The 80984-nt window shown below is 35.5% G+C and carries 74 protein-coding genes, 6 pseudogenes, 1 riboswitch and 3 other annotated features; of the genes and pseudogenes, 57 read left to right on the top strand and 23 right to left on the bottom strand.

What is annotated here, in order from left to right; all coding sequences use genetic code 11:
• Positions 1-147: 147 nt before the first annotated feature.
• The 5 genes from HRG09_RS17860 (at position 148) to HRG09_RS17840 (ending at position 3275) form a co-directional block, all read left to right on the top strand.
• Positions 148-351, top strand: coding sequence for a hemolysin XhlA family protein (locus HRG09_RS17860; RefSeq protein ID WP_098165964.1), 204 nt, complete (start codon positions 148-150; stop codon positions 349-351).
• Entirely contained in the window at positions 351-590 is a 240-nt protein-coding gene (locus tag HRG09_RS17855) for a holin (protein WP_174102232.1), read from the top strand. The genes HRG09_RS17860 and HRG09_RS17855 overlap by 1 nt, the downstream gene beginning before the upstream one ends.
• Positions 587-1633: an N-acetylmuramoyl-L-alanine amidase gene (locus tag HRG09_RS17850; protein ID WP_174102231.1), complete on the top strand. Its 1047-nt coding sequence runs from the start codon at positions 587-589 to the stop codon at positions 1631-1633. The genes HRG09_RS17855 and HRG09_RS17850 overlap by 4 nt, the downstream gene beginning before the upstream one ends.
• Before the next feature lie 293 nt (positions 1634-1926).
• The gene (locus tag HRG09_RS17845) at positions 1927-3015 is read left to right on the top strand and encodes a RapH N-terminal domain-containing protein (RefSeq protein ID WP_174102230.1); all 1089 of its coding nucleotides are present in this window, start codon (positions 1927-1929) and stop codon (positions 3013-3015) included.
• A complete protein-coding gene (locus tag HRG09_RS17840; RefSeq protein ID WP_174102236.1) occupies positions 3015-3275 on the top strand; it encodes a hypothetical protein in 261 nt (86 codons plus the stop codon). Before HRG09_RS17845 ends, HRG09_RS17840 begins: the two co-directional genes overlap by 1 nt.
• Before the next feature lie 165 nt (positions 3276-3440).
• Here HRG09_RS17840 and HRG09_RS17835 read toward each other — a convergent pair whose 3' ends face one another.
• The 6 genes from HRG09_RS17835 to HRG09_RS17810 form a co-directional block, all read right to left on the bottom strand.
• On the bottom strand, positions 3441-3839 hold the full coding sequence (locus HRG09_RS17835) for an SMI1/KNR4 family protein (protein ID WP_375335767.1): 399 nt from the start codon (positions 3837-3839) through the stop codon (positions 3441-3443).
• 348 nt (positions 3840-4187) lie between these two features.
• Positions 4188-4745: an RNA 2'-phosphotransferase gene (locus HRG09_RS17830; protein ID WP_174102229.1), complete on the bottom strand. Its 558-nt coding sequence runs from the start codon at positions 4743-4745 to the stop codon at positions 4188-4190.
• Complete coding sequence (locus HRG09_RS17825) at positions 4738-5097, bottom strand: hypothetical protein (protein ID WP_174102228.1); 360 nt, start codon at positions 5095-5097, stop codon at positions 4738-4740. The genes HRG09_RS17830 and HRG09_RS17825 overlap by 8 nt, the downstream gene beginning before the upstream one ends.
• Before the next feature lie 18 nt (positions 5098-5115).
• A complete protein-coding gene (locus HRG09_RS17820; RefSeq protein WP_174102227.1) occupies positions 5116-6846 on the bottom strand; it encodes a T7SS effector LXG polymorphic toxin in 1731 nt (576 codons plus the stop codon).
• Positions 6843-7205, bottom strand: a complete 363-nt coding sequence (locus HRG09_RS17815; protein WP_174102226.1) for a DUF3958 family protein — start codon at positions 7203-7205, stop codon at positions 6843-6845. The genes HRG09_RS17820 and HRG09_RS17815 overlap by 4 nt, the downstream gene beginning before the upstream one ends.
• A 41-nt stretch (positions 7206-7246) precedes the next feature.
• Complete coding sequence (locus HRG09_RS17810; protein WP_174102234.1) at positions 7247-7522, bottom strand: TIGR04197 family type VII secretion effector; 276 nt, start codon at positions 7520-7522, stop codon at positions 7247-7249.
• A 287-nt stretch (positions 7523-7809) separates the two neighbouring features.
• On the opposite strand from HRG09_RS17810, the pseudogene HRG09_RS17805 reads away from it, so the two are divergent.
• Positions 7810-7923, top strand: a pseudogene (locus HRG09_RS17805) (N-acetylmuramoyl-L-alanine amidase); the annotation flags it as partial.
• 45 nt (positions 7924-7968) lie between these two features.
• On the opposite strand, the gene HRG09_RS17800 reads toward HRG09_RS17805, so the two are convergent.
• The 5 genes from HRG09_RS17800 to HRG09_RS17775 form a co-directional block, all read right to left on the bottom strand.
• The gene (locus tag HRG09_RS17800; protein ID WP_174102225.1) at positions 7969-8271 is read right to left on the bottom strand and encodes a hypothetical protein; all 303 of its coding nucleotides are present in this window, start codon (positions 8269-8271) and stop codon (positions 7969-7971) included.
• A 259-nt stretch (positions 8272-8530) separates the two neighbouring features.
• Entirely contained in the window at positions 8531-8893 is a 363-nt protein-coding gene (locus tag HRG09_RS17795) for a hypothetical protein (RefSeq protein ID WP_174102224.1), read from the bottom strand.
• 31 nt (positions 8894-8924) lie between these two features.
• Positions 8925-10595, bottom strand: coding sequence for a T7SS effector LXG polymorphic toxin (locus HRG09_RS29395; protein WP_262386352.1), 1671 nt, complete (start codon positions 10593-10595; stop codon positions 8925-8927).
• Entirely contained in the window at positions 10592-10954 is a 363-nt protein-coding gene (locus HRG09_RS17780) for a DUF3958 family protein (RefSeq protein WP_174102223.1), read from the bottom strand. The genes HRG09_RS29395 and HRG09_RS17780 overlap by 4 nt, the downstream gene beginning before the upstream one ends.
• A 40-nt stretch (positions 10955-10994) precedes the next feature.
• On the bottom strand, positions 10995-11270 hold the full coding sequence (locus tag HRG09_RS17775; protein WP_174102222.1) for a TIGR04197 family type VII secretion effector: 276 nt from the start codon (positions 11268-11270) through the stop codon (positions 10995-10997).
• Between the two features lie 284 nt (positions 11271-11554).
• Here HRG09_RS17775 and HRG09_RS29025 point away from each other — a divergent pair.
• Positions 11555-11671, top strand: a pseudogene (locus HRG09_RS29025) (N-acetylmuramoyl-L-alanine amidase); the annotation flags it as partial.
• 53 nt (positions 11672-11724) lie between these two features.
• Here HRG09_RS29025 and HRG09_RS17770 read toward each other — a convergent pair.
• Complete coding sequence (locus HRG09_RS17770) at positions 11725-11901, bottom strand: hypothetical protein (RefSeq protein ID WP_174102221.1); 177 nt, start codon at positions 11899-11901, stop codon at positions 11725-11727.
• The gene (locus HRG09_RS17765) at positions 11891-12124 is read right to left on the bottom strand and encodes a LexA family protein (protein ID WP_174102220.1); all 234 of its coding nucleotides are present in this window, start codon (positions 12122-12124) and stop codon (positions 11891-11893) included. The genes HRG09_RS17770 and HRG09_RS17765 overlap by 11 nt, the downstream gene beginning before the upstream one ends.
• Positions 12125-12319: 195 nt before the next feature.
• Here HRG09_RS17765 and spoVFB point away from each other — a divergent pair.
• From spoVFB to HRG09_RS17590, 35 genes and pseudogenes are all read left to right on the top strand, one after another.
• Positions 12320-12508 (top strand): annotated as a pseudogene (gene spoVFB / locus HRG09_RS17760) (dipicolinate synthase subunit B); the annotation flags it as partial.
• Between the two features lie 149 nt (positions 12509-12657).
• Positions 12658-13704, top strand: coding sequence for an aspartate-semialdehyde dehydrogenase (locus HRG09_RS17755; RefSeq protein ID WP_174102218.1), 1047 nt, complete (start codon positions 12658-12660; stop codon positions 13702-13704).
• A 24-nt stretch (positions 13705-13728) separates the two neighbouring features.
• Positions 13729-14961, top strand: coding sequence for an aspartate kinase (gene dapG / locus HRG09_RS17750; protein ID WP_174102217.1), 1233 nt, complete (start codon positions 13729-13731; stop codon positions 14959-14961).
• Positions 14962-14972: 11 nt separating this feature from the next.
• Positions 14973-15851, top strand: a complete 879-nt coding sequence (gene dapA / locus HRG09_RS17745) for a 4-hydroxy-tetrahydrodipicolinate synthase (protein WP_174102216.1) — start codon at positions 14973-14975, stop codon at positions 15849-15851.
• Between the two features lie 410 nt (positions 15852-16261).
• Positions 16262-17932: a ribonuclease J gene (locus HRG09_RS17740; RefSeq protein ID WP_174102215.1), complete on the top strand. Its 1671-nt coding sequence runs from the start codon at positions 16262-16264 to the stop codon at positions 17930-17932.
• A 100-nt stretch (positions 17933-18032) separates the two neighbouring features.
• Entirely contained in the window at positions 18033-18782 is a 750-nt protein-coding gene (locus HRG09_RS17735; protein ID WP_174102214.1) for a ClpP family protease, read from the top strand.
• Positions 18779-18982, top strand: coding sequence for a YlzJ-like family protein (locus tag HRG09_RS17730; protein ID WP_174102213.1), 204 nt, complete (start codon positions 18779-18781; stop codon positions 18980-18982). The genes HRG09_RS17735 and HRG09_RS17730 overlap by 4 nt, the downstream gene beginning before the upstream one ends.
• 212 nt (positions 18983-19194) lie before the next feature.
• Entirely contained in the window at positions 19195-21588 is a 2394-nt protein-coding gene (locus tag HRG09_RS17725) for a DNA translocase FtsK (RefSeq protein ID WP_174102212.1), read from the top strand.
• 204 nt (positions 21589-21792) lie between these two features.
• A riboswitch (purine riboswitch) is annotated at positions 21793-21894 on the top strand.
• 222 nt (positions 21895-22116) lie between these two features.
• On the top strand, positions 22117-22842 hold the full coding sequence (locus HRG09_RS17720; RefSeq protein WP_000114183.1) for a GntR family transcriptional regulator: 726 nt from the start codon (positions 22117-22119) through the stop codon (positions 22840-22842).
• An 89-nt stretch (positions 22843-22931) separates the two neighbouring features.
• Positions 22932-24008, top strand: a complete 1077-nt coding sequence (locus HRG09_RS17715; protein WP_174102211.1) for a BMP family lipoprotein — start codon at positions 22932-22934, stop codon at positions 24006-24008.
• Between the two features lie 301 nt (positions 24009-24309).
• Positions 24310-25842 (top strand): ABC transporter ATP-binding protein, encoded by a 1533-nt coding sequence (locus tag HRG09_RS17710; protein WP_174102210.1) that lies wholly within the window; start codon positions 24310-24312, stop codon positions 25840-25842.
• The gene (locus HRG09_RS17705) at positions 25835-26893 is read left to right on the top strand and encodes an ABC transporter permease (RefSeq protein WP_174102209.1); all 1059 of its coding nucleotides are present in this window, start codon (positions 25835-25837) and stop codon (positions 26891-26893) included. The genes HRG09_RS17710 and HRG09_RS17705 overlap by 8 nt, the downstream gene beginning before the upstream one ends.
• The gene (locus tag HRG09_RS17700; protein WP_174102208.1) at positions 26894-27853 is read left to right on the top strand and encodes an ABC transporter permease; all 960 of its coding nucleotides are present in this window, start codon (positions 26894-26896) and stop codon (positions 27851-27853) included.
• Between the two features lie 201 nt (positions 27854-28054).
• Positions 28055-29329, top strand: a complete 1275-nt coding sequence (gene yfmF, locus HRG09_RS17695) for an EF-P 5-aminopentanol modification-associated protein YfmF (RefSeq protein WP_174102207.1) — start codon at positions 28055-28057, stop codon at positions 29327-29329.
• Entirely contained in the window at positions 29330-30616 is a 1287-nt protein-coding gene (gene yfmH, locus HRG09_RS17690; protein ID WP_174102206.1) for an EF-P 5-aminopentanol modification-associated protein YfmH, read from the top strand.
• Positions 30617-30805: 189 nt separating this feature from the next.
• Entirely contained in the window at positions 30806-31519 is a 714-nt protein-coding gene (gene ymfI / locus HRG09_RS17685; RefSeq protein ID WP_174102205.1) for an elongation factor P 5-aminopentanone reductase, read from the top strand.
• A gap of 79 nt (positions 31520-31598) precedes the next feature.
• Entirely contained in the window at positions 31599-31847 is a 249-nt protein-coding gene (locus HRG09_RS17680) for a DUF3243 domain-containing protein (protein WP_000114454.1), read from the top strand.
• Between the two features lie 136 nt (positions 31848-31983).
• Positions 31984-32769, top strand: a complete 786-nt coding sequence (locus HRG09_RS17675; protein WP_174102204.1) for a DUF3388 domain-containing protein — start codon at positions 31984-31986, stop codon at positions 32767-32769.
• 12 nt (positions 32770-32781) lie between these two features.
• Complete coding sequence (locus tag HRG09_RS17670) at positions 32782-33708, top strand: helix-turn-helix domain-containing protein (protein WP_174102203.1); 927 nt, start codon at positions 32782-32784, stop codon at positions 33706-33708.
• A gap of 64 nt (positions 33709-33772) precedes the next feature.
• Positions 33773-34351, top strand: coding sequence for a CDP-diacylglycerol--glycerol-3-phosphate 3-phosphatidyltransferase (pgsA, locus tag HRG09_RS17665; protein ID WP_001052962.1), 579 nt, complete (start codon positions 33773-33775; stop codon positions 34349-34351).
• A gap of 20 nt (positions 34352-34371) precedes the next feature.
• The gene (locus HRG09_RS17660) at positions 34372-35610 is read left to right on the top strand and encodes a competence/damage-inducible protein A (RefSeq protein ID WP_174102202.1); all 1239 of its coding nucleotides are present in this window, start codon (positions 34372-34374) and stop codon (positions 35608-35610) included.
• Positions 35611-35754: 144 nt separating this feature from the next.
• Positions 35755-36786 (top strand): recombinase RecA, encoded by a 1032-nt coding sequence (gene recA, locus HRG09_RS17655; protein WP_174102201.1) that lies wholly within the window; start codon positions 35755-35757, stop codon positions 36784-36786.
• Positions 36787-37218: 432 nt separating this feature from the next.
• The gene (rny, locus tag HRG09_RS17650; protein ID WP_000099780.1) at positions 37219-38781 is read left to right on the top strand and encodes a ribonuclease Y; all 1563 of its coding nucleotides are present in this window, start codon (positions 37219-37221) and stop codon (positions 38779-38781) included.
• A 393-nt stretch (positions 38782-39174) separates the two neighbouring features.
• Positions 39175-39969, top strand: coding sequence for a TIGR00282 family metallophosphoesterase (locus HRG09_RS17645; protein ID WP_003199419.1), 795 nt, complete (start codon positions 39175-39177; stop codon positions 39967-39969).
• Between the two features lie 148 nt (positions 39970-40117).
• Positions 40118-40378, top strand: a complete 261-nt coding sequence (spoVS, locus tag HRG09_RS17640; protein ID WP_000404341.1) for a stage V sporulation protein SpoVS — start codon at positions 40118-40120, stop codon at positions 40376-40378.
• Between the two features lie 23 nt (positions 40379-40401).
• Entirely contained in the window at positions 40402-41364 is a 963-nt protein-coding gene (locus HRG09_RS17635; protein ID WP_174102233.1) for a dipeptidase, read from the top strand.
• Between the two features lie 259 nt (positions 41365-41623).
• Positions 41624-43381, top strand: a complete 1758-nt coding sequence (locus HRG09_RS17630) for a 2-oxoacid:acceptor oxidoreductase subunit alpha (RefSeq protein WP_174102200.1) — start codon at positions 41624-41626, stop codon at positions 43379-43381.
• Positions 43368-44234, top strand: coding sequence for a 2-oxoacid:ferredoxin oxidoreductase subunit beta (locus HRG09_RS17625; RefSeq protein WP_174102199.1), 867 nt, complete (start codon positions 43368-43370; stop codon positions 44232-44234). Before HRG09_RS17630 ends, HRG09_RS17625 begins: the two co-directional genes overlap by 14 nt.
• Before the next feature lie 602 nt (positions 44235-44836).
• Positions 44837-46366, top strand: coding sequence for a tRNA (N6-isopentenyl adenosine(37)-C2)-methylthiotransferase MiaB (gene miaB, locus HRG09_RS17620; RefSeq protein ID WP_174102198.1), 1530 nt, complete (start codon positions 44837-44839; stop codon positions 46364-46366).
• A 3-nt stretch (positions 46367-46369) separates the two neighbouring features.
• Positions 46370-46801 carry a YlbF/YmcA family competence regulator gene (locus HRG09_RS17615; protein WP_174102197.1) on the top strand — a complete coding sequence of 144 codons (432 nt, stop codon included), beginning with the start codon at positions 46370-46372 and terminating at the stop codon, positions 46799-46801.
• Positions 46802-46930: 129 nt separating this feature from the next.
• Complete coding sequence (gene cotE / locus HRG09_RS17610) at positions 46931-47473, top strand: outer spore coat protein CotE (protein ID WP_174102196.1); 543 nt, start codon at positions 46931-46933, stop codon at positions 47471-47473.
• A gap of 172 nt (positions 47474-47645) precedes the next feature.
• Complete coding sequence (gene mutS, locus HRG09_RS17605) at positions 47646-50318, top strand: DNA mismatch repair protein MutS (RefSeq protein WP_174102195.1); 2673 nt, start codon at positions 47646-47648, stop codon at positions 50316-50318.
• 8 nt (positions 50319-50326) lie between these two features.
• A complete protein-coding gene (mutL, locus tag HRG09_RS17600) occupies positions 50327-52261 on the top strand; it encodes a DNA mismatch repair endonuclease MutL (protein WP_174102194.1) in 1935 nt (644 codons plus the stop codon).
• A 346-nt stretch (positions 52262-52607) separates the two neighbouring features.
• A pseudogene (locus HRG09_RS17595) lies at positions 52608-52939 on the top strand (branched-chain amino acid transporter permease).
• Between the two features lie 249 nt (positions 52940-53188).
• A complete protein-coding gene (locus HRG09_RS17590) occupies positions 53189-54961 on the top strand; it encodes an adenine deaminase C-terminal domain-containing protein (RefSeq protein WP_174102193.1) in 1773 nt (590 codons plus the stop codon).
• 295 nt (positions 54962-55256) lie between these two features.
• Here the strand turns inward: HRG09_RS17590 and HRG09_RS17585 are convergent, their stop codons facing one another.
• Positions 55257-56603, bottom strand: coding sequence for an NAD(FAD)-utilizing dehydrogenase (locus tag HRG09_RS17585; protein WP_174102192.1), 1347 nt, complete (start codon positions 56601-56603; stop codon positions 55257-55259).
• A gap of 418 nt (positions 56604-57021) precedes the next feature.
• The gene (brnQ, locus tag HRG09_RS17580; RefSeq protein ID WP_174102191.1) at positions 57022-58386 is read right to left on the bottom strand and encodes a branched-chain amino acid transport system II carrier protein; all 1365 of its coding nucleotides are present in this window, start codon (positions 58384-58386) and stop codon (positions 57022-57024) included.
• Positions 58387-58509: 123 nt separating this feature from the next.
• Positions 58510-58763: a binding site (T-box leader), on the bottom strand.
• Between the two features lie 58 nt (positions 58764-58821).
• Positions 58822-59075: a binding site (T-box leader), on the bottom strand.
• Positions 59076-59123: 48 nt separating this feature from the next.
• Positions 59124-59385, bottom strand: a binding site (T-box leader).
• A gap of 623 nt (positions 59386-60008) precedes the next feature.
• Between brnQ and HRG09_RS17575 the strand changes: the two genes are divergently transcribed.
• The 4 genes and pseudogenes from HRG09_RS17575 (at position 60009) to HRG09_RS17560 (ending at position 64352) form a co-directional block, all read left to right on the top strand.
• A complete protein-coding gene (locus HRG09_RS17575; RefSeq protein ID WP_174102190.1) occupies positions 60009-61400 on the top strand; it encodes an amino acid permease in 1392 nt (463 codons plus the stop codon).
• A gap of 364 nt (positions 61401-61764) precedes the next feature.
• Positions 61765-61954 (top strand): annotated as a pseudogene (locus HRG09_RS17570) (hypothetical protein).
• 488 nt (positions 61955-62442) lie between these two features.
• Positions 62443-63879: a MocR-like pyridoxine biosynthesis transcription factor PdxR gene (gene pdxR / locus HRG09_RS17565; protein ID WP_174102189.1), complete on the top strand. Its 1437-nt coding sequence runs from the start codon at positions 62443-62445 to the stop codon at positions 63877-63879.
• A 50-nt stretch (positions 63880-63929) separates the two neighbouring features.
• Positions 63930-64352 carry a YfmQ family protein gene (locus tag HRG09_RS17560; RefSeq protein WP_174102188.1) on the top strand — a complete coding sequence of 141 codons (423 nt, stop codon included), beginning with the start codon at positions 63930-63932 and terminating at the stop codon, positions 64350-64352.
• 102 nt (positions 64353-64454) lie between these two features.
• Here HRG09_RS17560 and HRG09_RS17555 read toward each other — a convergent pair whose 3' ends face one another.
• Complete coding sequence (locus tag HRG09_RS17555; RefSeq protein WP_174102187.1) at positions 64455-65144, bottom strand: Crp/Fnr family transcriptional regulator; 690 nt, start codon at positions 65142-65144, stop codon at positions 64455-64457.
• Positions 65145-65217: 73 nt separating this feature from the next.
• On the opposite strand from HRG09_RS17555, the gene HRG09_RS17550 reads away from it, so the two are divergent.
• Positions 65218-66006, top strand: a complete 789-nt coding sequence (locus HRG09_RS17550) for an HAD-IIB family hydrolase (RefSeq protein ID WP_174102186.1) — start codon at positions 65218-65220, stop codon at positions 66004-66006.
• A gap of 76 nt (positions 66007-66082) precedes the next feature.
• Here HRG09_RS17550 and HRG09_RS29020 read toward each other — a convergent pair whose 3' ends face one another.
• Positions 66083-66523: a CBO0543 family protein gene (locus tag HRG09_RS29020; protein WP_254610117.1), complete on the bottom strand. Its 441-nt coding sequence runs from the start codon at positions 66521-66523 to the stop codon at positions 66083-66085.
• The gene (locus HRG09_RS17545; protein WP_174102185.1) at positions 66471-67652 is read right to left on the bottom strand and encodes a DUF2515 domain-containing protein; all 1182 of its coding nucleotides are present in this window, start codon (positions 67650-67652) and stop codon (positions 66471-66473) included. The genes HRG09_RS29020 and HRG09_RS17545 overlap by 53 nt, the downstream gene beginning before the upstream one ends.
• 244 nt (positions 67653-67896) lie before the next feature.
• Here HRG09_RS17545 and HRG09_RS17540 point away from each other — a divergent pair, with 244 nt between their 5' ends.
• The 3 genes from HRG09_RS17540 to pepT all read left to right on the top strand — a co-directional run bounded on the left by HRG09_RS17540 (position 67897) and on the right by pepT (position 70769).
• Entirely contained in the window at positions 67897-68286 is a 390-nt protein-coding gene (locus HRG09_RS17540) for a VOC family protein (protein WP_174102184.1), read from the top strand.
• A gap of 333 nt (positions 68287-68619) precedes the next feature.
• Positions 68620-69261: a 2OG-Fe(II) oxygenase gene (locus tag HRG09_RS17535; protein WP_174102183.1), complete on the top strand. Its 642-nt coding sequence runs from the start codon at positions 68620-68622 to the stop codon at positions 69259-69261.
• A 275-nt stretch (positions 69262-69536) separates the two neighbouring features.
• Positions 69537-70769, top strand: coding sequence for a peptidase T (pepT, locus tag HRG09_RS17530; protein WP_174102182.1), 1233 nt, complete (start codon positions 69537-69539; stop codon positions 70767-70769).
• Between the two features lie 38 nt (positions 70770-70807).
• Here the strand turns inward: pepT and HRG09_RS17525 are convergent, their stop codons facing one another.
• The 3 genes from HRG09_RS17525 to HRG09_RS17515 are packed head-to-tail and all read right to left on the bottom strand — an operon-like array spanning position 70808 to position 73041.
• On the bottom strand, positions 70808-71911 hold the full coding sequence (locus tag HRG09_RS17525; protein WP_174102181.1) for a DNA-3-methyladenine glycosylase 2: 1104 nt from the start codon (positions 71909-71911) through the stop codon (positions 70808-70810).
• Between the two features lie 10 nt (positions 71912-71921).
• On the bottom strand, positions 71922-72443 hold the full coding sequence (locus HRG09_RS17520) for a methylated-DNA--[protein]-cysteine S-methyltransferase (protein ID WP_174102180.1): 522 nt from the start codon (positions 72441-72443) through the stop codon (positions 71922-71924).
• A complete protein-coding gene (locus HRG09_RS17515) occupies positions 72433-73041 on the bottom strand; it encodes a bifunctional transcriptional activator/DNA repair enzyme AdaA (protein ID WP_174102179.1) in 609 nt (202 codons plus the stop codon). The genes HRG09_RS17520 and HRG09_RS17515 overlap by 11 nt, the downstream gene beginning before the upstream one ends.
• A gap of 182 nt (positions 73042-73223) precedes the next feature.
• On the opposite strand from HRG09_RS17515, the gene HRG09_RS17510 reads away from it, so the two are divergent.
• From HRG09_RS17510 to HRG09_RS17480, 7 genes are all read left to right on the top strand, one after another.
• Positions 73224-73982 carry an exodeoxyribonuclease III gene (locus tag HRG09_RS17510; RefSeq protein WP_174102178.1) on the top strand — a complete coding sequence of 253 codons (759 nt, stop codon included), beginning with the start codon at positions 73224-73226 and terminating at the stop codon, positions 73980-73982.
• 296 nt (positions 73983-74278) lie between these two features.
• Positions 74279-75247, top strand: a complete 969-nt coding sequence (locus HRG09_RS17505; protein WP_174102177.1) for an iron-hydroxamate ABC transporter substrate-binding protein — start codon at positions 74279-74281, stop codon at positions 75245-75247.
• A gap of 19 nt (positions 75248-75266) precedes the next feature.
• Positions 75267-76274, top strand: a complete 1008-nt coding sequence (locus tag HRG09_RS17500) for a FecCD family ABC transporter permease (RefSeq protein ID WP_174102176.1) — start codon at positions 75267-75269, stop codon at positions 76272-76274.
• Positions 76275-76296: 22 nt separating this feature from the next.
• Positions 76297-77289: a FecCD family ABC transporter permease gene (locus tag HRG09_RS17495; protein WP_375335766.1), complete on the top strand. Its 993-nt coding sequence runs from the start codon at positions 76297-76299 to the stop codon at positions 77287-77289.
• Positions 77290-77304: 15 nt separating this feature from the next.
• On the top strand, positions 77305-78123 hold the full coding sequence (locus tag HRG09_RS17490; protein WP_174102174.1) for an ABC transporter ATP-binding protein: 819 nt from the start codon (positions 77305-77307) through the stop codon (positions 78121-78123).
• A 25-nt stretch (positions 78124-78148) separates the two neighbouring features.
• Entirely contained in the window at positions 78149-78970 is an 822-nt protein-coding gene (locus HRG09_RS17485; protein ID WP_174102173.1) for an alpha/beta hydrolase, read from the top strand.
• Between the two features lie 211 nt (positions 78971-79181).
• A complete protein-coding gene (locus tag HRG09_RS17480) occupies positions 79182-79487 on the top strand; it encodes a metal-sensing transcriptional repressor (protein WP_174102172.1) in 306 nt (101 codons plus the stop codon).
• Between the two features lie 325 nt (positions 79488-79812).
• Here HRG09_RS17480 and HRG09_RS17475 read toward each other — a convergent pair whose 3' ends face one another.
• Both HRG09_RS17475 and HRG09_RS17470 read right to left on the bottom strand, forming a co-directional pair.
• Positions 79813-80085, bottom strand: coding sequence for an HU family DNA-binding protein (locus tag HRG09_RS17475; RefSeq protein ID WP_003199316.1), 273 nt, complete (start codon positions 80083-80085; stop codon positions 79813-79815).
• 101 nt (positions 80086-80186) lie between these two features.
• Positions 80187-80897, bottom strand: a pseudogene (locus tag HRG09_RS17470) (formate/nitrite transporter family protein); the annotation flags it as partial.
• Positions 80898-80984: the final 87 nt, after the last annotated feature.

Raw genomic sequence — 80984 nt, 5'->3', positions numbered from 1 at the left:
GTTCAAAATTATGTACCAAAATACAGACCCGACACCATCGGAACATTACGAGACTAGAGTGACAATTTCTAAAGTGTAAAAATAACCAAGTGAATTCAAGCGTGCAATAGCAGGCTTTTTTATTTTGTCTAAAAAGGGGTGGGTAAAGTGGATAAATGTAAAGAGTGTGAAGAGAACAAATCCAAGATGCAAAACGTAGAGATACGTCTTGCTGTAGTAGAAAGTAAAGTAGCAAAAATCGAAGAAAACATTGAAAAAATCCTCAACAATACAAATTGGCTTGTAAAAAGTATTGTTGGTGGGATTATTGCAGCTATTCTTGCTTTTCTATTGAAAGGAGGTGGTATGTAATGGTTAATTTAGCTGTCATGATCGGAATTGTTGTTGGTCTTTCACAGATTGCAAAAACAATTGGATTACAAACAAAATACATTCCGTTAGTGGATTTAACGCTTGGCATTGTGCTAGGCGTTTTATTTTTGCCGCAAGACTTAAAAATGAATGTATTTCAAGGAATCATCATTGGACTGTCAGCAAGTGGATTATTTGACCACACAAAAATTTTAAAAAAGGATGCTGATGTGAAATGAAACAAACGTTAAAAGGTTTTTCTTCGGTTTTATTGGCAATTGTATTAGTATTATCGATTGCAACAAGCGTATTTGCTGACAGAGTTTTAATTATTCCGGATTTACCAAAACAACCATATCGTTGTGGCGTTGGTGCTCACAGTACAGCAACTCCAGAAGCTCCGGCTATTAATATTCAAAAATACGAAACTCGTACATGGAGAAATGCTTTTGTTCATTATGCAGTTGATTGGAATGAAACAATCCAAATTGCTGATACAAAATACATTACTTATGGTGCGGGACCAAGTGCAAATAAACGATTTGTACATGTAGAGCTTTGCGAAACACGTGATTATAAGAAATTTAAACGTAGCTATGATAAATATGTGAAGTTACTTGCTAAAATCCTACGTGATCGTGGTATCAGCGTAGAAAAAGGATTGTGGACACATAGTGATGTAACGCATCATCTTGGCGGTACAGACCATGAAGATCCACTTGATTATTTACGCAGTCACGGTGTATCAGAAGCACAATTCCGGGCAGATGTGAAGCGTGCATATAGTAATTCTAATGTTGATGTTTCTGTTCCAGATCAACCATCTAAACCAGAAGAAATACCCACAGCAGTAACGGATGGAGTGGCATATATTAATGGTTACAACGTTAACTTACGTAAAGGACCAGATACAAGCTATACTGTAATTCGTCAACTTAACAAACCAGAATCATATGTTGTGTGGGCTGAAAAAGATGGATGGTTAAATCTTGGAGGGAATCAATGGATTAAATACAATCCTTCTTATGTGAAATTCGATAAGAAGAGCACAGTGGATGCATCTATTGTAGGAAACCGTGCTGTTTCTAAAGTGGACAACCTACGTTTCTATGATTCTCCATCTTGGCAAGATAAAAACGTTGCTGGTACTTTAGATACAGGATTAGGATTTGCAATTGATGAAAAAGTAAATGTAAATGGTTCTCCGCAGTACAAGGTACACAACAGCAAAGGTAAAACATACTATGTTACTGCAAATAAAGCCTATGTATATGTGAAGTAGGAAATGAAAAAAGAGCATTCTGAATTGGGAGGAATGCCCTTTTTCTTGTATGTTTACCTATCGTACAAGGTTATCCTTCTTTATTTATAAGAGAGTTTGTCCTAATCATACATGATTAATTTGTTTTAAAAAGCAATAAAAAGAAACCGGCTCTTAATTGAGTCGGTTTTTTTAAGCTTTATCTCCCTAGGAAAATATTTTCTGATAATTATTTTTCAATTAATTTAAACAGGGAGTTTATATACAATATATAGAATTATGCTAGTATTCAGGAAAATGAGGGGGGACTTGTTATGAGTGCACATATAGTAACTAAAGAGCAAATCAAGTACTTATTAGATACTTGGTATCAATCAATGTTGAAACAACAAGTGGAGAAAGCAAGGCAACTAAAAGAAGAAATTGACAATAATATTAATCATGTAGAATTGGATGAAGATGTATTACTGTATTTTGCCTTATTAAATTTCAGATATAATGTGCTGACTAACTGGATTTCGATTAAAGAAGATAGCTTTAATAATGTTGAATCTTTTGAAATTCCTAACAAAGGATACTTGGCATATTATTATCACTTTTTCAAAGCCATTTATCTTATGTTTGTTACAAAATATAAAGAAGCAAAAGAACAATTTGAGACAGCTGAAAATCTTTTGAAATATGTTCCAAATAAGTTGGAACAGGCGGAATTTTATTATCGATTAGGCTATTTTTATAATCAGTCTTATCAACATATGTCAGCGATTGATTGCATAAAAAAAGCAAAAGAAGAATTCATAAAGCAACCAGATTGCGAGATTAATGTTGCTTTATGTGAAAATATGTTTGGATTATGTTGTATCGATTTAAGACAATTTGAATTAGCTGAAGAAACATTTAATGCTGCACTAGATGTATTTCAAAAAGCTAATCATAAAAAATATGTGTTGATGGTTCGAAATAACCTAGGATTACTGTATGCAAATCAAAATTTATCAGAATTAGCAATTCGTCATTTATCAGAAGTTACAAATCACTCTCAAAATCATTTTCGTGCAATTTATTTGGAATCGGATGAAAATTTGAAAATAGGTGAATATGAAAAAGCTAAAGGATTAATAGAAAAAGGATTGTACATCTGTGATCAACTGGAAAATCAGGAGTATCAACATCGTTTCATGATTTTAAAAGCAATGAATACAAATACAGCTGCAATGGAAAAGGCTGTTTTGGCAGGAATTTCGTATTTCGAAAAAGAAGAATTATTTGATTGCATTGAAGAATATGCAGATCGTTTAGCTGATAAATTTTATAATGACAACAACTATGAAAAAGCAGTCGAGTATTATCGCATGGGTAAAGAAGCCCGAAAAAAACAAATGGAAAAAGGAGCATTAAGATGATAAAAAAAATCCTCTTAACAACAATAGGTTGTGCATTTGCGGTATCTATAACAACTGGATTTTCGACATTAAACAAAGGAGATGACGGAGCACCTGTAAGGCCAGATTTAGCGTTAAATAAAGTTGATACGATATCTGATAATAAGGGAGATGGTGGCGGAGCTCCTGCAAGACCTGACTATGTTAATATTGGTGACGGTGGTGGTTCTCCTTCTAATGCGGATGGAAACGGTGGAGGAATTGTAGCAAAAGAAATTTAAATACATTTACAGTAAAAGAAGAACGTTTACCCTCACTACAAGGCGTTCTTCTTTTTTCACTTCAAATCAGATATCTTTCTAACTTCTTTTTCTTTCGCTTTAAATGCTTTTTATACTGCTTGTTTCATATATTTTTGTGTTTTTATTTTTAGCATCACGTTTTTGTTACTCTTGATCATCATAAGCATCTCCAAGTGATTCAAAATCACTCTTCAGCCAATACCAATATTGTCCTTTATTCTTAATAAGTTTTTCAAGTAGATCAGTGAACGAAGTTGCGATAATTTGCGACTCTCCAACAAGTCCATGTCGATCAAAGAAACTATCATAACATCTCCCTAGTCTTTCTTCATTAAGGTCTATTGTTAAATAATCATTCTTACCATCATTGCATATGATATACCAATTTGATGAAATATCTTCTTCACATAACTCTCCTACAATTACGGGATTAGCTAAAACAAATTCTTCTGGGGTAACAATATGAATAGGATATTCCTCATTTTCAAATAAAGTAAGACCGCCACAGATACTATAAAACTCCTTTAAATCATCTGGTAGTATATGCTTATTCTCATCAATTATTGGTAATTCTGTAGGCTCATGAACTCGACAATTAGGTAATGATTTTATTTTTTTATCAATTGATTTATATTTTCCATCTCAATTACTCCCTAAAATTATATTGATTAAAAGCTCTATAATACTCCACTTAAATAATAATTTTTAATTTAAATCAATAAAAGAGACCTCAAATGTGAGGTCTCTTTTATTGATTATTCTCCATTTGTAACTTTCTCTTCACTTACTCCAAGCCAGGTAACATGGTTCATTGAAATATACAATCCTAATGAAGACTTGTTCTTCAAAAATTTCTTTTCTTGCTCTCACAATCTAGCAAAATAGACTAAATCAATTCTTATAAATTGTGATAAATTCACTAGGAATCTCATCTGCTAACCAAACTTTTTCATTTCCTAAATAAAATTTAATGCCTTCTTCTCTAGCTTTTTCAGTATTAACTTCTAAAATAACAGGATGCTTATCTTTTCTTTTTCCCACTAATGCAGCAGTTGCAATATCTTCAGAAAGATGGACATATTGTCTAGACATAGGTGACAGCCCATTTGATTCAATAGAATTTAAAAAGCGAGGAGATGTACCATGATAAAGGAATTTAGGTGGAACGCCTTCTTCCTTTACTATTTTCATGGGAATAGAATGTCCATACAACGCACGAATTTTATTCTCTTTTAGCTCATGTCTTTTTTTCTCTGATTTCTCAATCATTATTTTTAAATCCTCTATCTTCACATCTCTCCATTCAATTGATTGATGAAGTGCGTGTAAAAGTTGGTCAACAGACACCCAACCATTTTCATCTAATTCCAATTCGTATTCCCAAGGAGCATGACGTAAAGCATAAGATACTTCTTTACTGAAATTTGTATAGAATTTTTGTTTATTCAATTTCTTCACTCCGATTGTAATCAATCATTTCTTTCATAGCACATTCAACCCACTCCCAAAAGTCATCAAATTCTTTTCTTTGTTCAAAACCTTCAGAAGCAAAATCATGAATAAGTTGAACTTTATTTCCTTTGCCAATTTCAAAACATGCAGTATCATCATTATCAACTCTTTTAGCGAAAGGAATCAACTTACGATTAGGGTATCTTTTCTTCATACCATGGTATATGTTAGTAGCCTGTTCTGATTCCATTAAAAACCATATATCAAAATTAACTAAATCTAATTCAACTAATCTTTCATAAGATTCAGGGTATTTATAAATAGATTCATCCATATAAAAATTTTTCATAGTTACCACCATTTCTTTCTACTTCATTTTTTCTAGGTCATACGATCCCATTGGATTATTATTTCTAAAACTTGCTTTTTGTTTTCGTATTCTTAAATCTAAAGCTTCCCCCCATGTCTTAGGCACACCTTTAGGGGTTGTAAATCTAGCAACCATATCTGCTGGAAGAGGGTCGCTATAATTTCTAATAGTTGCTTGAACTTCTATTCCAACTTCTCTAGCTGCAGCAACCCTTGTATTATCAATAGTCGTAAGATTGCCATCTGGCATTTTAACAACATCAATTGGATCACCTTTCCAGCCATTAGATTTCATACTAGCAATAAATTCTTCTGAACCATTTACAGAAGTTTGACTGAATCTAATTTCTGAAGGATTAACATTCTTAACAATACCATTAAGTCCGCTGGCTTTCTCACTAGTATTATCCATCCCTTTAGTAGCATTTCCCTCTTTATCAAGTTTACCATTCTCTTTAACTTTATTAACATGCCCACCAGAAGACGAAGAAGACTGGATTTTTTGAAGAGTATCCTGAGCAATATCAAGTCCAGATCGTATACCATTTCCACCAGAGAAAGCATAAGAAACATCTTTCTTAAAAGATTGTAAAATTTCCGATGCTTGCTTCAATTCTTTTACTAGCGTTACGCCTTTAGCTAATGTACTTGCTCCACCTGCTCCTTTTATTCCTTTTGTGACCAGGCTTGCTTTACCTAGTCCTTTATCAGCAATTAGACCGATAGCTATTTGTGTTAATCCATAAGTAGTCCATTGTGTACGGCTCTCTGCATCGCCATCTATTATATCTCGTTTCATAGTACTTGAAAATGCATGCCACATATTTTTTGCCGTTTCATCCAAATGTAAAATCGCATATGTAACATTAATAAAAGTTCCTATATCCATATTCCTTATATCCATGTTACTTAAAGTTTCCATGGACTTGATTCCATCTTCAACAGCTTTCCCTGTTCCGATTAAAGTACCATTCCACATCTTTTTTACTGTTTCGAACATTTTAACTGCATCGTCTACCGTATCGTCCCAAGCCTTTCTAATCGGAGATTTTTCTTCTAGCTTACCGCACATTTCCCCATCTTTAATTGAATGGTCAGCTTTTCGGGATTTTTCTTCTGTAATCGCTTGAATAGAAGTCGTCCACTCCATATTCAATCCTTGCGTACTAAATGTGCCACTTGCAAGACTAAACCCTTTTCCGCTTTGGACTTCGGCAAGTCCTGTCGCAATGCTAGCGGCTAATTGAATTGCTGTACTATAGTTATTGCTAGAGGTCTGATTGAATTGATACAGATGATCTAACTTTTCTTGCAGTTTTTGCCTCATGACAGTAAAAAGATTCGCCATAGCGTCCAGACCAGGGATTGGCATAGCTTGACTGACAGCTTCCATACTGGTTTTCATTCGGTCAATTTCTCGAATTTGTTCTAATATTTCTTGTTCAATGACATCAGTTGAAGCTACCTGGGATTGAAATTGACTTGGAAAGGCATCATTCTGACGAATTAATTCTTCACATAAGTAAATGATTCCTTGCGCTAAAGGACGAAAGGTTTGTGCAAAAAATGCTTTTGCACTGCTATATGTTTGGCCTTGTAGAACAGTATCAATTGCAAAAGCGTCAATCGACTGAATAGCTTGTTCCATACCTTGAATGGTAGCGGTACATACAGCGTTCATGCTTTGAGTTTGGCTTTGTACTTCTCCCAAATACATATTTAAACTCATGCATTGACCTCCCTTACTAATTGTTGTTGCTGATAGGAAAGGTCGTTTTCTAAATCACTAAGGTCTCGTCTTTCTTTAAGCAACGTTTCTTTTTGGCTTTCCAATTCGAATGTAAGTTTTCGTTCAATGTGTTGTGCCTCTTGACGCATATTCATAAAAAAGTGAGATAATTCTCTATCGCCGTGCCAAGTTTCTAAAATACGGTTAAATAAACGATTGCTTTGACTTTTCCATTCGTGAAAATCTGTTTCCGCTTGTTCCTGAGTTTGAATCACGGATTGATTTCGGTCTTGTTCTTCAAATACACTTCGTAACTTTTGATTTAATTGATTGATTTGTTTTTCAATATCTTGACTCATTGTATTCCTCCTACCATTTTACCTTTACGTAGGTTGTTACATTAGCGAAAAGTGTTGTGAAGTTCGTTATCCATTCTCTCAAACTCTTTGGCTACTGAATGAATGTTATCCACTGCTTGTTGAAAAGCGGCACAAAATTGTTTCGTTAAATCTAAAGCTTGTTGGTTTGCTTCTTGTGCTTTGGAATTAACAGATAGCGTAGTACGCGTCGCCTTTTTTATAGAACGATTTGTTGCACTTTGGATTGTATCCGAAGCTGCTCTCATTTGAGTAGCGATTTGTTGTGCCGCTTGAAAATTACTTTGAAATTGTCCTATCGCTCAAATCCTTTCTATATTTCTATGAACGTATTAAAGAAGGGGAGTGCCTAGGTATATATGTCCATTATTCTACTGTTCTTCATAGGAACACCCCTGGAAAAATATTGCGAATCTAATTAAATAATTGGCTATGTTTTCCTTGAAAAATTCCTTTTTATAACATGTGTGTGTTACAGTCGTCAGTCGATGGGGGAGAGTTCATAATGAGAGAAAGGGCTTTGCCAGGAATGAAATGATAGATAAAGAGATTAGATATGGCTTGAATAGTAGAGATGAGTATAATATTTACAATCGATGCAAAAGTAACTGTAAATGGATCATCACAATACAAAGTACACAATCCGAAAGGGAATACGTACTATATTACGGCTAGTGATGCGTATGTGAATGTTCGTTAATTTAACGAAAAAAGACCGCCTTTTACGGGCGGTCGATTTTTCTTATTAAGTGTTTTTTAATGCTTGTTTTAGTGTTTTAACTGTTTGTTCAAGCCATTCTAATGGTGTTATTTCTAATCCTTCAAAATATATTCCATCTGCAGAAAACTGTATGTACTCATTTTTTTCTTTATCACTATAATCACTTTGAATAAACCCAGTTAGAAAAATAATAGCGTCTTGTAAATATTTTTTGGATGCCTCTTCTAGTAATTCTTGGAGTGCTTCTTCATAGAAAGTATCTTGATGAAAATTACTCGCAAGAAATTGAAATACTTCATCATCCTCGAAATTGTTTTTTAATAACATAATCTTCCTCCTATAATCATTGTGGATATCCGGTTAAAATAAAACTCCCATTGCCGTCTTTTCTGCAAAGGAAGAGTTGCAAAAGAGCATCCACTTAAAGGATGCTCTTTTGTATAATATATTCTTTACAGTTTCCTCATTGATTCTATTTAAGTTACTATACTCATTTATCCAGAAAGTTTGAAAGACATTTATCCAATCAAGGTTATTTAAGAATTATTTATTTTCTTATCTTATCTAGTTTCAACTAATAATAATTTTATTTCCACAATGTAGAGGTAATTTGTTTTAAATGAAATTCAATATATTCAATAACTTCTTTATAATTATCAGATGTAAATTCGTGAATTGGGTTTTCCCAATCCATGTTTTTCATAATTAAAACTAGGTAATTACCATCGGGGGAAATATCAGGGTTCCAACCGAGATCCAATGTAATCGATGATTTCTCATGATAAAGCTGCAACAAACTTTCAGTAAACATAAACCAGCAATCGTCATCGGGTTCCAAATTTCGCGGATCTATTTCAACAAAATTGTTATAGTTCACTTTCCATCCTTCTGTTATCCTCAAGGGATGAATATTTACTTTAGGAACATCTAACTTAACAGATTTTCTCATGATCATAACCTCTTTCACAATTTCTAGTCACTTAATCTAATTTTCTTAAATATTTATTTAACCTTTCTCCAGCGATTGGATGTCCATGATACACATTTCCACTTGTAAGTTCTGCTCTAATCCAACTAGTTGGTTTACCATTATCATAACCGATAACTTTTCCCGTATCATAAATGAAATAGTAATTATTATTACCATTATCAATTATATGCCCTTTTATCAGTGCTTCTTTTTCTATTACCTTATTATTTGCACTCGGTATATATTGAGCATGCCTTTTACCTGTTTCACTAAATTTTTTTGCTTCTTCAGAAGTTCTAGCCTTTAGATGTTTATTATCATGAGGAGAGTAATTTGCATTATTTATCTTGGTTCTAAAATCTTTTCTACCATAGTAACTATCATGAGCTATTTCATCATGCTTTTTTGAGATATTAGGTTTAGTAGTACCGGTAGTATTAGTAGCATTATTAGTCTTTGCAAAATTATAATAGGCTTGATTTAGTTCGCTTTGAGGTATCTTGGTTAGGATATTTCCACCAGCAAAAGCATATGAAACATCTTTCTTAAAAGATTGTAAAATATCAGATGCTTGCTTCAATTCTTTTACTAGCGTTACGCCTTTAGCGAATGTACTTGTTCCACCTGCTCCTTTTATTCCTTTTGTGACCAGGCCTGCTTTACCCAGTCCCTTATCGAGAATAACACCAATCCCTATTTGTGTTAATCCATAAGTAGTCCATTGTGTACGGCTCTCTGCATCCCCATCTATAATATCTCGTTTCACAGAATTTGAAAATGTATGCCACATATTTTGTGTCGTTTCATCCAAATGTAAAATCGCATATGTAACATTAATAAAAGTTCCTATATCCATATTATTTAAAGTTTCCATGGACTTGATTTCATCTTCAACAGCTTTCCCTGATCCGATTACAGTACCATTCCACATCTTTTTTACTGTTTCGAACACCTTAACTACATCGTCTACCTTTTCGTCCCAAGCCTTTCTAATCGGAGATTTCTCTTCTAGCCTACCGCACATTTCTCCATCTTTAATCGAATGGTCAGCTTTTCGGGCTTTCTCTTCTGTAATCGCTTGAATAGAAGTCGTCCACTCCATATTCAACCCTTGCGTACTAAACGTGCCACTTGCAAGACTAAATCCTTTTCCGCTTTGGACTTCGGCAAGGCCTGTCGCAATGTTAGCAGCTAATTGAATTGCTGTACTATAGTTATTACTAGATGTTTGATTAAACTCATACAGGTGATCTAATTTTTCTTGCAGTTTTTTCCTCATAGCAGTGAAAAGATTCGCCATAGCGTCCATACCTGGAATTGGTATAGCTTGACTGATGGCTTCCATACTTGTTTTCATTCGGTCAATTTCTCGAATTTGTTCTAATAACTCTTGTTCAATAACATCTGTTGAAGCTACCTGTGATTGAAATTGACTTGGAAAGGCATCATTTTGACGGATTAATTCTTCACATAAGTAAATGATTCCTTGTGCTAAAGGACGAAAAGTTTGTACAAAAAATGCTTTTGCACTGCTATAAGTTTGTCCTTGTAGAACAGTATCAATTGCAAAAGCGTCAATCGCCTGAATAGCTTGTTCCATACCTTGAATGGTAGCGGTACATACAGCGTTCATGCTTTGAGTTTGGCTTTGTACTTCGCCTAAATACATATTTAAACTCATGCATTGACCTCCCTTGCTAGTTGTTGTTGCTGATAGGAAAGGTCATTTTCTAAATCACTAAGGTCTCGTCTTTCTTTTAGCAACGTTTCTTTTTGGTTTTCCAATTCGAATGTAAGTTTTCGCTCAATGTGCCCTGCTTCTTGACGCATATTCATAAAAAAATGAGATAACTCTTTATCCCCATGCCAAGTTTCTAGAATTCGATTAAATAAACGATTACTTCGACTTTTCCATTCGTGAAAATCTGCTTCCGCTTGTTCCTGTGTTTGAATCGCGGATTGATTTCGGTCTTGTTCTTCAAATACACTTCGTAACTTTTGATTTAATTGATTGATTTGTTTTTCAATATCTTGACTCATCGTATTCCTCCTACCATTTTACCTTTACGTAGGTGTTACATTAGCGAAAAGTGTTGTGAAGTTCATTATCCATTCTCTCGAACTCTTTGGCTACTGAATGAATATTATCGACCGCTTGTTGAAAGGCGGTGGAAAATTGTTTCGTTAAATCTAAAGCTTGTTGGTTCGCTTCTTGTGCTTTGGAGTTAACAGATAGCGTAGTACGCGTCGCCTTTTTTATAGAACGATTTGTCGCACTTTGGATTATATCCGAAGCTGCTCTCATCTGCGTAGCGATTTGTTGTGCCGCTTGAAAATTACTTTGAAATTGTCCCATCGCATAAACCCTTTCTATATTTCTATGAACGTATTAAGGAGGGGGAGTGCCTAGTATGTACATTATCCTATTGTTCTTCATAGGAACACTCCTGGAAAAATATTGCGGATTTAATTATAACAATAATTGGCTATGTTTTCCTTAAAAAATTCCTTTTTATAACATGTGTGTGTTTACAATCTTCAGTTGGGAGCGGAGAGTTCATAATGAGAGAAAGGGCTTTGTCAGGAATGAAATGATAGATAAAGAGATTAGATATGGCTTGAATAGTAGAGATGAGTATAGTATTTACAATCGATGCAAAAGTAACTGTAAATGGCTCATCACAATACAAAGTACACAACATTAAGGGCAAAACATACTATGTTACTGCAAGTCCAACTTACGTAAACGTACGCTAACTTAACAAAAAGAAACCGGCTCTATAATCGGAGTCGGTTTTATATATGCTGTGTTAAATAGGATTAGGCGGAAGGATAGGACCAACAGGTAGAATAGGATCAGCAGGCAATAGCATATCAGTAAACACACGATTTCTAACTTGAGCTCTTGTTACATGAAAATAATCGCCTACATTTGCCACAATTCGATAACGTACTGGGTCTACTGGTGCTATTGGATCAGTTATCACATTCAATTCCTCCTATTAAAATTTTAATTGCTCTTTTTTTCGATGGATTACGATAGATATACCCCTTTTTCTCTAAAGCTTTTAAATGAAAATGTACAGAAGCTGTGGATGACATATCCATGGCTTCTCCAATTTCACGTACAGTTGGAGGATACCCGTTTTCTAAGATTTTTTGCTGCATGAAAGTTAGAATTTGAGCTTGTCTAGGAGTTAATGGTTTCATTGTGTAATACCCTCTCTTTGTATAGGAAATAATTAACTATATAATACTAAATAAATAGAATAAAATCAAACATACGTTCTGTTACAAGCGACAAAAAATGTGTACATAATGGATGGTTAAACCAGTTTAATTTCTCATCATGTTTATATATAATAGAAGAAATTAAAAAATAAATACCTTTGTCGCCATCATGTTGGTGTCAACCTTATGCGTTTAATGGCGACCAAACACATTTATTTTGTGCCATTTGGGCAAGATGCACCGGAGAAAAAACCAAATTCAATGGTAGCTCGTATGGAGTTGCTTGAAGATACGATAATAGAGGCATTAGAAGGAAAACAATTGCAACCGGTTGTTGTAGAAAAATTCAGATATATGAATTAAAAAACGAAAAAAAACAGACAATTTTTTATGAAACCATCATTCTTATCGCAGAATATGATAAAATTAACGTTATTAAGATTAGAAGGGGTATTTTATACTCCTTCTCATTCTAAGTATAGAAGGATTGGTATCTAGAAAGGGGCATAGTGATGGAAAAGCAAAAAACTTTTCATGTCGCTGTAGTTGGAGCAACCGGCGCAGTTGGTGAACAAATGTTAAATACTTTAGAGAAACGAGAATTTCCAATTGGGAAGTTAACGTTACTTTCATCTAAACGTTCTGCAGGTAAAAAGCTTGTATTTAAAGGAGAAGAATTTACAGTTCAAGAAGCAACTCCTGAAAGTTTTGAAGGAGTTGATATTGCTCTGTTTAGTGCAGGTGGGTCTGTATCGAAACAATTAGCGCCAGAAGCAGCAAAACGCGGTGCAATTGTTGTTGATAATACAAGTGCATTCCGTATGACAGAAAATGTGCCACTTGTTGTACCTGAAGTAAATGAAAATGATTTAAAAGAACATAACGGTATTATTGCAAATCCGAACTGTTCTACAATTCAAATGGTAGTTGCTCTTGAACCGATTCGTCAGCAGTATGGTTTAAAACGAGTAATCGTTTCCACATATCAAGCTGTGTCAGGTGCAGGTGCTGCTGCAATCGAAGAACTTCATGAACAATCACAGGCGATCTTAAATGGTGAAGACGTAAAAGCGAACGTTTTACCTGTATCAGGTGATAAAAAACATTTCCAAATTGCTTTTAATGCAATCCCGCAAATTGATAAGTTTCAAGATAATGGATTTACATTTGAAGAAATGAAAATGATTAATGAAACGAAAAAAATTATGCATATGCCTGAGTTAGAAGTAGCAGCAACATGTGTACGCCTGCCAGTTGTATCAGGGCATTCTGAGTCAGTTTACATTGAATTGGAAAAAGAAGGTGTAACTGTAGCAGAACTGAAAAACTTGCTTGCGGATGCGGAAGGAATTGTACTGCAAGATGATCCAGCAGAACAATTATATCCAATGCCATCTACTGCAGTAGGCAAAAACGAAGTGTTCGTTGGACGTATTCGTAAAGATTTAAATAATGAAAAAGGATTCCATCTTTGGGTCGTATCTGATAACTTATTAAAAGGTGCTGCATGGAACTCTGTTCAAATTGCAGAACGATTAGTAAAATTACAATTAGTGTAAACGGCTAAGAGAAGGTGCAAAAAAATGAAAATTATTGTTCAAAAATTTGGTGGTACATCTGTACGTGATGAAAATGGGCGTAAGCATGCACTTCACCATATTAAAAAATCATTGGATGCTGGTTATAAAGTAGTTACAGTTGTATCTGCTATGGGGCGTAAAGGTGAACCATATGCAACGGATACATTATTAAGTCTTGTAAATCAAAAGGAATCTAGTATTTCAAAACGTGAGCAAGATTTATTATTATCATGTGGTGAGTTAATCTCAGCAATCGTCTTCTCAAATATGTTAAATGAAAATGGAGTAAAAGCAGCAGCGTTAAACGGTGCACAAGCTGGTTTTGTAACAAATAATGATTTTACGAACGCAAAGATTGTTGAAATGAATTGCGATCGTATACATGAAGAGTTGCAAAATGTAGATGTTGTTGTTGTTACTGGATTCCAAGGTCAAACGAAAGAAGGCGATACAACAACACTTGGGCGCGGAGGTAGTGATACTTCAGCTTCAGCACTAGGCGTTGCGCTTCATGCTGAATATATCGATATATTTACCGATGTAGAAGGTGTGATGACTGCTGATCCACGTATCGTAAAGGATGCGCGTCACCTTCAAAATGTAACATATAATGAGATCTGTAACATGGCTTATCAAGGTGCGAAGGTTGTCCATCCGCGTGCAGTTGAAATTGCAATGCATGCAAAAGTACCCCTTCGTGTACGTTCTACGTATTCTGATAGCGAAGGTACGCTTATTGCGGCATATGATGGTGCGACAAAAGGCCGTGATGTAGAGGAACGTCCAGTTACAGGTATCGCTCATGTATCGAACGTGACGCAAATTAAAGTGCTTGCGAAAGACGGATCGTACGATTTACAACAATATGTTTTTAAGGAAATGGCAAATGAAGGAATCAGTGTTGACTTAATTAACATTTCGCCTACGGGTGTGGCTTATACAGTAAGCGATAATGTATCGGGTCGTGCTGTTGAAATACTTCATAAGCTTGGATATAATCCAATTGTGACGGAACATTGCGCGAAAGTATCTATCGTTGGAGCTGGAATGGCAGGTATTCCAGGAGTTACTGCGAAAATTGTCACAGCTTTAGCAGAAAAAGGTGTTCAAATTTTACAATCCGCTGATAGCCATACGACAATTTGGGTACTTGTAAAAGAAGTAGATTTAGTGGAAGCTGTTAATGCATTGCATAGTGCATTTGAACTTTCAAAAGAAAAGCAACTGGAACAATAAGGAGTGAGACCATGGTAGATTTTGGGACAATTGCAACAGCGATGGTAACACCGTTTGATAAAAATGGAAACATCGATTTTGCAAAGACAACTAAGTTGGTAAATTATTTAATTGATAACGGTACAACAGCAATTGTGGTAGGAGGAACAACTGGAGAGTCTCCTACATTGTCATCTGAAGAAAAAGTAGCGTTATATCGCCATGTCGTATCTGTTGTCGATAAAAGGGTGCCCGTAATCGCTGGAACAGGTAGCAATAATACACATGCTTCTATCGAGTTAACGAAAAAAGCAACAGAAGTTGGTGTCGATGCAATTATGTTAGTGGCACCGTATTATAATAAACCAAGTCAAGAAGGAATGTATCAGCATTTTAAAACAATTGCTGAAAGTACAGAACTTCCGGTTATGCTATACAATGTTCCAGGGCGATCTATTGTTCAAATCTCCGTTGATACGGTTGTTCGTTTATCAGAAATACCAAACATTGTTGCAATTAAAGATGCTGGCGGCGATGTATTAACAATGACAGAAATTATTGAAAAAACAGCGGACGACTTTGCTGTATACAGCGGTGATGATGGTTTAACGTTACCAGCTATGGCAGTTGGAGCTAAAGGTATCATTTCTGTTGCCTCTCATGTAATTGGAAATGAAATGCAAGAAATGATTGCGGCATTCCAAGCAGGAGATTTCAAAAAAGCACAGAAATTACATCAATTACTTGTTAAAGTAACGAATGCGTTATTTATGGCACCGAGCCCAACACCAGTGAAAACAGCGTTACAAATGGTTGGATTAGACGTAGGATCTGTGCGTTTACCACTTCTTCCGTTAACAGAAGAAGAGAGATTAACATTGCAGGGTGTAATGCAATCAATCCCTCGTTAATAAAAATGACCTAGTGTAAAAACTAGGTCATTTTTATTTTGAAAGAAACCTTTTTACAGGTAATTCCCCTTGAAATTTATATACTTCGCCCTTCTTTCTAACAAATTAACTTGTGTTCTATTTCTTGTATCAGTTATAATATGGCTAAGTAGCTTAGTACGGGTATGCTTAGCAAAATTGGAAAAAATTATGGTTTAACGGAATTATCATATCATATCGCATAAGATATTTGATTTATATAATGAAAGAGAGGTGAAACCTGGTTTAAAAAACGAACGAGAACATGATATCGCATAACGGTAAGGACATTCGTCTTGGACGGTGAATATATGGTGGTTGTAGAGTTTCCCTGGTGTCTCTACGATTTTAGTGAAATCAGTGTTTGTAAGATTTTTAAACCAGGCAACAACATGAAGAGAAAAGAGATTGATTCAGTAAAAGTATTTGCTCTTGGTGGAGTAGGTGAAATCGGGAAAAACATGTATTGTGTGGAAATTGATTCTGAGATTTTTATTGTGGATGCAGGATTGATGTTCCCAGGAGACGAAATGTTTGGGATTGATATCGTTATCCCTGACATTACATATTTAGTAGAAAATCAAGAACGAGTAAAAGGTTTATTTATTACACATGGTCATGAAGATCACATTGGGGGAATTGTTTATGTGCTGCGTAAACTTTCAATCCCAGTATATGCAACAAAGTTAACAGTAGGTTTAATACAAGAAAAACTTGGTGAAGCAGGAATGCTTGGTCGTGTAGATTTAAAAACAATTGATTCTAATTCAGAAGTGGAATTTAATACGACAACGGTTTCATTCTTTGGCACAACACATAGTATCCCGGATTCTGTTGGTGTATGTTTCCATACATCAAAAGGTGCTATCGTATATACAGGAGATTTTAAATTCGACCAAACACCAATTGGCAACAGCGGAGCAGATCTTGGGAAGATGGCGCAAATTGGAAATGAAGGCGTGCTTTGTTTGTTATCAGATAGTACAAATGCTGAACGTCCTGGTTACACAGGTTCTGAAAAAGAAGTTGGGATAGAAATTTCAAAAGTATTTTATGGTGCAGAAGGACGTATCATTGTTGCTTCTTTCGCATCTAATGTACATCGTATTCAACAAGTATTTGATGCAGCTGCTGAAACAGGACGCAAAGTGGCTGTTGTAGGTCGTAGTATGGTGAAAGTAGTGGATATCGCAAGACGTCTTGGCTATTTAGACGTTCCAGATGGTATGGTTATTTCATTGCAAGAAGTGGATAACTTCCCAGAGAAGAAGGTAGCGATTCTAACAACTGGCAGCCAAGGGGAACCAATGGCAGCTCTTTCAAGAATGGCGAAGCAAGCGCATAAACAAATCTCGATTCGTAAAGGAGATACAGTCATTATTGCAGCATCTCCAATTCCTGGTAATGAAATATCGGTATCGAAAATCATTGATTTGCTATTTAGAGCTGGTGCAGAAGTTGTTTATTATGGAGAAAGAAAAGTTCACGTTTCTGGTCATGGTAGCCAAGAAGAATTGAAATTGATGCTGAACTTAATGAAACCGAAGTATTTTATACCCGTACATGGTGAATTTCGTATGCAAAAGGCACATGCCTATTTGGCGGAAGATGTTGGTGTCTTGAAAGACAATATTTTTATTGTGGAAAAGGGCGATGTAATTGCTTTCGAAGGTGAAGAGGCAAAACCGGCTGGTAAAGTACAAGCTGGAAATGTTCTTATTGATGGATTAGGTGTAGGTGATGTCGGAAATATTGTCTTGCGTGATCGTAAGATGTTATCGCAAGACGGAATTTTAGTCGTTGTCGTAACACTTGGGAAAGATGAGAAGAAAATAATTTCTGGGCCAGAAATTATTTCACGTGGTTTTGTGTACGTTCGTGAATCTGAAGCATTAATTGAAAGATCTACAGAGATTGTCCGTACAATTGTAGAACAATCTATTAAAGAATATTCTATTGAATGGTCTATGTTAAAACAAAATATTCGTGAATTGTTAGGGCAGTTCCTGTATGAGGAAACGAAGAGAAAACCAATGATTTTACCAATTATCATGGAAGTATAAGAAAACCACCTTTACGGTGGTTTTTTTCTTTTTCATCCCTATCGCATGAAATTTACAACTTAAGAAATAATAGTTGTATAAGAGTGAAAGGGGATGCGACATGACAGAACGTGATGGTTTAACAAATGAGGAAAAAGAAGTCGAACCGAAAGAGGATGTAAAAGAGGCATCAGTAATAGAGAAAATTCAGCAACTTGGTCAAACGAACGTTCCGCAAATGAATGAATCGCGTATTCATTGTTTAACAATTGTTGGACAAGTAGAAGGGCATATGCAACTTCCACCACAAAATAAAACGACGAAATACGAGCATGTGATCCCGCAAATTGTGGCAATTGAACAGAATCCGAAAATTGAGGGATTGCTTTTATTGCTAAATACTGTGGGTGGTGATGTTGAGGCTGGATTGGCAATCTCCGAAATGGTAGCTTCATTATCGAAACCAACTGTATCTTTGGTTTTAGGTGGAGGGCATTCAATCGGTGTGCCGATTGCTGTATCAACAGATTATTCATTTATTGCTGAAACGGCAACGATGACGATTCATCCAGTTCGTCTGACTGGTCTTGTTATTGGTGTACCGCAAACATTTGAGTATTTGGATAAAATGCAAGAACGTGTGATTCGATTTGTAACAAAACACTCAAAAGTGACAGAAGATCGCTTTAAAGAGCTTATGTTTGCTAAGGGGAATTTAACGCGAGATATTGGAACAAATGTAATCGGAATAGATGCAGTTAAATATGGGCTTATCGATGATGTTGGTGGTATTGGGGATGCAATTCGAAAGTTAAATGAATTAATAGATATGAAAGTAGATGGGGATCAAGACGGGAAGTTGCTGCAATGATTTTATATACGATTATGCCAGAGCAACTTGTTTATCAGACCGACTATTCCCAGTACGAACAACAAAAAATAGTGAATGTAAATGGAGTAGAGATGGTAGTATCTGAAGAGAATAGTCAATATTATTCTATTGTGCGTGTGCTAAGTACGAATCCATCCCACTATTTACAGTATGAGCCAGGACAGAAAATAACCTTTTAGCAAAAAGCAGGATTTTGTTTAGAAGCTATGGTATAATATAAAAAACAAGACGGTTGAGCAGCCATGATTAGGCTGCTTTCTTCTGTTTACGTGACATTTTACACATCTTGTAAAATGTCACGTAAACAGATCTAAAAATATGACGAATGGTATGCAAAAAATGCTTTCGATAAATGAAAGTTTCACTTAATTTTTGGACTTGGGGTGAAGAAATGGTAAAACAAAAGCAAAGAGGGATGAAATCAAAAGCAAGACGTACGATAAAGCCAACTTTGTATTACGAAATCGTCGGGTTGACTCTTTTTGCACTTTCAATCATTACAATCTTACAGCTAGGTATTGTAGGAAAAGCGTTTGTGTTATTTTTTCGCTTTTTCTTTGGCGAATGGTACATAATTGGTGTATTAGGTGTAATAGCTTTATCTATTGCGTTTGTTGTAAGACGAGGTTGGCCAAACCTTTTAAATAAACGATTAATTGGTGTCTATTTAATTGTGTTAGCAATATTGATGTTTAGTCATATTACATTATTTAACCTTTTTACAAAGGACGGGGCGGTAGAAAATACATCTGTAATTGTAAGTACAAAAGATATGTTCTTTCTTGAGATGAAGAAAGGTGCAGAGACGGTTCATTTAGGTGGAGGTATGTTTGGAGCACTTATGTTTGCAACATTTTACTTTTTGTTCGATGAAGTAGGTGCTTATATTATTGGGATTATTCTAGTTATTCTTGGCATACTTTGCATTACAAACAAACATATTGGGGAAGTACTAGCCCCAGTTGGACGAATACTTAGAAGTCAATTTCAAGTGATGCAAGGGGATTATAAGGACTGGAGAGCAAAACGAACTGCTGAACAAACAGAAAAGAAAAAAACGACAAGACGCACGCGTAGTGAACGTCATAATGAACAAGAAGAGAGTGTGGAACCAGTAGAAGAAATAGAAATTGGACCACCAATTATTTCAAATTTCACAGAGAATTACCCAGTAAGTGAAGAAAGAGATAAAAATCGTGAAGATGAAGTTAGTGATGATCTGATTGCATCGCCTGTAATGGAAGATGAGCTGCCATCTGCATCGAAAGAGCAGCCACAAAAGAAACGGGGAGAAAAGATAGTTGAATCTTTAGAAGGAGAAATAAAAGCTCCTCCAATGCAATTTTCAAATGTGGAAAATAAAGATTATAAGCTTCCTGCTATCGATATATTGAAGTTCCCAAAAAATAAACAGGTGACAAACGAAAACGAGAAAATTTATGAAAATGCTCGTAAATTGGAGCGGACGTTCCAAAGTTTTGGTGTGAAAGCAAAAGTAACGAAAGTACATAAGGGGCCTGCGGTTACGAAATATGAAGTGTATCCTGATATGGGAGTGAAAGTAAGTAAAATTGTGAGTTTAAGTGATGATTTAGCACTCGCATTAGCTGCGAAAGATATTCGTATTGAAGCCCCTATTCCCGGGAAATCAGCAGTAGGAATTGAAGTTCCAAATTCAGAGGTTTCGATGGTAACGCTTAGAGAAGTACTTGACTCGAAAGCGAACAATCATCCGGAAGAAAAATTATTGATAGGTCTTGGGCGTGATATTACTGGTGAAGCAGTATTAGCACGTTTAAATAAGATGCCCCATCTATTAGTAGCTGGAGCAACTGGTAGCGGGAAAAGTGTATGTATTAACGGTATTATTGTAAGTATTTTAATGCGTGCTAAACCGCATGAAGTAAAATTAATGATGATTGATCCGAAAATGGTAGAGTTGAATGTATACAACGGTGTTCCGCACTTATTAACACCTGTTGTAACAGATCCGAAAAAAGCATCGCAAGCTTTGAAAAAAGTTGTGAGTGAGATGGAGCGACGTTATGAATTGTTTGCTCATAGTGGAACGCGTAATATTGAAGGGTATAATGAATACATTAGACATCATAATGATCAATCAGAAGCAAAACAGCCTGAGCTTCCATATATTGTTGTAATTGTGGACGAGTTGGCTGATTTAATGATGGTTGCCTCTTCAGATGTAGAAGATGCAATTATGCGTTTAGCGCAGATGGCACGTGCTGCTGGTATTCATTTAATTATTGCGACGCAACGTCCATCTGTTGATGTTATTACAGGTGTTATTAAAGCAAATATTCCATCTCGTATTGCCTTTGCAGTGTCTTCACAAACTGATTCACGGACAATTCTTGATAGCGGAGGCGCGGAGAAATTATTAGGACGAGGAGATATGCTATTTATACCAATTGGTGCATCAAAACCAGTTCGTGTACAAGGAGCATTTCTATCAGATGATGAAGTGGAAAGAGTTGTAGAATATGTTATTGGACAACAAAAAGCGCAATATCAAGAAGATATGATACCGCAAGATGTACCGGAAACAAAGCAAGAAGTAGAAGATGAATTATATGATGAAGCGGTTCAGCTCGTTGTAGAAATGAAAACAGCTTCGGTTTCTATGTTGCAACGTAGATTCCGAGTAGGATATACACGTGCAGCGCGTCTTATTGATGCCATGGAAATGAATGGTGTGGTTGGACCTTATGAAGGTAGTAAGCCAAGAGAAGTGTTAATTGAAGATATACAAGAAAAAAGTTCTTAATAAAAAAGCCTAATTGTTCACAATTAGGCTTTTTTATATGAGAAATTTGTTATATACTATAGTCAGCAAAAAAGAAAGGGCTTTCATTTCTGCTGATTCTTTAGAATACGAATGCTTTTAATGTTATTTTTGAAAAATGTTCGATATTACCTGTAAAAAAGTGTTGAATTATGTTGACACGTATGGGAGCAAGTGTTACGATTACTTCGAAAAGAATCACTGCCTCATATAATCTTGGAGATAAGGTCCATAAGTTTCTACCTGGCAACCATAAATTGCTAGACTATGAGGGGAAAAGTGTGTAACAAAGGATGTAAGGAATCTTTGTATCTAACTTTTTCTCTATACGAGGAATGTTGTGGTGCAAAGTTTTTTTTATGGAATAAAGATAGAAAATTTCATTTTGAAAAATTATTAACATTTATTCGACAAATCTTATTTTATTGTAGCGTTACTATGTTATTGGTTGAAAAAAGAGAACAGAAGTCTTACATCAGAGGTCGAATAATTGGAATGCGGGGGAGTCTTATGTCAGTTAAATCCGATAGTCGACACTTATATTTACGAGTGATCGATCACATTAAAGAAAAAATTAAAAGCGGGGCATATAAAGAAAAACAAAAGTTGCCTTCAGAGTTTGATTTAGCGAAAGAGCTTGGCGTAAGTAGAGCGACTTTACGGGAAGCATTGCGTATTTTAGAAGAGGAAAATGTCGTGATTCGCAGACATGGCGTTGGTACTTTTGTGAATGCAAAACCGCTGTTTTCTTCTGGAATTGAACAGCTTTCTAGTATTACAGATATGATTTCTAGTGTGGGGAAAACACCAGGAACAATCTTTTTATCATCATCTACTACAAGTCTAACAGAAGAAGAAAAAGAAAAGTTTAATAGTGATGAAGGCTTTGAGGCCGTAATGATTGAGCGTGTTCGTACAGCAGACGGGGAACCTGTTGTCTATTGCATTGACAAGTTAGCGAAAGAAGTATTGCCAGATTTGTCTGATTATAATGAGGAATCATTGCTTACTGTTATTCATAATAACACGCATAAACGTATTACATATGCGGTTGCTCATATTGAACCAATTGGTTATCATCCGAAAATATCACCAATCCTGCAATGCGAGCCAGAGACGGCGTTACTAATTTTAAAGCAAATGCATTATGATCAAAATGATGAGCCAATTTTATATTCTATTAATTATTTTCGAGCAGACAAATTTAGCTTCCATGTATTACGAAAACGCATGTAATTCGTTCCCTTTTTAGGGAGGTGACAGCAAGAAGAAGGGGACACTAGCATATTAATAGATACATATATCATTTAGGAGGGGTTTCTAGTATGAAGAAAAAAGCAGGTATTTTATTATCATTAACATTAGCAGCGAGTACAGTTTTAGGTGCATGTGGTAATTCGGACAAGGCAAGTAGTGACAAAAAAGGTGATAAAGACTTCAAGGTTGGTATGGTTACAGACGTTGGGGGCGTTGACGATAAATCATTTAACCAATCTGCTTGGGAAGGTTTAACGAAATTCGGTAAAGATAACAACTTGAAAAAAAATGAAGGATACCGCTATATTCAATCAAGTAAGGATGCGGATTACATTCCAAACTTAACAAAATTCGCTAAAAGTAATTATGATGTAGCGTTTGGTATTGGATTCTTAATGCAAGATTCAATTGAAAAGGTAGCGGATCAATATCCAAAACAACAATTTGCAATTGTAGATACTGTTGTGAAAAAGCCAAACGTAACAAGCATTACATTTAAAGATCATGAAGGATCTTTCCTTGTTGGAGCTGTTGCGGCGATGACAACGAAATCAAATAAAGTTGGTTTTATTGGTGGAGTGAAAAGCCCATTAATTGAGAAATTTGAATCAGGATTTAAAGCTGGAGCAAAAGCTGTGAATCCAAATATTGAAATTGTAGCACAATATGCGGATGCGTTTGATAAACCGGAAAAAGGATCTGTATTAGCATCAGCAATGTATGGTCAAGGTATTGATGTAATTTATCACGCTTCAGGTGCAACTGGTAACGGTGTATTTACAGAAGCGAAAAACCGCAAGAAAAAAGGTGAAAATGTTTGGGTAATCGGTGTTGACCGTGATCAAAATCAAGAAGGTATGCCTGAAAATGTAACCTTAACTTCTATGGTAAAACGTGTTGATGTTGCAGTTGCAAAAGTAGCACAAGAAGCAAAAGATGGTAAGTTAAAAGGTGGAAAAATAGAAGAGTTTGGTTTAAAAGATGATGGTGTTGGTATTGCAAAAACAACTGATAACGTAAAGAAAGTAAACCCAGAAATTTTAACAAAAGTAGAAGAGTTTGAAAAGAAAATTACTGATGGTGAAATTAAAGTACCAGCTACTCCAGATGAGTACAAAGCATATGAAGCTTCTCTAAAGAAATAATGATAGAGGAATAGCAAAGGTTAGTTCTTAGAACTAACCTTTGTATATATAAATACTGCTTGAAAGATCGACATAAAACCATTCCTTTTAGGTGGTAGAGAGGATCCGCCGGTGGATAGAAGCGGTCAGTTCCTTTTTTCGCCCCGTGCCATGTGAAAACAGAAAGAGAAAATGAGTGGAAGTCTCTTTTTGTTTTTTATAGCCGCAATTTATATGTTGGAAAATCGAATCAGATTTATATATAAAGCCGTTTTTAATAGAGTGTAATAGGGGAATGTTCCCAGTTAAAAGGAGGAACAATATGGAATATGTAATTGAGATGAATAATATTACAAAGGTATTCCCAGGCATTGTAGCAAATGATGATATTACGCTACAAGTAAAACAGGGAGAAATACATGCTTTACTGGGAGAAAATGGTGCAGGAAAATCGACGTTAATGAACGTGTTATTCGGTTTGTATCAGCCAGAGCAGGGAGAAATTAGAATTAAAGGAAATCCTGTGAAAATTACAAATCCGAACATTGCAAATGACTATGGAATTGGTATGGTTCATCAACATTTTATGCTCGTTCATAATTTTACAGTTACAGAGAATATCATTCTTGGAAATGAACCGAAGAAAAAAGGGAAGATTGCTATTGATGACGCTGCAAAAGAGATTAAACAGTTATCTGAACAATACGGTTTAGCAGTAGATCCATATGCGAAGATTGAGGATATTTCGGTCGGTATGCAGCAGCGTGTTGAGATTTTAAAAACGCTCTATCGAGGGGCGGAAATTTTAATATTTGATGAACCGACGGCAGTGTTAACTCCTCAAGAAATTCATGAGCTTATTCAAATTATGAAAAAGCTTGTAAAAGAAGGTAAATCTATTATTCTTATTACACATAAGTTAAAAGAAATTATGGAAGTTTGTGATCGTTGTACAATCATTCGAAAAGGAAAAGGGATTGGAACTGTTGACGTTGCAAATACAAATGAACATAAACTTGCAGAATTAATGGTCGGACGTCAAGTGAATTTTAAAACAGAGAAATTGGACGCAAAACCTAAGGAAGATGTACTTTCCATTGCAAACCTTGTGGTTAATGATGCACGCCAATTGCCTGCTGTAAAAGGCCTTGACTTAACTGTTCGTGCAGGAGAAATTGTCGGTATTGCAGGGATTGATGGGAATGGACAAAGTGAACTTATAGAAGCGATTACTGGTTTACGAAAAGTTGAGTCAGGTTCTATTGCAATTAAAGGGAAAGAAATAACAAATTGGCCAGTTAGACGCGTTACAGAAGAGGGGATTGGTCACATTCCAGAAGACCGTCATAAGCATGGGCTTGTTCTTGATTTTTCTGTTAGAGATAATATGGTATTGCAAACGTATTATAAAAATCAATTTTCGAAAAAAGGGATTTTGAATTTTACTAAAATTACGGAGAAAGCCAAAGCTTTAATCGAACAGTTTGATGTGCGCACACCTAGTGAACAAACGTTAGCACGTGCTCTATCTGGTGGGAATCAACAAAAGGCAATTATCGCACGGGAAGTAGATCGTGACCCGGATTTATTAATTGCAGCGCAGCCGACCCGTGGTTTAGATGTAGGGGCAATTGAATTTATTCATAAAAAATTAATCGAACAGAGAGATAAAGGAAAAGCAGTGCTCCTTCTATCCTTAGAACTCGATGAGATTTTAAATGTGAGTGACCGTGTTGCGGTTATTTATGAAGGGAAAATTGTTGCAATTGTGAATGCAAAAGAAACGAATGAACAGCAACTAGGTCTGTTAATGGCTGGTGGAACAGGGGAAGAGAAGGTGAATACAAATGGCTAAAAAGTTTTTAACGGAGCGAACAATTAATATTTTGGTACCTGTGTTGTCCGTTATTTTTGGTTTGATTGTTGGAGCCATTGTAATGGTAGCTAGTGGATATGATCCAATTGTTGGCTATGTAGCGTTATGGGAAGGGATGGTTGGAAATCCGCAAGCTATAGGTGAAACGCTTCGGACAATGATTCCACTTGTTTTAGCTGGTTTGTCTGTTGCATTCGCATTCCGTACAGGACTATTTAATATCGGAGTGGAAGGGCAACTATTAGTTGGCTGGCTTGCGGCTGTTTGGTTTGGGTATGCGGTGTCTTTACCAGCGTTTTTACATATCCCATTATCTATATTAGTTGCAGCTGTAGTTGGTGGATTATGGGGATTTATTCCAGGGTACTTAAAGGGTAAATTTAAAGTAAATGAAGTTATCGTTACAATTATGATGAACTATATCGCTCTTTATGTTACATATGACTTGATTAAGCGATTTTTACATGAAGCGAATGAGAAATCATATGATATTCAGGCTAGTGCCTCATTATCATCAGAATGGTTATCTTCTATTACAGATGGATCCCGTCTTCATTGGGGGATTATCGTTGCGATTGTGGTTGCTATTTTGATGTGGTTCTTATTAGACCGAACAACTTTAGGATATGAATTGAAATCAGTTGGATTTAACCAACATGCTTCTCAGTATGCGGGTATGAAAGTGTCTCGAAATGTTGTCTTATCCATGACAATTGCAGGTGCATTTGCTGGGATTGGTGGTGCAATGGAAGGGCTTGGGACATTTCAAAATATGACGGCGATGTCTTCGTTTACTGGAATTGGATTTGATGGAATTGCAGTAGCACTTCTGGGTGGAAATAATCCATTTGGTATTTTACTTGCAGCTTTATTATTTGGTGGTTTAAAAAGTGCAGCGCCGCAAATGAACTTTGAAGCTGATGTTCCATCAGAGCTAATTAACGTAATTATTGCATGTATTATCTTCTTTGTTGCATGTAGTTATGTTTTAAGATGGGCACTTACTCGCATGAGCAAGGAGGGGAAATAAATGAGCTTCCTAGATATTTTAGCCATTCTTGTGACAGGTACATTATATACGGCAGCACCTCTTATTTTTACAGCACTAGGTGGAGTGTTTAGTGAACGTTCTGGTGTTGTAAATATTGCATTAGAAGGATTAATGTTATTTGGTGCGTTTATTGGTATAGTAACAACGTTGTTAATGGGAGATACATGGGGAACGATGACTCCATGGATTGCGCTTATTTTTGCAGCGATTGGTGGCGGATTATTTGCACTTCTTCATGCAGTTGCATCGATTACGTTCCGTGCGGATCAAGTTGTTAGTGGTGTTGCCATCAACTTTTTGGCCCTTGGTTTAACAGTGTTTGCGATTAAGAAGATATTTGGCAAAGGGCAAACTGATTTTATTCAATATCGTATTGAAAAAATTGATGTTCCAGGTCTTTCGGATATTCCGGTTATCGGAAAAATCCTTTTCTCAAATGTACCGTTAACATCGTATATCGCCATTATTTTAGCATTTGTCGTTTGGTATATTATTTATAAAACGCCGTTTGGTCTTCGCCTTCGTGCGGTTGGTGAGCATCCGATGGCAGCAGATACAATGGGGATTAATGTATATAAAATGCGTTATCTTGCTGTTTGTATTTCAGGAATGTTCGCGGGAGTTGGTGGGGCAGTTTTTGCAATGTCAATCTCGAATAACTTCTCAGGAGCAACAATTACAGGACAAGGTTTCTTGGCATTAGCAGCTATGATCTTTGGTAAATGGAATCCACTCGGAGCGCTTGGAGCAGCTTTATTCTTTGGATTTGCTCAATCTCTTGGAGTAACTGGTGGGACAATTCCTGTATTAAAAGAAATTCCAAGTGTTTTCTTAACAATATTACCATATGTGTTCACGATTCTAGCGCTTGTTGGTTTTGTTGGACGTTCAGAAGCTCCAAAGGCACTTGGGACACCGTATGAAAAAGGGAAAAGATAAGCGTTTTAAAAGTATGGAAAAAGCTCGCACATTAGTGCGGGCTTTTTTACATAGAATATGCTTAATACAGAAATTTTCTTTCTCTCTTTAATTGGTAAACTGTTTGATGAAAAAGTAGATAGGGGAGAAAATTTGATTTTTTGTTTCTAAAAACTGTATATTGAAGAGGAATATTCCTATATACGTAAAGGAGGGCTATTAATGAAACTGATGGAACAGCAAATGCATGAATTAGGTGGTTTACGTGTACATATCATTCCGACAGATAAATATAAAACAAATACATTTGTATTTCGCTTTAAAGCGCCATTGAATGAAGAAACGGTGACAGAGCGTGCTTTATTACCATATGTATTACAAAGTGCAACAGAAAAATTACCATCCGTAATTCGTCTTCGTCAATATTTAGAGGAATTGTACGGTTCTTCCCTAGCGGTAGATGTAAGTAAAAAAGGGGAAGATCATATCGTCTCTATTTATGTGGATATTGCCAATGAAACATATTTACAGGATGCACCGCCACTCTTTGAAAAGGCACTGTCTATGCTGTCTGATATTGTATTACATCCAGCAACCGAAGGAAGCGGCTTTTTACAATCAATTGTAGAAAGTGAAAAAAGAGCGCTCGTACAAAGAATTGAGGCTACATATGATGATAAAATGCGCTACGCAAATGAACGATTAATTGAAGAAATGTGTAAAGTAGAAGCATATCGTTTAAGTGCAAATGGTCAAAAAGAGCGTGTTGCCTCCATTACGAATGAAACTTTATATCGCTATTATCAGAAGGTGTTGGCGGAAGATGAAATGGATCTATATATCATAGGTGACATAGCTGAGGATGCGATTGACCTAGTAGGTAAATACTTTGCAATTGCACCTCGTGCAGCAACAGAGAAAAATGTCATCCTTCATAAGCGCAATAATGTGGAACAAGAAATTGTCGAAAAACAAGAGTTAAAGCAAAGTAAATTAAATATTGGATATCGTACATTTATTACGTATCGTGATGAAGATTATTTTGCATTGCAGCTGTTTAACGGGTTATTTGGCGGATTTTCCCACTCGAAATTATTTGTGAATGTGCGCGAAAAAAATAGTTTAGCGTATTATGCAGCATCGCGTTTCGAAAGCCATAAAGGTCTTCTTTTTGTTATGTCAGGAATTGAGGCGAAAAATTATGAAAAAGCAGTCGAGATTATTAAAGAGCAAATGAAAGCGATGCAAAGCGGTGATTTTTCAGAAGAAGAGATTCACCAAACGAAAAGCGTTATTCAAAACCAAATTTTAGAGGCAATTGATACACCGCGTGGTTTCGTAGAAATGCTTTATCATGGCGTCATTGCAGGGCACACGCGTTCGGTAGAAGAATGGTTAAGTGGGATTGAACGTGTTACGAAAGAGGAGATTGTAAAGGTTTCTAATAACATTGAGTTAGATACGATTTACTTTTTACACGGAACGGAGGGAGAATAGGTGGAGAAAATTTCTTATGAACAATTAAAAGAAACGCTGTATTATGAAAAGCTTCCAAATGGATTAGATGTATATATATTGCCAAAGCAAGGATTTAACAAAACTTTTGCGACATTTACAACAAAATATGGCTCCGTTGATAATACGTTTGTTCCACTTGGAAAAGAGGAAATGGTTCGGGTGCCAGATGGAATTGCTCACTTCCTTGAGCATAAATTGTTTGAAAAGGAAGACCATGATGCATTTCAGTTGTTTAGTAAGCAAGGGGCTTCTGCGAATGCTTTTACGTCATTTACGAGAACAGCGTACTTGTTTTCTTGTACATCAAATGTAGAACAAAATTTAAATACATTATTAAATTTCGTTCAAGAGCCGTATTTTTCTGAAAAAACAGTTGAAAAAGAAAAAGGTATTATCGGCCAAGAAATTCAAATGTATCAAGATAACCCAGATTGGCGTTTGTATTTTGGTTTAATCGATAGTTTATTTGTTAAACATCCAATTAAAATTGATATTGCAGGAACGATTGAATCCATTAGTAAAATTACAAAAGACTTATTGTATGAATGTTATGAAACATTCTATCATCCGAGTAACATGTTGTTATTTGTTGTAGGTGCAATTGATCCAGAAAAAACAATGAATTTGGTACGTGAAAACCAGGCGAAAAAAGATTATAAAAATCAACCAGAAATCGTACGTTCATTTGAAGACGAACCAGAAGCAGTAAATGAAAAGAAAAAAATTATTTCTATGCCTGTTCAGACACCGAAATGTTTAGTCGGTATTAAAGCGACTGAGCTTAAAGAAAAAGGGCAAGAACTTTTAAAACAAGAGATTGCGCTTACATTACTTTTGGATTATTTATTTGGGAAGGGATCAGCGCATTATGAGTCATTATATAATGAAGGGCTCATTGATGATTCATTCTCTTATGATTATACAGAAGAAAGTAACTTTGGTTTTGCGATGGTTGGTGGCGACACGAAACAGCCGGATGAGCTAGCCGATCGCTTGAAAGGTATTTTATTGCAGACTGATTATAATGAGTTAGATGAGAAGACGCTAGAGCGTGTAAAGAAAAAGAAAATTGGTGGCTTCTTACGCTCTCTTAACTCACCTGAATACATTGCAAATCAATTCACAAGGTATGCGTTTAATGAATCTAGTTTGTTTGATGCTCTTTCCGTTTTAGAGGGCTTAACTGTTCAAGATTTACAAGAAGCAGCAAAAGTATTTTTATCTGAAGAAAGAATGAGTATTTGTCAAGTTTTGCCGAAGAAATAAAATGAAACATGAATAAGTGAGGCTTTTCAGCCTTACGATTTAAAACTTTATGGACAGTGTATCCCCCTCATCTAACCTTTTGGCTATTGCTGAATTGTAAGGTGAGGGGTATTATTTGTTTGTGAATACATGACAAGATTAGTGATTTGAAAGAGTTTTTCTGTAGAGGAAAGATAAGAGAGGGTATATATGAAAAAGTTTGCATTAGTGACTGGAGGAAGCGGAGGAATCGGCTCTGCAATTTCAAAACAATTAGTTGAAGATGGTTATACGGTGTATGTTCATTACAACAAGAGTGTAGAAAAAATAAATGGATTAAAGCGTGAGCTAGGTGCCATTATTCCAGTTCGAGCAAATTTAGCTACGCCAGATGGTGTGCAAAAGCTCTGGGCACAAATCCATCATCCTCTTGATGTTATTGTGTATGCAGCTGGAAAAAGTATATTTGGTTTAGTGACAGATGTGACGAATGAGCAATTGAATGAGATGATGGAATTGCAAGTGAAGAGCGTCTATAATCTTTTTTCACTTGCGCTTCCATCGATGATTCGCCTACGAAGAGGAAATATCGTTGTTATTTCCTCTATATGGGGACAAGTAGGAGCTTCTTGTGAGGTGTTATATTCTATGGTAAAAGGTGCACAAAATTCATATGTAAAAGCACTTGCAAAAGAGGTTGCGCTAAGTGGTATACGTGTAAATGCAGTGGCACCAGGAGCAATAGAGACGGAAATGTTAAGTGTGTTTTCAGAAGAGGAAAAGAAAGGAATTGCAGAAGAGATTCCAATTGGAAGGGTTGGATTTCCAGAAGAAGTGGCAAAAACTGTTTCCTTCCTTGTATCACCAGGGTCTTCGTATATAACAGGACAAATTATTGGAGTGAATGGCGGCTGGCATTGTTAAAGTAAAAAATTGTACATAAAAAATGAGGAATTGCACAAATTAAACATGATTCGATTACTTAATAGTGAGGTGCTTAATCATGTCAGTACTAGATAATTTTGACCAGTGGAAAAGCTTTTTAGGAGAGCGTTTAGAACAGGCACAAGGAAAAGGACTTGATGGTGGTGCGGTTTCAGATATGGCCTTCCGTGTAGGCGATTATTTGGCAAATGAAGTAGAGGCACGAAATGATCAAGAAAAATTATTGGCGGAGCTTTGGAAAGTCGCTGATGAACAAGAACAACATACAATTGCTAATTTAATGGTTAAGTTTGTACAGCATAAGTAAAAAAAGAGAGGAGAAAATCCTCTCTTTTTTTTAGGTATTGAAAATACCATGCTTCAATTGTACATTTATCTTCCCTATTAACGTAAAATCATATAATATAGTACGTAGGTAAAGTAAGCAAGGGGAGTGACGTCTGATGATTGAATGGTATTTTGAGTATGAAATACATAAAAACCGACCTGGCTTGCTTGGTGACGTTTCTTCGTTAATCGGTATGCTTGGCATTAATATTGTCACAATTAATGGTGTAGATAATGCTCGGCGTGGATTATTGCTTATGTGTGATAATCAAGAGCAAATCTCTAGACTTGAATCAATTTTGAATACGATGGATAATATAACGGTAACGAAATATCGTCCGCCAAAGCTCAGAGATAGGTTGGCAGTTAGGCACGGTAGGTACATACAGCGAGATGCAGATGATAAGAAAACATTTCGTTTTGTACGTGATGAACTCGGGTTGCTCGTTGATTTTATGGCAGAAATCATGAAAAAAGAAGGACATAAACTTATCGGGATAAGAGGAATGCCTCGTGTTGGAAAAACAGAATCTATCGTTGCTGCAAGCGTTTGTGCAAATAAGCGTTGGCTTTTTGTTTCGTCTACTCTTATTAAACAAACTGTACGTAGTCAATTGATTGAAGATGAGTATAGTGACGATAATATTTTTATATTAGACGGCATTGTTTCAACAAAGCGTGCGAATGAAAGGCATTGGCAGCTCGTTCGTGAAATTATGAGATTACCCGCAACTAAAGTTGTCGAACATCCAGATATATTTGTGAGTCAATCAGAATATACACTTGATGATTTTGATTATATTATTGAATTGCGTAACGATTATGATGAAGAAATTCAATATAATTTAGTAGATGAAATTGAGCAAGGAGCGCAAAATAATTTCTCTATGTTTGACTTTTAAAGAAATATTGAGGTGTTAGTAGTGACGGAATTAGGACAAAAGCTGAAGGAAGCAAGAGAAGCGAAAGGCTTGTCTATTGATCAGCTACATGAGGTTACGAAAATTCAAAAACGTTATTTAATAACAATTGAAGAGGGCGATTATAGTATATTGCCTGGTGCATTTTATGCACGTGCATTTATTAAACAATATGCGGACGCGGTTGGTCTAAACGGAGAAGAGTTACTTGTAGAGTATCAAAGTGTAATACCACAATCCGAATCTCATGATGTACCGCAAGTATCAAAGAGTCAAAAGACGCAAGAAACGATGCAAAAAGCAGCATCGCTTCCAATAGCAGATCATATGCCTAAAATATTAATTGCATTATTGGTAATTGCAGTAGGAGTAGTAGTGTGGTTTGTTTTCCAATGGTTAGCGGGAAAAGATGAAGGACAAGTAAAACAAAGTAAAAGCGAACAAATAGAAGTACAGAAGGCGAAAAATTCTCCGCTTGATGAAAAGAAAGAAGAAGTAAAAGCAGAAGAGCCTAAAAAAGAAGAAACTAAAAAAGAAGAGCCAAAGAAAGAAGAACCACCAGCACAACAACCGTCTGCTGGACAAGAAGAAGTGAAGGTTGTTGGAACAAGTGGAAAGGTATCTACTTTGGAAATTCATAATAATAAAGCACTGGAGTTAGAAATTACAGCGAAGGGTGCAAGTTATGTAGACATTAAAAATGAAGGTGGAAATGTCGTTTTTAATGGTACACTTCAAGAAGGTCAAACAGAAAAACATGATTTAACAACAGCAAAAGAAGTACTTCTCAACATTGGAAGTGCACCGAATGTTGAAATTAAACTGAATGGCCAAGTTGTTGCTTTCCCATTAGATCCAGAAAAGGAATATCACCAAAGATTAGTGATTAAAAATCTAGGGATAGGGCAACCTGCACAATAACAGTCATCGCTTCGATGACTTTTTTCCAATGAACAAATGTTTTTGACATGATGGAGGAATAGCTGTGAATTTACCAAATAAAATTACAATATCTCGAATCTGCTTAATTCCAATTTTTTTAGTAATTATGTTAGCTCCTTTTAACTGGGGAACATATACAGTTGGAAATGTAGATTTACCAATTCAACATTTAGTAGGGGCAATCATTTTTATTGTTGCTTCAGCTACAGATTGGATTGATGGACATTATGCAAGAAAGTATAATCTCGTAACGAATCTAGGTAAGTTTCTTGATCCTTTAGCTGATAAGTTACTTGTTTCAGCAGCGCTTATTACATTAGTAGAAATGCAATATGTTCCATCTTGGATTGTTATTGTAATCATTAGCCGTGAGTTTGCTGTAACAGGATTACGTCTTATATTGGCTGGAACTGGTGAGGTTGTTGCAGCCAATATGCTAGGGAAAATTAAAACATGGACACAAATTATTGCGATCTCAGCATATTTATTGCATGATGTACCGTTAAATTTAATCCATATTCCGGTTGCGGATATTTTCATATGGATTGCACTTATCTTTACAGTTATTTCTGGCTGGGATTATTTCTGGAAAAATAGAGCTGCTTTTGTAAATTCAAAATAACAGCTTACGGGGGAATCGGAATGAATGCCGAAATTATTGCGGTTGGAACAGAATTGTTACTCGGACAAATTACAAATACAAATGCGAAGTTTTTATCTGAAAAGTTAGCTTCCATCGGAATGAATGTGTATTATCATACTGTTGTGGGTGATAATAATCACCGTTTACAAGAAGCGATTCAAATTGCTGAGAAGCGTGCAGATATTCTCATTTTTACTGGTGGATTAGGACCGACAAAAGATGATTTAACGAAAGAAACCATTGCTTCAACCTTACAAGAAGAACTTGTTTATGATGAAGTGGCATTAACGTCAATTGGCGAGTATTTTAAACGCACAGGACGTGAATTCACAGAAAATAATAAGAAACAAGCACTTGTTTTAAAAGGCTCGACTGTCTTTGCAAATGACCATGGTATGGCACCAGGTATGGGCTTAGCTAAGAACGAGAAAGTGTATGTTTTGTTACCTGGTCCACCAAAAGAAATGCAACCGATGTATACGAGCTATGTAGAGCCGTTTTTACGTACGTTTACAACTGAAGAGCAAATACATTCTCGTGTTCTGCGCTTTTTCGGCATTGGAGAATCCCAACTTGAGGTGAAAGTTCAAGATTTAATAGATAATCAAACAAACCCGACGATTGCACCACTTGCTTCGGATGGAGAAGTAACGCTTCGTTTAACTGCTAAACATCAAGATGTAAAGAAAGCAAAAGCGCTTATACAGCAGACGGAGGATTTGATTTTAGAAAGAGTAGGAGAATTTTTCTACGGATATAATCAAGATTTTCTTCATAATAAAGCGATTGATTTATTAAAGAAAAAAGGTTTGACTTTAGCTTGTGCAGAAAGTTTAACAGGCGGGCTATTCGGTAATCAAGTAACAGAAAATGCGGGTGTTTCCTCTGTATTTAAAGGTGGAGTCATCTGCTATCATAATGATGTGAAGCAACATATGTTGCAAGTGCCTGTAGAAGTACTGCAAACAGTAGGTGCTGTAAGTGAACAATGTGCTCGTTATCTTGCTGAAAATGTAAAGGCACAATTGAAGGCGGATATTGGAATTAGCTTTACTGGAGTGGCGGGACCAGATGCTTCAGAAAATAAAGAACCGGGGACTGTTTTTGTAGGTCTATCAATCAAGGATGAACCTACGCTTGTATATCCTCTCATATTAAGTGGAAGTCGTCAGCAAATCCGAGAACGCTCTGTAAAATATGGATTTTATCATTTGTATAAAAAGCTAGAAGAGCTTTAACTCTCTTCTAGCTTTTTTGTACTGAAAAATCATACATTCTTCTATAGAAAATAAAAAAATCGAATAAATGTTCGATTTTTGTTGGCAAATTGATATGAAAATAGGTATAATAAGATTAGCAATTCAGCTAAGGAGGAATTTTGAATGAGTGATCGTCAAGCGGCATTAGATATGGCGTTAAAACAAATAGAGAAGCAATTCGGTAAAGGTTCCATTATGAAGTTAGGAGAACAGGCAGAACGTAGAGTTTCTACAGTACCAAGTGGTTCGTTAGCACTTGATGTAGCTTTAGGTGTTGGTGGTTATCCGCGAGGTCGTATTATTGAAATCTATGGACCTGAAAGCTCTGGTAAAACAACGGTTTCCTTACATGCGATTGCAGAAGTGCAACGTCAAGGTGGACAAGCAGCATTTATTGATGCAGAACATGCGATGGATCCGGTATATGCACAAAAGTTAGGTGTTAATATTGATGAGTTATTATTATCACAGCCTGATACAGGAGAACAAGGTTTAGAAATCGCAGAAGCATTAGTACGAAGCGGTGCGATCGATATCATCGTAATTGACTCTGTAGCAGCTCTTGTACCAAAAGCAGAAATCGAAGGGGAAATGGGTGACTCTCACGTCGGTTTACAAGCGCGTTTAATGTCACAAGCACTTCGTAAGCTTTCTGGTGCAATCAACAAGTCAAAAACAATTGCAATCTTCATTAACCAAATTCGTGAAAAAGTTGGGGTTATGTTCGGGAACCCAGAAACAACTCCAGGTGGTCGTGCGTTGAAATTCTATTCAACAGTTCGTCTAGAAGTGCGTCGCGCGGAGCAATTAAAACAAGGTAACGACATTGTTGGTAATAAAACAAAAGTAAAAGTAGTAAAAAATAAAGTAGCACCTCCTTTCCGTGTTGCTGAAGTGGATATTATGTACGGAGAAGGTATTTCACGAGAAGGTGAAATTTTAGATATGGCTTCTGAACTTGATATCGTTCAAAAAAGCGGTGCTTGGTATTCTTATAATGAAGAACGTTTAGGACAAGGGCGTGAAAATGCGAAGCAGTTCCTAAAAGAAAATCAAGATATAAGGGAGGAAATTGCCTTCTTTATCCGTGAACATCATGGGATTGGTGAAGATGCTGCAACTGAGAGCACAGAAGAAGGAACTCTTCTTGACTAATAAAAGACACGATTTCGTGTCTTTTATTTTTTATCCTGCAATAATATGTAATGAGGTTTTTTGTTAAGGTACTCTCACATATGCAAATTGATTTGGTAAGGGCTGGCATCATTGGTGAATATAAACTTTCTTCGTTAAAAGAAGATTTTCATGACAAAGGTAAAGAAAGTAAAAGTAGACAACGCTTGACAATGAAAAATGCGATAGATACAATGAGAATGTATATTTTTTCTTATATACGATACACTCTTCTCTAGAAGAGAAGTAACATTCGGAGTAGGTTCTATACCTTTTCGAAATAATAATATGACATTTTAATTGTGAAATGAAGAAAGTCCCTTAAAAAAGCGGGGCGACGGTCTTTGCTGTACGTTGCAAATCAATGTACATGCCGACAGTCTTTTTTCATTCATAGCAAGGGGAGGTGAAATCATGAGTAGTACAGTTTGGGTACTCATCTCCATTTTGCTTGCAACAGTCGGTGCAGTTGTTGGCTTTTTTGTTCGAAAGTCTATTGCAGAAGCGAAGATTAATGGTGCAGCAAACGAAGCGAGACGCATTTTAGAAGATGCAAATCGTGAAGCAGAGGCACTTAAGAAAGAAGCGCTTTTAGAAGCAAAGGATGAAATTCATACACTTCGTACAGAAGCTGAATTAGAAATTCGTGACCGTAGAAGCGAATTACAAAAACAAGAAAATCGTTTAATGCAAAAAGAAGAGAACCTTGATCGTAAAGACGAGACGCTCGATAAACGCGAGCAAATGTTAGAAAAGAAAGAGGAATCTCTTGTAGCGAGACAACAACAGATTGAAGAGTTGGAAAGCAAAGTGGGAGAGTTAGTTCAAAAGCAACAAACGGAATTAGAGCGCATTTCCAATCTGACACGCGAACAAGCGAAAGCAATCATTTTAGGAAAAGTGGAAAGTGAAATTTCTCATGAAATTGCCGTTATGGTAAAAGAAAGTGAAGTTCGTGCGAAAGAAGAGGCGGATAAGAAAGCAAAAGAGATTTTATCTCTTGCAATGCAAAGATGTGCAGCTGATCATGTTGCTGAAACAACCGTTTCGGTTGTAAATCTTCCAAATGACGAAATGAAAGGACGTATCATCGGACGAGAAGGACGCAATATTCGTACGTTAGAAACGTTAACGGGTATTGACCTTATTATTGATGATACGCCAGAAGCGGTAATCCTATCAGGATTTGATCCAATTCGTCGTGAAACAGCTCGTATCGCTCTTGATAAGCTCGTTCAGGATGGACGTATTCACCCAGCGCGTATTGAGGAAATGGTTGAGAAATCAAGACGTGAAGTGGATGAGTATATTCGTGAAGTGGGAGAACAAACGACATTTGAAGTGGGTGTACATGGATTACATCCAGATTTAATCAAGATTTTAGGTCGTTTGAAATTCCGTACAAGTTATGGTCAAAATGTGTTAAAACACTCTATGGAAGTAGCGTATTTAGCAGGACTTATGGCAGCGGAGCTTGGCGAGGACGAAAAGCTTGCGAGACGTGCAGGTCTATTGCATGATATCGGAAAAGCAATTGACCATGAAGTAGAAGGCAGTCACGTTGAAATTGGTGTTGAACTCGCAACGAAATATAAAGAGCATCCAGTTGTTATTAACAGTATCGCATCTCACCATGGTGATACAGAGCCAACTTCCATTATTGCAGTTTTAGTTGCAGCAGCGGATGCGCTATCAGCTGCAAGACCAGGAGCTCGTAGTGAGACATTGGAAAACTATATTCGCCGTCTTGAAAAGTTAGAAGAGATTTCAGAATCCTATGAAGGAGTGGAGAAATCCTTTGCAATTCAAGCAGGACGCGAAGTTCGCATCTTGGTAAAACCAGATACAATCGATGATTTAGAAGCTCATCGTTTAGCACGTGATATCCGAAAACGTATTGAAAATGAACTGGATTATCCAGGACATATTAAAGTAACAGTTATTCGTGAAACACGTGCAGTGGAATACGCAAAATAAAGTGGTGAAATACCACTTTATTTTTTTGTGTTGGAATTGGGTAATATAAAATAAAGCGTTTGTAAATCACCTTTATTCGATTTCAATTCTAATTGGCTAGAATAGAAGAAAAGTTTAAATGAGCAGTTTGTTTTTCTTATAAGTAAACAACTTGTAAGGTAGTAATAAAATAAGTATATAAATCCATTTTGATTTTTCGACGTATAAGCCACGGCTAATGGATAACAAAAGGTAATCTATACTCGTTTTTTCTTTTTGTTTTCACTTGGCATGGGGCAGAAAAAGGATCTGACCGCTCCTATGCATGGCTGGATGCGCTCTCCCATCTAAAAAGAAGGGTTTTATGTTGTTTTTTAATTTGTATTTATATAGTACATAGGAAGGGTAATAGATATGAGAATATTATTTGTTGGAGATGTAGTAGGATCCCCTGGAAGAGGTATGATTCAACAATACGTACCAGCGTTAAAGAAAAAATATACGCCTACAGTAACAATTATTAATGGAGAAAATGCTGCGGGTGGTCGTGGTATTACAGAGAAAATTTACCGAAACTTTTTAGAGTGTGGTGCACAAGCAGTTACGCTTGGGAATCATGCTTGGGATAATCGTGAGGTATTTGAATTTATAGATGATGCAAAATATCTTGCAAGACCAGCTAATTTCCCAGAGGGGACACCAGGAAAAGGACTTATTTTTGTAAATTGTAACGGTACAGAAGTAGCGGTAATTAACTTACAAGGGCGTACGTTCCTTCCTCCAATTGATTGTCCATTCCGAAAAGTGGATGAATTAATTAATATTGCAAAAAAGCGCACGAATATTATCTTTATTGATTTTCATGCTGAGACAACAAGTGAAAAACAAGCACTTGGTTGGTATGTAGATGGACGTGCTACAGCAGTAGTAGGGACACATACACATGTTCCAACAGCAGATAATCGTATTTTACCAAGCGGAACAGCTTACATTACAGATGTTGGAATGACTGGTCCATATGATGGGATTTTAGGTATGGATCGTGAAGCTGTACTGAAGAAGTTTTTAACGAATTTACCTGTACGTTTTGAAGTAACAAACGGAAGAACACAGTTAAGTGCAGTATTAATTGATGTGGATCCAAATACAGGAAAAGCGAAGAAGATTGAACGTATTTTAATTAATGATGATCAGCCATTTTTCGAATAATATCTTTTAAAAGTTAGAAAAAACATTATATTTTAATTTTTTAGAAAAATTACAGAAATTTAGCAGGAATACATGTCTTTCCTCGTGAATATAAGTTAAAGTGAAATAATCGCTAATACTTTTTAAAGAAACGAGGAGGAAACGAGGAATGGAAATATTAAAAGTTAAAGCAACTTCGGTCCCTAACTCTGTAGCCGGTGCACTTGCTGGAGTGATTCGCGAACGCGGAACAGCAGAAATCCAAGCTATTGGCGCAGGTGCATTAAATCAAGCCGTGAAGGCAGTAGCAATTGCAAGAGGGTTTGTAGCGCCTAGTGGTTTGGATTTGATTTGTATCCCAGCTTTTACAGACATTATGATTGATGGTGAAGAACGTACAGCAATAAAATTAATTGTAGAACCTCGTTAAGTTTGAACAACCTGTTTGCTTCCATGCAAACAGGTTGTTTTTATGGGGAAGGGGGAATAAAAGTGAAAGTGTTTGATGCACACTGTGATGTACTATGGCAATTATGGAATGCAAAAGGAAAGAAGAATTTTCAAAATGATCCGTCTCTACATATTACATTTGAACAATTGGAAAAAAGAAAAGGAAGCATACAATGCTTTGCGATATACGTACCTGAAAGCGTTTCGTATGAGCGACGTTTTGAAGCTGCGTTATCTATGATAGATATATTTTATAACCAGATTTTATCGTTGCCGAGCATGAGATTGATTCAGACAAAAAAAGATATAGAGCAGTTAGGAGCAAACGAAATTGGTGCCATTTTAACATTAGAAGGTGGCGAAGCAATTGGAAAAGAAATGATCAAATTACGCACTCTCTATCGTTTAGGAGTTCGATCTATGGGACTCACGTGGAATCATGCGAATTTATTAGCTGATGGAGCGTTGGAAACAAGAGGAGCAGGACTTACTACATTTGGTAAGAAAGTTGTAGAAGAATTGAATGCGTTTCGTTTATGGACAGATGTGTCTCATTTAAATGAAAAAGGTTTTTGGGATGTGATGGAAATTGCTCAACATCCAATTGCGTCACATTCAAATTGCTATGGGCTTTGTCAACACCCGCGTAATCTGAAAGATGAACAAGTACAAGCACTTATTCAAAAAGATGGTGTAATTGGTGTAACATTTGTTCCAGAGTTTTTAACTAATCATAGGCCTGCTTATATGGATGACATATTACGGCATGTGGAACGCATTTGTTCACTTGGAGGAGAGCGTAATATAGGATTTGGTTCGGATTTTGATGGTATCACAGAAACGGTTGTCGGTGTGGAAGCATATCGGCGTTATGAAAATGTAATCAATGAACTGAGTAAACGATACAGTGAAACGCATGTTCAAAGCTTTTTATATGATAATTTCATTAATCATATTTCTTTCTAGTTATCTATTTTATAATGTATTTTAATTTGAGGATAAAAATTTAGAAAAATTAAAAAATTCAAATAAAAAATCGAGCCAAATTATTGCATTTTTTTCATTGTAAGGCTAGAATTGTAGACGAATTAAGATTACGCAAAACATTCAGGGAAATCTGAAGAGGTATAATTTGCGTCCATTGTAGTTTCTTTGTATAAAAAGTGCTACACTAATACTGTAAAAAAATACACTACAATGAATGCAGCCAAAAGGGGTGTAGGAGATGATTAGTCAACTTTCATGGAAAGTTGGAGGACAACAAGGTGAAGGAATTGAAAGTACAGGAGAAATTTTCTGTATTGCATTAAACCGCTTAGGGTATTACCTTTACGGTTACCGCCACTTTTCATCACGAATTAAGGGTGGTCATACTAATAATAAAATTCGCGTAAGTACAACTGAAGTACGCGCGATATCAGATGATTTAGATATTTTAATTGCTTTTGATCAAGAAACAATTGATTTTAACTTCCATGAGCTACGACCAGGTGGAATTGTTGTTGCAGATGCAAAATTTAATCCGAATATACCAGAAAATTCAGATGTAAATCTATACGCAATACCATTTACAGATATTGCTTCTGAGCTAGGTACATCGTTAATGAAAAACATGGTTGCTGTCGGGGCATCTAGTGCAGTATTAGGATTAGATGAAACTGTATATTTAGAAGTTGTTGATGAAATTTTCGGTCGCAAAGGAGAGCAAGTTGTTGCGAAGAATATGGAAGCAATTAAGCAAGGCTCTCAATATATGAAAGAATTACTTGGTGAGAAAGTAAACATGATGCAGCTTGAAAAAGCTGATGGTCAAAAACGTATGTTTATGATCGGTAACGATGCAATTGCATTCGGGGCAGTAGCTGGTGGTGCACGCTTTATGTCAGCATACCCGATTACACCTGCATCCGAAATTATGGAATATTTAATTAAAAAACTTCCTAAGGTAGGCGGAACAGTCATCCAAACAGAGGATGAAATCGCCGCTTGTACAATGGCAATTGGTGCAAACTATGCCGGTGTACGTACGCTAACTGCATCAGCAGGGCCAGGTTTATCTTTAATGATGGAAGCAATTGGTTTAGCTGGTATTACAGAAACACCGCTTGTTATCGTTGATACCCAGCGTGGTGGTCCAAGTACTGGTTTGCCAACAAAACAAGAGCAATCAGATTTAATGGCAATGATTTACGGTACACACGGTGAAATTCCAAAAATCGTAATGGCACCAAGTACTGTTGAAGAAGCATTTTATGACATTGTCGAAGCGTTTAACTTAGCAGAAGAATATCAAGTTCCTGTTATTTTCTTAACAGATTTACAGCTTTCTTTAGGGAAACAAACAGTAGAACCACTGAAGTTAGACCGAGTAGAAATTCGCCGCGGTAAACTTGATTTACAAGCAGAGTTACCAGAGCGTGAAAATAAAGCTTACTTTAAACGTTACGAAGTGACAGAAGATGGTATTTCACCACGCGTTTTACCTGGCATGAAAAATGGTGTTCACCATGTTACAGGCGTAGAACACGATGAAACTGGTAAACCATCTGAATCAGCACTGAATCGTAAAGCACAAATGGACAAACGTTTCCGTAAAATGGAGAATTTAAAATTTAATACCCCTGTATACAAAAATGCCAAGCATGATGACGCTGACGTATTATTAGTAGGTTTTAACTCTACTCGTGGTGCAATTGAAGAAGCGATGGAGCGTTTAGAGCAAGAAGGATTAAAAGTAAATCATGCTCACGTCCGTTTAATTCATCCGTTCCCAACACATGAAATCCTTCCCCTTGTGAAGGGTGCAAAGCGCGTTGTTGTTGTGGAAAATAATGCAACAGGTCAGCTTGCTAACATTATGAAAATGAATCTTGGTAATGGAGAGAAAATTTCTAGTCTGTTAAAATACGACGGAAATCCATTCTTACCAAAAGAAATTTACAACGAATGCAAAAAAGGGGTTGTATTAAATGGCAACATTTAAGGACTTTCGTAACAGCGTAAAACCAAACTGGTGTCCAGGTTGCGGTGACTTCTCAGTGCAAGCGGCAATTCAACGTGCAGCTGCGAACGTTGGTTTAAATCCAGATGAGTTAGCTGTTATTTCAGGTATCGGCTGTTCAGGTCGTATTTCAGGCTATATTAATTCATATGGCGTTCATAGTATTCATGGACGTGCACTTCCAATAGCACAAGGGGTAAAAATGGCAAACCGTGATTTAACAGTTATCGCATCTGGTGGTGATGGAGATGGTTTTGCGATCGGTATGGGACATACCATTCATTCCATTCGTCGTAACATTGACATTACGTACATCGTTATGGATAACCAAATTTACGGTTTAACAAAAGGTCAAACTTCACCACGTAGTGAAGCGGGATTTAAAACGAAAAGTACACCACAAGGTTCAATTGAGCCAGCTTTATCTGTAATGGAAATGGCATTAACAGCTGGTGCGACATTTGTTGCTCAAAGTTTCTCTAGTGATTTAAAAGAATTAACACAGCTGATTGAAGCTGGTATTCAGCATAAAGGGTTCTCATTAATTAACGTATTTAGCCCATGTGTAACTTATAATAAAATAAATACGTATGACTGGTTTAAAGAGAATTTAACAAAACTCAGCACAGTAGAAGGATACGATCCATCTAATCGTATGATTGCTATGCAAACGTTAATGGAAAACAAAGGTTTAGTAACGGGCTTAATTTATCAAAACACAGAGCAGCCTTCTTACCAAGAGCTTGTAAAGGGATATAGCGAAAAGCCTTTAGTGCAAGCAGACTTACAAATGGATCAAAAAATGTTCGATGAACTTGTTGCTGAATTTATGTAATCGTAATAAAAAAACATGCATTCTTTCGTATTTAATAATTATTTATTGATTATAAAGTGAAACTTTAATCAGTGGGGGTTTTCTTCATCCCCCACTGATTATTAGCCCTCACCAATCGGGCTTTTACGGGCAGTTGATCCCCCACCTATCTTCCTCGTTTCTCTCTGAATCTTGAGGTGGGGGTCTTACTGCCCGTTAATGCGGGATAAAAAAGCTGCTTAACGGCGGCTTTTTTTGTTTACTATAAAGATTCAGAATGTTAAAATAATAGAAGTGTCGTCTTGTTAGAAAAGTTGGTTTGTGTGCTGTAGTACGTGGGTATGATACGGTCTCTTTGTTGTTAAATTTGGCTAAACACTTTATACTATGGTAGTGTGTATAGGAATAAAGCAATATGCTTTTTAAAAGGACAAGGTTAAAACAACAAAAAAGGGAATGTCTATTCGTGTCGGGAAGACTCTATTCTTATGAATGGTTAGATCGATTACTTGAATTTCAAGGGGCAAGCTATCTCTCAAACTATTCTAATCTTTAAGATGGGTCTGATTGTCATTAAAATGGACTACAGAGTGTGTATAGTTAAGGTTGAAAGGAGATTACCCATGAACGAGCAACAACGATTAGCAAGTCAACAAGCGAATTCTTCTATGAAAAAAGAAGAAAAAGATTATAGTAAATACTTTGAAAGTGTATATCAGCCACCTTCCTTAAAGGATGCGAAAAAACGCGGGAAAGAAGAAGTGAAAATTGAGCGTGATTTTGGTTTGCCAGAAGAGTTTCGTAACTTTGGTGCTGGAAGAAAGTTTTATATCCGTACTTACGGATGTCAAATGAATGAGCATGATACGGAAGTAATGGCTGGTATTTTTACAGCGCTTGGATATGAACCAACATTTTCGACAGAAGATGCAGACGTGATTCTATTAAATACTTGTGCCATTCGTGAAAATGCTGAGAATAAAGTATTTGGGGAACTTGGTCATTTAAAACCATTAAAACAAAGAAACCCTGATCTTTTAATCGGTGTGTGTGGTTGTATGTCTCAGGAAGAATCTGTTGTAAACAAAATTATGCAAAAAAATCAGCATGTAGATATGGTATTTGGTACACATAATATTCATCGTTTGCCGTACATCTTAAAAGATGCGATGTTCTCAAAAGCGACAGTTGTTGAGGTTTGGTCTAAAGAAGGAGATGTAATTGAAAATCTTCCGAAAGTACGTCGTGGCGATATTAAAGCATGGGTAAATATTATGTATGGATGCGACAAATTTTGTACATATTGCATCGTACCATATACACGCGGTAAAGAACGTAGTCGTCGCCCAGAGGATATTATTAATGAAATTCGTCATTTAGCGGCAAATGGATATAAAGAAATTACGCTGCTTGGTCAAAATGTGAACGCATATGGTAAAGACTTTGAAGATTTAGAATATGGTCTTGGCGATTTAATGGATGAACTTCGTAAGATTGATATAGCACGTGTTCGCTTTACAACAAGTCACCCACGTGATTTCGATGATCACTTAATTGAAGTGCTTGGAAAAGGCGGTAATTTAGTTGAACATATCCACTTACCAGTGCAATCGGGAAGTACAGATATGCTAAAAATTATGGCACGTAAATATTCACGGGAGCATTATTTAGAACTTGTACGTAAAATTAAAGAAACGATTCCGAATGCAGTATTAACAACTGATATTATCGTTGGTTTCCCAAATGAAACAGACGAGCAGTTTGAAGAAACGATGTCGTTATATCGTGAAGTAGGTTTTGATAGTGCATTTACATTTATTTATTCTCCACGTGAAGGTACACCTGCTGCAAAAATGAAGGATAATGTACCGATGGAAGTAAAAAAAGAGCGTTTGCAACGCTTAAATACATTAGTGAATGAATATTCTATGGAAAAGAATAAACGATATGTAGGTCAAATTGTTGAAGTATTAGTTGATGGAGAGAGTAAGAATAATCCTGATGTGCTTGCAGGTTATACACGTACTAATAAGCTTGTAAACTTCGTAGCTCCAAAATCTGCAATCGGTCAGCTTGTAAAAGTAAAAGTAACGGAAGCAAAAACTTGGTCTCTAAACGGGGAATTGGTTGAGGAGCCGATCGAGGTGAAATAATAGATGAAGATTTATACAAAAGATGAAATTGTCGAGCAAGCGAAAGAATTAGCGAAAATGATTTCTGAAACAGAAGAAGTGGATTTCTTTAAACGTGCAGAAGCACAAATTCATAAAAATGAAAATGTGAAACGTGCAATTGATGAAATTAAGGCACTGCAAAAACAAGCTGTAAACTTACAACATTATGGTAAATGGGAAGCGTTGAAAAAAGTAGAAGCGGAAATAGACGCCTTGCAAGATAAACTGGATAGCATTCCGGTTGTACAGGAATTCAAATCTTCACAAACATATGTAAATGATTTACTGCAACTTGTAGCAAGTACCATTTCTAATAACGTAACGGATGAAATTTTAATTTCAACTGGTGGTAATGTGTTAAAAGGTGAAACCGGTGCTGAAATAGAGAGTAAAAAAGGGAATTGTGGTTGTTAGGAGAGATGCCTTATAGGCATCTCTTTTTTATTTTTATTCAACTCTATAGTCTTTTGTCAAAAAAAGAATGACACATTCCGCTATTGTCACGCATATGATTAAGTGAATATTGATTGAGGAGGGTTCCGAATGTCCGAATTTAGAGAGATTATTACAAAGGCAGTAGTGGGCAAAGGACGTAAGTATACAAAATCAACGCATACATGTGAATCAAATCATGAGCCGACAAGTATTCTCGGATGTTGGGTAATTAATCACACATATGAAGCAAGAAAGAATGGGAAGTCTGTAGAAATTGAAGGATACTACGATGTGAATACGTGGTACTCATTTGATGAAAACACAAAAACAGAAGTTGTAACAGAACGTGTTAGTTACACGGATGAAGTAAATGTTGGATATCGTGACAAAAATTTTTCAGGTGAAGATTTAGAAATTATTGCTCGCGTTATTCAACATCCAAATTGTTTAGAAGCGATCGTTTCACCAAATGGTAACAAGATTGTTGTAACTGTAGAGCGTGAATTTGTAACAGAAGTTGTCGGTGAAACAAAAATTTGTGTAAATGTAAATCCAGATGGATGTCCAGAGAATGAGGAAGATTTTGAAGTAGATGATGATGAATTTGAAGAGTTAGATCCAAACTTTATTGTAGAAGCAGAAGAAGAGTAATAGAAAGCTAGGGAGAAATTCTTCCTAGCTTTTTACATAAGCTGAATGAACATGTTTCCTTATAAAAATGTGCTATAATGAAGAGAGAGGCTCCTAAAAGAGGAGATAAGAGTGTCCGTGAAGTGCGGCATTTAAATATATAGCACATTTTTATGAAGTATGGAGGAAACAAATGGCCCAGTATACCCCTATGATACAACAATATTTAAAGGTCAAGGCAGACTATCAAGATGCCTTTTTATTTTTTCGTTTAGGTGATTTTTATGAAATGTTTTTTGAAGATGCAGTTAAGGCAGCTCATGAACTTGAAATTACGCTAACTAGCCGAGATGGGGGGAGCAGTGATCGAATACCGATGTGTGGTGTTCCGTACCATGCAGCGAAAAATTATATTGAACAGCTCGTTGAAAAAGGATATAAAGTTGCAATCTGTGAACAAGTAGAAGATCCGAAAACAGCAAAAGGTGTTGTACGTCGTGAAGTTGTTCAATTAATTACGCCAGGAACCATGATGGAGGGGCGTACGATTGATGAAAAAGAAAATAACTTTTTAGCTGCGTTAACTCATTTTGAAGATGGTTCGTATGCATTAGCTTGTAATGATTTAACAACAGGGCAAAATACAGTAACACTGTTAACAGGTTCTGTAGAAGATGTACTGTTAGAAGTTTATGCAACAGGTTCAAAAGAAATTGTTGTGGATTCTACATTTTCAAAAGATGAGCTAAGTAAGCTGACGGAAACATTAAAGATGACAATCTCTTATGAAGATGAAACGAAAGTACCTGAAGGATTAGAGCATCTTGTGAAAAATGTAACCCAAACGAAATTAGTTACAGCAGTAGGGCGATTATTAAATTATGTATTAAGAACACAAAAACGTTCATTAGATCACCTGCAGCCGGTAGATATTTATTATACCAATCAATTTATGAAAATTGATGTGCATTCAAAGCGTAATTTAGAGCTAACAGAAACACTTCGAACAAAAGAAAAAACAGGCTCTTTATTATGGCTATTAGACAAAACCAAAACAGCGATGGGCGGCCGTATGCTAAAACAGTGGATGGAACGCCCGCTTATACAAAAAGAAAAAATTGAAGAGCGTCTAGAAATGGTTGAAACATTTGTGAATGACTATTTCTTACGTGAAGATTTAAAAGAAAAACTAAAAGAAGTGTATGACCTAGAGCGTTTAGCGGGAAAAGTCGCATATGGTAGCGTCAATGCGCGCGATTTACTGCAATTAAAACGTTCTCTATTGCAAGTTCCGACCATTTTAGAGGCAGTTAGTCTGTTAGACAATTCTTATGCGGCAAGATTAATTCAAGGCGCTGATCCATGTGAAAGTTTAACAGAGTTACTAGATAGAAGTATCCAAGAAAACCCACCGCTTTCTATAAAAGATGGAGATATTATAAAAGATGGTTATAATGACAGGCTAGATGAATATCGTTATGTTAGTAAGAACGGAAAAACATGGATTGCAGAGCTTGAAAAACGCGAACGTGATATTACGGGAATTAAATCGTTAAAGATTGGTTACAATCGTATTTTTGGCTACTATATTGAAGTAACAAAGGCAAACCTTGCTTCGCTTCCAGAAGGGCGTTATGAGCGCAAACAGACGCTTGCAAATGCGGAGCGTTTCATTACAGATGAATTAAAAGAAAAAGAAACATTGATTTTAGAGGCAGAAGAAAAAATTGTACAGTTAGAATATGATTTATTTACTGCACTTCGTGAAGAAGTAAAAGTGTTTATTCCTAAATTACAGCACTTAGCGAAAGTAATTAGTGAATTAGATGTACTGCAAAGTTTTGCTACAGTGAGTGAAGAAGAACAATTTGTAAAACCAGTTTTAACAAATAAGCGTGAAATCTTTATAAAAGATGGTCGTCATCCTGTCGTAGAAAAAGTATTGAACGGCAAATTGTATGTTCCAAACGATTGTGTGATGCCTGAAAACATGGATGTCTTTTTAATTACAGGTCCAAACATGTCTGGTAAAAGTACGTATATGCGTCAATTAGCACTTGTTACTGTTATGTCGCAAATCGGTTGCTTTGTACCTGCAACAGAAGCTGTATTACCAGTTTTCGATCAAATCTTTACGAGGATTGGTGCAGCAGATGATTTAATTTCAGGTCAAAGTACGTTTATGGTCGAAATGCTAGAAGCGAAAAATGCAATTGCGAATGCATCAGAAAGAAGTTTAATTTTATTTGATGAAATCGGCCGCGGTACATCTACGTATGATGGTATGGCACTCGCACAAGCAATCATCGAGCATATTCATGACCAAATTGGAGCGAAGACACTATTCTCAACGCATTACCACGAATTGACTGTATTAGAAGAAAGTTTAGAACAACTGAAAAACGTACACGTTTCAGCTATTGAAGAAAATGGAAAAGTTGTTTTCTTGCATAAGATTCAAGACGGTGCAGCGGATAAAAGTTATGGTATTCACGTTGCTCAGCTTGCTGAACTTCCAGATAGTTTAATTGCTCGTGCAAAGGAAGTATTAGCACAGTTAGAAGGGCAAGAGGAGATCATCATTCCGAAACGTGCAGAAGTTAAAGTCCAAGAAGAAATTGTTCAAGAACCAGCTGTAGTAAAAGAAGAGGTAGAAACAATACCAAAGAAGAACGAAGAAGCAGAAGAATCACAGCTATCTTTCTTTGCAGCAGAACAATCTCCTGAAAAACAAGAAAAGCCTGCACTGGATCAAAAAGAAGCAGCGGTCTTAACACAAATCAAAAAAATTGATTTACTTGATATGACGCCTTTAGAAGCGTTAAATGAATTGTATCGTTTGCAGAAAAAGTTAAAGAAAGGATGAGTAAGTAGATGGGGAAAATTCGCAAACTCGATGATCAACTCTCAAACTTAATTGCAGCTGGAGAAGTAGTCGAACGCCCGGCTTCGGTTGTAAAAGAACTTGTCGAAAATTCCATCGATGCGAATAGTACATCTATTGAAATCCACTTAGAAGAAGCTGGGTTATCGAAGATTCGCATCATCGATAATGGGGATGGCATTGATGAAGAAGATTGTATTGTTGCCTTTGAACGACATGCAACAAGCAAAATTAAGGATGAAAATGATCTGTTTCGAATCCGGACGTTAGGTTTCCGTGGCGAGGCATTGCCAAGTATTGCATCTGTTAGTGAATTAGAGTTAATCACAAGCACAGGAGATGCACCAGGTACACATCTTGTTATTAAAGGTGGAGACATTATAAAGCAGGAAAAAACAGCGAGCCGTAAAGGAACAGATATTACAGTTCAAAACCTGTTTTTTAATACGCCCGCGCGCCTTAAATATATGAAAACAATTCATACAGAGCTTGGTAATATTACAGACATTGTGTATCGCATTGCAATGTCCCATCCAGAGGTATCTTTGAAGCTATTTCATAATGAGAAAAAATTGCTTCATACATCTGGAAATGGTGATGTGAGACAAGTACTTGCAGCTATTTACAGTATTCAAGTTGCAAAAAAATTAATTCCGATTGAAGCAGAATCATTAGATTTTACCATTCGTGGCTATGTCACATTGCCTGAAGTAACGAGAGCATCTCGTAACTACATGTCAACGATTGTAAATGGCCGCTACGTTCGAAACTATGTACTAATGAAAGCAATCCAGCAAGGGTATCATACATTGCTTCCAGTTGGGCGTTATCCAATCGGTTTCTTATCGATTGAGATGGATCCAATGCTAGTTGACGTTAACGTCCATCCAGCAAAATTAGAAGTGCGTTTTAGTAAAGAGCAGGAACTCCTGCAATTAATCGAAAGCACATTACAAGATGCATTTAAAAAAATACAACTTATTCCAGATGCTGGAGTGACAACGAAGAAAAAAGAAAAAGACCAAAGTGTGCAAGAACAATTCTATTTTGAGCATACAAAGCCCAAAGAGCCACCTATGCCTAATATCGTCTTACCAACTGGGATGGATGAGAAGCAAGAAGAAGTGAGTACAATAAAACAAAAGCCCGCGCCGCAACTTTGGCAACCACCGAAGCAAGAATGGCAGCCTCCTGAGTCTTTAGTAAGAGAAGAAAATAAATGGCAACCGTCTAAGCCAATCATTGAAGAATCACTTTCAGAAGCAAAAGATTGGGGTAGCAGCGATGATGAGTTTGAATTAGAAGAAGAGGAAGAAATCCAAGAAATTGAAATGAACGGAAACGATTTACCACCGCTTTATCCAATTGGGCAAATGCATGGAACTTATATTTTCGCTCAAAATGATAAAGGCTTATATATGATTGACCAGCATGCAGCGCAAGAGCGAATTAATTATGAATATTTCCGTGATAAAGTAGGTCAAGTAACACAAGAAGTACAGGAGTTACTTGTACCATATCGTATTGATTTATCGCTTACTGAATTCTTACGTGTCGAAGAACAATTAGAGGAATTGAAAAAGGTAGGATTGTTCCTAGAACAATTTGGTCATCAATCCTTTATTGTTCGCTCACATCCAACATGGTTTCCAAAAGGGAAAGAAACAGAGATTATTGACGAAATGATGCAGCAAGTCGTTAAACTAAAAAAAGTCGATATTAAAAAGTTACGTGAAGAAGCAGCCATCATGATGAGCTGTAAAGCATCAATTAAAGCGAATCAATATTTAACAAACGATCAAATCTTTGCTTTACTGGAAGAACTGCGTACAACAACAAATCCATACACATGTCCGCATGGTAGACCGATTCTTGTGCATCATTCGACTTATGAACTGGAGAAGATGTTTAAGCGGGTTATGTAGTAGTTGTGTACCGTTTATAAAAAGATATATCCGTTATTCTTAGGAAGTAAAAGTTTCTGAATTAAAGAGCCCTCCGAAAAGTTGTTTTCGGAGGGCTCTTTGTTTTTATGTTTAAATATATATTTTTTTCTTATAGAGTAAATGATACAGTTGTTGACTATCTTGATAGACGTTTTCTTCTTATGTAACAAAAATGTTCATTTTATCTTTTTTAAGGTGGCCTGTTTCTTGGCTTAATATATAAATTGATGAGATGTTTCGTAAGGTTTTTAGTATTGGATTTTTTTGCTTTTAAATTAGCTGAGATATTGTCTTAATGTTTCTAATCCTATTTTCAACTCATCGTATGACGATGAGTTTATTACAGCAAATTATCATAATTGCCATGGTTATTTTAGGTACAATGCTTACAAGGTTTCTTCCATTTGTAGTTTTTCCGTCAGGTAAACCTACACCACAGTATATCCAGTACCTCGGCAGGTACTACCTTCGGCGGTGATAGGTCTTTTAGTCATTTACTGTTTCAAGGATGTGAACTTATTATCCGGTAGTCATGGCGTTCCTGAACTGATTGCGGTAACAGTGGTAGTATTGCTTCACTTCTGGAAGAGACAAATGCTTTTCTCCATAGCTGGGGGAACAATCATCTATATGATGTTAGTGCAATTGGGTTTTTAATTACTTCCATTTAATATTTTAGATGAGCAAAATCTGATAGCAACAAGGGAAGCTGTTTCTTATCGTAAAGATCACTATTTAATTGAATAATTTGAATTTTTGTGTTTTAAAGGATAGGATTATTAATATAGACTATCTTATAAATGATAGTCTATGACTTTTTAATTTTGATTTAGTGTTAGTTAATTTAAATGATGTACTACAAGCTGAATACGAAGATAATAGCTTGTTGATATGGAGGGGAATATATTGCTACAAAGTCACTTTGGATGGTCTAATAAACAAATAAGAAAACATGTTGAGATACTTGAAGGTACTAGAAGTCCGCATATCTTATTAAAGAATGCGACCTATTTAAATTCATATATGCGTGATTGGGTTATGGCCAATATTTGGATTTTTGATGATCGTATTATATATGTAGGAGAAAAATTGCCACAACAACTAAGTGATTGTGAAGTAATTGATTGTCATGGAAAGTATGTAGTACCTGGTTATATCGAACCGCATGCACACCCTTATCAATTATATAATCCTCAGACATTAGCGAATCATGCGATGCAATTAGGTACAACAACTTTAATTAACGATAATTTGACTATATTTTTTGAACTACAACGTGAAGTAGCATTTGGTTTATTAGATGAGTTACAAACTATTCCTGCAAGTATGTATTGGTGGTGCCGTTACGATGGGCAAAGCGAATTGCAAAATGATAGGTTGATATTTAACAATGAGGAAATATTGGCATGGCTTAAGCATGAAGCAGTTCTTCAAGGTGGTGAACTAACAGCATGGCCGAAATTATTAAATGGCGATGAACAGATGCTATCTTGGATACAGGAAACAAAAAGGTTAAAGAAAAAAGTAGAAGGGCATTTTCCAGGAGCATCCGAAACAACTTTAGCAAAGCTAATGTTGCTGGGGACTGATTGTGATCATGAAGCAATGACAGGTCAGGAAGCCTTAACACGTCTTATGCATGGTTACACAGTATCTCTTAGAAACTCTTCTATCCGACCGGATTTAAAAATTTTACTAAAAGAATTACTGGAATTAGGTGTTCGTCAATTTGATAGATTCTTCTTTACAACAGACGGTTCGCACCCGTCTTTTTATGAAAATGGTATGAATGATACAATGATTGCAATAGCAATAAAACAAGGAATCCCATTAATAGATGCTTATCATATGGCAAGTTATAATATTGCTCGTTATTATAATATGGAGCATCTACATGGTACGATTGCTACAGCAAGAATTGCTAATATTAATATATTGGAAAGTAAAGAAAATCCTACTCCAATTAGTGTTATTGCAAAAGGACAATGGATTAAACGTGATGGAATAAATAAAAATGAATCATTAAACGTAGAATGGGATAAATTCCAAGTAGTTCCTTTACAATTAGACTGGTGTTTACAGAAAGAAGATATGATTTTTTCTGATGCAAATGGTATAAAGTTATTGAATAATGTTATTACAAAGCCATATGTTAGTGAAATTGATTTAAACTGTGATGAACTTTCTTTTGAACATGATGAATGTTTCCTTATGATGATTGCTCGTGATGGTACTTGGCGAGTTAATACAGTAGTGAAAGGTTTTGCAAATCGATTAGGAGGCTTTGCAAGCTCTTATTCCGGTACGGGTGATATCATTCTTATTGGAAAGAGTAAAGAAGATATGCGAAGTGCTTTTAAAAGAGTGAAAGAAATCGGTGGTGGAATAGTAATAACTGAAAGGAATAAAATTTTACATGAAATTTCTCTACCTTTATTAGGGATCATGTCCGACTTAGAAATGAGTTCCTTAATACAGGAAGAGAAAATGATGGTGAAATTACTTCAGGAACGAGGTTATCACTTTAATGACCCGTCCTTTACGTTATTATTCTTCTCTGCAACACATCTACCTTTCATTAGAATGACACCAATTGGGTTATACGATGTGAAAAATAGAAAGGTCCTTGTTTCTCCCATAAAACGAAATTTACATATGATAGGTGAAATAAGTAATTAGTCATATTTCATTAGGATACTATTTTCAAATCAATTGAAAATAGTATCCTAATGAAACAAGCAATTCAAATTATTATAATGGGAAGAACAACCAACTATCTCATGAAGTAGTTGGTTGTTTTTTATTTGTAAGTAAATTTAAAAGCTGTATTGTATCCCGCAAATTTAGGGCAGTAGGACCCCGATTGGTAAAAGATAACCTCCAGTAGGGAATGAAGCACCCGCATTGATGGAAATTTCACTTTATATAATGAGTTGTTATTTATCGTAAGTGTAGGATTAAATAGTGTATATAATTAAGGTGTTGAATGATGTGATAAATACTCTCCAACATACAGACCACTTGCTGCTGCTTGAGATAATGAATGAGTAATGCCCGAACAATCTCCAATCAAATATAATCCTTTAATAGTTGTCTCAAATCTTTCGATGATTTTAATCGTAGGAGCATAAAACTTCCCATCAATCCCATATAGTAGTGTATCCTTGTCAATAGGTTCTTCGATAAATTGTTCTAAACGTAACAAAAATTCTTTGAGGGCTTCAATATATAATGGAGGAATTTCTTTATTAAGATCTCCATAATCTCCCTGTAGTGTAGGTTGTATACGATTATATTTCATCATTCTTTCTACTGTAGGTTGTTTTTTTAATAAATCCTCTAAGCGCTGCACAACAATTCGATCTCGTCCCTGATTAATTCCTCTAATAATTTTTTTTGCGTATAAATTGGCCTCTTTGAGAGTATGGAAATAGCGTGGAATAAATAAAGTGAAATTTAAATTAGAAGTGCCATTATCTTGCTCTCGAAAGTTTTGACCGTCGGGCATAACTAAACCTTCTTCATACTTACGAATAATACGTCCTTTTGGATTCATACAGTAAGTAGTTGCTGTGAAATTTTTATGTTGATAAGAAAGTTTTGTTTCAAATGTGTCTTTTAATATCGAGCGTAGCTGATATTCTTTCATCTCTACTCTGATACCTAAATCTACACGAGCTTGCTCCTGTACAATTCCAAGAGAAGAGCATTTTTCTTTTAACCAGTCTGCCCCAGAACGCCCAGTTGCAAATACCACCTGTCTAGAGTGAATAACCCCTTGATTTGTAGTTATTTTAAAATGTTGCTCCTGCTTAACAATATATTGTACATCTATATGAAATTGGATATCTATCTTGGTACGTAAAAATTCATAGAGTTGCTGAAAAATGTTTGTTGAAAGTGTAGTACCTAGATGTCTTACTTGTGTTGATAACATCTGTAAATCGCACGCTTCAGCTTTTTGGGTAAGGCTTTGATTCTCTGTTGAATATTTTGGAGTTATGTTTCCGCCAAACCGACATAGAATCTCGTCTACTTCATCCATTAGTTTTAGAAAAGTTTTTTTACCTACTTTTTGTTCCAGTTCTCCTCCGAACCCATTTGTGTAATTAAATTTCCCTTCAGATTTCCCTAAACCACCAAAGCCAAAATATTTATCACATGTATTACAAGTACATGAATTGCCCGTATCTAAAGGACAATTTCTATGTTCTAATGGTTTGCCTTTATCAAGAATTAAAATTTTTTTGTCGCTTTTAGCTAGTACATAAGCCATAAAAACAGCACTTACTCCAGCACCAATGATTGTAACATCATACATATTCTTTCACCTGCTATTGAATAGTTTGCTTGCTATTTTTCTAGTGTATAACAAGTTTTCGAAGTTGGGAAATAGCTTATCTTTGTTAGAGGGATAAACGCTTTTTCTCATACGTTATTAGAGAGTGAATACAATGGATTATTCTTTCATTGATTGCGATATTATTTGTATTTTTTCTCTAATAATCTATTTATCCCGCATTAACGGGCAGTAAGACTCCTACTTCAAGATTCAGAGAGAAACGGAGAAGATAGATGGGGGATGAAGAAAACCCCACTGATTAAAGTTTCATTTTATTGTAAGAACTAGCTGTAAATAATGAAGCAGCCAAATCAAGGTTCAGTAATAGTAAAAAAGTGTGCAAGTAAGTAACTGTTTATACACATAAAGAGGATACCCTATAAAGGCATCCTTTCTTTTACTTAGTAGATAACATTTTATCATTTTGTACCTCTGATTCATTATGGGAAAAATAATCATTTCTTAATATTCCCCATAAATAGCCTACAAAAGCTCCAAATATTGCAGGTAAAATCCAACCCATTCCCACCGTATATAATGGAATAAAATGATAAAGGCTTTCGATAACATGTATTTCAATGTTACTTTGCTTTAAGCCATCAACGATACTAATGAAAGCTGTTCCTGCTAAACTACCTACGTAAACAGATGAGTATCCTTTAAAAGATTTATGAAAAAAAGATAAAATAATTAAAACGATGGTTAAAGGATAAATCATAGTTAATATTGGAACAGAAAATAATATAATTTGAGTTAAACCTAGGTTAGCAAGAGACATACTAATGAAACAAAGAATTCCAATCCATGTTTTATAACTAAAATATGGAATAATTCTAGAAAAATATTGACCACAAGAAGTGATAAGGCCAATGGATGTCGTTAAGCAAGCAAGAGTAAATACTAATCCTAATAGGATACTACCTGAATTCCCAAATAAATGAGTAGTCACAACTGTTAAAATAAGTCCACCATTTTCAGTTGAAGGAATCAAAGACTGGCTAGTAGCTCCTAAATGCGCTAGCATCAGATAAATAATTGCTAAAAAAGCGCCTGCAATTATCCCCGTCTTAATAGTGATATGCGTTATCTTTTTTGAATCATGGATACCTCTTTTTTTAATTGCTGTAATAACAACACTTCCAAAAAGAAGAGCAGATAAAGCGTCCATTGTTAAGTAACCATCTATAACGCCTTTAAATATAGCGGTATGTTCATACTTTTGAGATGGTATTCCGTATTCTCCAATTGGATGTAATATACTTTGAATAAATATAATCGCAATAATTCCTAGTATAATGGGAGTTAAAACTTTACCAATTCGATCAAATAATTTAGAAGGATTTAGACATAACCAAAAATTTAAAGAAAAATAAAGAATGGTATAAATAAAAAGTGATAAACCTTGGGTCTTTAACTCATTCGGAAGAAACGGAACAGCCCCCATTTCAAAAGCTACACTTCCTGCACGTGGAATAACTAAAAATGGACCAAGACATAAGTATGTTATGAGTGTGAAGGTTATTGAAAATTTTGGATGTACATGATTGGTTAATGCTTGTAAACTTCCGAACTTAGCGATAGCAGTTACACCTAATATTGGTAGACCAACTGAAGTAATAAGGAAACCCATCATTCCTTCCCAAATATTTGCTCCAGCGGCATGCCCTAAGGAAGGGGGGAAAATCAGGTTGCCTGCTCCAAAAAATAGAGCGAATAACATAAGACCGATATATAAGTTATCTTTCGTTGGAAAATTTTTCATTTTTCATTCCTCCTGCTTTCATCTTTTTAATTTCTATGACTTTTTTAATGTCTTTTAATTTAATTTTTACGTAGAAAATAAAAAAACTCACCTCCACAATCAAATATGCATAATATGCTTGATTGCTGAGGCGAGATAATCGCGGTACCACCCAACTTTTCTATTTCCTCACGGTAAATAGACTTAGTAAGTCAATATGACTTTAGTTCGATAACGAGAACTATATCGTTGCTTTCTACTAGATACAATTTTTCCATCTTTCAAAAGCAAAGCTCTAAGACTACCTTCAAAGAGGTTTCATAATCGTTCTCTCAGCCAGTGGAACGACTCTCTGTGTATGAGAATTCTCTTTTACTCCTTCTTTTCAACGCCATTATGTATTCAATTTATATAAAAAGCCCCAACATTTGATTGATTCTTGAAAAATCAATCAAATGTTGGGGCGAGGTTATCACGGTACCACCCAACTTTTCTATTTCCTTACGGTAAATAGACTTAGTAAGTCAATATGACTTTAGTTCAGTAACGAGAACCATATCGTTGCTTTCTACTGGATACAATTTTTCCACCTTTCAAAAGCAAAGCTCCAAGACTACCTTCAAAGGGGTCTCATAATCGTTCTCTCAGCCAGTGGAACGACTCTCTGTGTATGAGAATTCTCTTTTACTCCTTCTTTTCAACGCTGTTATGTATTCAATTCATATAAAAAGCCCCAATATTTGATTCTGAAAATCAAATATTGGGGCGAAAGTATCACGGTACCACCCAATTTCCCCTATTTCCCTCACGAAAAACAGGCTTTATAAGTTTAACGAATAAAATTAAACTTAGGTCTGCTAACGGGACCAACCGTTACTTACTAATCTAGACATGAAATAGCTATTTCACAAGTAAAGCTCCAAGGCTACCTTCAATGATTCGATCGTTACCACCCTTTCAGCCTTGGGGCAGCTCTCTGATACGCTCCTAATCATCTACTCTCCTCTTCATCGCAGATAAAATCATGACAAATTACATGTGCTTAAGTTGTTATAACGGATTATAAAAAAATATAAGCTATTCTGTCAATACATTTTTTGATCAACTCATCATTTCGCATTCTTAGGATTTGATTGAAAGGCGAGATTCCTATGTATAAAAATACTAGTATTATTAAATTTGGTAGACTATTCCAATGATTTTTAGAGTTAAGGAAAATTGTTTCATTCGGTATTTCCATATTTTTTTGGAGTACACGATAAGAAAAAAAGAGGTTTTGATATTTAGTCTTAGGATCAATGGTGAGTAACTATTCCTAAAAATTTTTATATATTCAAAAAATATTTATTGGTAATTTGAATAATGAAAATATCGCTGTTTGTTACTAATATATTTAGTATTCCCTAATCGATTAACCCATATTAATTTCCAAGAAAAGTAATTGTATTTTTCAGACAAATCAATTATTATAAAATAAGTAATTTTATGAAGAAAGGAAGATAGGGGAATTTGTTCTAATTGTTAGGAATGAGTTTAGAGCAGCTTTAAAAGAGAGAAAATGACGCTTGCTTTATCACTTTGTTACCTAATAAAAATTGTAATATTGTATGTTGCTTATGAATCGTGGATGAGGAGGAAGTAAAGTGGCAAATAAAGAACTAAAAAGAGGATTGGAAGCGCGTCATATTCAAATGATTGCCTTGGGTGGTACAATTGGTGTTGGTTTATTTATGGGATCAGCCAGCACGATTCGGTGGACAGGCCCATCGGTAATGTTAGCTTATGCAATTGCCGGGATTTTTATATTTTTCATTATGCGTGCGATGGGAGAAATGTTGTATGTAGAGCCTGGTACAGGTTCATTTGCGACATTTGGCCATAAGTATATACACCCATTAGCAGGATATATGACAGCATGGAGTAACTGGTTCCAGTGGGTGATTGTTGGGATGTCAGAAATTATAGCAGTTGGGGCATACATGCAGTACTGGTTCCCGGATCTGCCTGCTTGGGTGCCAGGTATCATCACAATGGTGATTCTTGGTGCGGCAAATTTAATTTCTGTTAAATCATTTGGTGAATTTGAATTTTGGTTTGCGATGATTAAAATTGTTACCATTGTGTTAATGATTATTGCAGGATTTGGACTTATCTTCTTTGGACTTGGTAACGGAGGGAATGCGATTGGATTATCGAACCTTTGGGAAAACGGCGGCTTCTTTACGGGTGGTTGGTCAGGGTTCTTCTTTGCGCTATCACTAGTTGTTGGGGCTTACCAAGGCGTTGAATTAATTGGAATTACAGCTGGTGAAGCAAAAGATCCGAAAAAAACGTTAACGAAAGCAATTCAAAGTACAATTTGGCGTATTTTAATTTTCTATATCGGTGCAATTTTTGTTATTGTAACTGTTTATCCTTGGGATCAACTCAACTCAATTGGCAGCCCGTTTGTAGCAACTTTTGCGAAAATTGGGATTACAGCAGCAGCTGGACTGATTAACTTTGTTGTAATCACAGCTGCAATGTCTGGATGTAACAGTGGTATTTACAGTGCAGGTCGCATGCTTTATACATTAGGGGTGAATGGACAAGCACCAAAATACTTCACAAAAATTTCCCGTAATGGTGTGCCTTTATTTGGTACGGTTGGTGTGTTGATTGGTTTAGCAGTTGGTGTTATTTTAAGTTATATTGCACCAAAAAACTTATTCGTGTATGTATACAGCGCAAGTGTACTTCCTGGTATGGTTCCGTGGTTTGTCATTCTGATTAGTCAAATTCGATTCAGAAAAGCAAAAGGAGCTGAAATGGAAAATCATCCGTTCAAAATGCCTTTTGCGCCTGTTACAAATTATGTAACGATTGCCTTTTTAGTTATGGTATTAATCGGTATGTGGTTCAATGAAGATACACGAATTTCACTTATTGTAGGTATTGTTTTCCTAGCGATCGTTGTCATTAGTTTTTATGCTTTTGGAATAGGAAAACGTGTTCCAGTAGATGTTCAAACAGAGAATGAAGTGGTTAACCGTTAATTCACGTAATACTATTAAAAATTTTTGATGTAGGTATAAAAAATTTACAAGTATATTGGAGAGCTAATATAAAGCAAACAACCGGTGAGAAAGACTCATTAGGTTGTTTGCTTTTTTGTATTGTTCTTTTTATTTTTTAGTGGTAGCAATTACTTAGAAACACTATTTTTCGCCTGTAAAGTGGATGAGCAAAAAGACGTGAAAGTGGATGGTCCTTTTGAAATGGATATCCCTTATTATAAAAGAGAAGAGTAGTATGCTTTAAGTATCTTGATTATGTTCTCATCCAAAAAATATAGAGTTTTTTAAGTTAAACGATTCGGTTTTCTGTTCAAATAGACTGGTTTTAGAAAGGAGAAAGCCAATGAAATTTGCAATTTTATTAGTTATTATTATTGTAATTGGATCACTTTCGGGAACGGTGTTCGTTACAAGAAACGCGGAGGAGAATTACGGTCAGTCTACGAAGCAGAATATGAAGAATTTGTATTTATATCGTCCTTCTCTTAAGTCTGCTTATAGGAGTTACGTGGTATGCGATTGCTGTCTTGTAGTCTTTCTACTTTTGATAAATAGGTAGCCTAAATGAAATGGAATGTTTATTTTTTTAATACTATTCTTTTACCTTGCATTAAGAGGCAGTAAGACGCCTACCTCAAAGTTCAGCAAAAGCAAAGAAGTTAGGTGGGAGTCGGGCTTTCCGTAAAAGCCCGATTGGTGAGAGCTAATAATGAGTGCGAGATGAAGAAACCCCCCACTGATTAAAGTTTCACTTTATAAGGATAGAGAGGTAGCACTTTTTAACGTAAAGAAGCTCCAGTCCTCAATATGTGAATGTACAATAGAGGTGAAAATTCAATTCGTGTATATGTTTAGTTACTACTATTTACATTGTAGAATGAGGGAATATCTTCATAGTTCGGGATGAATAGGGTAGGTTAAATGCAAACAGGGAAATACTTAGTATATAACAAACAGAGGTTAACACCTTAATTTTATTTTAATTAATAAAAAGTCTGCTAATAAGAGAGGAGGGGATTAGATGGAATGGAGACCAAATCGTGCAGATAAAATGCCAGTCTATAAACAAATTGCTGAATATATAGAACGGGGGATTTCTTCAGGAGAATTTTCTTCAGATAGTATGTTACCTTCGGAACGTAATTCAGCAAAAGAGCTGCAAGTGAACCGTAGTACGGTAGTAGCAGCATATGAGGAACTGAAATCACTCGGGGTAGTAGAGAGAACAAAAGGAAGCGGAACGCGTGTTAATACAGATATATGGGGGGTATCACGTAAACGTACGCCAAACTGGGGGAGATATGTAGAAGATGGTTCATTTCTTCCAAATCTGCCGCTAGTTCAACATATTCGAACGGAAACACAAAAGGATGATTTGATTAATTTGGCAAGTGGTGAGTTGTCACGGGATTTGTTTCCTGCTGACCAGTTTCGCAGGATTCTCTCAGAACAAATATTTATGGAGAATCTAGGATATGATCATCCACAAGGAAATGAAAAGTTACGGGAAACGATTTCTTCACATGTGGATAAATATAAAAATATCGATGTTGATCCACGTTCTATTCTAATTACATCAGGAGCTCAACAAGCAATTAATCTTATCGTTCAATGCTTGCTTAAACCGGGAGATGCGATTGCGATTGAAGATCCATCGTATTGTTTTTCACTTCCGATGTTTAAATCCGCTGGGTTAAAAATATTCCATTTACCTGTGGATCAACATGGAATGAATCCAGATGATTTGATAGATTTACATAGAAAACATCGAATTCGAATGGTATTTCTAAATCCAGATTATCAGAATCCAACAGGAACGGTCCTTTCAATGTCTCGTCGCAAAAAGGTTTTGGAATTGTCATCTGAATTTGGTATACCGATTGTGGAAGATGATCCTTATAGCTTAACTTCGTTCAATGGTGAGGTAAATCCAACCTTAAAATCTATGGATATGAATGGAAATGTTTTATATATTAGTTCATTATCGAAAATCGTAGCATCTGGACTACGAATTGGGTGGGTGATTGGTCCACCTCGGGTTATTGAGCGTTTAGCAGATGCAAAGCAGCAAGTAGATTTTGGGCATAGTGTTTTTCCACAATGGATAGCAAATCAATTTTTAGAATTAGAAAATTTTCATACGCATATTTCTATGCTTCGTAAACAACTGAAACAGAGAAGGGATCAATTAATCACAAGCCTTAGGGGAACTTTAGGTAATCAGGTTACCTTTCATGTTCCAGAAGGCGGTATCCATTTGTGGTGTCAAGTGCAGGGCTCAAGTGATGACTATCATTTATTAGAAAAAGGGATACAAAATGGTGTAGCTTTTGTTCCAGGAAGCGTTTTAGGTTCGAGAAAAGAATATGTACGTTTTACTTTTGGAAGAGCGAACACAGATCTTATTCATGTAGGGATTAAAAGATTTGTAGAGACACTAAATAGTATCGGGCGATAATAGGAATCATGTAATAATAAGAATTTAGAATGTAGTGGAGATGATAAAATATGACGACCTGGTTTGTAGTTATGTTAGCACTTTTTGGTGGACTAAAAATATTAGTTTCAAGTATTCCAACTTCTGTTGTGGAGTCTTTAGTCAGTAGGTTTGAATTACACTCACAACTTAATGAGAAAGCGGCTACTGTAACTTTTGATGGGAAATGTTTAAAAGGGGAAGATAAAATTCAAATCATTAATCAGTTTAACGAAGCGATATTTTTAGAGAAATACTATTTTCCACCACAGCATGATGGGATTCCATTGGTGATTGAGACAAAGAGAGGCAAATCTGATGTTAAGTTCTCGATTTACAGTTTCGATGATCGTGTTGATGTGATTAAACAATATAAGAAGAAAGTGGTTGCGTATAGTTTGCGTTCTAAAACACTTCAAAGCCGTCCTTTGTTAGTAGCGGGAGATGTAGTTTAACGGATTGCTTAAAAACCATTTACAAGGAAAAAATATAAAGAGAAGGAGCAATTGGAATGAGTTGCTCCTTTTTGGAATGCAACCATATTTAGTATGACGATATTACTCGTATCTTAAACCATTAGAAATACGTTCAATAGATTCCCAATCTTTCACGGTAATTTGATTGTTTTCTTTGCGAATGACATTCGTTACACTTAATTTTTCAATCACGCGATTTAAATGTCGAGTTGTAGTACCGATAAGTGAAGCGATCTCGTGATGATCTGTTGTACGGATTTCTCTCCCGAATAGTTTAGAGGTATTTCGTATTGTGCATAAGTAACTTGCAAATCGTGTTTCCACTGAAGCTAGCAAATTAATACGTGAGGCAGTCGTACATGTTTGTAGTTTGTAAGTCACATGGCGTAAAAGTTCTTGTGAAAAATTAATGTCATGTAAAAGTACTTTATTAACATAGTGTTTATTGATAAAAATAAAATCGGTTTTTTCTGCAGCACTTACATGAGATTGTATATTTACATTTTGAATGAGTTCAATATCACCCATAATGGAAACGGCAGAACAAAATCGAAGTAATAATGCTTTTCCTGTAATCACGCTTGTCGTGATTTTTGTGCGTCCAGATATTTGAATGTATAGGCCGTCAATAGCTTCTCCTTCGTGTAACACAATCTCTTTTACATCAAATCGTCGAATTTGAAATGGGTGATGAGGATGTGTAAATAGTTTCTGTATATGTTCATTTGCTAAGTAAGTTGATAGCAGCAAGTCGTCTTCAATCTTTTTCATGATTTTTCTCCTTTTTCGGACATCTGTCCTGTTCATTATAAAAGAATTCTTTTACATTAAAAAGGAAGGAGTGATGTATATGAAATTTATTTTTGATATTGATGGTACAATTTGTTTCAAAGGTAGGCCGTTAACCGAAGGAATTATTCAAGCATTAGATACTTGTCATGCTAGAGGACATGAAATCATATTTGCATCTGCTAGACCAATAAGAGATTTATTACCTGTTATACCAAGGCATATGCATCACTATTCAATGATTGGTGGGAATGGAGCATTTGTTGCAAAAGAAGGAAAAGTCATTCAGGTTACACCATTTGATAAATCAACAATGAAGTCTATTCGGTCATTAATAGAGGAGCATCACCTTGCTTATTTGATCGATAGTCAATGGGATTATGCTTATACTGGAATTGAAAATCACCCAATTTATCGCAACATAGATCCCGGTAAATTAGCTGCTAATATATCGATTTATTGCATCGATGAAATGGTGAAAGTTGTGTTGTTCCCTGGTGGGAATGAAGAAAAATTAGTGCAAGTGTTAAATGAACTACCTGTGCAAATGTATGCACATCATCAAGAGGATATTATTGATATAAGTCCATTAGGGATTGATAAATGGAAAGGATTACAAAAGTTAGGGATAGAAGAAGGATCATTCATCGCTTTCGGTAACGATGCAAATGATGTGCCAATGTTTTTGCATGCAAAAGAAGGAATTTGTATTGGTGAGCATAAAATGTTGCGCTCCGTTGCATCTATGAGCCTACAGAGTAATGAGCAATGTATTATTGAAAAAATTATTAAGTTATCAGACATAGAATCTAGAAATACAAGGGACTTAATAAGAAACCTTTAAAGCAAATTAGAAGTTAGTTTCTAATTTGCTTTTTCTTTATAAAGTAACAATGCTTTTGTTAATCTACAGCCATTACTTAGTATTGTAGCAAACGATAAATCTTCCACATAAAAAGCATGAAAATTATATATCCGAAGAGAGAATAAGAATGATACCAGTTTTCACTATGATTGAATAATCCTAAGCTTTCAGCAAATTGCTCCGATATACTTGCACAAATGCCAATCAAAATGATAAATAGAATTCTTGAAAATGTAGATAAAGATTTTGCAATATGTAAAAAGAAAGCAGTAAAGGCTGGTAATACAAATAAAGTAAAAGCAATATTGACTGTAAATATATTTGGAAATGGCCTTACTGGAAAAGCATACATTTGTTTACTAACGAATAGGTAGTCTAAATATGTTCCAACGAAACAGGAGAAAATGATGGTAATTATAAATGCTAGGTGATTACTCTTTTGTTTATTCTTCTTCTCTGAGAAGAATATTTTTTTTCGTAAGGATTGCAAGTTCAATTTTTTTAAGCGTTTTGCAATAGTCATCCTCAATCTTTCCATTTATATTTTCTCCTTTATCAATGAAATAGTCTACGATACGCCAGTCTTCAAACCAGTCCCCTTTTTCTGCCTCTTCATGTTCCAAATCTCTCCATGCGTATATTAATTGAGGGCTGTATAAACGATTTGCATCTTTTCTGAGGTGACATTTTTTTATTCTACGTTTATAAAATTCACGGGAAAATGACTCATTTACATCGGAAAACAAATGAGGCCAATAGTCTTTTCGTGAAGCAGTATGTGAACGATCGTGAGCCCAATTTAATACTTTGGATAACGTATGTTCGTTGCGAAACAATAAAGAGTATAATCGTTTACCTAGTAAAATTCGTTCATGTAAGGAGGTAAAGTGTTTCATTGTATCACCAAATAACAATGTTTTTTGTTTGGTCTCATCTTCATAGTATGGAAAAAGGATATGATTAAAGCGTAAGAAGTCAAAGAGTTTAAATCCAATACTATTTAGTACGGTCTTTTTAAAATGATCATTTTGAATGACCCTTTTTTCTAAGTAGTTTTGTTCATTAATAATCGTTGCTACAGCTAATGTATAGTGATTGCCCGTTTTCCAAAAATGGTTCCATATCGTTTCCATAAACGTTGAGACGTTGAGATGGGGTAGGAGGTAGAAGAGAGTTTTGGATCTTTTGAGGCTTTGTTCATATAGTAAAAATTGTGGATACACATCTTGGAAGATTAACCAGTTTCCCCGTTCTAAAAAAGAATAGTAGATAAGTTGATCTTTTTCTGATAACAGTCTTGTATATAAATCTCCTTTTAAATCTGTCATGTTCCAACCACCATTACGTGATACCATATGTCCAAGTAAAGCCCAGTGTATTTCAGGATACTGAAGGTAAAACTGATAATAAGCACGTGTTCTCGTCACGTTATTTTTGTTCAGTTGTTTTGTCCGTTCTTTAATTTCATGGATTAGCATTTTTTCTTCTTTTGTTAATTTACATGTTTTAAGAGGGATTTGTTTGAGCTTACTTTTTTTCTTTAATTCATTTTTTACTTCTAAAAGAAAAAGCGGGATCGCTTTGGAAGACCCGTTCCATTTTCTTTTTCGATTGTTTTCATCCATTTTATTTCCTCCCGTTAACATGAATTTCAATAAATAGTTTAATAGAACGGTTATTATCATTTTATTACACACATTCTGAATAAATGTGAACGGTTTTTTTGATATAAAAATTGTTCCTTCTTATTTCATGTAATATCAACCTTTTGTATTAATTCATCTTCATACGAAAGCTTGATTTCATAAAAATTAAACTCATTTATATTAATAGATAAGAGTGTAATAAAATTTATAGGGGGATAATTACATGAAAAAATGGATTCGTTTTAGAATTGCACGCCCGACAGATAAATTTGAAGAAGTTATTGCATTTTATGAAGAAGGATTAGGATTAAAACGTATAGGTGAATTTCATAATCATGAAGGGTATGATGGAGTTATGTTTGGATTGCCTGATGTAGAATATCATCTAGAGTTTACAAGGCATACGAATGGTAGTCCATGTCCAGCCCCAACAAAAGATAATTTACTTGTATTTTATATACCGGATAAAAGTGAAATTGAAAAAATAAATAATAGACTACATGCAATGGGTCATCATGAAGTTGAAGCGGAAAATCCATACTGGAAAGAAAAAGGAATTACAATAGAAGATCCTGATGGATGGAGAATTGTACTTATGCATATAGATAAATAAATGTAGAATAGTTATAAAAAAGGGGGCGTTTGTTCAAGTTTTTACTTGATAATAATCTAAATATTGGAGTCTATTTTGATGATAATGTCTTCAAAATAGACTCCAATATTTTTTGTGAGTGAAGATTTATATGTTCATAAGTTTGCACTAATGTGGTCTGTCTTTTTCCTCACTAAAGCACTTAAAATATTTGAAATTACATGTCTTCTTTTTCAGCTATTATAGTATACTAGAACATTAATTATTGTAATATTTATTAAAGGGTGAATGATAAGAAAATATGATATATTAATGCTATCTAATTATTTTTTAAGGGAGATAGGGGAAGTAATAATGAAAAATCAAAATGAAAATAAAGAACTAACGATTTTTAACCATACAGGGAACACCATTGTGACAGAAGACAGAGAAATACAAATTATCTCAAGAGTAGAAGAGCCTCTTATTGTCGTTTTAGCAAATGTATTAAGTGATGAAGAATGTGAATTGTTAATTGAATTATCAAAAGATTCTATGAAACGTTCAAAAATCGGCGCTTCTCGTGAAGTAAACAACATCCGAACAAGTAGTGGTACATTTTTAGAGGGAAATGAAATCGTTGCCAAAATTGAAAAACGAGTGTCTTCGATTATGAATATTCCTGTCGAACATGGTGAAGGTCTTCATATTTTAAAATACACCCCTGGACAAGAATATAAAGCACACTATGATTACTTTTCAGAACATAGCAGAGCAGCAGAAAACAATCGTATTAGTACGCTTGTGATGTATTTAAACGATGTAGAAGAAGGTGGAGAAACATATTTCCCAAAACTTGATCTTTCTATAGCTCCGAAAAAAGGTTCAGCCGTATACTTTGAATACTTTTATAATGATAAATCATTAAATGAACTGACACTTCATGGCGGTGCACCTGTTATAAAAGGTGAAAAATGGGTTGCGACGCAATGGATGAGAAGAAGAGCTTTGCTGTAAGGTACCATTCGATTACGAGTTTTTTGATACGTTTTTATCCAACTATTTTCGGACAGTAACACTCCCACCTCAAAATTCAGTAGAAACAAAGCAGTGGGGTGGGAGGAATCAGATTTCATGTACATAAAATATACCTATAGGTTTGTTAATAAGAATTGTTGTAATAAGTAAATTTATCGATTTTCCTTCCAATCTACATTGTAGTTAAAAACTTTAAAAAATTTCGCTATGAGGATTATAATAAAGAGAGATTTATGAAAAAGGAGTGAAATGATTTGAAACAAGAGCTTATAGAAAGATTTACAAGATATGTGAAGGTAGATACACAATCAAATGAAGAAAGTCATACAGTACCATCAACACCGGGGCAAATTGAATTTGGGAAATTACTAGTTGAAGAATTAAAACAAATTGGTTTGACAGAAGTAATGCTGGATGAAAATGGGTATGTCATGGCAACACTTCCTGCGAATACCGATAAAAATGTTCCTGTAATTGGTTTTTTAGCCCATTTAGATACAGCAACTGATTTTACAGGGAAGAATGTAAAACCACAAATTCATGAAGATTTTGATGGTAAGGCAATTACCTTGAATAAGGAATTGAATGTCGTTTTAACACCAGAACAATTTCCAGAATTGCCGTCATATAAAGGTCATACTTTAATCACAACTGATGGAACAACACTTCTTGGGGCAGATGATAAAGCTGGTCTTACAGAAATTATGACTGCTATGAATTATTTATTACATAACCCACAAATTAAACACGGAAAGGTAAGAGTAGCATTTACGCCGGATGAAGAAATCGGCCGTGGACCATCTCACTTTGATGTGAAAGCTTTTGGAGCGTCTTTCGCTTATACAATGGACGGAGGCCCACTTGGGGGACTAGAGTATGAGAGTTTCAACGCTGCAAGCGCAAAACTTACTTTTAAAGGAAATAATACGCATCCTGGGACAGCAAAAAATAAAATGCTCAATGCAAGTAAGTTAGCGATGGAGTTTCATGCGCAGTTACCGGTAGAAGAGGCACCAGAATATACAGAGGGATATGAAGGGTTCTACCATCTCATTTCTGTAAATGGTGATGTTGAACAAAGTAAATCATATTACATTATTCGAGATTTTGAACGTGAAAACTTTGAGGCTCGTAAAGAAAAAATTACGAATATTACGAAGCAGATGCAAGAAAAATATGGCGAGGAAAATATTATTCTTGAGATGAATGATCAGTATTACAATATGCTTGAGAAAATTGAACCGGTTAGGGAAATTGTTGATATTGCGTATGAGGCGATGAAAAATCTAGACATTGAACCAAATATTCAACCGATCCGCGGAGGAACCGATGGGTCTCAATTATCATATATGGGCTTGCCGACGCCAAACATTTTTACTGGTGGGGAAAACTATCACGGTAAATTTGAATACGTTTCTGTAGATAATATGGAGAAGGCTGTTCAGGTTATTGTAGAAATAGTACGGTTATTTGAAGAGCAAGCATAAAGAAGAAGTCCGGATAGTTATTGATTACTATCCGGATTTTAATACAGAACTCGCCATAAATAAAAGGTCGCATAGGATTCCCAATCCTTCCATGCTGAAGCGTACTCTCTAATTTCTTTTTTTGTTGGTTTATTTTCTGATCCTGTTAAACGTTTAATGACATTATGTAGGCCAACATCGTCAATTGGAAAAGCAGAAGGAAATCTTAGACAACGCATTAAAACATAATTTGCTGTCCATGGTCCGATACCACGTATGTCGGTTAATGTTTTCTCAGCATTTTTTAGGTCGCTGTTTATGAACAAGTCTTTACTTAAGACACCTTGTGTCATGAGTTTTGCGACACCAATAAGATATTCACATTTTCTTATGGTCATTTTTAGTTCTGTTAGATCTTCTACAGATAGGTTGGCGATAACCTCTGGTGTTGGAAATATCCAATATTTCCGTCCATTCCATTCGATATGTTCGCCGAAGGATTCAACAAAGCGTCTTTTTAATGTATAGGCAAATGTGAGATTAATTTGTTGACCAAGAATACCCCAGCAAAGTGCCTCAAATAAATCAGGAATTCCCATATTGCGTAGTCCGTAATATTCGTTGATTGGTTTAGACAGAAGTACATCGTTTTTTGCTACATCATAAAATGAGGTTAAATCCGTAGCTAAATCAAACCATTCTCTTACATACCTCGCTACTGTAGCACGAACCCATTTCTCAGGCGGTGTCTTATCACCTAAAAAGCGAACATGTATGTTTCCCTCATCATTTACACTTGTCTCGATTAACGGGTTTTCTCCCTCAATCGGAACGACTCTATAAATTTTGTTATTTTCAATGTGAAACATACATTCATTTTTGGAACGTGAAAGATAATGTAGGTTTTGTTTGAAGCTAAATTCTTTCGGAACAATTAATGTTATGCTTTCATTTCCATCTTTCCATGCTCTATATGGAAGCTCAGGACAACAATTTCTACAAGGCTGATAACCAGTTTGTTCCGCTTCTTTTCTAGATTTAAATTTCTGATTGTTTTTTGGGGGCTGCTTTTGTCCACACCAAGGGAAGCAGTAGTTTTTAACTGTTTTGTTACCTATAAAATAAGGAGCGTCCCATTCAAAAGGAAATGTAGCATTTTTCATTTTCAACCACCTACAGCAATGCTTTTTCTAATGTTAATAACTCTTTTTTCATTTCTAAGCTGCCTCGAAATCCAGTTGATTTTCCATTCTTTCCAATTACACGATGACAAGGTATTGTAATTAATAAAGGATTGGCTCCAATTGCAGTACCGACAGCGCGCACTGATTTTGGTTTTTCAATGAGCGCTGCAATATCCGAGTAGGAATAGGTTTTTCCATAAGGAATTTCACGTAATGTATTCCAGACAGCTAACTGGAAAGGTGTTCCGTGAACATCAATGGGACATGTAAATACTTCCCGTTGTGTTTTTAGATACTCTTCTAGTTCTTGAACATATGGTTGTAACTTTAAGGGATTCTGAACTAAAGTATGCTTTGGAAACCGTTTTTTCGTCCAAGTTGTTAATTCTTCAAAAGTTTGATTTTGAGATCCTACAAAGCATAATCCTGTTGATGTTGCGGCAATATACATATGCCAGTTTTCGTGAACAAATAGAGTCCAATATATAATTTGATTTGTTTTAGATTCCATTGTACTTTCCCTCGCTTGTGTGCTTTATTTTTCGGTATTCAGTAGGGGTATACCCTGTTTTCTTTTTAAATAATGTTGCAAAATGTGCAGTGTTGGCTATACCCACAGCAAAACCTATCTCTATAATTGTTTGATTTGTATTTGTAAGATACTGCATAGCTTTGGAAACCCTTAATTGTTGTATATACTCTAGCGGAGTGATGCCTTTCATTCGCTTAAAAGTACGCTGTAAATGATAGGGGCTGCCATGACACATATCTGCAAGTATTTCAAGAGTTAATGGTTCGTGATAATTTTTATTAATGTACTTTATAATTTGAGTTATCCAATCTTCATTAGGTAACTTTAATCCATTTGGTTTACAACGTTTGCAAGGACGGAATTTTTCGGATAGTGCATGTTTTGCATTGAGGAAAATTCGTACATTGTCTTTGTTAGGTGTTCTAGATTTACATGATGGACGGCAAAAAATACCTGTTGTCTTTACGGCGTAAAAAAATTTGTCATCATAAGAAGCATCGTTGTGTATAATCGCTTGCCAGCGTTCATTCGTCAAATGATTTACACTTGTTTCGAATTGTAATCTCTCATTTTGCATGGAATCACCTCCGAAATTAGTATACCCTGAAACAAGTACGCACGTACGTATTTATGAATGTAAGAGCAAGATTACAAAGGTGAAAATGATAGAAGTTATATTTTGTGTTAGCATGTAAGCAAAAAATATAAATGTAGAGCGAGTATGATATCATGCTACAGCAGCAAGAGGAGGAACAAAAAGTGAAATTTATTTCGTGGAATGTAAATGGTTTACGAGCAGTTATTGCAAAAGGTGGTTTTATAGAATACTTAGAGGAAGTCGATGCGGATATTTTTTGTTTGCAAGAAACTAAATTGCAGAGTGGACAAATTGATCTAAATCCGGAAGGGTACCATGTGTACTGGAATTATGCTGTGAAAAAAGGTTATTCAGGAACTGCTATTTTATCAAAAAAAGAACCGCTTTCTGTTACATATGGCTTAGGGATTGAAGAGCATGATCAAGAAGGAAGACTGATTACATTAGAATTTGAAGATTTTTATATGCTAACGCTCTATACACCGAATGCGAAAAGAGGCTTAGAACGTTTAGATTATCGACTGGAATGGGAGGATGATTTTTTAACTTATATTAAGCAGTTAGACAAAAAGAAACCTGTTATTTTTTGCGGGGATCTAAATGTGGCACATAAAGAAATTGATTTGAAAAATCCAAAAACAAATCGAAAAAATCCTGGTTTTTCAGATCAAGAAAGAGAAAAGTTCAACCGGATTTTGGATGAAGGATTTATCGATACGTATCGCTATTTATATCCTGATAGAGAAGGGGCTTATTCATGGTGGCCATATCGTATGAATGCAAGGACGAAAAACATTGGGTGGCGCTTGGATTATTTCATCGTCTCTGAAAGATTAAAGAATAAAATTGTCGATGCGAAAATCAATAGTGAAGTAATGGGATCAGATCATTGTCCTGTTGAATTGAATCTAGAAATTTAGAAAATATAAAAAAGTAGTATCTATTTTGAATAAAGGATAGATACTACTTTTTTATTTGTTTTGTTAAAATTTCTCAAATAATTCTTGAAATAATGTGTTTATAGCTATATAATTAATAACGATAATCATTATCAGTGATAATGATTATCGTTGGTTGGGGGTAGATGATAACTTATTATTAGAGGAAGTGAAGTAATGAGTTTTAATTTTAAATAGATAAATTTTAATAAATAGAAATAAAGTTTCAAAAACAACATATTTAAAGGGTGTTAATTTAGAGAGGAGCATTTATAAACATGAACAAGAAATTATTTACATTAGGAATGGTTACAGTATTAAGTATTGGACTTGCAGCATGTAACAGTGCAGATAAAAGTTCAGGAGAACAAAAACAAGAATCAAAAGCAACTGAAACGAAGAAAGATGAGAAACAAAAGATTACATACTTAGGTAAAGAATATACAGTTCCTGCAAAAGTATCAAAAATTGCAACAGCTAGCTTAGAATCAATGGAAGATGCAGCTATACTTGGCATTAAGCCAGTAGGAGCAATAACAGTAGGTGGACAATTACCGAAGTACTTAGCAGAAGATTTAAAAGGGGCAAAATCTATCGGTGAGAAAATGGAACCAAATTTTGAAACATTACTTCAATTAAAACCAGATGTAATTACATCTAGCTCAAAATTCCCACCAGAGGCAGGTGAGAAATTTGCAAAGGTAGCTCCAACATTCCCAGTATCACATATTTCTACAAATTGGGAAGAAAACTTGAAGTTAATGGGAGAGTTATCTGGTAAAAAAGATAAAGCGGAAAAAATTATTAAAGATTATAAAGCTGATGCTGAAAAAGCGAAAGAAAAAATTGGTGATAAATTAAAAGATAAAAAGGTTCTTGTAATAAGATTAAGAGCTAGTAACTTGTATCTTTATCCAGAAGGCGTTTACTTCAACCCAGTTATTTATAAAGATTTAGGATTAATTGTTCCAGAAGAAATTAAAGCTGTAAAAGCACAAGAAGCAATTTCCTTAGAAAAATTAGCTGAGAGTAATCCAGATTATATCTTCTTACAATTTGAAGAGAGCGAGAATAAGGATAAACCACAAATATTAGAAGATTTACAAAGCAATCCAATTTGGCAAAGCATTAATGCTGTAAAAGATAAAAAAGTATTTGTAAACTCTGTTGATCCAATGGCACAAGGTGGTACTGCTTGGAGTAAAACTGCTTTCTTAAAAGAAGCTGTGAAAAATTTATCTAAATAAGTAAGGTGCGTTGAATGATATGCGGAAAATAAATTCAGTACCAATGATAATTTTATGTTTGGCACCCATCGTTATTTTACTTACAATTATGCTTTCAATTTTATATGGGGCGAAAAATATCAATTTTGAAACAACTTGGAATGCATTGTTTCATTTTGATTCAGGAAATGTAAATCATAATATTATTATTACTTCTCGTTTACCAAGGGTAGTTGGGGCTCTTTTAGTAGGAGCATTTCTAGCCATATCAGGAGCACTTATGCAGGGGATGACAAGAAACTATCTTGCATCCCCTTCTATTATGGGTGTGACAGATGGCTCAGCTTTTGTGATTACAATTTGTATGGTATTCCTTCCGGGAATGTCTTCAATTAATATGATTTTATGTTCTATGCTAGGATCAGCATTAGGAGCCGGAATTGTTTTTGGGTTCGGTTCATTGCTTCGAAATGGATTATCACCAGTTCGGTTAGCGATTATTGGAACTGTTATAGGTACATTTTTAAGTAGTGTCTCTGCTGCAATTGCATCTTATTTTCAAGTTTCTCAAAATATTAGTTTTTGGTACAATGCCAAATTACATCAAGTCGATCCAAATGTAATCAAATTAGCAATTCCTTTCGGGATAGTTGGGATTATTTTGGCACTGCTAATATCGAAATCGATTACGATTCTTTCATTAGGAGAAGAGGTTTCTGTCAATTTAGGGCAACGTACAAAACTAGTAAAAGCGACCGCTATTATATCAGTTATATTCTTGACAGGGACGGCGGTTGCGCTAGTCGGAAAAATTGGTTTTGTAGGACTTATTATTCCGCATATTACTCGTTTTTTAATTGGAGTAGATTATAAATGGATTATCTCTTGTTCAGGAGTGATTGGTGGTTTGTTTTTAGCTTTATGCGATATAGTAAGTAGGTTTGTAAATTATCCGTTTGAAACACCAATAGGAGTTGTTACGTCTTTAATTGGAATTCCTTTCTTCCTTTATTTAATACGGACAAGAGGAGGAGAGAAGCATGCTTAAGGGTTCAAATCGGAATTATGTAATGACAATGGGGATCATTATATTTTTAATTTTGATAGCTATATATGTTAGTTTAACAAACGGTACATTTGATATTACAGTTATGGATGTGTGTCGGACAATCTTTCGGGTAAATCCTGTTCCCGAACATGATTTAGTAATATTTAATTTTCGGCTTCCAAGAATTGTGATCGCTGGTTTAGTAGGATTAGGTCTTGGAATTGCTGGAGCAGTTATTCAAGGAATTACAAGAAACGGTTTAGCTGATCCGGGTATTTTAGGTGTGAATGCTGGAGCAGGAACTGCAATTGTTATTTTTATGTTTTTCTTTCAAGGACAGTTGAAAAGTACGGACTGGGTTTCGATTTTGATGATGCCAATGTTTGGGTTAGTTGGTGGTTTAGGTGCAGCTATATTAATTTATATGTTTTCTTGGCGAAATGGAAAACTAGATTCCCAACGTCTTTTATTAACAGGAATTGCGATAGGATCAGGATTTGGTGCATTTTCTATGTATTTATCATTGAAAATGAAAGCAACTGACTTTGAAATGGCTGCCGTTTGGGTTTCCGGGAGTATATATAATGCAAATTGGAAATATATTATTGCTATGCTGCCATGGCTCATTATCCTAATTCCTATAATTAAAAGAAAAGCCTATTTACTTGATTTATTTCAATTGGAGGAAACGAGTATTACGAGTTTAGGAGTTTCGGTTGAGAGAGAAAAATCTATTTTATTATTAAGTGGTATTGGATTAGTAAGTGCTTGTGTTGCTGTCTCGGGCAGTATCGGATTTGTAGGACTGATGGCACCGCATATTGCAAAACGTCTCGTTGGTATTCAGCATAAGTATGTGATCCCTGTATGTGGAGCAATCGGTATGCTACTTGTCATTGTTTCAGACTTTATTGCAAAAACAATATTTACACCTGTGGAATTACCAGTTGGAATTGTCATTTCGATTATTGGTGTACCATATTTCCTGTATCTGTTATATAAAGCGAAGGCGTAAGAGGAGTGAGAGAAAGTGAATGATCTAAGAGCTGAAAATTTAGAAACAAGTTATGAAAAGTTTACAGTGTTTCGTGATTTGAATGTAGAGATACAAAAGGGGAAAGTTACTACAATTATTGGCCCAAATGGATGCGGGAAATCAACACTCTTAAAAACAATGGGGCGCATTTTAAAACAAAAAAGCGGAAAAGTGTATTTACAAGGACAAGATTTAAATACAATTCCTACAAAACAAATTGCAAAGCAGCTCGCACTACTTCCACAAAACCCAATTGCACCAGGCGAACTGAAAGTGGAAGAATTGATTTCTTACGGACGTTACCCACATCGAAATAATGTGAATAAACTATCACCAAAAGATAAAGAAATGATTGATTGGGCATTAGATATTACAAAAACATCCGCTTTTCGTACGCGTCAAATCGGAAATCTATCTGGTGGACAAAGACAAAAAGTATGGCTAGCAATGGCTTTAGCACAAGAAACAGAAGTTTTATTATTAGATGAACCGACTACATACCTTGATATGTCTCATCAATTAGAAGTATTGCAAATTGTTGAACGATTAAACAAAGATCACAAATGTACGGTTGTTATGGTTTTACATGATATTAATCATGCAGCGCGATTTTCAGATGAGATTATTGCGATGAAAGATGGAAAAATTATTACAGCAGGAAGCCCGGTAGAAATCATTACAAATGAAGTATTAAAAAGTGTATTTCATATTAACGCACGGGTCATGATAGATCCTTATAATGGAGCTCCTGTATGTTTCGGTTATGATAGTGTGTTCCAAGAAGAAAACACGGAAATATATGTAACTAGTTAAAATAATAAGAGGAGGGGAGAGGAACATGAATACAAGTATTGAGAAAAAAGATGTTACCATTTCTGGTGCAGAGCAATGGAAGATGTATTCGAAAATAGGAAACCGTGAATATCAAATTTATATTTCGAAGCCAAAGCAACCTGCTCCAGAACATGGATATCCTGTAATTTATGTATTAGATGGAAACGCATTTTTTCAAACGTTCCAAGAAGCTATTAAGATCCAATCAGTAAGAGCAGAAAAAACAGGAGTTGCACCATCTATAATTGTTGGCGTTGGTTATCCGATAGAAGGTGCTTTTGCAGCTTCTGAAAGATGTTATGATTTTACTCCTTCTGTACCTTCTATGGATGCGCCGCCAAAACCTGATGGAAAACCGTGGCCTGAGTCAGGAGGAGCAAATGAATTTTTAGCATTTCTTCAAGATGAATTGAAGCCACACATCGAAAAGAATTTTAAGATTAATAGAGGAAGGCAAACGATATTTGGACATTCACTCGGTGGATTATTCGCTTTACATGTATTATTTACAAATATAAATGCCTTTCAAAATTATTTCATCAGTAGCCCATCTATTTGGTGGAATAACCAGTCTGTTCTTGAAAACGAAATAGAGTTTATAAATGAATTGGACAGAGCGAATTTTGAAGTGGGAGTCTTTCTGACAGTAGGAGCACTAGAAAGAGAGCATATGGTTCGAGATGCGAATGCATTATCAGAGCGTTTACTGAATTTGCAATATAATAAATTTCGCTTTGCATTTTATGAAGCTGAGGGAGAGAATCATGCGTCGGTAGTTCCAACCACTTTAAGTAAGGCGCTGAGATTTGTAAGTAATATATCCTAATTTTTGTTTTTGAATGAAACATTAGAAAATGTAGTACAGAAACACGTATGTAATGTCCTTATATAGGAAAATATAGAGTATATCTGTATGTATATTTTATGCTATAAATGTTATACTCCGATTAGATGTTATTACATGTAGATTGAAATGGAATAGGGTTGTTAGAGATATCTATTTGTTAATAGGATAGAAACTTTAAGAAGGTGATAAAATGAGGCATAATGAAAATGAAGCAGCTACTACTCATAGGTCGGATAAAGAAAAAGAACAAATTATGAATCGGTTAAAGAGAATTGAAGGGCAAGTACGTGGTATCCAAAATATGATTGAAAATGATCGCTATTGTGTTGATATTTTAGTGCAAATTTCAGCTATTAATGCAGCGATGAAGAAGGTCGGTATGGGAATCCTTAAAAATCATACAGACCATTGTGTTTCTAATGCGATTAAAGATGGGAATGGAGACGAAGCAATCGAAGAGTTAATGACAGTGTTCGAACGATTCTCAAAAGCGTAATAGAACGAGCTAGTATTGGATCTAGCTTGTTTTTTATTTATGTTGATACTTTTATCCCGCATTAATGGGCAGTAAGACCCCCACTGATTAAAGTTTCACTTTATAGACAGTGTTATTTTTAAATCTAATTTTTAGTAAATGTACTTGGAAATGTTATTTATTCGGAGGTTGTTCCAATGTTATTTAGCCCACATGAAAGGATGACGTATTAATTATCCAACTAGGATTATAGGTTTGACGAGCCTTTTTATAATGAGATTAATACAACAATTTAAACATAAAAAACATAAAAAAGCCTTCTCATAAGCGAGAAGGCCATTTTTTATTATTTTACTGCTTCTTTTAGTTCTTTACCAGCTTTAAATGCAGGTACTTTTGAAGCTGCGATTTGCATTTCTTCACCTGTTTGTGGGTTACGGCCTGTACGAGCAGCTCTTTCACGAACTTCAAATGTACCGAATCCGATAAGTTGTACTTTTTCACCAGCTGCTAAAGTGTTTGTGATTGATTCTACTACAGATTGCACAACTACAGTAGCTTCTTTTTGAGAAATTTCAGCTGTTTGTGCTACATTTTTAATTAATTCTGTTTTATTCATATCTTCACCTCATATGTAAATAATGCTATTTAAGTTGTTATTATAACGTATAAAAGAGAAGAGAACAAGTGTACTATAGGTTTTATATGAAATTCTTTTTGTTAAGCAGTTACAGATTTTTTCTTTAATTCTGTTGTTTCGCTTTTTGACTGCCCTGGTTTAGTGTAAGCCAAGAAGTAAGGGGGTGCTACGAATAGCATACCACCTACTAAGTTTCCAAAGAAAACAACAATGAAATTCGGTAAGTATTTCATCCAAGTTAGGTGACCTGCAAAAATGGCGGCTGGAATAACGAACATATTGGCAACAACGTGTTGAAAGCCAATTGCAACAAAAGTCATAATGGGGAACAAAATACCAATTACTTTTCCAGCAAACTCTTTGCTACCCAGACTGAGCCAAACTGCTAAGCAAACGAGCCAGTTACAGCCAATAGCAGAAATAAATGCTTGCACAGGTGTATCATGTAGTTTTGCCTGAGCAATCGATACCGTTTTTCCCCAAAATTGTCCCTCTGTTAATCCGGCGATGTGGCCAAAAAAATAAGCGACAAATATAGCACCAATAAAATTGCTAATTGTAACAATTAGTAAATTTTTTAATACTTTAGAGAAAGAGATTTTTTTTGAAAACCAAGCAATAGATACGGTCATCGTATTACCAGTCACTAGTTCACCACCGGCAAGAATAACTAGAATTAGGCCGATAGGGAAAACGGCTGCTCCTAGAAAACTAGTAAAGGATCCCAAAGATTTTGGCATTGTTCCAATGACGTGAATATCAAGTAGATAACCAAGTGTTATGAAAGCGCCGCACTTTGAAAGTTTTACAAGTTCAGCAAGTAAACGTTTAATAAAAAAAGACATCATCTTTCAATATGAAAGATGATGTCTTTTTTA

This window comes from Bacillus sp. Xin1 (assembly GCF_013314535.1).
Classification (GTDB): domain Bacteria; phylum Bacillota; class Bacilli; order Bacillales; family Bacillaceae_G; genus Bacillus_A.
Note: the sequence above shows the minus strand (reverse complement) of the source record. Positions and strands in the feature narration are given on the sequence as shown.

Bases quoted from the DNA above. Each gene is read 5' to 3' on its own strand.
- HRG09_RS17855 (WP_174102232.1), top strand. From the start codon at position 351: ATGGTTAATTTAGCTGTCATGATCGGAATTGTTGTTGGTCTTTCACAG.
- HRG09_RS17850 (WP_174102231.1), top strand. From the start codon at position 587: ATGAAACAAACGTTAAAAGGTTTTTCTTCGGTTTTATTGGCAATTGTA.
- HRG09_RS17845 (WP_174102230.1), top strand. From the start codon at position 1,927: ATGAGTGCACATATAGTAACTAAAGAGCAAATCAAGTACTTATTAGAT.
- HRG09_RS17825 (WP_174102228.1), bottom strand. From the start codon at position 5,097: ATGAAAAATTTTTATATGGATGAATCTATTTATAAATACCCTGAATCT.
- HRG09_RS17820 (WP_174102227.1), bottom strand. From the start codon at position 6,846: ATGAGTTTAAATATGTATTTGGGAGAAGTACAAAGCCAAACTCAAAGC.
- HRG09_RS17815 (WP_174102226.1), bottom strand. From the start codon at position 7,205: ATGAGTCAAGATATTGAAAAACAAATCAATCAATTAAATCAAAAGTTA.
- HRG09_RS17800 (WP_174102225.1), bottom strand. From the start codon at position 8,271: ATGTTATTAAAAAACAATTTCGAGGATGATGAAGTATTTCAATTTCTT.
- HRG09_RS17795 (WP_174102224.1), bottom strand. From the start codon at position 8,893: ATGAGAAAATCTGTTAAGTTAGATGTTCCTAAAGTAAATATTCATCCC.
- HRG09_RS29395 (WP_262386352.1), bottom strand. From the start codon at position 10,595: ATGAGTTTAAATATGTATTTAGGCGAAGTACAAAGCCAAACTCAAAGC.
- HRG09_RS17780 (WP_174102223.1), bottom strand. From the start codon at position 10,954: ATGAGTCAAGATATTGAAAAACAAATCAATCAATTAAATCAAAAGTTA.
- HRG09_RS17775 (WP_174102222.1), bottom strand. From the start codon at position 11,270: ATGGGACAATTTCAAAGTAATTTTCAAGCGGCACAACAAATCGCTACG.
- HRG09_RS17765 (WP_174102220.1), bottom strand. From the start codon at position 12,124: ATGAAACCATTAACTCCTAGACAAGCTCAAATTCTAACTTTCATGCAG.
- HRG09_RS17755 (WP_174102218.1), top strand. From the start codon at position 12,658: ATGGAAAAGCAAAAAACTTTTCATGTCGCTGTAGTTGGAGCAACCGGC.
- dapG (WP_174102217.1), top strand. From the start codon at position 13,729: ATGAAAATTATTGTTCAAAAATTTGGTGGTACATCTGTACGTGATGAA.
- dapA (WP_174102216.1), top strand. From the start codon at position 14,973: ATGGTAGATTTTGGGACAATTGCAACAGCGATGGTAACACCGTTTGAT.
- HRG09_RS17740 (WP_174102215.1), top strand. From the start codon at position 16,262: ATGAAGAGAAAAGAGATTGATTCAGTAAAAGTATTTGCTCTTGGTGGA.
- HRG09_RS17735 (WP_174102214.1), top strand. From the start codon at position 18,033: ATGACAGAACGTGATGGTTTAACAAATGAGGAAAAAGAAGTCGAACCG.
- HRG09_RS17730 (WP_174102213.1), top strand. From the start codon at position 18,779: ATGATTTTATATACGATTATGCCAGAGCAACTTGTTTATCAGACCGAC.
- HRG09_RS17725 (WP_174102212.1), top strand. From the start codon at position 19,195: ATGGTAAAACAAAAGCAAAGAGGGATGAAATCAAAAGCAAGACGTACG.
- HRG09_RS17720 (WP_000114183.1), top strand. From the start codon at position 22,117: ATGTCAGTTAAATCCGATAGTCGACACTTATATTTACGAGTGATCGAT.
- HRG09_RS17715 (WP_174102211.1), top strand. From the start codon at position 22,932: ATGAAGAAAAAAGCAGGTATTTTATTATCATTAACATTAGCAGCGAGT.
- HRG09_RS17710 (WP_174102210.1), top strand. From the start codon at position 24,310: ATGGAATATGTAATTGAGATGAATAATATTACAAAGGTATTCCCAGGC.
- HRG09_RS17705 (WP_174102209.1), top strand. From the start codon at position 25,835: ATGGCTAAAAAGTTTTTAACGGAGCGAACAATTAATATTTTGGTACCT.
- HRG09_RS17700 (WP_174102208.1), top strand. From the start codon at position 26,894: ATGAGCTTCCTAGATATTTTAGCCATTCTTGTGACAGGTACATTATAT.
- yfmF (WP_174102207.1), top strand. From the start codon at position 28,055: ATGAAACTGATGGAACAGCAAATGCATGAATTAGGTGGTTTACGTGTA.
- ymfI (WP_174102205.1), top strand. From the start codon at position 30,806: ATGAAAAAGTTTGCATTAGTGACTGGAGGAAGCGGAGGAATCGGCTCT.
- HRG09_RS17680 (WP_000114454.1), top strand. From the start codon at position 31,599: ATGTCAGTACTAGATAATTTTGACCAGTGGAAAAGCTTTTTAGGAGAG.
- HRG09_RS17675 (WP_174102204.1), top strand. From the start codon at position 31,984: ATGATTGAATGGTATTTTGAGTATGAAATACATAAAAACCGACCTGGC.
- HRG09_RS17660 (WP_174102202.1), top strand. From the start codon at position 34,372: ATGAATGCCGAAATTATTGCGGTTGGAACAGAATTGTTACTCGGACAA.
- recA (WP_174102201.1), top strand. From the start codon at position 35,755: ATGAGTGATCGTCAAGCGGCATTAGATATGGCGTTAAAACAAATAGAG.
- rny (WP_000099780.1), top strand. From the start codon at position 37,219: ATGAGTAGTACAGTTTGGGTACTCATCTCCATTTTGCTTGCAACAGTC.
- HRG09_RS17645 (WP_003199419.1), top strand. From the start codon at position 39,175: ATGAGAATATTATTTGTTGGAGATGTAGTAGGATCCCCTGGAAGAGGT.
- spoVS (WP_000404341.1), top strand. From the start codon at position 40,118: ATGGAAATATTAAAAGTTAAAGCAACTTCGGTCCCTAACTCTGTAGCC.
- HRG09_RS17635 (WP_174102233.1), top strand. From the start codon at position 40,402: ATGCAAACAGGTTGTTTTTATGGGGAAGGGGGAATAAAAGTGAAAGTG.
- HRG09_RS17630 (WP_174102200.1), top strand. From the start codon at position 41,624: ATGATTAGTCAACTTTCATGGAAAGTTGGAGGACAACAAGGTGAAGGA.
- HRG09_RS17625 (WP_174102199.1), top strand. From the start codon at position 43,368: ATGGCAACATTTAAGGACTTTCGTAACAGCGTAAAACCAAACTGGTGT.
- miaB (WP_174102198.1), top strand. From the start codon at position 44,837: ATGAACGAGCAACAACGATTAGCAAGTCAACAAGCGAATTCTTCTATG.
- HRG09_RS17615 (WP_174102197.1), top strand. From the start codon at position 46,370: ATGAAGATTTATACAAAAGATGAAATTGTCGAGCAAGCGAAAGAATTA.
- cotE (WP_174102196.1), top strand. From the start codon at position 46,931: ATGTCCGAATTTAGAGAGATTATTACAAAGGCAGTAGTGGGCAAAGGA.
- mutS (WP_174102195.1), top strand. From the start codon at position 47,646: ATGGCCCAGTATACCCCTATGATACAACAATATTTAAAGGTCAAGGCA.
- mutL (WP_174102194.1), top strand. From the start codon at position 50,327: ATGGGGAAAATTCGCAAACTCGATGATCAACTCTCAAACTTAATTGCA.
- HRG09_RS17585 (WP_174102192.1), bottom strand. From the start codon at position 56,603: ATGTATGATGTTACAATCATTGGTGCTGGAGTAAGTGCTGTTTTTATG.
- brnQ (WP_174102191.1), bottom strand. From the start codon at position 58,386: ATGAAAAATTTTCCAACGAAAGATAACTTATATATCGGTCTTATGTTA.
- pdxR (WP_174102189.1), top strand. From the start codon at position 62,443: ATGGAATGGAGACCAAATCGTGCAGATAAAATGCCAGTCTATAAACAA.
- HRG09_RS17560 (WP_174102188.1), top strand. From the start codon at position 63,930: ATGACGACCTGGTTTGTAGTTATGTTAGCACTTTTTGGTGGACTAAAA.
- HRG09_RS17555 (WP_174102187.1), bottom strand. From the start codon at position 65,144: ATGAAAAAGATTGAAGACGACTTGCTGCTATCAACTTACTTAGCAAAT.
- HRG09_RS17550 (WP_174102186.1), top strand. From the start codon at position 65,218: ATGTATATGAAATTTATTTTTGATATTGATGGTACAATTTGTTTCAAA.
- HRG09_RS17545 (WP_174102185.1), bottom strand. From the start codon at position 67,652: ATGGATGAAAACAATCGAAAAAGAAAATGGAACGGGTCTTCCAAAGCG.
- HRG09_RS17540 (WP_174102184.1), top strand. From the start codon at position 67,897: ATGAAAAAATGGATTCGTTTTAGAATTGCACGCCCGACAGATAAATTT.
- HRG09_RS17535 (WP_174102183.1), top strand. From the start codon at position 68,620: ATGAAAAATCAAAATGAAAATAAAGAACTAACGATTTTTAACCATACA.
- HRG09_RS17525 (WP_174102181.1), bottom strand. From the start codon at position 71,911: ATGAAAAATGCTACATTTCCTTTTGAATGGGACGCTCCTTATTTTATA.
- HRG09_RS17520 (WP_174102180.1), bottom strand. From the start codon at position 72,443: ATGGAATCTAAAACAAATCAAATTATATATTGGACTCTATTTGTTCAC.
- HRG09_RS17515 (WP_174102179.1), bottom strand. From the start codon at position 73,041: ATGCAAAATGAGAGATTACAATTCGAAACAAGTGTAAATCATTTGACG.
- HRG09_RS17505 (WP_174102177.1), top strand. From the start codon at position 74,279: ATGAACAAGAAATTATTTACATTAGGAATGGTTACAGTATTAAGTATT.
- HRG09_RS17500 (WP_174102176.1), top strand. From the start codon at position 75,267: ATGCGGAAAATAAATTCAGTACCAATGATAATTTTATGTTTGGCACCC.
- HRG09_RS17495 (WP_375335766.1), top strand. From the start codon at position 76,297: ATGACAATGGGGATCATTATATTTTTAATTTTGATAGCTATATATGTT.
- HRG09_RS17485 (WP_174102173.1), top strand. From the start codon at position 78,149: ATGAATACAAGTATTGAGAAAAAAGATGTTACCATTTCTGGTGCAGAG.
- HRG09_RS17480 (WP_174102172.1), top strand. From the start codon at position 79,182: ATGAGGCATAATGAAAATGAAGCAGCTACTACTCATAGGTCGGATAAA.
- HRG09_RS17475 (WP_003199316.1), bottom strand. From the start codon at position 80,085: ATGAATAAAACAGAATTAATTAAAAATGTAGCACAAACAGCTGAAATT.